A 112,856-nucleotide genomic window follows, 5' to 3' on the forward strand; every position below is an offset into this window, starting at 1 on the left:
CAGCAGCTCCTGGGTGGACGGGTCGGCGAGCGTCTGTGCGGCGGCCGAAGTGGCGAGCAGGGCTATGAGCCCCGGCAAGACGGCGCGGCGGCCGGCCGCCGACAGCGGCTGGACGGCATGACGGGCCGAAGCAAGGGATTCCACCGAGACGGTGTCGCGTCGGCGACATGAAACCAGGGGCCGCGATCATCGCTGCGGCCGATGGCCGCTCGGGTTTCGACTTAGGGGCGAGTCGTGACCAACGGTGTCACGGCGCCGACCGCGGCGCGGCGGCTCAGCCGGGCGGCGTGGGGCTGCTGCGTTCGCGCATCGAGCCGGCCACGAGATCGAAGCGCAGCAGCCGGCATTCGATCGGCCCGTTCCACAGCGGCACGCGGCGGCTTTCCTTCAGGCGCATCGCCTGCGGCAGCTTCGGATCGGGGCTCAGCACCCAGGCGGTCCAGCCGGCGTAGTGGCGCTTCCAGTGGGTGGCGAGCCGGGCGAAGAAGTCGCCGGCGGATTCGCCCTCGGCGAAGCCCTCGCGCGCCGCCGTCCGCGCGCCGCCGACGGCGGGCAGGCGCGTGCCGCCCGTCCCCTTCGGCTCGATGCGCTCGCCGTACGGCGGGTTCAGCAGCAGCGTGCCGCGCCCGGTGGGCGGCATGCGCTGCAGCGCGTCGGCGGTCTTGAAGTCGATGGCAGCGGCGACGCCGGCCCGCTCGGCGTTGCGGGCGGCGAAGTCGGTCATGCGGAAGGCCACGTCGCCCGCGAAGATGGCCACCGCGCTTGCATGCTGCTGCGCGCGTGCCGCCTCGCGCAGTTCGCGCCAGGCGGCCTGCGCGGCGGCGTCGCGGAAGGGGCCGAGGCGCTCGAAGGCGAAGCGGCGCAGCGCACCGGCGGCGATGCCGCAGGCGATCTGCGCGGCCTCGATCGCGATCGTGCCGCTGCCGCAGACGGGGTCGAGCAGGGCGCCGTCCTCCGCGCGGCCCTGCCAGCCGGCGGCAGCAAGCATCGCGGCGGCGAGCGTTTCCTTCAGCGGCGCCTCGCCCTGGTCCTGGCGCCAGCCGCGCTTGAACAGGGCCTCGCCGGAGGTGTCGACGTAGAGCGTCGCGTGGGTGGCGCTCAGGTGCAGCAGCAGCGGCAGGTCGGGCCGGTGCAGGTCGACATCGGGGCGGGCGCCCTGCGTCTCGCGCAGCTGGTCGCACACGGCGTCCTTGATGCGCAGGCCGGCGAAGTTGAGGCTTTTCAGCGGCGCGCGCTGCGCGGTCACGTCCACACGCAGCGTGTGGCGCGGCGTGATCCAGTCGGCCCAGCGCGGCTCGCGCGCCAGCGCGTAGAGATCGTCCTCGTGGCGGTACGGCGCTTCGGCGACGCGCCACAGCACCCGCTGCGCGAGGCGGCTGTGCAGGTTCAGCGTCATCGCTTCGCGCACGCCGCCGCCGAGCGCCACGCCGCCGCGCTGGGTGCGCACCGCGGCCTTCGGCAGCAGGCGCGCCACCTCGTCGGCGAGCAGCGCCTCGACGCCGGCGGCACAGGGCAGAAAGAGCACGGCGTTCATCGATGCACCAGGGCGAGCGAAAGCGCGTTGTGCACGAGGTGCGCACCGGCCGCCGCGAAGTAGGCCACCAGCATGCCGGCGCTGCGGTAGGCGGCGTAGACGCCGGCGAAGACCAGGCCCACGGCCAGCATCACGAAGCCGTGCCCCGGCCCGCCGCCGATCGCGTGCGCGAGGCCGAACACCGCGGCACCGGCCACGAGGCCCCAGGCCAGCGGCAAGCGCAGCCGGTGCGCGATCTCCATCGGCGCGCCGGGCGCGAACAGCGTCTCGTACAGCGGCGCGGCGACCAGCGCGAGCCAGGCCACCTGCGCCGGCGCGCGGCTGCCGTCGAACACGCCCTCGGCCGCCGAGGGGCCGAGCAGCTCGGGAGGAAACAGCCGCTCGACGCTCCACGACAGGCCCCAGGCCAGCGCGAAGCTGAAGCCGCCCGCCAGCGGCACGCCGGCCACGGCCGCGGCCGCCTTGCCCGCGGCGGCGGCCCTCACAGCGCGCGCCGCAGGTTCGCCGGCGCGATCTTCAGCGCCTCGCGGTACTTCGCGACGGTGCGGCGCGCCACCTGGATGCCTTGCTCCTCCAGCATCGAGGAGAGCTGGCTGTCCGACAGCGGCTTCTTCGCGTCCTCCGCGGTGACGAGCTGCTTGATCAGCGCGCGCACCGCGGTGCTCGATGCGTTGCCGCCGGCGTCGGTGTTCAACGACGAGCCGAAGAAGTACTTGAGCTCGTAGGTGCCGTAGGGCGTGCTCATGTACTTGGCGGTGGTCACGCGCGAGATGGTCGATTCGTGCAGGCCGAGCTCGTCGGCGATCTCGCGCAGCACCAGCGGCTTCATCGCGATCGCGCCGTGGCTGAAGAAGCCCTTCTGCCGCTCGACGATCGCCTGGCTCACGCGCTGGATGGTGTCGAAGCGCTGCAGGATGTTCTTCATGAACCAGCGCGCCTCCTGCAGCCGCGCAGAGAGGCCCGCGCCGGATTCGGTGCGCGCGCCGCGCTGCTGCTTGATCGCCTGCGCGTAAAGGTCGTTGATGCGCAGCCTGGGCATCACGTCGGGATTGAGCGTGACCCGCCAGCCGCGGCCGGCCTTCTGCACGATGACGTCGGGGATCACGATGTTCGCCTCGGCCTTGGCGAACGGCCGCCCCGGCTTGGGCTCGCAGCGCACGATCAGCGCCTGCGCGGCCTTCAGCAGCTCTTCGTCGGCGCCGGTCGCGGCCATCAGCTTCTTCGCGTCGCGGCGCGCGAGCAGCTCGAGGTGGTGCTTGCAGATCAGGATCGCGATCAGCTGCGCCTCGCAGCGCGGCCCGGCGCGCAGCTGCAGCACCAGGCACTCCGGCAGGTCGCGCGCGCCGACGCCCAGCGGCTCCATGTTCTGCAGCCACTTGAGCGCGCAGCGCAGGCGGTCGAGCAGCGTCTCGGCGTCGTCGGGGTCGTCCAGGTCGTGGCCGTTGTGCGGCGCGTCGAACGAGGGCGACGCGGCCAGCCGCTCGGCGATCTCCTCGAGCGGGTCGGCGAGGTAGCCGTCCTCGTCGAGCGACTCGATCAGCACCATCACCGCCGCGCGGTCGGCCGCCGAAAGCCGCATGCCGCGCAGCTGCTCGCGCAGGTGCTCCGCAAGGCTGGGTGCGGCGCTGTTGCGCTCGGTGGCGTCGTAGTCGTCGCTCGCGTCGCCGGCGGCGTTGCGGCCCGGCGTCTCGCGGATGCCGTCGAAGTCCTCGGCCTCGGTGCCGTTCTCCCAGTCCTCGCGTTCGGGCGTACCGAAGTCGTTGCCGTCCATCGGCGCGGGCTCGCCCTCGGCCGGCGCGGCCTCGGTGGCGGCGGCCGACGGGCTGCTGCTGCCGTTGACGCCGTCCCAGGCTTCGTCGTCGCCGCGCGCATCGACTGCCGCGCGCTCGGCCGGCGCGTCCCAGGGCGTCGCGTGCTCCTCGTCGGCTTCGAGGAACGGGTTCTGCTCGAGCATCTGCTCGACTTCCTGATGCAGCTCGAGCGTCGACAGCTGCAGCAGCCGGATCGACTGCTGCAACTGCGGCGTGAGCGCCAGGTGCTGCGAGACGCGCAGCTGCAAGCCTGGCTTCACGACGCAGCACTCGCAGTGCGCAGCCCAACCAAGCAGCCGCGGCGGATCCGGCTCCGCCGGTCCGCTCGGGGCGCCCCCCCGGGGGGGAGCGCCGAAGGCGCAACGGGGGGGGGCGTCATCACATCTTGAAGTGTTCGCCGAGGTAGACCTTGCGCACGTCCGCGTTCTCGACGATCTGCTCCGGCGTGCCTTCGGCCAGCACCCGGCCCTCGTTGATGATGTAGGCGCGGTGGCAGATGCCCAGCGTCTCGCGCACGTTGTGGTCGGTGATCAGCACGCCGATGCCGCGCGCGCGCAGGAAGCCGATGATTCGCTGGATCTCGATCACCGCGATCGGATCGACGCCCGCGAAGGGCTCGTCGAGCAGGATGAAGCGCGGCTGCGTCGCCAGCGCGCGGGCGATCTCGACGCGCCGGCGTTCGCCGCCGGAAAGCGCTGGCGCCGGGCTGTCGCGCAGCTTCTCGATCGAGAGGTCGCGCAGCAGGCCGTCGAGCTGCTCGCCGATGCGCTTGGGCGCGAAGGGCTTGCCGGCCTCGTCGGTCTGCAGCTCGAGCACCGCGCGGATGTTTTCCTCGACGGTGAGCTTGCGGAAGATCGACGCCTCCTGCGGCAGGTAGCTCAGGCCGAGCCGCGAGCGCTGGTGGATCGGCAGGCGCTCGATCGGCCGGCCGTCGATGCGGATCTCGCCGGCATCCGCGCGCACCAGCCCGACGATCATGTAGAAGCTGGTCGTCTTGCCCGCGCCGTTGGGCCCCAGCAGCCCCACCACCTCGCCACCCGAGACGGCCACGTGCACGTCCTTCACCACGCGGCGCGCGCCGTAGGTCTTCTGCAGGCCGCTGGCTTCCAGCCGGCTGGGCGCCGCGGCGTCGGCCTGCAGCGCGGCGGCGGCTTGCGCGGCGCGCGAGGCGGGCGGCTTCGGCCCCTGGGCGAGGCCGACCTTCAAGGCCGGGCCTCCGGGGCCGGGGTGGGCGGCCCGTCCTTCGGCGCCTCGCGCGGCGTCAACACGCCGCGCACGCGCCCCGGCGTCGCCGCCGAGGTGTCGCCGCCGACGACCTGGAACACCTCGGTCGTGTTGTCGTAGGAGATGAGGCTGCCGGCCACCTCGTCGGCCAGCGTGTTGCCGCGAAAGCGGCGCAGCACCGCGTTGTTGACCAGCTTGACCACGTCGCTGCGGCTGTCGTACTCCAGCCGCTCGGCCTCGCCCTCGAGCACTTCGTCGCTGCCCTCGCGCTTTTGGCGGAAGTAGGCGCGCTTGTTCGCGCTGCCGGTGGCGATGGCCGACTGGTAGCCGTCGCGCGTCTGCTTGACCTCGACGCGGTCGGCACGGATCACGATCGTGCCCTTCGTGATTTCGACGTTGCCGAGGAGGATGTTGGTCTGCTTGAGCTCGTCGACCCGGGCGCTGTCGGCGACGAAGGCGAGCGGCTGGCGGCGGTCGCCGCGCTCGGCGGCGGCCTCGCCGGCGGCCAGGCCGAGCGTGACGGCGAGCACCGCGGCGGTCCGGAACAAGAAGGCAGGCATGACGGCAAAGCTCTTCGGCATGAATCTTGCAGCCGATTCTAGGGGCCGCGTCGGGCCCCTTTGCTTGCCTTCGAGCATCGGCGCCCGGTTGTGGCGCGAACGACGCGGGCGCCCGACGCCTCTTGTGCGATCGGCGCGCGCCGGCTAGCGGCGGCGCAGGCTCAGGCGCCCTTGCGGATGCGCGCGACGAGGAAATCGGTGACCGCGAGCGCGCGGTCGTTGCCGCCGGCCATCGAGCCCGAGGTGAAGTAGCTGCCGTCGATGCCCATCGCCGGCGTGCCGTCGATCTTGTAGCCGATGGACAGCGCCGCGGCCTGCTTGGCGCGCGTGGCGATGCCGAAGGAGTTCATCGTGTCGAGGAACTTGGCCTTGTCCACGCCGTTCTTCGCGACGAATTCGCCGATGCTGTCCGGCGTGTCGAGCTTGAGCTTTTCGACGTGCATCGCGTTGAACACCTTGCGGTGCAGGCTGTCCAGCAGGCCCATCGTCTCGATCGCGAAGTACAGCTTCTGGTGGATCACGTAGGGCACTTCGCGGAAGGCCACCGGCATGCGCCGGAAGTTCACGTCGGCCGGCAGCTTCTTCGCCCAGGTCTCGAGCATCGGCTCGAAGCTCGCGCAGTGCGGGCAGCCGTACCAGAAGAACTCGACGACCTCGATCTTCTTCGGATCCTGCGTCGGCTGGCGCGCGCCCAGCTTCACGTAGTTCGTGCCCTCGACCGGGCCGCCCTGGGCATGGGCCGCGGCCGGGCCGAAGAGCGCCGCGCAGGCTGCGGTGCTGGCGGAAGCGAGAGCGAAGTCACGGCGGTTCATCGAGGAATGTCCTTGTCAAAAAGCGGTCTGGCTGTGAGCGCCGGCGTCCGAGAGGAGTTCAACCGTCCGTCGCCTACGGGTGGCCGCCGCGGATCCGGCTTCGCTGGTCCGCCAGCGGCGCCTCTTTGAGGGGGAGCGGCGAAGCCGCAACGGGGGTGGGTCACTTCTGCACGCGAACCAGGGCGGCGACGGTGCCGGCGCCGTCGAGCGTGTCCTTCACCTTTTCGGCATCGAGCCGCTGCGCGAACGGGCCGATGCGCACGCGGTACATGATCCGGCCCGACTGCTCGCGCTCGGTGATCTTCGATTCGAACCCCTGGATCGCGAGCTTGGCGCGCTGCGCCTCGGCCTCTTCGGTGCGCGAGTAGGCGCCGGCCTGCACGAAGTAGACGAAGGCGCCGTCGACCGCGCCGGCGCCAGTGGTCGAGAGGTCGCTGCCGGGCTTCGCGGGCGCGCCGAGCGTCGCGCTGCGCTGCGCGTCGGGCGCCGGCGGCGGCAGCACCACGCCCGCGGGTGCCGTGGAGCCGGCCGCCGAGGCCGCCGGGTTGCGGCCGTGCAGCGGCGTGTTCGGGTCCCACTTGCGGTTCTTCTCCGCCTCGGCCGCGTCCTGCTCGGCGGTGCGCTGCGGCACCTTGTTGATGAAGGGCACCGGCACCTTGGTGACGTACAGCGCCACGCCGAGCGCGAGCGCCAGGCCGACCAGCAGCCCGATCACCGCGCCGACGAGGAAGCCGCCGGCCTGGCCTTGTCCGATCTTCGTTCGGGACCTCATCGTCGCTCCGTCACATGCGCTCGGGCGCGGAGACGCCGAGCACGTCCAGACCGTTGCGCAGCACCTGCGCGGTCGCGTGCAGCAGCGCAACACGAGCGCGGCTCAGCGCCACGTCGTCGCCGAGGAAGCGCTCGGCCGCGTAGTAGGCGTGAAAGGCGCCGGCGAGCTCGCGCAGGTAGAAGGCGACGTCGTGCGGCGCCAGCTCGTTCGCCGCGCCGGTCAGCATCGCCGGGTAGGCGGCCAGCTTCAGCATCAGCGCGGTCTCGGTCGGCGCGACCAGCCTGGACAGGTCGGCTTCGACAGCCTCGGCCTCGGCCGCGCCGGCGGCGCGCCATTGTTCGATCACCGAGCAGATCCGCGCGTGCGCGTACTGCACGTAGTAGACGGGGTTCTCGTCGCTGCGCTTGATCGCGACATCGACGTCGAACACAAATTCGGTGTCGGCCTTGCGGCTGATGAGGAAGAAGCGCACCGCGTCGCGGCTCGTCCAGTCGATCAGGTCGCGCAGCGTCACGTAGCCGCCGCTGCGCTTGGAGATTTTGACCTCCTCGCCGCCCTTCATCACCTTGACCATCGTGTTGAGCACGTAGTCCGGATAACCGGCGGGGATGCCCTGGCTGGTCTGCGCCGAATAGGCTTGCAAGCCGGCGCGCACGCGCGCGATCGTGCCGTAGTGGTCGGTGCCCTGCACGTTGATCACCTTCGTGAAGCCGCGCTCCCACTTGGTGACGTGGTAGGCCACGTCGGGCACGAAGTAGGTGTACGAGCCGTCGGACTTGCGCATCACGCGGTCCTTGTCGTCGCCGTCTTCGGTGCTGCGCAGCCACAGCGCGCCGTCGCGCTCGTAGGTCTTGCCCGACTCGACGATCTTGCCGACGGTCGCCTCGACCCGCCCGCTCGCATACAGGCTCGACTCCAGGAAGTAGTGGTCGAAGCGCACGCCGAAGGCCTGCAGATCGAGGTCCTGCTCGTGGCGCAGGTAGGCCACCGCGAACTGGCGGATGCCGTCGAGGTCGTTCGCGTCGCCCGAGGCGGTGAACTCGCGGTCGTCCGCCTTGACCGTCTTCTTCGCGAGGAAGTCGGCCGCGATGTCGGCGATGTATTCGCCGTTGTAGGCGGCCTCGGGCCAGCCGGCGTCGCCCGGCGCGAGGCCCTGGATACGCAGCTGCACCGAGCTCGCGAGCGTCGCGATCTGCACGCCGGCGTCGTTGTAATAGAACTCGCGCGTGACCTGCCAGCCCTGCGTTTCGAACAACCGGCAGATCGCGTCGCCCAGCGCCGCCTGCCGGCCGTGGCCGACGTGCAGCGGCCCGGTCGGGTTGGCCGAGACGAACTCGACCATCACGCGATCGTCTCGGGACGGCTGGCGGCCGAAGCCCGCGCCCGCCGCCAGCACCTCGGCGACCACCTGCTGCTTCGCCGCCGGCTTGAGCTTCAGGTTGATGAAGCCGGGGCCCGCAATCTCGAGCTGCTCGACCCAGCGCTGCACTGCGCCGCGCGAGCGCAAGCGGGCGATCAAGGCCTGCGCGACTTCGCGCGGATTGCGCTTCAGCGGCTTGGCGAGCTGCATCGCGGTGGTGATCGCCAGATCGCCGTGCGCCGCCTGCTTCGGGCTCTCGAATGCGGCGACCGGTTTCGCGGTACTGCCACCGGCTTCGGCGACGATCTCGGCGAGCGAGGCGTCGAGCGCCTGAAGCAGCTCCTTCTGCGCTTGAATCATCGAAGGATTCTAGGCGGCGACCCTCGCGCGGCCCTGCAGCGGCGGGCCTCGCAGGCAGTCCTTCACGGCCCAGGCGGCGCACTCGCACGCGGCTTGCCGAGCGGCCTCGCCGATGGAACCATCATCGCCACGCCACCATGAATCCACCCGCTGCTCCCCTGCCCGACCGGATCGGCAAGTACCGCGTGCTCGGCAAGCTCGGCGAAGGCGCGACGAGTGAAGTCTTCCTCTGCCGCGACGACTTCAACGCGCGCGACGTCGCCGTCAAGCGCGTGCGCGCGCACGCGGTCGACGCCGACGACGAGGCGCTGCAGGCGCGCTTTTTCGCGGCCGAGGCCGCGCTGGTCGGCCGGCTGCAGCATCCGAACGTCGTGCCGATCTACGACGCGGTGGTCGACGACGAAGGCTCCTACGTGGTGATGGAGTACGTCGCCGGCACGACGCTGCGGCCCTACTGCCGGCCCGATGCGCTGCTGCCGCTCGACCAGGTGGTGGAAATCGGCTTCAAGTGCGCGATGGCGCTCGGCTACGTCTCGCGCCAGGGGCTGATCCACCGCGACGTGAAGCCGGCCAACCTGCTCGCGCGGCTGGCCAGCGCGCCGCAGGCGGCTTCGCCGACAGCGACCGGCGGGGGCGCCGCGCCGCCGCAGATCATCGACGTGAAGGTCAGCGACTTCGGCAGCGCGCTGAACCTGCGCGCCGACACGACGCAGATCTTCCGCGTCGGCTCGCTGATCTACATGGCGCCCGAGCAGCTCGACGGCGCCAGCCTCGACGCGCGCGCCGACATCTATTCGCTCGGCGCGGTGCTCTACCACCTGATCGCCGGGCGGCCGCCGTTCGAGGCGCAAGCGCAGTCGGTGCTGATGGCGCAGATCGTCACCGCCGAGCCGGCGCCGCTGGCCGGCCTGCGCCACGGTGTCGAGCCGGCCTTCGACGCGGTGATCCAGCGCGCGCTCGCGAAGAAGTCGGCCGATCGCTACAGCGGCTGGCCCGAGTTCGCGCAGGCGCTGTCGGCGCTGGTCGCGAACCGGCAGGTGCCGCGCGGCGACAGCCAGAGCGTGCTCGACTCCGAGCGCTTCACGCTGCTGCGCACGCTGGAGTTCTTCAGCGAGTTCGGCGACGTCGAGCTGTGGGAGGTCGTGCACCGCGCGGCCTGGCGGCGCTACCCGGTCGATCACCTCATCTACCGGCGCGGCGAGGAGGGCAACACCTTCCACATCATCGCGGCCGGGGCGGTCGATGTGCATCGCGACGGCAAGCGCGTCGCCTTCCTCGGCGCCGGCACCTCGGTCGGCGAGATGGCCTACCTCGCGCCGAACCCCGAGCTGCGCCGGCACAGCACCGATGTCGCGGTGGTCGAGCCGGCGACGATGATCTCGTTCACGCCCGAATCCATGGCGCGGCTGAGCCCGAACTGCCGGCATCTGTTCGACGAGGCCTTCATCCGCGTGCTGGTGCGCCGGCTGCACGGCGCGCACGAAGCGCTGGCGCATCCGCGCCGCATCGCCTGACGCGCCGGCGCGCGTGTTCGGCGGTTGCGGCCCGCGTCGGCTGCGGCCCGCCCCGAGGCGGCGTTGCTCCGCTTGCGGTGCCGCCGCGCGCCTGCTTCAATCGTCGCGGCCCCGCCCATCCCACCGCCCGAGGAGTCCCGATGAACAAGCTGCTGATCACCGCCGCGCTCGCCGCCGCCTGCGCGCTGCCCGTGCAGGCGAACACCCACAAGGAAGCGCCGGACATGGCCCAGGACAAGGCCCCGACCGCGCAGCAGAACAAGATGACCCAGTGCAACAAGGACGCCGAAGGCAAGACCGGCGACGAGCGCAAGGCCTTCATGAAGACCTGCTTGGCGGCGAAGAAGCCGACCCAGCAGGACAAAATGAAAACCTGCAATGCCGACCCGAAGGCCAAGGAGCTCAAGGGCGACGAGCGCAAGGCATTCATGAAGTCCTGCCTGTCGGCTTGACGCCCCAGTAGCCCGCGTCGCCGTAGGTCCGCTTCAGGAAATCGATCCACAGCCGCACCCGCAGCGGCAGGTGGCGGCGCTGCGGGAACACCGCGTGGATGCCGTTCGGCGGCGCGGCGAAGTCGTCGAGCAGCGAAACCAGCGCGCCCGCGCGCACCTCTGCCTCGACCTCCCACACGCTGCGCCACGCGATGCCGTGGCCGGCGACGCACCAGTCGTGCAGCACCTGGCCGTCGGAGCAGTCGATGCGGCCGGCCGGCCGCTGGTGCGTGAGCCGGCCTTCGACCACGAAAGCCCAGCCGCGCGCCTGGCTCGCGTTCGAGCTGAGCGACAGGCACTGGTGGCGCGCCAGCTCCTGCGGGTGGCGCGGCGTGCCGGCGCGCGCGAGGTAGCCCGGCGCCGCGACGCAGAGCCGGCGGTTGTCGGCCAATCGCACGCTGACCAGGCTCGAATCGGGCAGGTCGCCGACGCGCACCGCGCAGTCGAAGCCCTCGTGGACGATGTCGGTGACGCGGTCGCTCAGGTTGAGCGAGACGCTGACCTCCGGATGCAGCCCGGCGAACACCGGCACCAGCGGCGCGACGTGCCGCCGCCCGAAGCCGGCCGGCGCGGTCAGCCGCAGATGGCCGCGCGCGCGCAGGCCGCCGGCGCTGACGCTGGCCTCGGCGTTCGCCAGTTCGGCGACGACGCGCTGCGCGTCCTCGAGGAAGGCGCTGCCCTCCGGCGTCAGGGTGATGCGCCGCGTGGTGCGCAGCAGCAGCTTGACGCCGAGCCGGGCTTCGAGCGCGTCGAGGCGCCGGCCGATCACCGCCGGCGCGACGCCTTCCGCTTTGGCCGTCGCCGCCAGGCTGCCGCGCGCCGCGACCGCGATGAAGGACTCGATCTGCTTGAGGCGATCCATCGTCGAGTGCCTGCCTGGAAAGACGTGATGGGCCCGGTCGGGCCGGCGATTATGTGCATCCAGGTCACGAATCAAGCATGGTCGCGGCGTGCAATCGCGGCGCTGTCGCCGCCTAAAGTTGCGGGCGCCACGACACCGCCGCCGTGCGTTCGCGCAGGCGCCGCGCCCACCTTCCGACGTACCAGGAGCCCGCCATGAGCACCCTCACGCTGCCCGCCGGCATGCAGATCACCGGCGCGATCCAGCCCGGCTTCGAGACCATCCTGACCCCCGAGGCGCTGGCCTTCGTCGCCAAGCTGCATCGCGCCTTCGAGCCGCGCCGCCAGCAGCTGCTGGCCGCGCGCGTCGAGCGCGTGAAGCGGCTCGACGCCGGCGAGCGGCCCGACTTCCTCGCCGAGACGAAGTCGGTGCGCGAGGGCGACTGGAAGATCGCGCCGATCCCGAAGGCATTGGAGTGCCGGCGCGTCGAGATCACCGGCCCGGTCGAGGCCAAGATGGTCATCAACGCCTTCAACTCGGGCGCGGACTCGTACATGACCGACTTCGAGGACAGCAACTCGCCGGTGTGGACGAACCAGATCCAAGGCCAGATCAATCTCTACAAGGCGATCCGCCGCACGCTCACGCTGGGCCAGGCCGGCAAGACCTACAAGCTCAACGACAAGATCGCCACGCTGCAGGTGCGCCCGCGCGGCTGGCACCTCGACGAGAAGCACGTCGGCGTCGACGGCCAGCGCGTCAGCGGCGGCATCTTCGACTTCGCGCTGTTCTTCTTCCACAACGCGCGCGAGCAGCTCGAGCGCGGCGCCGGCCCGTACTTCTATCTGCCGAAGATGGAGAGCCACCTCGAGGCGCGGCTGTGGAACGACATCTTCGTCGCGGCGCAGAAGGAGCTCGGCTTGCCGCAGGGGACGATCAAGGCCACGGTGCTGATCGAGACCATCCTCGCCGCCTTCGAGATGGACGAGATCCTCTACGAGCTGCGCGAGCACAGCGCGGGCCTGAACGCCGGCCGCTGGGACTACATCTTCAGCTGCATCAAGAAGTTCAAGAACGACCGCGATTTCTGCCTGGCCGACCGCAAGCTGGTGACGATGACCGCGCCCTTCATGCGCGCCTACGCGCTGCTGCTGCTCAAGACCTGCCACAAGCGCGGCGCCCCGGCGATCGGCGGCATGAGCGCGCTGATCCCGATCAAAAACGATCCCGAGAAGAACGCCATCGCGATGGCCGGGATCATCAAGGACAAGCGCCGCGACGCGAACGACGGCTACGACGGCGGCTGGGTCGCGCACCCGGGGCTGGTGGACGTCGCGATGAAGGAGTTCGTCGACGTGCTCGGCGACCGGCCGAACCAGATCGACCGGCAGAAGAAGTACACGCACATCGAGGCCGAGCACCTGCTCGAGTTCAAGCCCGAAGGCCCGATCACCGAGGCCGGGCTGCGCATGAACATCAACGTCGGCATCTACTACCTCGCGAGCTGGCTCGCAGGCAACGGCTGCGTGCCGATCTACAACCTGATGGAGGACGCGGCCACCGCCGAGATCAGCCGCTCGCAGGTGTGGCAGTGGATCCGCAGCCCGAAGGGCGTGCTCGCGGACGGACCCAACAGCGGCCGCAAGATCACCGAGCCGATGGTTCGCGCGATGGTCGCGGAGGAGCTCGCGGGCATCAAGGCGGCCGGCTACGAGGGCACGACGGTCGATCGCGCCGCCGAGATCTTCGAGCGCATGAGCACGCAGGAAGACTTCGCGGAGTTCCTGACGCTGCCGCTGTACGAAGAGCTCTGAACGCGCGGCAGGCGCGCCGCCCAGGAAAGCCGTGGCCGAGGCCACGGCTTTTTTTCTTTCCGGCCGCTGCATCCGTGGCGTCGGCGCCGCCCGTAGTGCAGCCAACCGCCCGCAAGCCCGAGGTCAGAGGCGGACCCATCCTCTTCCATGGAGACCCGCTCATGCATCGCAAGAATCTCATCGCTGCCGCGGCAGCGCTCGCCGTCGCCGCCAGCCTCGTCGCCTGTGGCGGCGACGACGATCCCGTGTCCGCCCCGGCCGGGCCCGTCGCCGTCGGCGACACCGTCGCCCTCACCGCCGGCGGGCGGCTCGTGTCGTTCAACCGCGCGACGCCGGCGACCGCGGTCGGCTCGATCGCCGTCACCGGCCTGGCCAGCGGCGAAACCCTGGTCGGCATCGACTACCGCCCGGCCGACGGCGCGCTCTACGGCCTGTCCAGCGGCGGCAGGCTCTACACGATTGCGCCCTCGACCGGCGTCGCGACGCTGAAATCGACGCTTGCGGCCGACCCGGCCGACACCACCGCGCCGTTCACCGCGCTCGCCGGCACGCAGTTCGCGTTCGACTTCAATCCGGTCGCCGACCGGCTGCGCGTGATCGGCGATGCAGGCCAGAACCTGCGCATCAACGTCGACACCGGCGCGACCACCACCGACGGCGCGATCGCACTGGCCGGCGGTACCGCCAGCGTCACCGCGGCGGCCTACACGAACTCCTTCGCCGGGACGGCGACGACGCAGCTGTTCGACCTCGACCTCGCCGCCGGCGGCACGCTGTTCCTGCAGAACCCGCCGAACGACGGCACGCTGACCGCGCCGCTGCCGCTGGGCGTCACCGGCGCCGGCGCGGTCAACGGCTTCGACATCGACGCGCGCAACAACACCGGCTACGCGGCGCTGAGCGTGGGCGGCACGACCTCGCTGTACACGGTGAACCTCGCGACCGGCGCGGCAACCGTCGTCGCCGGCGGCGCGATCGCCGGCGGCGAGCCGATCCGCGGCCTCGCGCTCGTGCCGCCGGCCGCTGCGCCGAGCGTGATCGGCCTGACCCCGGCCAACCAGCTCGTCGCCTTCAGCCCCGCGGCGCCGAACACGCTGACCTCGACGGTCGCGGTCACCGGCCTGGGCGTCGGCGAGACGCTGATCGGCATCGACGTCCGTCCGCGCGACGGCCTGCTCTACGGCGTGACGCGCAACCCGACCAGCGGCGGGCGCATCTACACGATCGATCCGGCCACCGGCGCCGCGACCGTGCGTGCCGACCTGATCGCCAACCCGAGCGACACCGCCGACGGCAATGCGCCGTACACGGTGCTGGCCGGCAGCGTCTTCAGCGTCGACTTCAACCCGGCCGCCGACCGCCTGCGCATCGTCAGCGACACCGGCCAGAGCCTGCGCATCGCGGTCGAGACGGTGACCGGCGCGACGCCGGTGACCGCCGGCTGGACGATCACCGACGGCGACATCAACCGCGCGACGCCGGCCTCGGTGGTGGCCGCGGCCTACACCAACAGCTTCGCCGGCACCGCGACGACGCAGCTGTTCGACCTCGACACCAACAGCGACGTGCTCGCGCTGCAGAACCCGCCGAACGCCGGCACGCTGGTCGATCTGGGCCCGCTCGGCGTCGCGGTCGAGGGCACGGCCGGCTTCGACATCGCCGGCGGCGGCAACGGCCTCGCGCTGGCGGCGCTGCGCAGCGCGACCGTCGGGCCGTTCTCGCTGTACACGGTCAACCTCGCGACCGGCGCGGCGACGCTGCGCGGTGCCTCGGCCGCGGCCGCGCAGATCGGCGGCGCAGCGGGGCCGGCGCTGATCGACCTGGCGATCCGCTACTGAGCGCACGCGGGCGGCAGAATCGCCCGCGATGAACCGCCCCTCGCTCGCCGCCGATGGCTTCGACTACGAGTCTGCGCTCGAAGCCTGCGCCCGCGGCGAGCGCTTCGCGCTGCGTTCGATCTACGAGCGCGAGGCGCGCTGGCTGCTCGGCGTGGCGCAGCGCATCGTCAAGGACCGCGAGCTCGCGCAGGACGTCCTGCAGGAGGCCTTCCTGCTCGTCTGGCAGCGCGCCGCGAGCTACCAGCGCGCGCTCGGCTCGGGCCGTGGCTGGATCTACACGGTGGTGCGCCACCGCGCGCTCGACGAGCTGCGCCGCATGCGGCCCGAGCACGCGGCCGGCGACGACCTCGAAGCGATCGCCGATGCGCGCGTCGCGAACGCGCCGCCGCCCGAGGCCGATGCGTCCGAATCGATCGAGCGCTGCCTGCAGACGCTCGACGAGCGCAAGCGCCAGTGCATCCTGGAGGCCTTCGTCGAGGGCTACACGCACGAGCAGATCGCGCAACGCACCGCCACCCCGGTGGGCACGGTGAAGAGCTGGATCCGCCGCGGGCTGATCGCGCTGAAGGAGTGCCTCGGATGAGCGGCGAGAGTTTCCCGAGCGCGAATTCCCACTCGCGGGGACCGGCATGGGCCACGAAGGGCCCCCTTCGTGGCCCATGCCGTAGGGGGTGCCCGTGATCCCGGCCGAACCCGACGAGCGCAGCGCCCAGGCCGGCGAGTACGTGCTCGGCACGCTCGATGCGGCCGAGCGCGTCGAGATCGAGCGCGCCTTGCCGCAGGACGCCGCGCTGCGCGCCGAGGTCTACCGCTGGCAGGACCGGCTGCTCGGGCTCGTGCGGCGCGTCGCGGCGGTGGAGCCGCGTGCGGGTGGCTGGGCGGCGATCGAAGCACGGCTCGGCGAACCTGCCACCTCCGCCCCGGCGACGCCGGCCGCGAACGATCCGCTGTGGCAGCGGCTGCGGCGCTGGCAGCTGGCCGGCGGCGCGGCGCTCGCGGCGTCGATCGTGCTCGGCGCACTGCTGGTCGGCCGCGTCGGCGCGCCGCCGGCGCCCGATCGCTACCTTGCGGTGCTCCAGGCTCCGGGCGGCGCGCGCGACACCGGCTGGATCGTCGAAGTGACCGCCGGCCGCACGGTGAAGCTGCTGCCGGTCGCCACCACCGCCGCCGCGCCGGCCGGCCGCACGCTGCAGTTCTGGACCAAGCCGCAGGGCGCAGCCGGGCCGACCTCGCTCGGCCTGGTGCGTGCGAACGAGGCGGTCGAGCTGCCGGTCGAGCGCCTGCCGGCAGTCGAGGCGCAGCAACTGTTCGAGCTGACGCTCGAGCCCGAAGGCGGCTCGACGATCGGCCGGCCGACCGGCCCGATCCTCTACGTCGGCAGCACGGTCAAGCTGTAGCGGCCGCGCTTCGTCGCGGCGATGCCGTGCTCCGTCGCAAGGACGCGGCGCTGCCGGGTCGCATCGCTACATTCCACGGCGGCGCCGACGCGGCGCTTCTCCAACTTCCGTTGCCCGCGCGGCCATCGCCGCCACCGGGTCCCCTGGCCGCGGCCACCGCCGCCCGATGGAGTCTCGACGTGAACCTGCACAGTGCCTTCCGCCTCGGCGTTCTCGCCGCCCTTCCCAGCCTGCTCGCCCTCGGCCTCGTGACGGCCGGCCACGCGACCGACGCGGGCCGCCCCGGGGCGCCGACCTCCGGCATCGACGCCCCCTTCGTCGACCCTTCCGTGCGGGTGCAGGACGACTTCTTCCGCCACGTCAACGGCGGCTGGCTCGCGAAGACGCCGATCCCGGCCGACCGGCCAAGCACCGGCGCCTTTCTCCAGATCCACGAAACGACGCAGCTACAGCTGCGCGCGCTGATCGAGCAGGCCGCGGCCCGCGCCGACGGCCCGCGCACCCGGCAGATCGGCGATCTGTACGCGAGCTTTCTCGACGAGGCCGCGATCGAGAAGCTCGGCGCCGGGCCGATCGAGGCCGAGATGAAGCGCATCGACGCGATCGACGATCGCCGGGCGCTCGTCGCGCATTTCGGTCGCGCGCTGCAGGTGGGCGCCGGCGCGCCGATGAGCTTCGAGATCAACCAGGACGCCAGGGATTCGACGCGCTACCGCGCCTACGTCAACCAGTCGGGCCTCGGCCTGCCCGACCGGGACTACTACCTGAAGGAAGACGACGCGCGCTTCAGGGACGTGCGCACGCAGTACCGCGGCTACATCGCGAAGCTGCTGGCGCTCGTCGGCGAGACCGACACCGAGGCGAAGGCCCGCGCCATCCTGGCGCTGGAGACCGAGCTTGCGCGCGCGCAGTGGACGCGCGTCGAGCTGCGCGACCCGGTCAAGGCCTACAACCCGATGGACGTCAAGCAGCTGATGGCGCTGGCGCCGCAGATCGACTGGCCCGGCTTCGTCGGCGCCGCGGGCGCGGCGGGCAAGGCCGACGTGCTGGTCGTCGGGCAGCCGAGCTACCTGAAGGCGCTGTCGGAGCAGCTCGCGAGCGCGCCGCTGCCGGTGTGGAAGGCCTACGCGAAGCTGCGCTACGCCGGCGCGATGGCGCCCTTTCTCGGCCGCGACTTCGTCGACGCGCGCTTCGCCTTCGTCGGCACCGTGCTCAGCGGCACGCCCGAGAACCAGCCGCGCTGGAAGCGCGGGGTCGCGCTGGTGGAGGAGTCGCTCGGCGAGGGACTGGGCCAGCTCTATGTCGCGAAGCACTTCCCGCCCGAGCACAAGGCGCGCATGGAAAAGCTGGTCGGCAACCTGATGCGGGCCTACCGGCAAAGCCTCGAACAGCTCGACTGGATGGGGCCGGCCACGAAGAAGGAAGCGCAGGCCAAGCTCGCGACCTTCGTGCCGAAGATCGGCTACCCGACGAAGTGGATCGACTACGACGCGCTGGCGATCCGGCGCGACGACCTCGTCGGCAACGTCGAGCGCGCGCGGCGCTTCGAGCATGCGCGGCAGGTCGCGAAGCTGGGCAAGCCGGTCGATCGCGACGAGTGGCTCATGACGCCGCAGACGGTCAACGCCTACTACAACCCCTCGCTCAACGAGATCGTGTTCCCGGCGGCGATCCTGCAGCCGCCGTTCTTCGACGCGGCGGCCGACGAGGCGGTCAACTACGGCGGCATCGGCGCGGTGATCGGTCACGAGATCAGCCACGGCTTCGACGACGAGGGCAGCCAGTACGACGCTCAGGGCAACCTGCGCGACTGGTGGACCAAGGAGGACCGTGCGCGCTTCGTCGCGAAGACGCGGCGACTGGTCGAGCAGTACGGCGCCTTCGAGCCGGTGCCCGGCTACCGGCTCAACGGCGAGCAGACGCTCGGCGAGAACATCGCCGACAACTCCGGGCTCGAGGCGGCGTGGAAGGGCTGGCAGCTGTCGCTCGGCGGCAAGCCGGCGCCGGTGATCGACGGCCTCGGCGGCGCGCAGCGCTTCTTCTACGGCTTCGCGCAGGTGTGGCGCGGCAAGGCGCGCGAGGCGGCGATGGTCCAGCAGGTGAAGGCCGGCGTGCATTCGCTGCCCGAGTACCGGGTCAACGGCACGGTGCGCAACCACCCGACGTTCTACACGACCTTCGGCGTCAAGCCGGGCGACGCGATGTACCTGCCGCCGGAGCAGCGCGTCTCGATCTGGTGAAGAGTCGCCCGCGCGGGTCGGCATTTCTAGAATGCCGGCCCGCATGAGCGACGCCGCCTCTTCCGACACCCCGCTCAATCGCCCGCTTGCCGAGCTGCCGGCGCGCTGCGACGTGCTCGTCGTCGGCGCCGGGCCGGCCGGCGCGGCGGCCGCGACGCGGCTCGCAGCCGCGGGGTTCGAGGCGGTGTTGATCGACCAGCAGGCTTTCCCGCGCGACAAGGTCTGCGGCGACGGGCTGATCCCCGATGCGCACCGCGCGCTCGAAGCGCTCGGCGTGCATGCGGAGGTGATGGCGGCGGCGCAGCCGGTCGCCCACGTGCGCTGCATCGGGCCGCGCGGCGGCCATGTCGACGTGCCGGGCCGGCTCGCGGTGCTGCCGCGGCGCGAGCTGGACCTGATCGTCTGCCGCAACGCGGCGCGCGCCGGCGCGCGCATGCATGCGCCGGCGCGTTTCGTCGCACCGATCGAAGACGCCGGGCGGGTGATCGGTGCGCGGCTCGCGCACGGCGGCGTCGAGCGTGCGATCGAAGCGCGCTGGACGGTGCTCGCCTCGGGCGCGCCGCCGCAGGCGAGCCTGGCGGCGGGGGTCTGCGGGCGGCGCACGCCGAGCGCGATCGCGCTGCGCGGCTACGTGCGCAATGCGGCGATGGTCGGGCGCATCACCGAGCTCGAAGTGCTGTGGCACAAGAAGCTCAGGCCGGGCTACGGCTGGATCTTTCCCTGCCGTGACGGCGTGTTCAACCTCGGTGTCGGCGTCGCACAGAGCCACCAGCCGGGGCGCGACGGCCGGCATGCGATGCAGGACGTGAACCTGCGCGCAGTCTTCGATGCCTTCATCGACGCGCATCCGCCGGCGCGCGAGCTGGTGCGAGGCGGCCGCTGGCTCGCCGAGCCGAAGGGCGCGCCGCTGCGCTGCTCGCTCGAAGGTGCGGCGTGGTCGCGGCCGGGGCTGCTGGTCGCCGGCGAGGCCGCGGGCAGCACCTACGCGCTGACCGGCGAGGGCATCGGCAAGGCGCTGGAGACGGGCTTGCTGGCCGCCGATGCGCTGGCCGACGGGCTGCGCGCGCAGCACGGCGACGCTGCCATCGCCGCGGCCTACGCGGCCAAGCTCCACGCGCTGCGGCCGCGCTTTCGCATCTACGAGAAGGCGAACACCGTGAACGCGCGGCCGTGGCTCGTCGATCTCCTCGTCTGGAGCGCGCGGCGCAGCCCGAGCCGGCTCGCGCGCATGAGCGGCGTGCTCGAAGAGACCTACGAGCCGAGCAACCTGGTCAGCGCACGCAGCTTCGCGCGGCTGCTGTTCGAGCGCTGAACGGGCAGCGTTGCGGCGAAGGCACGCAACACCGAACCGGTCCGGTCCGACACAAGACCGTCCTCGGGTTGGCCCGTATACTCCCGCGGCTTTGCCTGAGGTCAGTTTCGAGTCGATGTCTGCGCCGTCCCCACGTGGTGATCGTGCCCGAGCAACGGCCTGGGACGACGCAGATCAAGCCACCGATCCGCCGTTTCGCCGCCTGAGCCGTGAAGAAGCGCAGGCGCTCGTGAAGCGCGAACCGTCGGTGTCGCCGTGGCGGGTGGTCGCGGCCCAGGCGTTCGCCGGGGTCCTGTGCGTGCTGCTCGCCGTGGTCTTGGGTGGAAGCGATGCCGCATGGTCGGCGGCGTACGGCGCGGCCGCGGTGGTCCTGCCGAGCGCTCTGATGGCGCGCGGCATGACGCGCAGAGCAGCGAACGCCGCGGCCTCGGCCGCCGGCTTCATGTTCTGGGAGATGTTGAAGATCGGCGTGTCGATCGCGATGCTCGTGATCGCCGCGCGGGTGGTGCCCCACCTGAGTTGGCCGGTGCTGCTGGCAACGATGGTGGTGGGCATGAAAGTGAACTGGCTCGCGCTGCTGTGGCGCGGCCGTTGATGGACGACGAGGCTGAGTACACGACATGGCAACGGAAGGCCACGCCCCGACCGCCGGTGAATACATCGTTCACCACCTCACCCATCTGCAGAACCAGAAGCAATCGGCGGTTGTCGACTTCTCGGTCTTCAACCTCGACTCGATCCTGTGGTCGGTGCTGCTCGGCGTGCTGACCTGCTGGCTGCTGTGGAAGGCCGCGCACAAGGCGACCTCGGGTGTTCCGGGGCGCTTTCAGGCCGCGGTCGAGCTGCTGGTCGAGATGGTCGATTCGCAGGCCAAGGGCATCGTGCACAACGCCACCAGCCGCAAGCTGGTGGCGCCGCTCGCGCTGACGGTGTTCGTCTGGATCTTCCTGATGAACGCGATGGACCTGCTGCCGGTCGATCTGATTCCCTACATCGTCGAGCACGGCGGCATCGCGAATTACCAGCGTGTCGTGCCGACCGCCGACCTCTCGGTGACGATGGGCCTGAGCCTGAGCGTGCTGCTGGTCTGTCTGGTCTACAACGTCAAGATCAAGGGCCTGGGCGGCTGGGTGCACGAGCTGTTCTCGGCGCCCTTCGGCGACAAGTGGTTCCTCTACCCGGTCAACTTCGCGATGCAGTTGATCGAGTTCGTCGCGAAGACGGTCTCGCACGGCATGCGGCTGTTCGGCAACATGTATGCGGGCGAGCTGATTTTCATGCTGATCGCGCTGATGGGCGGCGCCTGGACGCTCAGCGCCACCGGCATCGGCCTGGCGATCGGCCACGTGATCGCCGGCTCCGTCTGGGCCATCTTCCACATCCTGATCATCACGCTGCAGGCCTTCGTGTTCATGATGCTGACGCTCGTGTACGTCGGCCAGGCGCACGACGCGCACTGAGCGCCTGACCAAGCCTGCTTCCCTTCGCTTTGCAGTTCCCGCCGATCCGCGATCTTCCGATCGACGATCACTTTTCCTGTCTCGATATCACTCACTAGGAGTCACCATGGAAGTCATCAGCTTTGTCGCCCTCGCTGCGGGTCTGATCATCGGTCTGGGCGCGATCGGCGCCTGCATCGGCATCGGCATCATGGGCAGCAAGTACCTCGAGAGCGCCGCGCGCCAGCCCGAGCTGATGGGCGAACTGCAGACCAAGATGTTCCTGCTGGCCGGCCTGATCGACGCGGCCTTCATCATCGGCACCGGCATCGCGCTGTGGTTCGCCACCGCCAACCCCTTCCTCGGCCAGATCGCCAACCTGCCGAAGTGATCGGCGGCTGGCGCCGGTACGTCGGGTCGCCGGGCATGTTCCCGCGGCCCGTGGTCAGTCCATGACGAGGTTCCTGCCGTGAGCATCAATGCCACCCTCATCGTCCAGATGATCGTGTTCGCGATCCTGGTCTGGTTCACGATGAAATTCGTATGGCCGCCGATCACCGCCGCGCTCGACGAGCGCGCGAAGAAGATCGCCGACGGCCTCTCGGCCGCCGACAAGGCCAAGGCCGATCTCGCGCTGGCGAACCGCCGCGTCGAGGAGCAACTCTCGTCGGCGCGCGAAGACGCCGCCAAGCGGCTCGCGGACGCCGAGCGGCTCGCGCAGTCGATGGTCGAGGACGCCAAGGGCCGCGCGGCCGAGGAGGCCGCCAAGATCGTCGCGGCGGCCAAGGCCGAGGCGCAGCAGGAGTCGATCAAGGCCCGCGAGGTGTTGCGCGAGCAGGTGGCCGCGCTCGCGGTCAAGGGCGCCGAGCAGATCCTGCGCAAGGAGGTGAACGCCTCGGTGCACTCCGACCTGCTCGGCCGGCTGAAGGCGGAACTCTGAGCATGGCCGAGCTCGCCACCATCGCAAGGCCCTACGCCGAAGCGCTGTTCAAGGCCGGCGGCGACGCTGCCGTTGCCGAGCAGCTGAGTGCGCTCGCCGCGGTCGCCGCCGACGCCCGACTGCTGCAGTTTGCCGCGAACCCGAAGGTCGACGCGCAGCAGGTGCAGGAGCTGATCGTCGGCGTCGCGAAGATTGCGCCGGCGCCTTCGGTGCGCAACCTGCTCGCCGCGGTAATCGACAACGGCCGCCTTGCTGCGCTGCCGGAGATCGCCGCGCAGTTTCATGCGCTGGTCAATGCGAAGTCGGGCGTGTCCGACGCGCTCGTCTACAGCGCCTTCCCGATCGACGCCGCGCAGCTCGCCGAGGTGAAGGCCGCGCTCGAGAAGCGCTTCGGCCGCAAGCTCGACGCCAAACTCAGTGTCGCCCCCGAACTGATCGGCGGCATCCGCGTGGTGGTCGGCGACGAGGTGCTCGACACCTCGGTCAAGGCCCGCCTCGACGCGATGAAGCAGGCGCTGGTCGCCTGACGCCCCACATTCATCCCCCGACGCCCCGGCGCCACGGAAACGGAGTCCTCCATGCAACTGAACCCCGCTGAAATTTCCGAGCTGATCAAGAGCCGCATCGAAGGCCTCGGCGCTTCGACCGACATCCGCAACCAGGGCACGGTGGTCTCGGTGACGGACGGCATCGTGCGCGTGCACGGCCTGTCCGACGCGATGGCCGGCGAGATGCTCGAGTTCCCCGCCGGCAAGGACGGCCAGCCGACCTACGGCCTCGCGCTGAACCTCGAGCGCGACTCGGTCGGCTCGGTGATCCTTGGCGAATACGAGCACATCTCCGAGGGCGACACGGTGAAGTGCACCGGCCGCATCCTCGAAGTGCCGGTCGGCCCCGAGTTGAAGGGCCGCGTGGTCAACGCGCTCGGCCAGCCGATCGACGGCAAGGGCCCGATCCACGCGAAGATGACCGACGTGATCGAGAAGGTCGCGCCGGGTGTGATCGCGCGCAAGAGCGTTGACCAGCCGGTGCAGACCGGCCTGAAGTCGATCGACTCGATGGTGCCGATCGGGCGCGGCCAGCGCGAGCTGATCATCGGCGACCGCCAGACTGGCAAGACCGCGGTGGCGATCGACGCGATCATCAACCAGAAGGGCCAGGGCGTGACCTGCGTCTACGTCGCGATCGGCCAGAAGGCGTCGTCGATCAAGAACGTGGTGCGCGCGCTCGAGCAGTACGGCGCGATGGAGTACACGATCGTCGTCGCTGCCTCGGCTTCGGAGTCGGCGGCGATGCAGTACGTGTCGGCCTACTCGGGCTGCACGATGGGCGAGTACTTCCGCGACCGCGGCCAGGACGCGCTGATCATCTACGACGACCTGTCGAAGCAGGCCGTTGCGTACCGCCAGGTCTCGCTGCTGCTGCGCCGCCCGCCGGGCCGCGAAGCCTTCCCCGGCGACGTGTTCTACCTCCACAGCCGCCTGCTCGAGCGCGCGGCGCGCGTGAACGCCGACTACGTCGAGAAGTTCACCAAGGGTGAGGTCAAGGGCAAGACCGGCTCGCTGACCGCGCTGCCGATCATCGAGACGCAGGCCGGTGACGTGTCGGCCTTCGTTCCGACCAATGTGATCTCGATCACCGACGGCCAGATCTTCCTCGAAACCAACCTGTTCAACGCCGGCATCCGCCCTGCGATCAACGCCGGCATCTCCGTCAGCCGCGTCGGCGGCGCCGCGCAGACGAAGCTGATCAAGGGCCTGTCGGGCGGCATCCGCACCGACCTTGCCCAGTACCGCGAACTCGCCGCCTTCGCGCAGTTCGCCTCCGACCTCGACGAAGCGACCCGCAAGCAGCTCGACCGCGGCGCGCGCGTGACCGAACTGCTCAAGCAGGCGCAGTACCAGCCGCTGCCGATCAGCCTGATGGGCGCGACGCTGTTCGCGGTGAACAAGGGCTACCTCGACGACATCGACGTGAAGAAGGTGCTCGCCTTCGAGCACGGCCTGCACCAGCACCTGAAGACCAGCCATGCGGCGCTGCTGAAGAAGCTCGAGGACAACAAGGCACTCGACAAGGACAGCGAAGCGGAGCTCGGCAACGCGATCGCGGCGTTCAAGAAGTCGTTCGCCTGATCGGCGCCTGACCGACCCTTCAAGACAAGGAGTACGCGATGGCAGCCGGCAAGGAAATACGCGGCAAGATCAAGAGCGTCGAGAACACCAAGAAGATCACGAAGGCCATGGAGATGGTCGCGGCCTCGAAGATGCGCAAGGCGCAGGAGCGCATGCGCGCCGCGCGGCCGTACAGCGACAAGATCCGCAACATCGCCGCCAGCCTCGCGACCGCGAACCCCGAGTACACGCATCCCTTCATGGCGGTGAGCGCGCAGGCGGCGAAGGCGGCCGGCTTCGTCGTCGTCACCACCGACAAGGGCCTGTGCGGCGGCCTCAACACCAACGTGCTGCGCGCGGTGACCGCGAAGCTGCGCGAGCTGGATGCGCAGGGCGTGAAATCCGAGGCGGTGGCGATCGGCAACAAGGGCCTCGGCTTCCTGAACCGCATCGGCGCGAAGGTGGTGTCGCAGGCCACTCAGCTCGGCGACGCGCCGCAGCTCGAACGGCTCGTCGGCCCGCTCAAGGTGCTGCTCGACGCCTACAGCGAGGGTCGCGTCAATGCGGTCTACCTCTGCTACACGAAGTTCCTGAACACGATGAAGCAGGAGCCGGTGGTCGAGCAGCTCCTGCCGCTGAGCTCCGACAAGATGCGCGCCGACGCCGGCCAGCCCGGCTGGGACTATCTTTACGAGCCCGACGCCAAGACGGTGATCGACGACCTGCTGCTGCGCTACGTCGAGGCGCTGATCTATCAGGCGGTCGCCGAGAACATGGCGAGCGAGCAGTCGGCGCGCATGGTCGCGATGAAGGCGGCGACCGACAACGCCGGCAACCTGATCGGCGAACTCAAGCTCGTCTACAACAAGACGCGGCAGGCGGCGATCACGAAGGAACTGAGCGAGATCGTCAGCGGCGCGGCCGCGGTGGGTTGACCCGCGCGCGCATCGAAGCAACGAACAGGATTCATTCGAGGAACACGAAATGGCGAACACCCAAGCAGCCGCGGTCGGCAAGATCGTCCAGTGCATCGGCGCCGTGGTCGACGTGGAATTCCCGCGCGACCGCATGCCCAAGGTCTACGACGCGCTGAAGATGGAAGGCTCGGCGCTCACGCTGGAAGTGCAGCAGCAGCTCGGCGACGGCGTGGTGCGCACGATCGCGCTCGGCTCGTCCGACGGCCTGCGCCGCGGGGTCGAGGTCAAGAACACCGGCGCGCCGATCACGGTGCCGGTCGGCCCGGCCACGCTCGGCCGCATCATGGACGTGCTCGGCAACCCGATCGACGAGCGCGGCCCGGTCGACATGACGCTCTCGGCCTCGATCCACCGCAAGGCGCCGGCCTACGACGAGCTGAGCCCGTCGCAGGAGCTGCTCGAGACGGGCATCAAGGTCATCGATCTGATCTGCCCGTTCGCCAAGGGCGGCAAGGTCGGTCTGTTCGGCGGCGCCGGCGTCGGCAAGACCGTGAACATGATGGAGCTCATCAACAACATCGCGAAAGCGCACTCGGGCCTGAGCGTGTTCGCCGGCGTCGGCGAGCGCACCCGCGAGGGCAACGACTTCTATCACGAGATGTCGGACTCGAAAGTCGTGGTGCAGGAGGACCTGAGCCAGTCGAAGGTCGCGATGGTCTATGGCCAGATGAACGAGCCGCCCGGCAACCGCCTGCGCGTCGCGCTGACCGGCCTGACGATCGCCGAGTCGTTCCGCGACGAAGGCCGCGACGTGCTGTTCTTCGTCGACAACATCTACCGCTACACGCTGGCCGGCACCGAGGTTTCGGCGCTGCTGGGCCGCATGCCGTCGGCGGTGGGCTACCAGCCGACGCTCGCCGAAGAGATGGGCCGCCTGCAGGAGCGCATCACGTCGACGAAGGTCGGCTCGATCACATCGATCCAGGCCGTCTACGTGCCGGCGGACGACCTGACCGACCCGTCGCCCGCGACGACCTTCGCGCACTTGGACGCGACCGTCGTGCTCTCGCGCGACATCGCCGCGCTCGGCATCTACCCGGCGGTCGATCCGCTCGACAGCACGTCGCGCCAGATCGACCCGAACGTGGTCGGCGAAGAGCACTACAAGACGACGCGCGACGTGCAGGCGGTGCTGCAGCGCTACAAGGAGCTGCGCGACATCATCGCGATCCTCGGCATGGACGAGCTCGCGCCCGAGGACAAGCTGGCGGTGTCGCGCGCGCGCAAGATCCAGCGCTTCCTCTCGCAGCCCTTCCACGTCGCCGAGGTCTTCACCGGCTCGCCGGGCAAGTACGTGCCGCTGAAGGAGACGATCCGCGGCTTCAAGATGATCGTCGCCGGCGAGTGCGATTCGCTCCCCGAGCAGGCCTTCTACATGGTTGGCACGATCGACGAGGCTTTCGAGAAAGCCAAGAAGCTGCAGTAAGCGACGCGGAGCACCGACAGCATGGCCACGATTCACGTCGATGTGGTGAGCGCCGAGGCGCAGATCTTCTCGGGCGAGGCGAAGTTCGTCGCGTTGCCGGGCGAGATGGGCGAGCTCGGCATCTACCCGCGTCACACGCCGCTGATCACGCGGATCAAGCCCGGCGCGGTGCGCGTCGAGCGCGCCGATAACGGACAGGAAGAGTTCGTGTTCGTCGCCGGCGGCATCCTCGAAGTGCAGCCGGACCGCGTGACGGTGCTCGCCGACACCGCCATCCGCGGCGCCGACCTTGACGAGGCCAAGGCCACCGAGGCCAAGCGCGTCGCCGAGGAAGCGATGAAGAACGCGAAGAACGACATCGACTTCGCGAAGGCCCAGGGCGAGTTCGCCGCGATGGCCGCGCAGATCGCCGCGCTGCGCAAGTTCCGCAAGAAGTGAAGCACGGCGGCGCAGGCCGCCGTCGCCGATTCGCGCTGCCCGGTCAGTGCCTGCTGAAGCGTTCCAGCACGCTACCCAGGTCGCCGAAGCCGGTGTCGCGCACGTCGGAGAGCTGACCGTTCGGCGTCAGCTTGTCCACCAGGCGGGGCAGCAGCCGCGTCAGCTGCTCGCTCACCTCGTCCTGCGGCACGCCGGCCTGTTCGGCGAGTTGACCGATCACGTCCGGCCCGAGCACGCTGCCGAGCTGGTCGGCCGAGATCGGCAGGTTGTGGCCGCTGCCGATCCACGACGCGACCACCGTGCCGAGCCCGGCGTGCTCGAAGCGCTCGACCAGCTCGCCAAGGCCGCCGCCGAGCCCGCGGTCCAAGCCGTCGCTCGCCCGTGCGCCCTGCAGTCCGCCTTGCGCGAGCATCGCGATCACCGCCTGCAGCAGATCGGCCCGACCGCCGCGCCCACTGCCCAGCGCGCCGCCGCCGAGCGCTCCGATCACCGAGTCCAACAAGCCCATGTCCGTCTCCCCGGCGACGCCGCCTGCGGCGCATTGTGCAATTGCTCCATGAAGGAACAAGCGCGAACCCTGTCGGCGGCCGGGGCTCTGCGATGACGCACGACTGACACCTTTCTCAGCGCGGCGTCCAGGCGCCGACGACGGCGAGCGCCGCGAGCGGTGCCGTGTCGGCACGCAGCACGCGCGCACCGAGGCTGGCGGCCTCGAAGCCGGCTCGCCGCGCCGCGCCTTCCTCGTCCGGCGCAAGGCCGCCCTCCGGGCCGCTGAGCAGCCTCAGCCTGGCGAGCGGCACTGCGGCGTCGAGGCAGCGTGCGAGCGGCGTCGCGTCGGTATCGAGGCTTAGCAGCACGCGCGTCGAGCCGGCGCCGGCCTCGGCGTCGAGCGCCGCGAGCCATGCGGCGAACGGCGTCGGCAACGCGACCTGCGGCACCCGCGTACGCCCGCACTGCTCGGCCGCGGCGATCGCGACCGCCTGCCAATGCGCACGCCGCTTCGCCGCCCGCTCGCCGTCGAGCCGCAGCACCGAGCGCGCGCAGACGAGCGGCTCGATCGCCGCGGCGCCCAGCTCGCAGGCCTTCTCGACCAGCGCGTCCATCCGCTCGTTCGCCGGCATGCCGACAGCGAGCGTCACCGCGATCGACAGCTCGCGGTCGACCGCCACGGGTGCGCCGAGCCGCACCTCGACGTCGCTGCGGCCGATCGAGACGATCTCGGCTGGGCATTCGAGGCCGCGCCCGTCGAACAGCCGCAGCACTGCGCCGGGCTGCAGCCGCAGCACCTGCACGTGGCGCGCCGCGCCGGCCGGCAGGACGAGCATGGCGCCAGCGACGAAGCTCGCATCGACGTGCAGCCGCGCGCTCATCGCGGCCCCGAAGCGGCGCTTCGCGGCATCATCGCCGCATGGATCAGTTGCGCTCGATGCGGGTGTTCGTCGCGGTGATCGACGCCGGCAGCTTCATCGGCGCAGCGGCGGCGCAGCGCATGTCGCCGGCTGCGGTGACGCGCCATGTCGCCGATCTCGAAGAGCACCTCGGCGCCCGTTTGATCAATCGCACGACGCGCCGGCTCGCGCTCACCGAAGTCGGCGAGGCCTACCTCGACAAGGCCCGCCAGATCCTCACCGAGATCGAAGAAGCCGAGGCGCTCGCCGGCGCCTCGACGCGCGAGCCGCGCGGCCATCTGCGCGTGCTGACCTCGCCGGCCATCGCGGTGCACCAACTCGCCAAGCACCTGCCGCGCTTTCAGCAGCTGCACCCGCAGGTGACGCTGGAGGTCAGCGCGCCGGGGCCGGTGGAGACGGTCGACGAGAACTTCGACGTGTCGATCATGACGTCGCGCAAGCCGCTGCAGGGCGAGTTCGTCGCACGCCGTCTCGCGCGCTCGGAAGTGATCATCTGCGCGGCGCCCGAGTACCTCGACCGCAAGGGCCGGCCCGAGCACCCGAACGATCTGGCGCGCATGGCGCTCGACGCGATCGTGCCGCCGCTGTCCGAGCTGCAGAACGGCCTGAGCTTCGAGCGCGGCACGGCGCGTCACGGCGAGCCGCCCGGCGAGTCGGTGACGATCGTGCCGCGCCGCTCGGTGCTCAGCACCACGCACATCGACACCATGTACGCCGCGGCGCTCGCCGGCCTCGGCATCGCCGGCCTGCCGAGCTACGTGATCGAGGACGCGCTGCTCGAGAACGCCCTCGAGCGCGTGCTGCCGCAATGGCACTTGTGGAGCGCGACGATCTGGGCCGGCATGCCTTCGCGCAAGCACATCCCGACGCGCACGCGCGCGTTCGTCGACTTTCTCGTCGCGACCTTCGGTGGCGAGGACCGCGACCCTTGGCTGCTGGCCGCGGGTTGCGAGACGGGCGCACCGGCGAAGCAGCACGGCGTCGTTCAGAAGGTGTAGCCGCTCGCGCGCTGCGTGCCGGCGAGCTTCTCCAGCAGCAGCGCCAGCGCACCCAGCCCCTGGTAGCGCGTCGCGACCTTGTGCGCGTGCCGCCAGACGCGCGGCAGGTCGGCGAGGTAGCCGGGCTTGCCGTCGCGGTGCGCAAGCCGCGCGAAGATGCCGAGCACCTTCAGGTGGCGCTGCAGCCCCGTCCATTCGAAGTCGCGCCAGACGCGGCCGAAGTCGGCATCGACCGGCAGCTTCGCGCGCCGCGCCTGCTCCCACCAGCGGATCGCCCAGTCGAGCTGGGTCTCCTCGTCCCATTCGATGTAGGCATCGCGCAGCAAGGAGACCACGTCGTAGGTGATCGGGCCGCGCACGGCGCCCTGGAAGTCGAGCACGCCCGGCGGCGCCTGCGGGTCGTCGCCGGCCATCAGGTTGCGCGCGTGGTAGTCGCGATGCACCAGCACCGCCGGCTGCGCGAGGCAGGCGTCGACGATCAGCCGCTTGCAGCGATCGAAGCCGGCGCGCTCGGTGTCGCTCAAGGCCAGCGCGCAGTGGCGCTCGGCGTACCAGGCGGGAAAGAGCTCGAGCTCGCGGTCGAGCATCGCGGCGTCGTAGGCGGGCGCCGCATCGCCGGCATCGAGCACCTGCAGCCGCACGAGGCTTTCGAGCGCGGCGCGATAGCGCGGCGCGGCGGCCGTCGCGTCGAGACCCTGGACGGCATCGAGCAGCGTGCGCTCGCCGAGGTCCTCGAGCAGCATGAAGCCCTGCGCCTCGTGCCAGTCGAACACCTGCGGCGCACGCAGGCCGCCGGCGCGCAGCAGCGCGGCGACGCGCACGAACGCCGCGCTGTCTTCCTGTGCGGGAGGCGCATCCATCACGACGCGCGTGCCGTCGGCGGCATCGATGCGGAAGTAGCGACGAAAGCTCGCGTCCGCGCTCGCGGCCCGCAGGCTCGCGGCATCGAGTCGCTGTGCCGCGGCGAGCGGCGCGAGCCAGGCTTCGAAGGCCGCGCGTCGGGCCGGGTCGCTCCAGGGGATCGAGGTCGCGAGGCTCATCGCATCAGGGTCGAACGGCAGGTGCGGCCAAGGTCGAAAGCCGCGCCGCATCGGTGAAGAACACGGGTCGATGCGCGGACCCGACGTGGATAATCGTTTCGATTCTAGGGACCGCAGCCGTCCCTTCGCGTCGCGCCAGCTGCGGTTGCGGCCCGCCTGCAGCCTCGAGCCGCCACCATCTTGACCCTCGCCTCGACACCCTTAGCCGAACGACGTGATGCGCGCGCCGTGCTCGCGGCGCGCGGCGGGCGCATCGAACGTCGTGCCGTCGCGGGAGCCGCTTCGCTGGTGCTCGGCTGCGCCGGCGCGAGCCTCGGCGCACCGACGGCGGCGCAGGCGCAGGCCGCCCCGGCACCGGCGACGGCTGCCTCGGCCGCCGTGCCGTCGCCCGCGGCCTCGGCGCCGGAGGCTTCCGCCGCGGCAGCCGCCGCGAACGTTGACGGTGCGCGCTTCGCGCCGACGCCGCGGCGCGGCGACGGCAGCGCCGAGCCGCTGGTGATCGAGGCCGATCGCCTTTCCGGCCGGCCCGATCTGGAGACGATCGCCGAGGGCGCGGTCGTGCTGCGCCAGGGACCGCTGTCGCTGAAGGCCGACCGCATCGAGTACCAGCAGTCGATCGATCTGGTGCGGGCCAACGGCAACGTCGAGATCCGCCGCAACGGCAACGTCTTCAGCGGCCCCGAGGTGCAGCTGAAGGTGCAGCGCTTCGAGGGCTACTTTCTGCAGCCGAGCTACCAGTTCGAGCGCACCGCGGCCGGCGGCAGCGCCGACCGCTTCGTCTTCATCGACGACTCGCGCAGCCTCGCCTACGGCGCCACTTATTCGAGCTGCCCGGCGCCCGAGCCGGCCTGGGAGCTGAAGACCGACCGCGTGCTGCTCGACACCGCCGCCGACACCGGCGTCGCCGAGGGCGCGGTGCTGCGCTTCTACGGCGTGCCGATCCTCGCGGCGCCCAGCTTGAGCTTTCCGCTGTCGGACGCGCGCAAGTCGGGGTGGCTGCCGCCGTCGATCAACCTCGACAACAAGAGCGGCCTGTCGGTCGCTGCGCCCTACTACTGGAACATCGCGCCAAATCGCGACGCCACTTTCACGCCCGAGCTGTTCCAGCGCCGCGGCGCCGGCCTCGGCGGCGAATTCCGCTACCTGGAGCCGAGCTATGGGGGCGAGTTGAACCTGTTCGCGCTGCCGGGCGACCGCGTGGCCGATCGCGATCGGTGGTCGCTCGACCTGAACCACCGCGCGCGCTGGGAGGGCCCCTACGTCGGCGCGGTGGACTACGGCTTGACGGCATTGCGCGTGTCCGACAGCGACTACTGGAAGGACTTCGCGCGCAAGCTCCCGACGATCACGCCGCGCCTTCTGCCCACCGACGCCTATGCGCGCCGCCGCTTCGACGCCGCCTGGGGCGACACCCAGATCTACGCCCGCGTGCAGCAATGGCAGGTGCTGCAGGACCGCGATCTCGCGAGCACGATCGTCTCGCCTTACCAGCGCGAGCCGCAGGTGGGCGTCAGCCAGCGCGGCGCGGCACGCGGCTTCGAATGGGACTGGCAGACCGAAGCCAACCGCTTCACCAACGACGACACCGTGCAGGTCGAGGGCTCGCGGCTGCACCTGCTCGGCTCGCTGGCGCGGCCGTGGTCGCCGATCGGCGCCAATGGCTGGGTGGTGACGCCGCGCGTGTCGCTCAATGCCGCGAGCTACCGCACCGACACGCCGCTGGCCGACGGCCGCACGCAGGCCTCGCGGGTGATCCCGACCGTCTCGCTCGACAGCACCTGGGTGCTCGAACGCGACACCTATGCATTCGGCCGCGACATGGTGCAGACGCTCGAGCCGCGGCTGCTCTACGTCAACACGCCCTACCGCGACCAGAGCGGCCTGCCGAACTTCGACAGCGCGCCGACCGACTTCAACCTCACCTCGATCTACGCGGACAACGCCTTTTCGGGCATCGACCGCGTCTCGGACGCGAACCAGGTCACCGCCGGCGTCACCACCCGCTTCCTCGACCGGCGCACCGGCGCCGAAGCGCTGCGCCTGGGCCTCGCGCAGCGGCTCCTGCTGCGCGACCAGCGCATCACGCCCGATGGCGAACCGGTCACGCAGCGCTGGTCCGATCTGCTCCTGTTCGGCTCGACGAGCCTGGTGCCGCGCTGGTGGTTCGACGGCGCGGTCCAGTACAACGGCGAGATCAGCCGCACCGTGCGCTCGATCGTCGGCGCGCGCTACTCGCCCGGCCCGTTCCGCACGTTGAGCCTGAACTACCGCTTCAACCGCGACGCCACCGAGCAGATCGAGGTCGGCTGGCAGTGGCCGCTGAACGGCCTTGCGCGCGAGCACGCCGCGGCCGCGCAGGCGCGCGACGACCTCGCGGCCGACGACCCGGGCCGGCTGGCCCGCCCGCCGGCGAGCGCGGGCTGCTCGGGCGCCTGGTACAGCGTCGGGCGCGTCAACTACAGCCAGCGCGATTCGCGCATCACCGACGCGATCTTCGGCGTCGAGTACGACGCCGGCTGCTGGATCGGCCGCGTGGTCGCCGAGCGGCTGTCGACCGGCCGCTCCGAAGCGACGACGCGGCTTCTGCTGCAACTGGAACTGGTCGGCCTGTCGCGGCTCGGATCGAACCCGCTGCGGGTGCTGAAAGACAATATCCCGGGCTACCGGCTGCTGCGCGACGACGCCGCCGCGGTCACGCCGGCCTTCGCCAATCCTTGACCGCGGCTGTGCGGTCGGCCCCTTCCTCGCGTTTCTCGCATTCGCGCCCGATGCCATGCCCGCCACCACCTTCCTTGCCGCCTGCCGACGCGCGCTGCCGCTGCTGGCCGCCTGCGTCGCGCTGAACGCCGCCGCGCAGGCGCCGAGCCGCGGCGCGGCGCAGTCGGCCGACTACATCGTTGCGGTCGTCGACCGCGAACTGGTCACCAACAGCGAGGTCGAGCAGCGCATCGCCGGCGCGCGGCGCGAGGCCCAGCAGTCGGGCCAGCCGCTGCCGTCCGCCGGCGAGCTGCGCCGGCAGGTGATCGACCAGCTGATCGAAGAGCGCGCGCAGCTCAGCGCCGCGCGCGACAGCGGCGTGCGCGTGGACGATCCCGAACTCGACCGCGCGGTCGCCAACGTCGCGCAGCAAAACCGCCTGACGCTGCCCGAGCTGCGCGAGCGGCTCGCGCGCGAGCGCATCGACTTCGCGCGCTTTCGCGCCAACCTGCGCGACCAGATCCTGCTCGAGCGCGTGCGCGAACGCGAGGTGCAGAACCGCATCAAGATCAGCGACGCCGACGTCGACGCGCTGATTGCCAGCCGCGCCAGCGGCATGGCACCGCCGGAGTTCAACGTCGCGCAGCTGCTGTTCGCGCTGCCGGAGTCGGCGACGCCCGAGCAGGTCGAGGCCAAGCGCCAGCTCGCCGAACGCGCGCTGGCGCGGGCGCGTGGCGGCGAGGACTTCACGAAGCTGGTCAACGAGCTCTCGGAAGGCGCCAAGGAGCAGGGCGGCGCGCTCGGCCTGCGCGCGCTCGACCGCCTGCCCGACCTGTTCGCCACCGCGGTGAAGGACCTGCGCGCCGGCGCGGTCGTCTCGCAGCTGGTGCGCTCGGGCGCGGGCTTCCACGTGCTGAAGGTGATCGACCGGCGCGACGGCGCGGTGATGGTCGAGCAGACCCGCGCGCGGCATGTGCTGCTGCGGCCGTCGGCGCAGCTGAGCGCGGAGGCGGCGGCGCAGCGGCTGCGTGAATACAAGCAGCAGATCGAGGCCGGCCGTGCCACCTTCGCGCAGATCGCGCGCGAGGTCTCGGAGGACGGCAGCGCGCAGCAGGGCGGCGACCTCGGCTGGGCGACGCCGGGCCAGTTCGTGCCCGAGTTCGAGGCGGTGATGAAGACGCTGGCGCCGCAGCAGATCTCCGACCCGGTGACCTCGCGCTTCGGCGTGCACATGATCCAGGTGACCGAGCGGCGGCAGACCAGCGTCGATCGCAAGCAGCAGCGCGAGATCGCGCGCAACCTGCTGCGCGAGCAGAAGTTCGAGACGGCCTATGCCGAATGGCTGCGCGAGGTGCGCGCGCGCGCCTACATCGAGATCCGCGAGCCGCCGCAGTGAGCCGCGGCGGGTGACCTCCGCTTGAAGCACGTCCCTCGCAAGCGCTTCGGCCAGCACTTCCTGACCGATGCCGGCGTGCTCGACCGCATCGTCGATGCGATCGACCCGCGGCCCGGCGAGGCGCTGGTCGAGATCGGCCCTGGGCTCGGCGCGCTGACCGTGCCGCTGCTCGAACGCTGCGAGCGGCTGACGGTGATCGAGCTGGATCGCAACCTCGCGGCGCGGCTGCGCCGGCGCGCGGGGCTCGAGGTGATCGAGGCCGACGTGCTGAAGGTCGACTTCGAAGCACTGGCGCGCGAGCGGGCGCAGCCGCTGCGCATCGTCGGCAACCTGCCCTACAACATCTCGTCGCCGATCCTCTTCCACCTGTTGCCGCTCGCGGAGGCGGTCACCGACCAGCACTTCATGCTGCAGAAGGAAGTCGTCGAACGGATGGCCGCGGCGCCCGGCGGCAAGGACTACGGGCGGCTGTCGGTGATGCTGCAGTGGCGCTACGACATCGAATCCGTGCTCGACGTCCCGCCCGAGGCCTTCGAACCGCCGCCGCGCGTCGAGTCCGCGGTGGTGAGGATGCAGCCGCTGACACAGGCCGCGACTCTCGATGCGACGCTGCTCGAAGCGCTGGTGGCGACCGCGTTCTCGCAGCGGCGCAAGCTGCTGCGCCACACGCTCGGCCGCTGGCTCGAGGCGCGCGGCTTCGCCGGCGAGTTCGACACGCAGCGGCGTGCCGAAGAGGTGCCGGTGGCCGAGTACGTCGCGCTCGCGCGCGAGCTGGCCTAAAAGAAGAACGGGCCCCGCAGGGCCCGTCGTTCGCAGAGGCGGCGCGCGCCTCGGCTAGGCGGCGACCAGCCAGCCGGTGTCGAAGGCGCTGCTCATCGGCGGCAGTTGCACGCTGATGAGTCCGGCCGTCGCCTTGCTGGCCTTCGGCTCGCGCTTGGGGGTCTCGTCCTGGGCTTCCATCGCCCGCTCTCCCTGCCCGATGTCCGGGGAGCGGGCTACTGAAAAGAATAGAAGCACCTGAAGGGTATTTTTCGTTCCCCCCAGAAGTCGGCGGCGTCCCGGAAGACGTCGAGCAGCTGTTCGCGCGCTTCGCGGTCGAACTTCGCGTGGTCGGGCAACTGCTCGAGCACGACGACAAAACCTGGCTGTGCACCCGACTTGTGGACCAGATCGGTCATGCAGTCGTAGAGCGCGTCGAGGTTCTTGCCGAAGTGCAAGGGGAAGGTGAAGGCGTCGGCAATGCCGTCGAGCACTTCCTGCTTCGACTGCGCCTGGCCCAGGTTCGCGTAGAGGAAGTGCTGGCCCAGATCCTGGGCCGCGGCCTGCAGGTCTTCCACGCGGAAAGCGCGGATGGCCTGGACGATGTTCGGGCGGACGGTGTGCAAAGGCATCATGATCTTGTTCCCCCTCGGTCGGCGTCGATGGTCAATTCACTGCGCGATGAGGCGGAAGCTCGCGTAGTGATCGTCGGTGTAGTAGCAAGCGTCGGGCGCCACCGGCACGGCCCCGCCGCAGACGATGCGCCGGGCGCCCCGATGGCTCAGGCCCGGCGTCGGCACGGTGTACTCGCGGTAGTAGCCACGAGGATGTTTCGGGAGCAGACGCTCGCGGTTGCCGAACACCACGCCGTCTTTCGAATACTGGAAGGGGCCGCCGCTGCGGATGGCCCGGTGCGTGCGCTGGGCTTCGGACGGCAGCGTCGCCAGTGCCACCGCGCTGCCGCTGCCCGACTCGCGGGCCTGCACCGTCAGCGTGCCGGCCGTTGCCGTCCACAGCGCCGTCGCGATGGCGGCCGATGCCACCCATCCGCGCCAGCCGTGCTCTGTAGACCGGTATGACCAGCCGGTGAAAACCACGGGTTATCCCCTAAAAACGAAGGCGAGATGGTAGCCAAGAGGCGCTCCGACCTCAAGGCTTTGCCTCAATTTTCAGCACCAGGGCGGGGCTATTCGCTCAGGTGGGCGTGCGCAAACTTCCTTGCGGGACTTCAAGCTCCGTTGTTCGACGCCCGCACCGCCTTGGATCAGCGGGCAGCGTTGATGTCGGCGACCGTCAGCGCTGTCAGGTTCACGATGCGGCGCACCGTTGCCGATGGCGTGAGGATGTGCACCGGCTTGGCTGCGCCCAGCAGCACCGGTCCGATCGCGATGCCGCCGCCGGCTGCCGTCTTGAGCAAGTTGTAGGCGATGTTGGCGGAGTCGATGTCGGGCAGCACCAGCAGGTTGGCGTTGCCCTGCAGCGTGCTGCTCGGCATCAGGGCGGCGCGCTCCTCGCCGTCGAGCGCGAGGTCGCCGTGCATCTCGCCGTCCACCTCGAGCCACGGCGCCTGCTCGCGCAGCAGCGCCAGGGTCTTGCGCATTTTCACGGCGCTGGGCAGGTCGCTGCTGCCGAAGTTGGAGTGGCTCAGCAGGGCGGCCTTCGGCTTGACGCCGAAGCGCAGCATCTCCTCGGCCGCCATGCAGGTGATTTCGCACAGCTCCTCGGCCGTCGGGTTCCCGTTGACGTGGGTGTCCACCAGGAACAGCTGCCGGCCCGGCAGCATGAGCCCGTTCATGCAGGCGTAGACCCGCACGTCCTGCGGCGTGTTGGGGCTGCCGCCCTGGCGGGTGCCGATGACCTGATCGATGTAGTGCAGATGGTTCGCGGTCGTGCCCCAGGTGCCGCACAGCAGGCCGTCGACCTCGCCCTTGTGCAGCAGCATCGCGCCGATCAGCGTCAGCCGGCGTCGCATCTCGATCTTCGCGACCTGCACCGTCACGCCCTTGCGTTCGGTCATGCGGTGGTAGGTCTGCCAGAAGTCGCGGTAGCGGTGATCCTGCTCGACGTTGACGATGTCGTAGTCGGCGCCTTCCTTCATCCGCAGGCCGAACTTCCCGATGCGCTGTGCGATCACCGCGGGCCGGCCGATCAGCGTCGGCCGCGCCAGCCCTTCGTCGAGCACCACCTGCACCGCGCGCAGCACCCGCTCCTCCTCGCCCTCGGCGAAGGCGACGCGCTTGTGCTCGGCGCGCTTGGCGAGCGCGAAGATCGGCCGCATCGTCGTGCCCGATGCATAGACGAAGCTCTGCAGCTTCTCGACGTAGGCCGTCATGTCGGCGATCGGACGCAGCGCGACGCCCGACTCGGCCGCAGCCTTCGCCACCGCCGGCGCGATCTTCATCATCAGGCGCGGATCGAAAGGCTTGGGGATCAGGTATTCGGGCCCGAAGCTGAGCGTTGCCCCGGCATAGGCCGCGGCGACCACCTCGCTTTGCTCGGCCTGCGCAAGATCGGCGATCGCGTGCACCGCGGCGATCTCCATCGCGTCGGTGATCGTCGTCGCGCCGCTGTCGAGCGCGCCCCGGAAGATGTACGGGAAGCACAGGACGTTGTTGACCTGGTTCGGATAGTCGGTGCGGCCGGTGGCCATGATCGCGTCGTCGCGCACCGCCTTCACGTCCTCGGGCGTGATCTCGGGGTTCGGATTCGCGAGCGCGAAGATGATCGGCGCGCGCGCCATCGACGCGACCATTTCGCTCTTGAGCACGCCCGCGGCCGAGAGGCCGAGGAAGACGTCGGCGCCGGCGATCGCCTCGGCGAGCGTGCGCTGGGCGGTCGGCTGCGCGAACTCGGCCTTGTCGGGATCCATCAGCTCGGTACGACCCTGGTAGACGAGGCCGGCGAGGTCGGTCGCCCAGATGTTCTCGCGCGGCAGGCCGAGCTTGACCAGCAGGTTCAGGCAAGCGAGCGCCGCGGCACCGGCGCCGGAGGTCACGAGCTTGACGTTCCTGATGTCCTTGCCGACCACCTTCAGCCCGTTGATCAGCGCCGCGCCGACGACGATCGCGGTGCCGTGCTGATCGTCGTGGAAGACGGGGATCTTCATGCGCTCGCGCAACTGCCGCTCGACGTAGAAGCAGTCGGGCGCCTTGATGTCCTCGAGGTTGATGCCGCCGAAGGTGGGCTCGAGCGCGGCGATCACGTCGCAGAGCTTGTCGAGGTTCTTCTCGTTGACCTCGATGTCGAAGACGTCGATGCCGGCGAACTTCTTGAACAGCACCGCCTTGCCTTCCATCACCGGCTTGGAAGCCAGCGGGCCGATGTCGCCCAGGCCGAGCACGGCGGTGCCGTTGGTGATCACCGCGACAAGGTTGCCGCGCGCGGTGTAGCGGAAGGCGTTGGTCGGGTCGGCGACGATTTCCTCGCAGGCCGCCGCGACCCCTGGCGAATACGCGAGCGCCAGGTCGCGCTGGTTGAGCAGCTGCTTCGTCGCCGCGATCGCCACCTTGCCGGGCGTCGGGAACTCGTGGTATTCGAGTGCCGCGCGGCGCAACTCGGCGCGCTTTTCTTCGTAGGTGGACATGCGCAAATCGGCAGTGGCTCGGGCGGGCGAGTCTAAGCCTCGGCCTGCGCGCCGCGTGCGGCCGGAAGCCGCGACCGGGCGGGCCGCGCTGCCATCATCCAGCCCCCGCAAGCGGCATGCGCCGCGTGCCTTGACCGGCAGTCGACCTTGGGCGAATTCGAACTGATCGCGCGCCACTTCGCGCGCCCCACGCAGCGTGCCGTCGTCGGCCCTGGCGACGACTGTGCGGTGATCGCGCCGCGCGCCGGCCACCGGCTCGCGGTGTCCTGCGACATGCTGGTCGAAGGCCGGCACTTCCTGCCCACCGTCGATGCGCGCCGGCTCGGCCACAAGGCGCTGGCGGTCAATCTGAGCGACCTCGCCGCCTGCGGTGCCGAGCCGCTGGCCTGCACGCTGGCGCTCGCGCTGCCGCGGCCGGATGCGGCTTGGCTGGAAGCCTTCGCCGGCGGCCTGCACGCGCTGGCCGAGCGGCACGGTTGCGAACTGGTCGGCGGCGACACCACCTGCGGCCCGCTGAACCTGTGCATCACCGTGTTCGGCGAGGTCGGCGACGGCCGCGCAGCGCCCGGGGCGATCCTGCGCAGCGGCGCGCGGGCCGGCGACGATCTGTGGGTCAGCCACGCGCCGCAAGGCGGCCTCGGCGATGCGCGGCTCGCGCTCGAAGTCTTCCGCGGCACGGTCGCGCTGGAAGGGACGGCCTTCGAGCGGGTGCGCCGCGCGATGGAATGCCCGGAGCCGCGCGTCGCGCTCGGCGTCGCGTTGCGCGGGCTCGCTGGCGCGGCGATCGACGTCTCCGATGGCCTCACCGGCGACCTCGGCCATCTGCTGCGCGCAAGCGCGGTCGGCGCGACGCTGGAAGCCGACGCGCTGCCGCGCAGCGCGGAGCTGGCCGCGCAGCCGCTCGCGCTGCAGCGCCTGTGCACGCTGGCCGGCGGCGACGACTACGAGCTGGTCTTCACGGTGCCCGCGGGCCGGCGCGCGGAGGTGGAAGCTGCCGCCGCGCAGGCCGGCTGCGCCGTGCGCCGCGTCGGCCGCATCGAAGCCGAGCCGGGCCTTCGCATCGTCGACCAGGCCGGCGGCCCGCTCGAAGGCGCCTGGCCGTCGTTCGATCACTTCGCCTGAGCAGCGCGCGGTGAACGACACGCCCTTCGACCCCGCCGCGCCGCCGCCGCGCCGCGCAAACGTGCGCTTCATGCTGTCGCATCCGGCGCATCTGATCGCCCTCGGCTTCGGCGCCGGCTTGAGCCCGCTGGCGCCGGGCACCGTCGGCACCCTGTGGGCCTGGCTCGCGTTCACGGTGCTCGACGGCGGGCTCGACGACGCGCAGTGGGCCGTGCTCATCGCCGCCTCGCTCGTGCTCGGCGTGTGGGCGAGCACGCTGACCGCGCGCCACCTCGGCAACGGGGATCCGTCCTGCATCGTCTGGGACGAGGTGCTCGGCTTCTGGCTGGTGCTGTGGCTGCTCACGCCGGCCGGCTTCGGCGCCGAGCTGCTGGCCTTCGTGTTGTTCCGGCTGCTCGACGTGGTCAAGCCCGGGCCGGTGGGCTGGGCCGACGCGGTGTTCAAGCGCCGCCGCGATCCGCGCATCGGCTGGCGCGCCGGCTTCGGCATCCTGTTCGACGACCTGGTCGCCGCGCTGTGCACGCTGCTTCCGGTCGCGCTGTGGCGATTCCTGTCCTGAGGCGCCGATGCACGACGCGCTCGTCGCCCGGCTCGCAGCACGGATGACCGCGCGCGGCTGGCGCCTCGCCACCGCCGAGAGCTGCACCGGCGGCCTCGTCGCCGCCGCATGCACCGCGCTCGCCGGCTCGAGCGACTGGTTCGAGCGCGGCTTCGTCAGCTACAGCAATGCCGCGAAGACCGAGCTGCTCGGCGTGCCGGCCGCGTTGATCGCGCAGCACGGCGCGGTCAGCGAAGCGGTCGCGCGGGCGATGGCCGAGGGCGCCCGCGGGCGTGCCGGCGTCGAACTCGCGGTCGCCATCACCGGCGTCGCCGGCCCCGGCGGCGGCTCGGCGGCGAAGCCGGTCGGCACCGTGTGGATCGCGGTTGCGCGAAGTGGCGGCGCGACGCATGCCGAATCGCGGCTCTGGCCCGGCGATCGCGAGGCGGTCCGGCGCGCCGCGACCGGCCGCGCACTGGAACTGCTGCTCGACGCGGCCGCCTGAGCGATTCGCCGCGCCGCGCCCAGGGATTCGGGCGGCTCGCTAGCCTTCGCGGCATGGACCGCCGCGCCTTCCTCGCCGCCGCGCTGACCGGCGCCTCGACCGGCCTGCGCGCCGCCGAGCCGGTCACGCGCCCGATCGGCCTGCGCACGGGCGCGCCGCAGCCGCTGCCGCTGATCGGCATGGGCACTTGGCAGACCTTCGACGTCGGCCCGAACCCGGCCGCGCTCGAGCGGCGCCGGCAGGTGCTGCGGCACTTCTTCGAGGCCGGCGGCGGCGTGATCGACTCGTCGCCGATGTACGGCCGCGCCGAGCGCGTCGTCGGCGAGCTGCTGCCGCGCGACGCGGTGCGCGCCGGCAAGCTGTTCGCCGCGACCAAGGTCTGGACGCCGTTCGACGCCTCCGGTGCCGAGCAGCACGCCGATTCGCTGGCGCTGTGGAAGCTCGCGCGGCTCGATCTCCAGCAGGTGCACAACCTGCTCAACACCGCCGCGCACCTCAAGACGCTGCGCGCGGCGCGCGATCGCGGCGAGGTGCGCTTCCTCGGCGCCACCACCTCGCACGGCCGGCGCCACGACGAGATGCTGGCGCTGGTCAGGCGCGAGCCGCTCGATGCGATCCAGCTGACCTACAACCTCGCCGACACGAGCGCCGAGCCGCTGATCGCCGAGGCGGCGACACGTGGCATCGCGGTGATCGTCAACCGGCCCTTCGACGGCGGCGCGCTGCCGCGGCGGCTCGAAGGTAAGCCGCTGCCCGGCTGGGCGCGCGACATCGACGCGGCCGGCTGGCCCCAGCTGCTGCTGAAGTGGGTGGTGAGCCACCCGGGCGTGACCTGCGCGATCCCGGCCACCGGCGATCCGGCGCACATGCTGCAGAACATGGCGGCCGGGCGCGGGCGGCTGCCCGACGCCGCACTGCGGCGGCGCATCGAGGACGCGGTGCGCGCGCTGGTTTGAGAGCCGCTCGATGCGGCGTTCCGGCCGCTGCGGTTCGCGCGGGCCCGGCGCGCGGCGGCGCGTGGGTCGGTCAGGTGCGCCCGCCGAGCGCGCGGTCGTGCAGCCAGTCGCCGACCGCGCCGGGCTGCGTCGTCGCGCGGCCGGCGCGGCGACGCTCGGCGCGCGCGGTGTCGCGGCCCACGGCGATCAGCACCGCCAGCACCGCCGCGAAGCTCAGCAGGAACACGACCGCGCCGCCTTCGAGCACGCGGCCGAGGGGCACGACGCCGTTCCAGGGCCGGGCGATGCCGAGGAAGGCGCAGTACAGCCAAAGGCTGTTCGACACCGCCACCGGCGCCGCCACCGCGATCGTCTCGCTGAAGCGCCAGCGCGCGACGCGACGCGCGCGGGCGAGCCAGCGGAAGGTGTGCAGGTGCAGCCAGGCGGCGTTAAGCGTCAGCACGGCGACCAGCATCAGCTTGCCGATCAGCTTCGGATTGCCGCTCAGGTAGGCGGGGTCCTCCTGGTGGCCCAGCCACAGGAGCAGCGCGCCGCTCGCCCACAGCACGGCCAGCGACACGCCCACCAACCGCATCACGTAGGCATTCGGCGGCGCCAGCCGCAGCCTGCGTTCGCGCAGCCGCGCGAGCAGCCGCAGGTCCGTCGCGATGATCGCGCCCAGCGCGGTGCAGACGGCGAGCAGGTGGACGAAGACGACGATGAGCTTCAGCATGCGCAATAACCGGATCGAAGGCCGCCGCAGTTGCGGTTACATCTCGGCAGTGTCGTGGCCGACCCCCCTGAATGGGTGTTACGCCGTGTAGGCCTTGTGACCGGCTGATCCGTCGCCGCGCCGCCGACGTGCGGTCCGTCATGCGCGGCCGGTTCCGCCGCAGCCGGCCGATCAGGCCGCCGGCACCGCCAGCCGCAGCGGTGCCGCCCGGCCGGCGCCGCTGCCGGCCAGCGCCGCGCGCACCGCGTCGCCCAGGCCCAGCAGCCAGGCTCGCAGCGCCTGCCAGGCGTCGGCCGGCCAGCGCGCATCGGGCAGGCCCTTGCAGATGCCGTCGACCACGTGCGCGTCGGCCAGCAGCGCATCGAGCGCGAGCGCGTCGAGCCGCGGCAGCAGCCGCTCGAACAGCTTTTCCTTCGTGCCCCAGACGCGCTGCTCGCGCAGCGCCATCGCGAGCGGCCGGCCGCCGGCCGCCGCGGCCTTGCAGGCGCGCAGCGCGCGCAGGTCCTCGGCCAGCGTCCAGTGCACGAAGACCGCCGATTCGCCCTCGGCCGCGAGGCCGTCGAGCATGCGCAGCGAGCGCGCCGCCTGTCCGGCCCAGACCGCCTCGGCCAGCTGCGGCACGCCGTAGCGCGCGACGTTCAGCACCGCCGCGGCGACCTGCTCGTAGCTCAGCTCGCCCGGCGGATGCAGCAGGCCGAGCTTGTCGATCTCCTGGCGCGCCGCGAGCAGGTGGCCTTCGACGCGATCGGCGAAGAAGGCCAGCGTGCGCTGGCCCTCCTCGCCGGCTCGCACCCGCTGCCCCTGGCGCGCGAGCCGCTGCGCGATCCACGCCGGCAGCGCGGCGCGTTCGACCGGGTCAAGCCGCAGCGACACGCCGGCCGCGTCGAGCGCGGCGAACCAGGCGCTTTGCTGCTGCTGGCGGTCGAGCCGGCCGGTGCTGACGATTGTCAGCACGCCCGCGGGTTCGTCGCCGCGCAAGGTCTCGGCATAGCGCTGCAAGGCCTGCGAACCGTCCTTGCCTGGCTTGCCCGAGGGGATGCGGATCTCGACGATCTTGGAGGCGGCGAACAGGCTCATCGACGCGGCCGAGCCGAGCAGCGAGCTCCAGTCGAAGCGTGCGCCGGCGACGCTGTGGACCTCGCGCTCCTCGTAGCCCGCACGGCGCGCGGCGGCGCGGATCGCGTCGGCCGCTTCCTGCGCGAGCAGCGGCTCGTCGCCGTGCAGCAGGTACAGCGGCTTCAGGCCGCGTGCGAGCTGCGCCTCGAGTGCGTCGAGCCTGAGCTGCATCGGTTCACGGAGGCGGCACGGCCGCGAGCTGCCGCATCACCTGATCGACGATGTCGGCCTGCATCGCGCGGTAGAGCGTCGCCTCTTCCTGCTCCTTCGCGAGCGCCTGGGTCTCGTTGAAGCTCAGCGGGCGCTCGAGGATCAGCGGCGTGTCGCGGATCAGCACGCGGCCGGCGGGCGTGCGCAGGCGAAAGGTGAAGCGGCTGCGCAGCGTGAGGTCGCGCACCTGGCCGGCGGCCGTCTGCGCGGAGACGACGCGGTCGCGCGCCTCTTCGATCGTCTCGAGCACCACCTGCGCCTGCGCCGGGGTCTCGACGACGCGGGTCGCGCCGCTGGCCTCGATCGAGCGGCGCAGCGCCTCGATGAAGGCCGAGCGCGGCTGGAAGCCGGCGAGCTGGATCGTCGAGAACGCGAGCACCGGCGGCTGGCGCAGCTTGAAGCCGCAGCCGGCGAGCGGCGCGGCGACGGGCGCCAGCAGCGCGGCGCCGAGCAGCGCGCGGCGCGAGCGTTCAGACGACCACATTGACGAGCCGCCCCGGCACGATCACCACCTTCTTCGGGCTGCGCCCCTCGGCGAACTTCGCGAACTCGGGCGCGGCCAGCGCGGCCGCCTCGATCGCGGCCTTCGCGGCCGCAGCCGGCACGGTGATCGAGCCGCGGTGCTTGCCGTTGACCTGCAGCACGAGCTCGATCTCGTCTTGCAGCAGCGCGGCCTCGTCGACCTGCGGCCAGGGCGCGTCGAGCAGATCGCCGTAGGCGGCGACGTAGCCGAGCTCGGTCCACAACGCATGCGCGATGTGGGGTGCCGCCGGGTAGAGCACGCGCAGCAGGATGCCGAAGGCTTCGCGGCGAACCGCGTCGTCGGCGGGCGCGTCCTGCAGCGTCGCGCCGTCGAGCGCGTTCAGCAGCTTCATCGCCCCCGAGACGACGGTGTTGTATTGCAGCCGGTCGTAGTCGTGGGTGATCTGGCGCAGCAGCGCGTGCACCTCGCGCCGCAGGTCCTGCGCGGCGCGCGAGGCGCCGGTGGTGTCCGGCCCGGCCGCCCGCACGCCTTCCTTGTGCCGCATCGCCTGCGACCACAGCCGGCGCAGGTAGCGAAAGCTCCCCTCGGCCCCGCTGTCCGACCACGCCGCGCTCTGGTCGGGCGGGCCCGCGAACATCGTGAACAGCCGCGCGGTGTCGGCGCCGAACCTGGCGATGATGTCGCGCGGCTCGACGACGTTGTTCTTGCTCTTCGACATCTTCTCGATGCCGCCGAGCATCACCGGCTGGCCGTCGTCCTTCGCCTTGGCCGCGACCGGCGCGCCCTTGTCGTCGTAGGCGATCTCGACCTCGCTCGGGTAGAACCAGCGGCGCTTGCCGCCCGCGTCGTCCCGGTAGAAGCACTCGTTGAGCAGCATCCCCTGCGTGAAGAGCCGGGTGAAGGGCTCGTCGAACTTCACTAGGCCGAGGTCGCGCATCGCCTTCGTCCAGAACCGGGCGTAGAGCAGGTGCAGCACCGCATGCTCGATGCCGCCGATGTACTGGTCCATCGGGTTCCAGTAGTCGTTGCGCGCATCGACCATCGTCGGCGCGTCCGGGCAGGCGTAGCGCATGTAGTACCAGGCCGAATCGACGAAGGTGTCCATCGTGTCGGTCTCGCGCTGCGCCGGCTTGCCGCACGCCGGGCAGGCGACGTTCAGGAAGCCGGCGTGCTTGCTCAGCGGGTTGCCGCTGCCGTCGGGCACCAGGTCTTCCGGCAGCACGACCGGCAGGTCGCGCTCGGGCACCGGCACCGATCCGCAGGCGTCGCAATGGATGATCGGGATCGGCGTGCCCCAGTAGCGCTGGCGGCTGATGCCCCAGTCGCGCAGCCGCCAAGTCGTCTTCTTGCCGCCCAGGCCCTTGGCTTCGAGCGCATGCGCGACCGCGTCGATCGCGTCCCGGTGCGCGAGTCCGCTCCAGTTGTGCGAGTTGATGGTGATGCCGCGTTGCTTGTCGGCGTACCACTCGTGCCAGTGCCGGTAGTCGAAGTGCTCGCCGTCGACGTGGATCACCTGCAGGATGTCGATGCCGTACTTCTTCGCGAACGCGAAGTCGCGCTCGTCGTGCGCGGGCACGCCCATCACCGCGCCGTCGCCGTAGCCCATCAGCACGTAGTTGCCGACCCACACCGGCACGTCCAGCCCCGAAAGCGGATGCGTGACGACCAGGCCGGTGGGCACGCCCTCCTTGTCCTTCGTCGCGAGCTCGGCTTCGGTGGTGCCGCCGGCCTTGCAGGCCTCGATGAAGGCGGCGACCTTCGGGTTCGTCTGCGCGGCGTGCGTCGCGAGCGGGTGTTCGGGCGCGACGGCGCAGAAGGTCACGCCCATGATCGTGTCGGCGCGCGTGGTGAAGACGTACAGCCGGCCGTCGCCGATCAGCGCGCCGCTCGCATCGGTGATCGCGTGCGGGAAGGCGAAGCGCACGCCTTCGCTGCGGCCGATCCAGTGCTCCTGCATCAGCCGCACGCGCTCGGGCCAGCCGTGCAGGTAGCCCGGCGCGGACGGGTCGGCGACGTTGGCGAGCAGTTCGTCGGCGTACTGCGTGATCGCGAGGTAGTAGCCGGGGATCTCGCGCTTCTCGACGATGGCGCCGCTGCGCCAGCCGCGGCCGTTCTCGACCTGCTCGTTCGCGAGCACCGTCTGGTCGACCGGGTCCCAGTTGACGATCTGCGTCTTGCGGTAGGCGATGCCCTTCTCGAGCATCTTCAGGAAGAACCACTGGTTCCAGCGGTAGTAGTCGGGGTCGCAGGTGGCGACCTCGCGCTTCCAGTCGAAGGCCAGCCCGAGCGGCTGCATCTGCGCCTTCATGTCGGCGATGTTGGCGCGCGTCCACTGTGCGGGCGGCACGCCGCTGGCGATCGCCGCGTTCTCCGCCGGCAGGCCGAAGGCGTCCCAGCCCATCGGCATCAGCACGTTGTGGCCCTTCATCCGCAGGTAGCGGGCCATCATGTCGTTGATGGTGTAGTTGCGCACATGGCCCATGTGCAGCTTGCCGCTCGGGTAGGGAAGCATCGAGCAGGCGTAGAACTTCGGGCGCGGCCGGCCGTCCGTGCCGACGGCGTGTTCCTCGACGCGGTAGGCCCCGCGTTCCTGCCAGTGCTGCTGGGCCTGGGCTTCGACCTCTTGCGGCCGGTAGTTCGCGACGGATTCTTGGGGGGCGCTCATGGTCGAGCGAGTTTAGGCGGCGAGGCTTCGCGCGTGCCCCGGCGGGCGGCCGTCAACGGGGCGGCGGCTCGGCCCTTGCGACGAAGGCGATGCGGTTCAGGCCGGCGGCCTGCAGGCGGCCGATCAACGCGGCCACGCGGCCATAGGCCACCGCCTCGTCGGCGCGCAACTGCACCTCGATGCCCGGCTGGCGCCGCGCGGCTTCGGCCAGGCGCGCGTCGAGCGCCGCTTCGTCGATCGCCTCGGTTCGCGTGCCTTCGCCGAACTGCAGCGCGCCGTCGGCCGTCATCGCGAGGCTGAGGAATTCGCCGGCGTCGGCTGGCGTCGCGGCGTCGCTTGCCGGAAGGTCGAGCTTCAGGCTCGAAGCCATCAGCGGCGCGGCGATCATGAAGATCACCAGCAGCACCAGCATCACGTCGATCAGCGGCGTCATGTTGATGTCGCTCATCGGCGCCGGCGCGGCGGTGCGTTCGAGGCGGCCGAAGGGCATCGCTCAGCCCGCGGGATCGAGGCGCGCGAGCGGGCTGCCGCCGGCCGCCGCTTGCGCATCCAGCAGCATCTCGCGCAGGTCATGCGCGAAACCCTCCAGCTCCGCCTCGCAGGCCCCCACCTGCTGGCCGAACACGTTGTAGGCCAGCACCGCGGGAATGGCGACCGCGAGGCCGGCGGCCGTCATGACCAGCGCCTCCCCGACCGGTGCGGCGATGCGCTCGATGCCGAAGCTGCCGCCGCCGGCGAGACCGAGCAGCGCGTGGTAGATGCTCCAGACCGTGCCGAACAGGCCGATGAAGGGTGCGGTCGCGCCGATCGACGCGAGCGCCACCTGGCCGAAGCGCAGCTGCGCGAGCACGCGGTGCAGTGCGTCGCGCAGCCGGCGCGTGAGCTGCGAGCCGCGCTGCGCGGCGGCCTCGAGGGTGCCGCCGCGCGCCTCCTGCAAGCCGGCATCGACCAGCGGCTGCAAGGTGGCTTCGCGGTCGAAGGCGACGAGCTGCGCTCGCGCGGTCGCCACGTCGCTCGCCGACCAGAACACCGGGATCGCGCGCGCGAGATCACGCCGCACGCGGCCGAGCAGCCAGCCCTTCCAGACGATCAGCACCCAGGCCGCGACCGACATCGTCAGCAGCATGGCCGCCACGCCGCGCGTCACCGCATCGCCGGCGCGCCACAACTCGCCGAGCCCGTCCATCAGCGGGCCAGGCCGAGGACCGCATCCATGCCGTACAGGCCGCTCGCACGGCCGGCGAGGAAGCGCACGGCGCGCAGGCTGCCCTGCGCGTAGGTGGCGCGGCTGCTCGACTTGTGGGTGATCTCGACGCGCTCGCCGGCGCCCATGAACATCACCGTGTGGTCGCCGACGACATCGCCGCCGCGCACGGTGGCGAAGCCGATGGTCGAGGGGTCGCGCTCCCCGGTGACGCCCTCGCGGCCATGGACCGCGCAGGCCTTCAGGTCGCGCCCGAGCGCCTCGGCGACGACCTCGCCCCTCTTCAGCGCGGTGCCGCTCGGCGCATCCACCTTGTGGCGGTGGTGGGCCTCGACGATCTCGATGTCGTAGCCCTCGGCCAGCGCCTTCGCGGCGGTGGCGATCAACTGCAACACGAGGTTGACGCCGACGCTCATGTTCGGTGCCATCACGATCGCGATGCGCCCGGCGGCCTCCGCGATCGCCGCCTTGCCGGCGGCATCGAAGCCGGTCGTGCCGATGACCATCTGCACGCCGAGCTCGCGGCAGACGGCCACGTGCGCCAATGTCCCTTCGGGGCGGGTGAAGTCGATCAGCACGTCGCAGCCGGCGAGCGCGGCGCGCGGGTCGTCGCCCACCGTCGGGCCGCTCGCGTCGCCGAGGAAGGCGGTGGCAGGCTGGCCGACGAGGGGGCTGCCCGGGCGGTCGAGTGCGGCGGCGAGCACGCAGTCGTCGGCTGCGAGCACCGCCTCGATCAGCATGCGGCCCATGCGCCCCGACACGCCGGCGATCGCGACCCGGCGCCGGCCGGCCGGCGCGCTCACTGCGGTGCCCCGCTCGCGGCCTCGAGCGGCGGATAGGTGCGCGCGGGGCCGACCGCGCCTTCGCCGGCCTCCGACGCCGCGGCGCTGCGTGCCGGCGCGGCCTTCGGCGAGGGCAACGCGCGCAGCTGCTCGTCGTCGAGCGAAAGCTTGGGCGCCTTGCCGGACTTGGTGCGCGCGGTGTCGATCGAGACGACGAACTCGCGCTCGGACGGCAGCTCGTCGGACTCGATCGACTTCATCAGCTCGCCGTCGAACAGCACCGTGACCCGGCGCTGCTGGTAGGGCGCGCCCTGGCGCCGGATCGTGAACACGTAGTCCCAGCGATCGGCATGGAAGATGTCGGTGAGCAGCGGCGAGCCGAGCGCGTCGCGCACCTGCGCGCGGCTCATGCCGGGCTTCACCGCCGCGGCCATCTCGCGGGTGACGACGTTGCCCTGCACCACCTCGATGCGGTAGGGCGTGATCACGCCGAACAGGCTGTCGGCGGTGCGCTGCGACGCACAGGCCGCGAGAGCGGCGGTCGCGAGGGCCGCGAGCAGAAGACCGGCCGTGCGGCGGAAGGCAGCGAGACGCATGGGATGGAGCCGCTCGGGCGCTGAGGAGTCAGGGGAAAGCGCGTCCTCGTGATGCGGCCAGGAGCTGGCGAACGCGCTCGTATGATCGAGAAATTCTAGTGGGCGCCGTCAGGGCGACCGCCTTCCGTAAGCCCCGCGCCGAGCGAGATCCGCATGAGCCAAGCCGACGAACTGAAGAGCAGCGGCCTGAAGGCGACGCTGCCGCGCATCAAGATCCTCGAGGTGTTCCAGCGGGCCTCGGTGCGGCACATGACCGCCGAGGACGTCTACAAGATCCTCCTGGCCGAGCACTCCGACATCGGCCTGGCCACCGTCTACCGGGTGCTGATGCAGTTCGAGCAGGCGGGGATCCTGTCGCGCAACCACTTCGAGTCGGGCAAGTCGGTCTTCGAACTGAACGAGGGCCAGCACCACGACCATCTGGTGTGCCTGGATTGCGGCCGCGTCGAGGAGTTCTTCGACGCGGAGATCGAGTCGCGTCAGCGCTCGATCGCCACCGACCGCGGCTTTGCGCTGCAGGAGCATGCGCTGTCGCTGTACGCGACCTGCACGAAGAAGAACTGCCCGCACCGGCCGGTGCGCAAGTAGCTCAGGCGGGCTCGTCGCCGTCCATCGCGACGCGGTGGCGCGCGATGAACTCCTTGTAGGTGTCGATGCCGCGCAGCTGCAGGATGGTGTTGCGCACCGCGGCCTCGACCAGCACCGCGAGATTGCGGCCCGCATCGACGGCGATCACCGCCTTGCGCACGGGAACGCCCAGCACGTCCTCGTGCAGCGGCTCGTAGGGCAGGCGCTCGAATTCGCGCTCGAGCGTCTCCTTGCGCACCAGGTGGACGATGAGCTTCAGGCGCATCTTCCGGCGCACCGCGGTCTCGCCGAAGATGGCCTTGATGTCGAGCAGGCCGATGCCGCGCACCTCGAGCAGGTTCATCAGCAGCTCGGGGCAGCGGCCTTCGATCGCCGTCTGCGAGACGCGGAACAGATCGACCGCGTCATCGGCCACCAGGCCGTGGCCGCGCGAGATCAGCTCCAGCCCGAGCTCGCTCTTGCCGAGGCCCGACTCGCCGGTGATCAGCACGCCGACGCCGAGGATGTCCATGAACACGCCGTGGCGCGTGCTGCGCTCGGCGAAGTGCTGGCTCAGGTGGGCTCGCATCACGTCGATCACGTGGCCGGCCGACTCGGTGGTGACGAACAGCGGGATGTCGGCGCGCTCGCACAGCGCCACCAGCCGGTCCGGCGGCTGCTGGTGGTCGGCGACGATCAGCACCGGCGGCTCGAGCGTCACGATGCGCGCGATGCGGCGTTCCTGATCCTCCGGCGTGCAGTCGAGCAAGTAGCGCACCTCGCGCCGGCCGACGATCTGCACCCGGTAGGGGTGGATGTAGTTGAGGTAGCCGACCAGATCGGCGGCCGACTGCGCGTCGCGCACCGCGATCTCGTCGAAGCGCCGCTCGGGATGCGCATGGCCGGCGATCCACTCCCAGCGCAGCACCGCGCGATGGGCTTCGAACAGCGCCTCGGCGCTGATGACGGTGGGCTTCACGGCGATACCGAGCTGGCGGTCGAGCGCGGCGCCGGCCCGCGCATCGCGCTCACGCGACCGACTTCAGCGGTTCCCAGTTCGCGATCAGCTCGTGCAACCGGGCCGCGTCGGGCTCGGTCTTGAGCTTCTCGCGCAGCGCGCGGTCGCTCAGCAGCTCGGCGATCTCGCTGAGGATCTCCAGGTGTCGCTGCGTCGCCGCCTCGGGCACCAGCAGAAAGATCAGCAGCGAGACCGGCTCGTCGTCAGGTGCGTCGAAGCCGATCGACTGTTGCATCCGCACCACCGCGGCGAGCGGGTTCTTCAGGCCCTTGATCCGGCCGTGCGGGATCGCAACGCCGTGGCCCAGGCCGGTCGATCCGAGCCGCTCGCGGGCGAACAGGTTGTCGGTGACGGTGGCGCGTGCGATCGAGTGGTGGTTCTCGAAGAGCACGCCAGCCTGCTCGAAGACGCGCTTTTTGCTGGTGGCTTCCACGTCTACGAGCACGTTGCTCGCAGGCAGGATGGCGGACAGACGGTTCATGGAGGAAGCGGCGGCGGTTTCGAGGGGGCTCTTGGCCGGGGCCGTGCTGCTTTTGCGCTCGCAAAATTATAGAAACGAGCCTAAGCGCTCCAAGGCCTACATCCAGCGGCAAACGCTCATCCGGGGGCTCGGTTGCAGTCTGGCAACGCCGGTGCCCGGTCAGCCAGCGAAAAGCGGCCCGAAGGCCGCTCAGTTTTGGTACAGCTCGCTGCCTTCACTGGAGATCGCGCGAGGCCAGCCGCTTGGGCGGCGCATGGTGGTGGTCCTGCAGGCGGTCCTTGTGGCGGCAGACCTGGCGGTCGAGCTTGTCCATCAGCTCGTCGATCGCGGCATACAGATCCTGGTGCGCCGACTCGACGAAGATGTCCTTGCCCTTGACATGCAGGTTCACCTCGGCGCGCTGCCTTCGTTCCTTCTCCTTCTGGTTCTCGACGCTCAGCAGCACGTTGATGTCGACCACCTGATCGAAGTGGCGGGTGACGCGGTCCAGCTTGGTGAGCACGTATTCGCGCAGGGAAGGAGTCACTTCGAGGTGATGTCCGCTGATCGTCAGATTCATGGGGCCGCCTTTCTCGAACAGGGTGGGACAAACCGCTGCTTGACGACGCAGGGCGCGTAGCCGAGCAGCACGCGAAAACCTTCGGTCCAGTGTGCGCGCGAGGCCAGGGCATGACAAGACGGTGACCCTTCGCCGCGTGGCTCGTCGGCGGGCGTCGGCCCGGGGTCGCCGGCCATAATTCACGCGGTTGGCGGCGCTTACCCGGTCGCGCCCCCGGAGTAGGCATGCTGAACGTCTTCACGCTCGCCAGCGGGCGGCTGTTCCAGGAGGAGATCGAAAGCGCTCAGGCGCTCGCCCACGTGCAGCCGGTGTGGGTCGACCTGGAAAGTCCGACGCCCGAGGAGAAGGGCTGGATCACCGCCCGCTTCGGCCTGACGATCCCCGACAACATCGTCGATGACGACCTCGAGGAATCGGCCCGCTTCTACGAAGACGACGCCGGCGACCTGCACATTCGCTCGGACTTCCTGGTCCACGACGACGACACCGCGCGCAACGTGCGCGTCGCCTTCATCCTGCGCGAAAAGCTGCTGTTCTCGATCCACGCCGAGGACCTGCCGGTGTTCCGGCTGCTGCGCCTGCGTGCGCGGCGCACGCCGGCCTTGATCGACGACGCGAAGGACGTGCTGCTCAAGCTGTACGACGCCGACGCCGAGTACTCGGCCGACTCGCTCGAGGGCATCTACGACGCGCTGGAGAAGGTCTCGCAGCGCGTGCTGCAGTCCGAGGTCAACGACCAGACCGCCGCCGAGGTGCTGGCCGCGATCGCGCGCCAGGAAGACTTGAACGGCCGCATCCGACGCAACGTGATGGACACGCGCCGCGCGGTCAGCTTCATGATGCGCAGCCGCATGCTCGGTGCCGAGCAGTTCGAGGAGGCCCGGCAGATCCTGCGCGACCTCGATTCGCTCGATTCGCACACCGCCTTCCTGTTCGACAAGATCAACTTCCTGATGGACGCCACCGTTGGCTTCATCAACATCAATCAGAACAAGATCATCAAGCTGTTTTCGGTGGCGAGCGTCGCGCTGCTGCCGCCGACGCTGATCGCCAGCATTTACGGCATGAACTTCAACGCGATGCCCGAACTGCAGTGGCGCTTCGGCTACCCGTACGCCATCGCGCTGATGGTCTCTTCGGTGATCGCGCCCTTCTGGTACTTCCGCCGCAAGGGCTGGCTGTAGGTCTCAGGGCCTGAGCAGGGTGAACTGCACGACGTCGGTGTTGCCGGTGTCGAAGGCCGCCTCGCAGTAGGCGAGATAGAACTCCCAAATGCGCATGAAGCGCGCATCGAAGCCGAGCTTGCGTGCGCCGGCCTCCTCGGCGAGGAAGCGTTCGCGCCAGCGGCGCAGCGTCTCGGCGTAGTCGGCACCGAAGGCGAAGCGGCGCTCCACGACGAGCCCGGCCTTCGCCGCCTCGGCCTCGAACGCGCTCGCGCTCGGCAGGCAGCCGCCCGGGAAGATGTACTGCTGGATGAAATCGGTGCTGCGCAGGTAGCGCTCGAAGAGATCGTCGCGGATCGTGATGCTCTGGATGCAGGCGCGCCCGCCCGGCTTGAGCTTGGCGTGCAGCGTGCGGAAGTAGCCGGCCCAGTACTCGCGGCCGACGGCTTCGAACATCTCGATCGAGACGATGGCGTCGAAGGGCGCGTCGGCGATGTCGCGGTAGTCCTGGAAGCGCAGCTGCGCGCGATCGGCGAGGCCGGCGTCCTCGAGCCGCTGCTGCGCGTAGGCGAGCTGCTCGGACGACAGCGTCAGGCCCGTGACCCGCGCGCCGAAGTCGCGCGCGGCGATCTCGGCCAGGCTGCCCCAGCCGCAGCCGATCTCCAGCACCCGCGCGCCCTCGCGCACGCCGGCTTCGGCGAGCGCGCGCCGCAACTTCGCCTGCTGCGCCGCCTCGATCGGCCGGCTGCGGTCACCTTCGAACCAGGCGCTCGAGTAGCTCATCGTCGAGTCGAGCCACAGCCGGTAGAAATCGTTGCCGAGGTCGTAATGCGCGTGGATGTTCTTCTTGCTGCCGCGCCGCGAATTGCGGTTCAGCATGTGGCGCGCGCGATGCAGCAGTGAGCCCCACCAGGTGCCGTAGACCACCGACTCGACCTCGTCGCGGTTGGCGATGAAGAGGCGCAGCAGCGCGGCGAGGTCGGGCGTGCTCCAGTCGCCGTCGAGATAGGTTTCGGCAAAGCCGATGTCGCCGCGCTTCAGTGCCGCTGCACAGACCTTCCAGTTGCGCAGGCCGATCGCGGCGCGCACGTCCGCATCGCCGCCGAGCTGGCCGAAGCGGTTGGTCGAGCCGTCGGGCAGCTGCACGTCGAGCTGGCCGTGGCGCAGCTTCGCCATCAGCTTGAAGACGGCGCGCGCGGCCGGCGGCGCGCCGGCGGGCAACAGGGCGGGGTGGAAGGCCGAGGCCAGACCGGAAGCCAGCGAAGACTGCGTGCGGGAGTTCATCGGTTCGAGCGATCGGTGCGAAACAGGTCGAGGATCAGCGGCTGATGAAGGCCGCCGGTGGCGCGGGCTTGCTGAAGAAGGGCACGCGCCGCATCCACAAGCGCAGTGCCTGCCAGTGGATGCGCGCGACGACGCCGAGGCTCATCAGCGGCGTGCCCCAGAACGCGCGCCACAGTGCGGCACGGTCGATCGCGACGAGGCTACCGCTGAGGCTGGTCTGCAGCAGCGGCCCCCGGGCGTCGTCGTGGTCGACGCGCGCGACGAGGTGTTCGAAAGCACCCGGCCACCTACGCAGGGCCGCCGCAGGCGGATGCGCGCTGCGCAGGAAGCGGAAGCGGTAGCGGCCTTCGATCGCGCAGAACGGCGAGACGTGGAAGGCCTTTTGCGCCTCGACCTCGCGGCCCCATCGCAGGCCCTCGCCGCGCAGCAGGTAGCCGTGGCGCTCGCCGAAGGTGTTGTTGACTTCGGCCAGCACCGCGGCGAGCGTGCCGTCGCTGCGGTGCGCGTACCAGAAGCTCACCGGCTTGAAGACGTGGCCCAGCACGCGCGGGTAGGTCTGCAGCCAGACCTCGCCGTCCGCGTCGCCGATGCCTTCGGCACGCAGCAGCGCTTCGAACCAGGCGAGCGCGTCGGGGCCGCCGTCGCCGTGGTCGCGGTCGTGGAAGGCGATGAGGCCGAAGCGGTTGCGCGGCAGCGCGGGGTCGGGTGCGCGGGCGAGGCTGCGCAGCGGCAGCATCAGGAAGTAGGTCGGGTAGGCGAAGGCGTGCACGCTCGGGCGCAGCCGCTTGTGGCGCACTTCGCCGAAAGCGATCGCCGCGCGCGCCGGCGGGACGCCGGCCGTCATGCCGCCGCGCGCTCGGCGACTTGGCCGAAGCGCTCCAGCACGCCCGCCGCCGCGGCGCGGCCGGACTTCAGGCCGTCTTCATGGAACCCGTAGCCGGCCCAGGCGCCGCAGAACCAGCTTGCCTGTCGGCCCTGGATGGACGGCAGCGCCTGCTGCGCGCGGATCGCGGCGAGGTCGAACACCGGATGGCTGTAGTGCCACTCGCCGTGCACCTGCGCGGCATCGGGCTCGCGCACCGGATTCAGCGAGACGATCACCGGCCGCGCGAAAGGCAGCGGCTGCAGCCGGTCGATCAGGTAGTGCAGGCACACGCCGGCCTGCTCGCGCGAGGCGTTCGCGGCGCGCTCGTAGTTCCAGGCGGCCCAGGCAAGGCGCCGCTTCGGCAACAACGCCGTGTCGGTGTGCAGCACCGCGCGGTTCGGGTGGTAGCGGATGGCGCTGAGCACGTCCCGTTCGGCGGCGGATGGCTCGGCCAGCAGCGCGAGCGCGGTGTCGCTGTGGCAGGCCAGCACCACGGCGGCGAAGGGCTCGCGACCCTGGTCGGTGATGAGCGTCACGCCGCCGCCCTGACGCTCGATGCGCCGGACCGGCGTGTTCAGTCGCGCATCGGCGATCGTCGCGACCAGTTTGTCCACGTACTGCCTCGCACCGCCTCGCACCGTGTGCCACTGTGGCCGGTTCGTGATGCGGATCAGCCCGTGGTTGTGGCAGAAGCGGATCATCGTGGCGATCGGGAATCGCAGCATCTGGTCGGTCGGGCACGACCAGATGCAGCCGATCATCGGCAGGAAGTAGCCGTCGCGGAACGCGGCACCGAAGCGGTGGCGGTCGAGGAAGTCGCCGATGGCTTCCTGTTGCTCGGCGCCGTCGGCGCGCTCGGCGATCGCGGTGGCCAGGCGGTTGAAGCGCAGCAGGTCGGCCAGCATCCGCAGGAACGCCGGACGCAGCAGGTTGCGCCGCTGCGCGAAGACGGTGTTCAGGTTGCAGCCGCTCCACTCGACGCCACGCAGGCCCGATACCGCCTGCGGCGCGACCTGCACCGAAAACGACATCTCCGAAGGCGCGGTCTCGACGCCCAGCTCGGCGAACAGCCGCGTCAGCTGGGGATAGGTGCGGTGATTGAAGACGAGGAAGCCGGTGTCCACGCCGGCCCGCACCGGGCGGCCGGCGGCGTCGGGCAGTTCGACCTCGACCGTGTGGCTGTGGCCGCCGAACCAGCCGCCGGCTTCGAACAGCGAGACCGGGAAGCCGCGGCCAGCGAGCTCGGAGGCCGCGGCGAGCCCGGCGATCCCGGAGCCGACGACGGCGATGCGCTCGGGGCGCTTCATCGCCGTGCAGCGGGGCCTGTCATGGGCCCGGTGAACAAAGTTGCTGCGAAGCGCCCCAAGACGAAGGAGGGAGGGAGGGAGGAGGAGAGAGACCGCCTCGGGATTGCCGCTCCCGAAGGAGACAGGCTTCGCAGCAGAAAGCTTGGTGCTGGAGCGCGATCTTGAGCCTCCGAAAGAGACCGCGCCGCAGCAGTGGCAAATGAGAACGGGGCACCCGCCCGATGTTCCCCGGTTGCCTGCAACGAATTGCAACGAACCCTGGCGGCGGTCATCGCGTGTCCAGAAGCTTTTCGACAGCGGCGACGAAGCCCGCGTCGCCCGGCTCGACTTGGCTCGGGAAACTCAGCACCGTTTGGCCGTCGCGGCCGATCACGTACTTGTGAAAGTTCCAGCCGGGCGTCTTGCCGGTGCGCTTGGCAAGCTCGGCGTACAGGGGGCTCGGTTTGCTGCCCTTCACCGACGTCTTCGCGAACATCGGGAACTTGACTCCGAAGGTGCTTTCGCAGAACGCCGCGATGTCCTGGTTGCTGCCGGGCTCCTGCGCGCCGAAGTCGTTCGACGGGAAGCCCAGCACGACCAGCCCGCGTGGCTGGTAGCGCGCGCTCAACGCTTCGAGCCCCTTGTACTGTGAGGTGAAGCCGCAGTAGCTGGCGGTGTTGACGACCACCACCACCTTGCCGGCGTACTGGCAAAGATCCTGCGGTTTTTCGTCCTGGAGCCGCGGCAGCGTGCGGTCAAGCAGGGCGGGGCAGGTCGCGGCCTGCGCTACCGGCGTCCCGGTCAGCAAGACAGCAAGCGCCGCCATGCCGAACAGGTGCACGGCGCGGGGGAACCAAGTCATGAGCTTCGACAAATTCATGCTATTGCCCCTATCTGTCCAGGACAAACCATCGAAGTCCGTATACTAAGCGCCGCACCGCCACTGCCGCAACGCCCTGCATGCAACGGTTTTCGCCGCATGACCGCCCCACGCCGTTGGGCGACAACGTCGGCTCGCCGGGCGGGGCGCCGCGGCCGCTGACGCTCTCGATCGCCGCGGTCGAGCGCGACACGGGCCTGAGCAAGGACACGCTGCGCATGTGGGAGCGGCGCTACGGCTTTCCTGCGCCGCAGCGCGAAGGCCAGGCCGAACGCGCCTACCCGCTTGATCAGGTCGAGAAGCTGCGCGTGATCAAGCGCTTGCTCGATGCCGGCCACCGGCCCGGACGCATCGTGTCGCGGCCCGTCGAGGAATTGCAGCGGCTCAGCGAGAGCACCGGCATCGACCCCGGCCCGCTCGCGCTCGTGGCGCCGCCAAAGCCCGATCTGCAGCCCTACCTCGACCTTGTGCACGCTCATGACGTCGACGCGCTGCGCCGCGCGCTGCTGCAGGCCTCGTTGAGCATGGGGCTGGCGCGCTTCGTGATCGATCTCATCGCCCCGCTGAATACGCTGATCGGCGACACCTGGATGCGAGGCCACCTGGAGATCTTCGAGGAGCACCTGTACACCGAGTCCGTTCATGTGGTGCTGCGCCGGGCGATCGCCGGCGTGCCGGCTGCCGAGCCTGCGAGCCGGCCGTGCGTGGTGCTCAGCACCTTCCCCAACGAACCGCACAGCATCGGCTTGCTGATGGCCGAGCCGCTGTTCCTGCTCGAGGGCTGCCGCTGCGTGAGCCTCGGCGTGCAGACGCCGGTGTGGGATCTGACGCGCGCGGTCGCCGCGCAGCGCGCCGACATCGTCGCCCTGAGCTTTTCCTCGATGCTCGCGCCGACGGTCGTCAGCGAGGGTCTCGCCGAACTGCGCGACAAGCTGCCGCCGGCCGTGGAGATCTGGGCCGGCGGCAGCGCCTCGGTGTTGCACCGCAGGCCGGTGCCGGGCGTGACCGTGCTGGCATCGCTCGAACAGATCGCGCTGCAGCTGCGCAGCTGGCGCGCGGCGCGGCGCTGAAGTCATGCAGCGGTCGCCGCGGCGGCTGATCCTGGTCCTGGGGGACCAGCTCGCCGAGGACCACCCCGCGGTCGCTTCGATGGACCGCACGCGCGATCTCGTGCTGATGATCGAGTCGCGCGGCGAAGCGGTGCACGTGTGGAGCCACAAGGCGCGCATCGCGATCTTCCTGGCCGCGATGCGCCACCGCCGCGACGCCTGGCTGGCCGCCGGCGTGCCGCTGCGCTACCTGGCCCTGGAAGACGCAGCGGCCGAAGGCGACACGCTCGTCGGTCGCCTGCAAGCCGAGCTGCGCGAACTGCAGCCGCGGGCGCTGGTGCTGCTCGAGCCGGGCGAATGGCGGCTCGAGCGGGCCATCCGCGAAGTGGCCGAAGCCGCCGGCGTCGATCTCGAACAGCTGCCCGATCCGCACTTCATGTGCTCGCGCGACGACTTCGTGCGCTGGGCCTCGCGCAGCAAGGCCGGAAGTCTGCGCATGGAGTTCTTCTACCGCGAGCAGCGCCGCCAGCACGAGGTGCTGATGGAGGCCGACGGCACGCCGGCCGGCGGCCAATGGAACTTCGACGCCGACAACCGCGCCGCCTTCCCGAAGACCGGCCCCGGCGAGATCCCGCCGCCCGCGCGCTTCGAGCCGGACGCGACGACGCGCGAGGTGCTGGCGCTGGTCGAGCGCGAGTTCGCCGAACATCCCGGCTCGCTCGCGTCCTTCGGCTGGGCGGTGACGCGCGCGGACGCCCTTGTCGCGCTCGAGCGCTTCGTCGAGACGCGGCTTGCGAGCTTCGGCCGCTACCAGGACGCGATGTGGAGCGACACGCCCTGGGGCTGGCATTCGCTGCTGTCGTCGTCGCTGAACCTGCACCTGCTCGATCCGCGCGAGGTCATTGCGGCGGCCGAACGGGCCTGGCGGGAAGGGCGCGCGCCGCTCGAAGGCGTCGAGGGCTTCGTGCGGCAGATCCTCGGCTGGCGAGAATTCATCCGCGGCGTCTACTGGCTCGAGATGCCGCGGCTGGCCGAGGCCAACCACTACGGCCATCGCCGGGCGCTGCCGGCCTGGTACTGGACCGGCAAGACGCGCATGGCCTGCCTCGCGGATGCCATTGGCCAGACGCTCGCGCACGGCTACGCGCATCACATCCAGCGGCTGATGGTCACCGGGTTGTTCGCGCTGCTGGCGGAAGTCGAGCCGAAGCAGGTCGCCGACTGGTACCTGGCGGTGTACGTCGACGCGATCGAGTGGGTCGAGCTGCCGAACGTCGCCGGCATGACGCTGTTCGCCGACGGCGGCCGCTTCACCAGCAAGCCCTACATCGCCAGCGGCGCCTACATCGACCGGCAGAGCAACCATTGCCGGCACTGCCCGTATTCGCCGAAGCTGCGCAGCGGGAACGACGCCTGCCCTTTCACCGTGCTGTATTGGCGCTTCGTCGACCGCCACGAGAAGGCGCTGCTCGGCAATCCGCGCACGGTGTTCATGGCGAAGAACCTGGCACGGTTGTCCAGCGAGCAGCGGCAGGCGATCCGCAGCGAGTCCGAGCGCGTCCTGGCGCAGATCGAGAGCCTTTGAACTTCAGCCGCATGACCCGGTCGTGTCACTGAGCGACTTCTACAATTCCGCACCCTTTCGCGAGGCCCACCATGCTTTATCCGGAACTCTTCAAGCAGCTCGAAGCGGTGCGCTGGAACATGGACACCGACATCCCGTGGTCGTCGTTCGATGCGTCCAAGCTTTCCGAGGAGCAGGCGCAGACGATCAAGATGAACGCCATCACCGAGTGGGCCGCGCTTCCGGCCACCGAGATGTTCCTGCGCGACAACAAGGACGACAGCGACTTCTCCGCCTTCATGAGCGTCTGGTTCTTCGAAGAGCAGAAGCATTCGCTGGTGCTGATGGAGTACCTGCGCCGCTTCCGGCCCGAGCTGGTGCCCACGGAAGCCGAGCTGCACGAGGTGCGCTTCGAGTTCGACCCGGCGCCCGCGCTCGAAACCCTGATGCTCCATTTCTGCGGCGAGATCCGCCTGAACCACTGGTACCGCCGCGCGGCCGAATGGCACACCGAGCCGGTCATCAAGGCGATCTACGAAACCCTCGCGCGCGACGAGGCTCGCCACGGTGGCGCCTACCTGCGCTACATGAAGCGCGCGATGCAGAAGTTCGGCGACGAGGCCAAGGCCGCGTTCGCGAAGGTGGGCGTGTTGATGGCCAGCGCGCGCCGCACCGCGCAGGCGCTGCACCCGACCAACCTGCACGTGAACGCCGGCCTGTTCCCGCGCGACACCATCCAGTCGCGCCTGCCCAACCCCGAGTGGCTCGAAGCCTGGCTCGACAAGCAGATCCAGTTCGACGCCGTCTGGGAGAACAAGGTCGTCGAGCGCATCCTGCACAACATGAGCCTGCTGATGGAGCGCAGCTTCGACTCGGTGCAGGAGCTCAACCGCTTCCGCAAGGAAGTGATGCAGAAGCTCGGCTCGGCGACGAGCCTGCCGCCGGCCGGCCCGCAGCCGGCATGACCGCCGACACCCTGCACCCAGGCCCGCGACGCGGGCCTTTTTGTTGGCCGCGCCGATGAAGCGCAAGCCGGCCGCCACGCGCGCCTCGGACGCGCGCGGCGCCGTGCGGCTCGGCGCCGAAGGCGTGATCGCCGTCGCGGACCTGGCCGAGGCGCTGCACCGCCGGATCGTGCGGCCGCTGTCGCCCCGGCCGACGCGAAACGAGGTTCAGCGTACGCACGGCATCACCGGCTTGGTGTACCGCAGCGTGCGCGGCATCACGCGCGTCGTTGGCGACGGCGCCGACCGGCTGCTGGCCGCGATGGCCGAGCGCTGGCCCGCGCAGCCCGCCGGCCGCTCGAGCGAGCGCGAGGCGCTGGTCGCGGCGCTGAACGGCGTGCTCGGCGACCACCTCCATGCGAGCGCCAATCCGCTCGCCGTCACCATGGCGCTGCGCAGCGCCGGGCGCGCGCTGCGCCTGCAGCCGGCGTCGCTCGCCGCGGTGCTGCGCCACCCGGGCGACCGGCTCGCGGTGTTCGTTCACGGGCTGTGCATGAACGACCTGCAATGGCGTCACGAAGGCCACGACCACGGCGCGGCGCTCGCGCGCGACCTGGGCGTCACGCCGGTCTACCTCCACTACAACAGCGGCCGCGCGATCGCCGACAACGGCCTCGCCTTCGCGCTGAAGATGCAGGCGCTGGTCGCGGCCTGGCCGCTGCCGCTGCGCGAGCTGAGCATCGTCGGGCACAGCATGGGCGGGCTGGTGGCGCGCAGCGCGATCGAGCAGGCCCGGCGCGCCGGCCAGCCCTGGGCGAGCCGGCTGGACCGGCTGGTCTTCCTCGGCACGCCGCACCACGGCGCGCCGCTGGAGCGCGGCGGCCACTGGATCGACCTGCTGCTCGAGACGAACGCCTACAGCGCGCCGTTCGCCCGGCTCGCGCGCCTGCGCAGCGCGGGCATCACCGACCTGCGCCACGGCACGCTGCTGCCGCCGCCCGCGGGCGAGCCGGCGCGCGATCGCTTCGCCGACGCCCCCGAGCGCGAGCCGTTGCCGCTGCCCGCCGGCGTCGCGTGCCACGCGCTTGCCGGCACGCTGCGCGGCGACCTGCGCAGCCGGCTGCTCGGCGACGGCCTCGTGCCGCTGGACAGCGCGCTCGGCCGCCACGACGACCCGCGCCAAGCGCTCGCCTTCGACGCCGATCGGCAGTGGATCGGCGCCGAGCTCGGGCACCTGCAGATGCTCGGCGACCCGCGCGCCTACCGCCGGCTGCGGCAGTGGTTCGCGGCGCCGCTGCGCCGCGGCTGAGGCGCCGGTTCAGCCGCCGGCGGCCAGCGCCGCTTCGGCCTTCTTGCGGTCGGCGCTGACCTTCTGCGCCGCAGGGCGCTGCTCGATCGTCCTGACGTAGCTCTTCCAGTCGATGCCGGCGGCCGTCAGCAGGTCGCTGCCGTAGACCAGCTTCGTCGCGAGCCCCGCCAGCGGCAGGTGCACGAAGGCCGCGCAATCGGCCAGCGTGAAGCTGCTGCCGCCGATGTAGGGCTCGAAGCGCGCGAGCTGCTTCACCGCGGCGATCGCCTGCTCGATCTGCGGCTTCACCCGCTCGACGTACTTCTCCGGCAGCGGCGAGCGGAAGAAGGCCTGCGGATAGAGCTGGCGCACCGCGAGCTCCAGGTGCGTCTCGAGGAAGACGTTCAGCTCGCGGATCTTCGCGGCCTGCCAGGGATCGGCGGGCAGCAGCGGCGGGTTCGGATGCGTCGCCTCGATCCACTCGACGATCGCGCTGCTTTCGGCGAGCGGCCCCTGCGGCGTCTCCAGGAACGGGATCTTCGCGAGCGGCGAACTCGCGCGCACCGCGTCGCCGAGGCCGGTCTTGACCGTCTTTTCCTCGAAGGCGATGCCCTTTTCGAGCAGCACCAGCTTGACCTTGTTGTAGTAGTTCGAAAGCGAAAAGCCGCACAGCGTGATCATCGGAGGCGCCTCCTGACAAGACGCGGCATCGTCGTCGATGGCCCGCGGCCTCGTTGACGCGACGGCGACAATCCCGCGATGCCGGCCGACTTCCTCGACAAGCTCTGTGCGCCGCAGGCGCTCGATGCGCGCATCGCCGCGCTGCCGCGCCCGCGGGTGTTCACCAACGGCGTGTTCGACATCCTGCACCGCGGCCACGTCAGTTACCTCGCCGAGGCGCGTGCGCTCGGCGCCAGCCTGGTCGTCGGCCTGAACAGCGATGCGTCGGCCCGCGGCCTGGGCAAGGGGCCGGACCGGCCGCTGAACGCCGAGGCGGATCGCGCCGCGGTGCTGGCCGCGCTGCAAAGCGTGAGCCTCGTCGTGCTGTTCGACGAGCCGACGCCGCTGGCGCTGCTCGGGCGCGTGCGGCCCGAGCTCTACGTCAAGGGCGGCGACTACGACATGGAGACGCTCGCCGAGACCACGCTGGTGCGCGGCTGGGGCGGCCGCTCGCTGTCGATCCCCTTCGTCGAGGGCTACTCGACGACCTCGCTGGTCCGGCGCATCCGCGGCTGAGGCCTCAGGAGCGCAGGCGCCGCAGCGCGACGATCGCCAGCGCCAGCAGCGCGCCGGCCGCCGCGCCGGTCGCATGCGCGATCGGCGCCGTCGCGAAATCGGCACCGGGCGGATGCGCGAGCGGGCCGCGCCACGGCGTCTCGCTCAGCACTTTCGCGCACAGCAGCGCGGCCGTCGCGGTGCCGAGCCGCCGGTCGCGCGACGCCTCGCGCGCGACCAGCTCGACCGCGATCACCGCGACGCCCGCATGCAGCACCCCCGAGAGCCCGCCGTAGCAGGCGAGCGCCGGCATCGCGAGCAAGCACCAGTGCGTCGGCGGCCACGCCAGCAGCCAGGCGAGCGCCGCGCCGGGCGGCAGGCGTGCCGCGATGCCGAAGGCCGCGATCAGCGCGGCGCCGGCCAGGTTCGCGAGCAGGTGCGACCGGCTCAGATGCACCCAGGCCGCGGTCCAGGCGCGCTGCGGCTGGTCGAGCACAAGTTCGGGCTTCCAGGCCAGCGCATCAAGCCGACCGGGCGCAAGGAAGAACACCGCCGCAGCCGGCAGCGCCAGCAGCGCGGCGACGGCGAGCCACGCCAGCGCGCCGCGCCGGTCCGCCTCAGCCGAAGACGGCACGCGTGAGCGCGCGCACCGCCGCGCGCTCGCCGGCAAAGGCGTCGCCTTCGAAGGCCGTCGGCCGTTCGTCGAGCCGCGCGCGGTGCTGCGCGCGGCGCAGTTCGCGATAGGCCGCGGCCGCGGCCTCGCCGACGCCGGCCGGCAGCAGCCCGAGCGCCTCGGCGCGCTGCAGCAGCGCGATGTTGCCGGCGTCCTCCTGCAGCGTCGGCTGCGCGGCGCTGTGCGCGAGCACCAGTGCCTGCACGGCGAATTCGACATCCATCATCCCGCCGTCGCCGTGCTTCACGTCGAAGCGGCCCGCGGGCACCGGATGGGCGGCGGCGACGCGCGCGCGCATCGTGCGGATCTCGTCGCGCAGCGCGGCGGCGTCGCGCGTGGCGGTCAGCACCGCGCGGCGCACCGCCTCGACGCGCGGCGCCAGCCCCGCGTCCCCGGCGCACCAGCGCGCCCGCGTGATCGCCTGGTGTTCCCAGGTCCATGCGGTGTTGCCGCCGCGGCCGGTCTGGTAGCGCTCGAAGGCGTCGATCGAGGTGACCAGCAGCCCGGAATTGCCGTTCGGGCGCAGCGCGGTGTCGATGTCGAACAGCTCGCCGGCCGCGGTGCGCAGCGTGAGCCAGGTGATCAGCTTGCGGCCGAAGGCGCCGTAGACCTCGGCGGCGCGGTCGGCATCCTCGCCCTCGTCGTGCGCGAACAGGAAGACCACATCCAAGTCGGATCCGTAGCCCAGCTCCTTGCCGCCGAGCTTGCCGTAGGCCACCACCGCGAAGCGCGGACTGGCGCGGTGGCGCTGGCGCAGGTGCGGCCAGGCCCAGCGGATCGCGCAGTCGAGCGTCGCGTCGGCCAGCGCCGAAAGGTCGTCGGCGACCTGCTCCACCGTCAGCACGCCTTCGACGTCGCGCACCAGCGTGCGGAACACCTCGGCGTGGTGCGCGCGGCGCAGCGTGTCAAGCAGGGCCTCCTCGTCGGCCTGGCCGCCGCGCATCCAGGCGCCGTGGCGGTCGTCGAGCTCGCGCAGGAAGGCGCCGCGATCGAAGCGGCCTTCGAGGCTGCGGCGGTCGGCCAGCTCGTCGATCACGCCGGGATGGCGCATCAGGTAGCGCATCGGCCATTTCGCGAGGCCGAGCAGGCGCAGCAGACGCGCGAGCACCTCGGGCCGCTCCGCGAGCAGTGCGAGGTAGCTCTCGCGCCGCAACAGCGGCTCGATCCAGTCGATGAACTGACGCACCCCCCCGTTGCCGCTTTGCGGCTCCCCCGTGGCACCGGAGGGACCACTTGGTGGCCCCTGGGGGCGCCCCGAGCGGTCCGGCAAAGCCGGATCCGTCGCGGCCGCTGGGTTGACTGCGCACATCGCTGCGTCGTCGCTTTCTCCCGTGATCTGCGCCGCACGAGCAATCAGCCTCGCGAGCCGTGTGCGCGACTCGTCCTTGAGCGCCTTGACACGCGGACTTGCACAGAACGTGCGGAGGCGCTCGCGAACGTCTTGAGGCATGCGCTCGAGGAAGCCCTCGCTGTCGAGCGAGGGCTGCATGCCGCCGCAGCCACGGCAGCCACTGATCGCGGTCGTGGCGCGGCCGTCGTGCAGCAGCGCGTCGAACTCGTTGGCGACGAACTCGCGATGGGTGCAGAGCTGGTCGAGCAGCCCGCAGGTCGGGTCGGCGCAGCCAAAGCCGAACGAATGCGCGGTCCACGCGAGGTCGGCGTCCTCGGTCGGCAGCAGGTGCGTCTGGCGGTCGTCGAGGTACTGGATGCGGTGTTCGAGCCGGCGCAGGAAGCGGTAGGCCTCGGCCAGGCGCGTCGCGGTCTCGGGCTTCATCACGCCGCAGGCGACCAGCCGCTCGAGCGCCGAGAGCGTCGTGCGCGTGCGCAGCTCGGGGAAGTGGCCGCCGCGCACCACCTGCAGCACCTGCACGATGAATTCGATCTCGCGGATGCCGCCGCGCGAGAGCTTCACGTCGTTCGCGCGCTCGGGCCGGCCGGCGGCACGGCGTGCGGCTTCCTCGCGGATCTTGCGGTGCAGCTGCCGCAGCGACTCGAACACGCCGTAGTCGAGGTAGCGGCGGTAGACGAAGGGCACGATCGCCGCGCGCAGGCCGAGCGCCTCGCCGTTGCTCATGGCCGCGGCCGGCGCGACGACGCGGCTCTTCAGCCACGCGAAGCGCTCCCACTCGCGGCCCTGCACCAGGAAGTACTCCTCCAGCATCGCGAGGCTCACCGCCGGCGGGCCCGAGGCCCCGTTCGGCCGCAGCGCGAGATCGACGCGGAACACCTGGCCGTCGTCGCCCACCTCGCCGATCAGCGCGTGCAGCGTGCGCGCGACCTGGGCGAAGTACTCGTGGTTCGTCACCACGCCGGCGCCGTTCGCGGCGCCCGCGGTCTGGCCGTCCTCGTCGTAGACGTAGACGAGGTCGATGTCGGACGACACGTTCAGCTCGCGCGCGCCGAGCTTGCCCATGCCCACGACCCAGAAGGCCGCGCGCCCGCCGTCGGCACGCCGCGGCGCGCCGTACCTGGCGTCGTGCTGCGCGAAGGCTGCGTGCAACGCGCGGTCGAGCGTCACTTCGGCCAGCGCGGTCATCGTGTGCACGATCGCCTCGAGCGGCGCCGCGCGCTCGACGTCCTCGACCGCCAGCCGCTCGAGCACCACATGCCGCGCGATGCGCAAGGCCGCGGCGAGGTCGCGGCCGCGGCCCTGCAGCCGGTCGATCAGCGCGCCGATCGCCTCGCGCGGCAACGGCAGCGCCGCGTCGGCCGCGAGCAGCGCGAGCTCGTCCGGATAGCGCCGCCGCACCCGCTGCACGAAGCGCGAGTGCTCGGCGCGCGCGCTGCGCGCATCGACGACGGGCCCGGTGCTCGGCTCGGCCATGGCAGCGTTCGCGCGCCTTCGGTGTGCTACGGTCCCGGCAGGCCGGCCGGGCGGCGCGGTGCCGATGCAGCGCAGGCCGCGCCGCAAGCGACGCGATCCGCGAAGCCGCCCGCCGCGCGCCGGCCGAGCCCCCGGTCCATCCACACCGATGAAGTCAGACGTTCCAGCCGCTGCTGCCGTGCCGAAGCCGCGTCGGCGCGTGCTGGCCGGGCTTGCTTGGGCGTCGCGCGCCGCGCTCGTGCTCGCGGCGCTGCTGGCGATCTCGATCTGTGTCGCATGGCTCGTCTTGCAGTGGGCGATTCTGCCGCGCATCGAACATTGGCGTCCCGAGCTGGAACGCCGCGCGACGGCCGCACTCGGGGTCGAAGTGCGCATCGGCGCGGTCGAAATCACGGACGCCGGATCGCCGTGGCGCTGGGCCCGCGCGATCGAGCTGCGCGACGTGCGGCTTTTGCAGCCGGCCGCCGCGACCGGCGCCGAGCCGCCCGCGCTCGCCTTGCCGCGGGTGCGTGCCGCGCTGTCGCCGGCGTCCCTGCTGCCCGGCTGGGACGGCCGCTGGCGCCTGCGCTTCGACCAGCTGCTGGTCGAAGGTGCCGAGCTGTCCGTGCGCCGCGAGCGCGACGGCCGCATCCTCGTCGCCGGCTTCGAGCCGGGGCCGTCGCAGGGCGGCGACGAAGGTGCCGCGGCCGACTGGTTCTTCAGCCAGCACGAAGTCGCGATCCGCCACGGCCGCGTCACCTGGACCGACGCGCTGCGCGCCAACGAGCCGCTGGTGCTGGAGCAGGTCGATCTGGTGGTGCGCAACGGCGTGCGCCGGCATCGGCTGCGCCTCGACGCGACGCCGCCGGCCGCCTGGGGCGAACGCCTGTCGCTGCGCGGCGAATTCGTGCAGCCGCTGTTCGGCGCCATCGCCGGCTGGGGCGAGCCGGGCCGCGCCGGCAGCACCACGGCGCTGCTCGCGCGGCCCGGCGACTGGCGCCGCTGGCGCGGCCAGCTGTATGCGGAGCTGCCGGCCTTCGACGTCGCGCCGCTGCGCGCGCACGTCGCGCTGCCGATCGACTGGCTGCAGGGCCGCGGCGCGCTGCGCGCCTGGATCGACGTGAAGCGCGGCACGCCCGACGCCGCGACGCTGGACCTCGCGTTGCGCGACGTGGCGGTGCAGGCGGCCGGCGCCGCCGAGCCGCTGGCCTTCGCGCGCGTCGAGGGCCGGCTCGGCGCGCGGCTCGTCGGCGGCGGCCCGTCCGCGCCGCGACCTGCGCTCGCCGCCCCGGCCGACGAGCCGGCGCCGTGGCGCGGCCCGGTGCGGGCCGAGCTGCGCAGCCGCGGCTTCGCGTTCGAGACGGCCGACGGCCTCGTCTGGCCGCCGGCCGACTTCGACCTCGACGCCCGCTTCGATGCCGAGGGCCGGCTCGCCGGCGGCGCGCTGAAGGCGCCCCGGCTCGACCTCGGCCTGCTCGCGAAGGCGTTCGAGCGCCTGCCGGCAGCCTGGGTCGGCGCCGAGGCGCACGCGGCGGTCGCGGCGCTCGGGCTCGAAGGCATCGCGCGCGGCCTCGACGCGCGCTGGCAGGGGCCGCTCGCCGCGCCGCAGAGCTACGCGCTGAAGGGCCGCATCGAAGGGCTGGCGCTGGCGGCGGCGAGCCGCGGCGAGCCGGACGCGCTCGAGCTCGAGCGCCCGGGCGTGCGGCGGCTCGACGTGCAATTCGACGCCACCGAAGCCGGCGGCGAAGCGCAGCTCGCGATGAAGCAGGGCGAGCTCGACCTGCCCGGCGTGTTCGACGCCGAGCGCCTGCCCTTCGACCGCCTCGAAGGCCGCCTGAAGTGGCTGCGCACCGCGGGCCGCGACGGCCGGCCCGAGGCGTTCGACCTGCGCGCGAGCGACTGGCGGTTTGCGAACGCCGACGCGCAAGGCGAGCTGCAGGCGCGCTGGCAGCGCAACGCCGCGACTTCGGCGCTCGGGCTGCTCAATCTGAGCGGCAACCTCGCGCGCCTGGAGGCGCTCGCGATCCCGCGCTGGCTGCCGGCGCGGCTGCCGGCGGACCTGCGCGGCTACCTGTCGCGCGCGATCCAGGGCGGCGGCCTGCGCGCGGTCGATGTGCGGCTCAAGGGCGACCTGCGCGATTTCCCCTTCGCCGCGAGCGCGCCGCCTGCGCGCAAGCCGCTCGCGTCGAAGGGCGAGTTCCGGGTGGCCGCGCAGCTCGACGGCGTGCAGTTCGCCTACCAGCCCGGCGCGCCCGACTGGGATCCGAAGGACCCGCGCGCCGACCGCCCCTGGCCCGCGTTCACCGACATCAAGGGCGAGCTGATCTTCGAGCGGCAATCGCTGGAGCTGCGCCGGCTGCAGGGCCGGCTCGCGGGCGTCGGCAGCGGCGGCTTCGAGCTGAGCGGCGTGAAGGGCGGCATCCGCGACCTGATGCAGGGCGCGACGCTGCTGCTCGAAGGCAGCGGGCGCGGGCCGCTGGCCGATGCGCTGGCCTACGTCCAGGCGACGCCGATCGAGCGCTGGACCGGCGGCGTGCTCGCGCAGGCGCAGGCGCCGCCGCAGCGGGCCGCGGCGCCGCTGGAGCTGCAGCTCGCGCTCGAACTGCCGCTCGCCGACATCGACGCGAGCAAGGTCCGTGGCCAGGTGCTGCTGGCCGGCAACGACCTGCGGCTCAAGCCCGAGCTCCCGGTGCTCGGCAACGCCCGCGCGCGCGTCGATTTCACCGAGCAGGGCTTCCGGCTGGCCGGCGGCGCGCGACTGCTCGGCGGCGATGCCACGGTCGACGGCGGCAGCGCGGCGGACGGCAGCGGCGTGCGGCTGGCGATCCAGGGCAACGCGAGCATCGACGGCCTGCGCCGCTTCCTCGGCACGAGCGGCGGGGCCGAGCCGCCGGCGGCCGGCCGCGGGCCGGCGCCGCTCGCGCTGCTGAGCGGCCAGGCGGCCTACAAGCTCGCGCTCGGCTTCCCGCGCGGCCAGCCCGAGTGGCTGCTGACGAGCAACCTCGTCGGCACCGCGATCGACGCGCCCGCGCCGCTGCGCAAGAGCGCCGAGGCCAGCCTGCCCCTGCAAGTGCGGCTGGGCCCGGTGGCCGACGCGTCGGGCGCCGCGCGCGAGCTGCTGCGCGTCGAGCTCGGCGCCGAAGGCGCGCGCGTCGCGCAGGCCGCGTGGTTGCGCGAGCCGGGTCCGCAAGGCGCGCGCGTGCTGCGCGGCTCGATCGGCATCGGCGACGAGCCGCCGCCGATGAGCGAGGCGATCGCCGCGCGCGTCGTGCAGGACCGGCTCGATCTCGACGCGTGGCAGGCGGTGCTCGATCCGCCCGGCCCGGCCGGCGCCGCGGCACCGAACGCGGCCGCCAGCGGCGGCTACGCGCCGGGCAGCGTCGTGCTGCACGCGCAGACGCTGACCGCCGGCGCGCGCGACTGGCATCGCGTCGAGGCCACGGTCGCGCGCGGCCGCGGCGCCGACGAAGGGCTTTGGCGCGCCGAGATCGACGCGGCCGAGCTCGCGGGCGCGCTCGAGTACCGCGCGCCCGGCACCCGCGGCGGCGGCGCCGAGGGCCGGCTTTCGGCGCGGCTCGCGCGGCTGCAGCTGCCACGGCAGGAGTCCGAGACGGTGAGCCGGCTGCTCGACCCCGCGGCGCCGAGCCGCCTGCCGGCGCTCGACATCGCGGTCGACGAGCTCGAGCTCAACGGCAAGCGGCTGGGCCGCGTCGAGGTCGAAGCGGTCAACCGCGCTGCAGACGGCGACGCGGCCGCCGGCCCGGGCGAATGGACGCTGAACCGGCTGCGCGTGGGCCTGCCCGGCGCGCAGCTGAACGCGAGCGGGCGCTGGGCCGCCGGCGCGGGCAACAAGCGGCGCGCGCTGATGGACTTCAAGCTCGACGTCACCGACGGCGCCGCGCTGCTCGCGCGGCTGGGCCAGCCGGACGTGATCAAGGGCGCGCAGGGCTCGCTCGCTGGCCAGCTGCAGTGGAGCGGCTCGCCGCTGTCGATCGACTACCCCAGCCTCGCCGGCACGGTGCATGCCGAGTTCGCGCAGGGCCAGTTCCTGAAGGCCGACCCGGGCATCGCGAAGCTGCTCGGCGTGCTGAGCCTGCAATCGCTGCCGCGGCGGCTGCTGTTCGACTTCCGCGACGTGTTCGAGCAGGGCTTCGCGTTCGACAGCGTGCAGGGCGACGTCGAGATCGCCGAAGGCCTGGCGCGCACCCGCAACCTGCGCATGAAGGGCGTGCAGGCGACGGTGCTGATGGAAGGCCGCGCCGACCTCGGCCGCGAGACGCAGGACCTGCACGTCTGGGTCGTGCCCGAGATCAACGCGGGCGCGGCCTCGCTCGCGGTCGCCGCGATCAACCCGGCGGTCGGCATCGGCTCCTTCCTCGCGCAGCTGTTCCTGCGCCGGCCGCTGATCGAGGCCGGCACGCGCGAGTTCCACGTCACCGGGCCGTGGGCCGAGCCGAAGGTCGAACGCATCGAGCGCACGCGCGCCGCCCCGCTCGCCGACGAGGCCGCGCCCACGCATCCACCCGAGCCGAAGGAGACTCCCCGATGAAGGTCGCCGCCGTCCAGATGTGCTCGACGCCGCGCGTCGCCGACAACCTCGCGCAGGCGCGCGAACGCATCGCCGAGGCGGCGCGCGCCGGCGCCGAGCTGGTCGCGCTGCCCGAGTACTTCTGCCTGATGGGCGAGCACGACCGCGACAAGCTCGCGCATGCCGAGCCGCTGGGCGACGGGCCGATCCAGCGCGCCTTGGCCGACGCCGCACGCGAGCACCGCGTGTGGCTGGCCGGCGGGACGCTGCCGTTGCGCGACGACGGCATCGACGGCGACGCCGACCACGCGCGCAACACCACGCTGGTGTTTGACCCGCGCGGCGAGCGCGTCGCGCGCTACGACAAGATCCACCTGTTCCGCTTCGACGACGGCGAGCGCCGCTACGACGAGGCCGCGACGCTGGCGGCCGGGACGACGCCGACCGCGTTCACGCTGACCGACCGCGGCGGCCGCGCTTGGCGCATCGGGCTGTCGGTCTGCTACGACCTGCGCTTCCCGGAGCTGTACCGCGCGCTGTCGTCGGCGGCCGAAGGCGCCTGCGACCTGCTGCTGGTGCCGGCGGCCTTCACCTACCCCACCGGCGAGGCGCACTGGGAGCTGCTGCTGCGCGCGCGCGCGGTCGAGAACCAGTGCTACGTGCTCGCGCCGGCGCAGGGCGGCCGCCACGAGAACGGCCGGCGCACCTGGGGCCACAGCCTTGCGGTCGGGCCCTGGGGCGAGCTGATGGCGGTGCGCGCGGAGGACGGGCCGGGCGTCGTCGTCGCCGAGCTCGATGCCGCGCGCCTGCAGGCGGTGCGCACGCAGCTGCCGGCGCTCGCGCACCGCAGGCTCTGAGCGTTGGACGCGATGCCGGTGGACCGCTGGCGCCGGCCGCTGCTGATCGCGTTCGCGCTGGCGGTGCTGGCCGGTGCGTGGTGGCTCACGCCCGACGCGGCGGCCGAGCGGCGCGTCGATGCCGGCCTGCAGCGCGCGCTCGCGAGCTTCGCGACCGGCCGCGTGCTCGATGCGGTCGTGTCGGCGGCGCAGGGCACCGAGCTGTCGCTGCAGCCGCTGGGCGTGGGCGTGACGCTCGCGCCGGGCGAGGCGCTCGATCCGGTCAACGACCTGATCGAGCAGTTCTGCGGCCTGATGCTCGCGGCCAGCGTGGCCTTCGGCGTGCAGAAGCTGCTGATCGCGGCCGGCGCGCATTGGGTGCTTTCGGCCTTGACGAGCGTGGCCGTGGTCGCGTGGGTCGCGTGGCGCTGGCGGGCCGCGTCCGGCGATCGCCCGCAGGGCGTGCTGCCGGGGCTGCTGACGCGCGTCGTCGTCGTGCTGCTGTTGCTGCGCTTCGCGCTGCCGCTGGCGGTGCTCGGTGCCGATGCCGGCTTCCGGGCCTTCATGGCCGACGACTATGCCGGCGGCCAGCGCGCGCTCGAGGCCTCGGCCGGCCGCCTGCGCGAACTGGCGCCGCCGGCGGCCGAGCCGGCCGCGAACGAGCCGGGCACGCTCGAGCGGCTGAAGCGCTGGTGGTCGCAGCCGGCCGCATCGGGGAACGAAGGCCGGCCCGAGGCGCCGCCGCCCGAATCGCGGCTCGAACAGTGGCAGCGCGTCGCGAACGACGCGGTGCGCCACGTCGTCGGCCTGATCGTGGTGTTCGCGATGCAGACGCTGGTGCTGCCGCTGGTGACGCTGTGGGTGCTGCTCGCGCTGCTGAAGCGCGCGTTCGGCGAGGCGCGCTAGCTTCGCGCGGGCCGACACCGGCTCGGCGCCGTCGGCGCGCCGGGCTCAGCGCAGCCCGAACATCATCCGCTGCGCGAGCGCGCGCTTGGCCGGCCCGAACGATTGCAGCGCGAGCAGCCCGAGCCCGCGCGCGCTGGCGAGGCCGGGTAGCTGCCAGGTGAAGCTGCGGGCGAGGAAATCGGTCGCGGCGATCAGCGCCCAGCGGTCCGGCGCGCGCTCGCGCTCGACGCGCGCGAGCGCCGAGCGCAGGTCGATCGGGCCCGTGGTCGAACGCAGCGCACGCGCCGCATCGGCCAGCGCCTCGACCAGCGCGTGCGCGTCGCGCAGCCCCAGGTTCAGGCCCTGGCCGGCGACCGGGTGCAGCGTCTGCGCCGCGTTGCCGATGCGCACGATCGGCGCGCCCGCATCCACCAGCGAGCGCTGCGCATCGAGGCCGAGCGCGAAATCCTTCAGCGCGCTGACCGCGACGATGCGCCCGGCCTCCGCGGGGAACAGGCTGTTGAGCACCGCGAGGCGCTGTGCCGCGTCGAGCGAACGCACCGGGTCGTCGGCCGCATCGACGCACCAGACCAGCGCCGCGCGGGCGCGGCCGCCCTCGTCGCCGGGCAGCGGCAACAGCGCCGCGGGGCCGTGCGGCGTGAAGCGCTCGTAGGCGGTGCCCGGCTCGTCGGCCGCGACGCGATCGAGCGTCACCTGGCCGACCCAGGCCGTCTGCCGGTAGTCGTGCCGCAGCGTGCGGCGCCCGGAGGTGTCGAGCGATTTCGCGCCCTGCGCCGAGAACACGCCGCCTTCGGCGACGACCGCGAGATCGAAGCGCTCGGCGATCCCCGCGTCGATCTCCACGCCGCGGGCCAGCGGCTTCAGCGCCGCGACGGCCTGGCCGAAACGCGCGGCCAGCCGCTGCGGCTCGCGCGCGACCGCATCCAGCCACGCCGCCTGCAGCGGCGCGACGATCGCGCCGTAGCTCGCGACCGCGCCGAGCAGCTCGACGCCGCAGTCGGCCGCGGTGATCCGCACCGCGTTCGCCGGCTTGGCGACGCCGAGCGTCGCCGCGAAGCTCGCCAGCATCGACGGCTGCCGCTGCGAGACGTGCACCGCGCCGATCGCGCAGGCGCGCGGCTCGATGCGCGGCCAGGCGCCCAGGCGCTCGAGCTGCTGCACGCTGCCCAGCGAGAGCGCGAGCGTGCGCGGATCACCGGCCACGTCCTGCGCGGCCACGCGCTTGTCGAACACCGCGATCGAGGCCTGCGGCAGGGCGCCCGCGGCCTGCAGCGCGAGCGCGAGCCCGACCGGGCCGGCACCGACGATCGCGATGGAGAAGGCAGCAGCTTGCATGGGCGGTGGAGGGGGCAGGCGCGCGAAAACCGCGCCCTATGATGCCGTCGCGGTCACCGCCGCACCCCTGTCTTCCCCGCTTTCTCGACATTCGCTCGGAGGCCCGCCATGGCGCTGATGGATTTCATCAAGAAGCAGTTCATCGACATCCTCGAATGGACCGAAGAGGGCGACGGCACGCTGGCCTGGCGCTACCCGATGGCCGGCAACGAGATCCAGTACGGCGGCTCGCTGACGGTGCGCGAAAGCCAGATGGCGGTGTTCGTCAACGAGGGCAAGGTGGCCGACGTCTTCGGCCCCGGCATGTACAAGCTGACGACGCAGACGCTGCCGGTGCTCACCTACCTGCGCAACTGGGACAAGCTGTTCCAGAGTCCCTTCAAGAGCGACGTCTACTTCTTCAGCACGCGCCAGCAGATCGACCAGCGCTGGGGCACCAGCCAGCCGGTGACGATCCGCGACAAGGACTTCGGCGCGGTGCGCCTGCGCGCCTTCGGCAACTACGCCTACCGCATCGCCGACCCGAAGCTCTTCCACACCGAGATCTCGGGCACCCGCGACCGCTACACGGTCGCCGAGCTCGACGGCCAGCTGCGCGCGCTGATGCTCCAGCACATCTCGGATGCGGTGGCCTCGGCGGGCATCCCGTTCCTCGACCTGGCCGCGAACCAGGTCGAGTTCGCGCAGCAGCTCGCGACGGTCACCGCGCCGGCGTTCGAGCGGCTCGGCCTGAAGCTCGAAGGCGTGACGGTGCAGAACGTCTCGCTGCCCGAGGAGCTGCAGAAGATCCTCGACCAGAAGATCGGCATGGGCATGGTCGGCGGCGACATGGGCAAGTTCATGCAGTACCAGACGGCGCAGGCGATCCCGAAGTTCGCCGAGGGCGGCGGCGCGGGCGGTGGATCGGGCATCGCGGGCGACGCGATGGGGCTCGGCGCCGGCGTCGCGCTCGGGCAGGTGCTCGCGCAGAACCTCCAGCAGGGCCTGCAGGGCGGCGGCGCTGCCTCGGCGCCCCAGCAGCCGGCCGCGCCGGCGGCGATCGCGCCCGACCAGGTGATGGCGACGATCGAGAAGCTCGCCGAGCTGAAGGCCAAGGGCATCCTCAGCGACGAGGAGTTCAGCGCGAAGAAGGCCGAATTGTTGAAGAAGCTGGTCTGAGCCGACCCGTCTTGCCGCTGCCGGGAGGACGCGGCGGCAAGAGGCGCAGAACAAGCACAAGCCTTTGGCCACCGAGCCGTCATCGCAACGCGCCTACCGCGCCGCCTGCCCCAACTGCGGCGCGCCGGTCGAGTTCCGCTCGGCGGCGTCGGCGCTCGCCGTCTGCAGCTTCTGCAAGAGCACGCTGGTCCGCGAGGGCGACGACCTAAGGCGCATCGGCAAGAGCGCCGATCTGTTCGAGGACCACAGCCCGCTGGCGCTCGGCGCGAGCGGGCGGTACCAGGGCGCGGCCTTCACGCTGGTCGGTCGCCTGCAGGTGCGCTACGCCGGCGGCTCGTGGAACGAGTGGCATGCGCTGTTCGACGGCGCGGGCGACAACGGCGAGCCCAGGCGCGGCTGGCTGAGCGAAGACAACGGCGGCTACGTCTTCGGCTTCGAGGCGCCGATGCCCGACGGCCTGCCGGCCGCCGAGGCCCTGCGCGTCGGCGCCCGCCTCGCGGTGGCCGGCGGCGGCTGGACGGTCGCGAGCATCACCACCGCCCGCCTTGGCGCCGCCGAGGGCGAGCTGCCTTTCGTGCCCGCGCTCGAACGCGCCTTCGTCGTCGCGGAGCTGCGCAACGGGAACGACGAGGTCGCGAGCCTCGAATACCCGCCGCAGGGCCTCAACCTCGGCGCCGGGCCGAAGCCCCGCCCGGGCGAAAGCCCGGGCCCTCGTGCGTCCGCGCGCTGGACGGTCGGCCGCGGCGTGCGCCTGCCCGATCTCGCGATGAGCGGCCTGCGCGCCGAGGAAAGCAGCCGGTCGCTCGCCGGCCGCACGCTCAACTGCCCGAGCTGCGGCGCGTCGATCGAGGTCAGGCTCGCGACGACGCAGTCGATCACCTGCCCCCAGTGCAAGTCGGTCGTCGACGTGTCGCAGGGCGTCGGCGCCGAGCTCGCGCACTACGCGCAGGACACCACCGAAGCCGAAGGCGGCACGCCGCTGATTCCGCTCGGCGCGGTCGGCGTGCTCGCGCTCGGGCCGGGCGGCCCGACGAGCTGGCAGGTCGTCGGCTACGTCGAGCGTTGCACGGTGCCGGGGCCCGAAGACGACGAGCAGTACTTCTGGCGCGAGTACCTGCTGTTCAACGCGAAGAGCGGCTTCGCCTTCCTTGTCGACGCCGACGACGGCTGGAGCTGGGTCAAGCCGATCACCGGCGCCCCGCAGATCGGCGGCATCGGCTTCGGCGGCAAGAGCAGCGCGCGGTGGCGCGGCGAGACCTACCGCGAGACCGACCGCTACACCGGCCAGATCACCTACGTGCTCGGCGAGTTCTACTGGAAGCTCGAACGCGGGCAGCGCACGTCGAACACCGACTACGCCGGCCCGAAGGGCAGGAAGCTGAACCGCGAGCAGACGGGCGACGGCGGCGACTCGGAAGTCACCTGGTCGGCCGGCGAGCCGATCGACGCGGCCCTGCTGATGAAGGCCTTCAAGCTCGCCGACACCAGCGCCGCGGCGATGAAGCGCGACGCGCAGCCGACGTCGAAGGCCGGCATCGGCGCTTTGCCGGCCATCTTCATCGTGCTGCTGCTGCTCGCGCTGGTGTTCTCGTTCGCGCGCTGCAGCAGCCGCGACGACTGCGACGAGCTGCGCCGCACCTTCGGCGCAGCGAGCAACGAGTACCAGCAGTGCGCGCGCAGCGCGGGCAGCGGCGGCTACGTCGGCCGCTCCGGCGGCGGCTCCTTCGGGGGCTTCGGCGGCGGCGGCGGGCACAAGTAGCCACGCATCGAAATCACGACCCTCGACAAGGAGCAAGACCATGATGGGCATCGAATGGTTGAAGCCGGCCGTCTTCTTCGGCTCCATGCTGTACGCGCTGATCGGCGTGCTGATCTTCTGGATCTGCTTCGTGATCATCGACAAGCTCACGCCCTACGACCTGTGGGGCGAGATCGTCGAGAAGAAGAACCTCGCGCTCGCGCTGGTGGTCGCCGCGATGTGCATCGCGATCGGGCTGATCGTGGCGGCGGCGATCCATTGACGGCATGGTGAGCCTCGCCGCCCCATCGCCCGCCCCCGGGCCCGACGACGGCGCCGGCGGCTTGCGGCCGGCGTGGAACCGCGCCTCGGCGCGGCGGGTCTGCATGCCGCTGCACATCCCCGGAGGCTCCGTGGCACGGACGATGAATGACGGCCTGCGCGGCGCAGCGCTTGCGCTCGCATGGAGTACCGCCTTCGCGGCGTACGCCGCGCCGCCGCACGAGCACGGCGTTGCCCGGCTTGCCGCGGCGCTCGAAGGCGAGGCGCTGACGCTGACTTTCACGCTGCCGCTCGACAGCCTGCTCGGCTTCGAGCGCGCGCCGCGCAACGCCGCCGAGAAGCAGGCCGCCGACAGGGCGATCGACGTCTTGCGGCGCGAGACCGAGATCGTCCGCCCCGACGCGGCCGCGCAATGCGAGCGCAGCGACGTGACGCTGGTCTCGCCGGTGCTGGGCCTCGGCGCGGCGCCGGAGCCGGCCACGGCCGACGCGCATGCCGACCTTGATGCGACCTACAGCTTCCGCTGTCTGCAGCCGGCGCGGCTCGCGCAGATCGAGCTGCCGTTGATGGCCGCCTTCCCGCGCATCGGCCGCATCGAGGCGCAGATCGTCGGCGAGAAGGGGCAGCGCCGGCAGTCGGCGAAGCGCGCGGCGCCGAAGTTGACGTGGCCGAGGTAGTGCCTCCATCGACCGGTGCGGGCGCGCCGGCCGGGCCGGCAGCGCGCGCTGCGGGCGCCGCTTCGGCGCGCGAGGCGCCGCGCGACGCGAAGAACGGAACACGATCCTGCGCCGTCGAGATCGACCGCCTGCGTTTCGCGTGGCCCGGCGCGGCCGAGCCGCTGCTCGACATCGCCGACTGGCGCATCGCGCCCGGCGCCCAGGTCTTCCTGCAAGGCGCGAGCGGCAGCGGCAAGAGCACGCTGCTCGCGTTGCTCGCGGGCGTGCGCACCGCGACGGCCGGCCGCGTCGCGGTGCTCGGGGAGGACTGGGCGGGCCTCGCGCCGGCGCGCCGCGACCGCCGCCGCGCCGACCATGTCGGCCTGGTGTTCCAGCAGTTCAACCTGCTCGGCTACCTCTCGGTGCTCGACAACGTGCTGCTGCCGTGCCGCTATTCGAAGCGACGCGCGCAGCGCGCGACGCAGCAGCACGGCAGCCCGGCCGACGCGGCGCGGCGGCTGCTCGACGCGATGGGGCTCGACGCCGCGCTGCATCGCCGCCCCGCCGCGCGGCTCTCGGTCGGCCAGCAGCAGCGCGTCGCCGCGGCGCGCGCGCTGATCGGCACGCCCGAGCTGGTGCTCGCCGACGAGCCGACCTCCGCGCTCGACGAAGACCGCCGCGAGGACTTCATGGCGCTGCTGCTCGCCGCCTGCGCGCAGGCCGGCGCCGCGCTCGTCTTCGTGAGCCACGACGCGCGGCTCGCGGCGCGCTTCGCGCAGCGGCTCGATCTGCGCGCGCTGAACGCGGCCGGGCGATGAGCGCGAATCTCGTGCTGGCGCTGCGCAGCGCCTGGAGCCGGCGCTTCGTGCTCGCGCTCACGGTCGCGTCCATCGCGCTCGCCGCCTTCCTGCTGCTGAGCCTGGAGCGGCTGCGCGCCGACATGCGCGCGAGCTTCGGCGCGGCGGTCTCGGGCACCGACCTCGTCGTCGGCGCGCGCGGCGGCAGCGTGCCGCTGATGCTCTACGCGGTGTTCCGCATCGGCGCGCCGACGAACAACGTCGGCATGGCGAGCCTGCGCGCGATCGAGGCGCTGCCGCAGGTCGCCTGGCTCGTGCCGATCGCGCTGGGCGACAGCCATCGCGGCTTTCCGGTCGTCGGCACCGGCGACGGCTATTTCGAGCACTTCCGCCACGGCGACCGGCAGCCGCTCGCGCTCGCGACGGGCCGCGTCTTCGGCGCCATGCCGGGCGGTCTGTACGAGGCGGTGGTCGGCGCCGAAGTCGCGTCGAAGCTCGGCTACCGCGAGGGCCAGCGCATCGTGCTGAGCCATGGCGACGGCGCGCTGCCCGGCAACGATCACGCGCAGCAGCCGTTCACGGTCGTCGGCGCGCTGGCGCGCACCGGCACGCCGGTCGATCGCTCGGTGCACATCCGGCTCGAGGCGATGGAGGCCTTGCATGCCGGCAGCGCCTTCGGCCTGCCGGCGTCGATGGCGCTGCCCGTCGATGCCGCCTCGCTGCAGCCGCGCAGCGCGACGGCCGCGCTCGTTGGCCTGAAGCAGCGCGCCGCGGTGTTCTCGGTGCAGCGCTTCGTCAACAACTACCGCGCCGAGCCCCTGCTCGCGGTGCTGCCCGGCGTCGCGCTCGACGAACTGTGGGAGCTGGTCGGCGGCGCCGAGCGTGCGCTCGCGGTCGCCTCGGCGCTGGTCGCGCTGGTGAGCCTGGCCGGCATGGTCGCGGTGATCGCCGCCGGGCTCGACGCGCGCCGGCGCGAGCTGGCGATCCTGCGCGCCGTCGGCGCGGCGCCGCGCGACGTGCTGGCGCTGCTGCTGGCCGAAGGCCTGGCCGTCACGGCCGTCGGGGTCGTGCTGGGCCTCGTCGCGCACCTCGTCGCGCTCGCCGCGCTCGGGCCCTGGCTGCAGGGCCGCTACGGTGTCACGCTGGGCCTCGCCGAGGCCGGCGCGACGCCGCTCGCGATCGTCGCGTCGATGCTCGCCGCCGGGCTCCTGGCGAGCCTGGTGCCGGCCTGGCGCGCCTACCGGCTTTCGCTGGCCGACGGGCTGGCGCCCGCCATATGAGAGCGATGCCATGAAGACGATCGACCGCCGACTGTTCCTCGCCGCGACGCTGGCCTGCGCCGCTGCCACCCAGGCGCAGGCGCAAGCGCCGAAGGACACGCCCTGGGACCAGTTGATTCCGAAGGGCTGGGACCCGATGGCCGGCTTCAAGCGCCCGCCCACCGCCGGCCTGCTCAGCGACAGCGACCCGCGCGTGCTGGAGATGATGCGGGAGCTGCGCGAAGTCTGGGACCGCGCGCCGACGCGGCCCGAGCTCGACGGCACGCCGGTGCAGCTCTCCGGCTACGTCGTGCCGCTCGAACAGTCGCGCGGCGAACTGCGCGAGTTCCTGCTCGTGCCCTACTTCGGCGCCTGCATCCACAGCCCGCCGCCGCCTGCGAACCAGATCGTCCACGTGCTGCCCGCGAAGGCCGCGAAGGGGCTGCGCTCGATGGACGTCGTCACCGTGCGCGGCGCGATCCGCACGCAACGCGGCGACACCGCGATGGGTGCGACCGGCTACCGCATCGACGCGGCGAACGTCGAGCCCTACGTGGCGCCGGAGCCGGCAAGGTAGCGACACGCGCGCGCTACCCTCGGCGCCGATGTCCTCGACCCACCCCGCCGCGATCGACGCGGCCGCCAGCGGCGGCGTGCGGCCGGCCGAGCTGGCGCTGCTGGCGTCGGTGTTCGTCGTCGCGGCCTGCGGGCTGGTCTACGAGCTCGCAGCCGGCGCGCTGGCGAGCTACCTGCTCGGCGATTCGGTGCTGCAGTTCAGCACGGTGATCGGCGCCTACTTGTTCGCGATGGGCATCGGCTCGTGGCTGTCGAAGTACGTCGAGCGGCAGCTCATCGCGAACTTCCTGCGCATCGAGCTGCTGGTCGGGTTGATCGGCGGGCTGATGCCGGCCGGGCTGTTCGTCGCGCACAGCCTGCTGCCGGTCGCGGCGACCGCGCCGTTCCGGGTGCTGCTGTACGCGCTGGTGCTGGTGGTGGGCGTGCTGGTCGGGCTCGAGATCCCGCTGGTGATGCGCATCCTCAAGCGCCAGTTCGCCGAGCGCTGGGCGTTGAAGGAGCTGGTCTCGCAGGTGCTGACCTTCGACTACCTCGGCGCGCTCGCGGTCTCGGTCGCCTTCCCGCTGCTGCTGGTGCCGCACCTCGGGCTGGTGCGCACGGGGCTGTTCTTCGGCCTCCTGAACGCGGCGGTCGCGGTGTGGGCGCTGTGGCTGTTCCGTGGCGAGCTGCGCGCGTGGCGCTCGCACGCGCTGGCCTGCGCCGCGGTGATCGGCGTGCTGCTGCTGGCCTTCGCGCTGGCGGATCGCCTCACCACCTGGAGCGAAGACCGCTTCTACGGCGAGCCCATCGTCTTCAGCGAGACCTCGGCCTACCAGCGCGTGGTGGTCACCGCCGGTGCGCAGGGCGTCAAGCTCTACCTGAACGGCAACCTGCAGTTCCATTCGCGCGACGAGTACCGCTACCACGAGTCGCTGGTGCATCCGGTGATGGCCGCGCACGGCGCGCCGAAGCGCGTGCTGGTGCTCGGCGGCGGCGACGGCATGGCGGTGCGCGAGGTGCTGAAGCACCCGTCGGTCGAACAGGTGACGCTGGTCGAGCTGGACCCGGCGATGACGCGCCTGTTCGCCACCGAGCCGCGGCTCGTCGCGCTCAACGGCGCGGCGCTGGCGTCGCCGAAGCTGCGGATCGTCAACGACGACGCCTTCGTCTGGCTCGACCGCACGGCGGCGAGCGACGAGACCTTCGACATCGTCGTCGCCGATTTCCCCGACCCGTCGAACCACGCGATCGGCAAGCTCTATTCCACGAGCTTCTATGAACTGCTGGCCAGCCGGCTCGCCGCCTCCGGCTACGCGGTGATCCAGACCACCTCGCCGCTGATCGCGCGCAAGAGCTTCTGGACGGTGGTGAGCACCGTCGAAGCGGCGGGCCTGCAGGCCACGCCCTACCACGCGCACGTGCCGAGCTTCGGCGAGTGGGGCTTCGTGATCGCGAGCCGCCGGCCGCTGGCGGCCGCCGCGATGCGCGAGCGGCTGCCCGCGGGGCTGCGCTTCCTCGCGCCGGCGGGCCTGCCGGCGCTGTTCGACTTTCCCGCCGACATGGCGCGCGTCGAGGCCGAGCCGAACCGGCTCAGCACGCAGGAACTGGTGCACACCTTCGAGCAGGAGTGGGGCAAGGCGCGCGAATGAGCGGCGAGCGTTTCGCGAAGGCGAGGTCTCGCGCACCGCGGCGGACCGCGGCGCGCGGGAGGCCGGTGTGAACGAGCGCATCGCGCGCCGTTCGCTGCTGGGCGCGGGGCTTGCGTCGTCGGCGCTGGCGCTGGCCGGCTGCGTGCGCGAGGCGGCCGAGATCCCCGGCGGCTGGGCCGGCGCCGCGGTCGATCGCGGCCACCGGCTGCGCGAGCCGGCCGGCGCGACCGACGCCGGCGCGCCGGCACGCCGCTGCGCGGTCGCGATCGTCGGCGGCGGCATTGCCGGGCTCGCGGCGGCGCGGGCATTGACGCGGTCCGGCGTCGACGACTTCCGGCTGTTCGAGCTCGAAGACCGCCCCGGCGGCAACGCCCGCGGCCACACGATGGCCGGCCTGCGCTGCCCGCTCGGGGCGCACTACCTGCCGCTGCCGGGGCCCGAGGCGCGCGAGGTCAGCGAGCTGCTGCACGAGCTGGGCATCGCGCGCAGCGCGTTCGGCCGCACCGTCTACGACGAACGCCAGCTGGTGCATGCGCCGCAGGAGCGTGTGTTCGTGCGCGAGGCCGGGACCGACGGCGCCGCCGCCGGACGCTGGCACGAGGGCCTGTTGCCGCTCGAAGGGGCGAGCGCGGCGACGCTCGCCCAGCTGCGTCGCTTTGCCGCCGAACTGCGCGGCGTGCAGGCCGAACTGAGCTTCGCGATGCCCACGCTGCGCAGCCGCTGGAGCCCGGGCCTCGCGGCGCTTGACGCGCAGAGCTTCGCGGCGTGGCTCGCCGCGCGCGGCTACGACGATCCGCTGCTGCTCGGCCACCTCGACTACGCCTGCCGCGACGACTACGGCGCCGGGACGGCGATGGTCTCGGCCTGGGCCGGGCTGCACTACTTCGCGAGCCGGCACGGCTTCCACGCCCCCGGCGAGGACGACGGCGGCGGCAGCGACGGCGTGCTGACCTGGCCGGAAGGCAACGCGCACCTGGCCGAGCGGCTCGCGGCGACGCTGGGCGACCGGCTGCTTGCCGGGCGGCTCGTCACCCGCATCGCGCCGGCGCGGCGCGAGGTCGAGCTGCACGCCCGGCAGGCGGGCGAAGGGCGCACCGAGCGCTGGGTCGCGCGGCGGGTGATCGTCGCGGCGCCCTTGTTCGTCGCCGCGCGCATCGTCGATCCGCTGCCGGCGCCGCTGGCCGCGCTGCTGCCGCGGCTGCAGTACGCGCCCTGGCTCGTCACCAACCTGCAGCTGCGCGCGCCGCTGGCCGACCGACTGCTCGGCGCGCCGCCGGCCTGGGACAACGTGATCGCCGGCAGCGCGGCGCTCGGCTACGTCGATGCCCAGCACCAGGCGCTGCGCTCGGTCCCCGGGCCGACGGTGCTGACCCACTACTGGGCGCTCGGTGGTCATTCGGTGCAGGAGCTGCGCGCGCAGCGCGCCCGGTTGCTCGACGCGCCCTGGCCGCACTGGCGCGACGCGGTGCTGTCCGATCTGGCCGCCGCGCATCCGGACATCGCCGCCAAGACGGCGCGGATCGATTCGACGCGCTACGGCCACGCCATGCTGCTGCCCCGGCCCGGCCTGCGCGGCAGCGCGGCGCTGGCGGCGCTGGCCGAGCCGGTCGGGCGGCTGCAGTTCGCGCATGCCGACCTGTCCGGCTATTCGGTGTTCGAGGAAGCCTTCACCCGCGGCCACTTGGCGGGCATGCAAGCTGCTGCAATTCTTTGAGTGGCCGCAGCGGGGCCAGCGCCGGCCGTCACAACGGTGCCGTGGCAGGCCTGGTTGGAAACCCTAATGACATGCATTCGGTCATTCAATCCGGCTGATGCTGCATCGCGTCAACAATGGCGGCCGAACGGCGTTTCCCTCGCGTTTCCATCAACCCTCTTTAACTCTCGGAGTCCTCACCCATGTCCTCGCTGATCAACACCCCGGTCCAACCGTTCAAGGTTCAAGCGTTCAAGGACGGCAAGTTCATCGAAGTCACCGAACAGGCACTGAAGGGCAAGTGGTCGACGTTCATCTTCATGCCGGCCGCCTTCACCTTCAACTGCCCGACCGAAGTCGAGGACGCGGCCGACCACTACGCCGAGTTCCAGAAGCTCGAGTGCGAGGTCTACATCGTCACGACCGACACGCACTTCGCGCACAAGGTGTGGCACGAGACCTCGCCGGCCGTCGGCAAGGCCAAGTTCCCGCTGATCGGCGATCCGACGCACCAGCTGACCCGCATGTTCGGCGTGCACATCGAAGAAGAAGGCCTGGCGCTGCGCGGCACCTTCGTGATCAATCCGGAAGGCGTGATCAAGACCGCCGAGGTGCACGACAACGCGATCGCGCGCGACGTGAAGGAAACGCTGCGCAAGCTGAAGGCCGCGCAGTACGTCGCGAAGAACCCCGGCCAGGTGTGCCCGGCGAAGTGGAACGAAGGCGCGAAGACGCTGACGCCGTCGCTGGATCTGGTCGGAAAAATTTGATCCACCCCGTTGCGGCTGACGCCGCTCCCCTCTAGGGGCGCCGCTGGCGGACCGGCAGAGCCGGATCCGCGGCGGCTGCTCGGTGGGCACCGTGACTCGCGAGGCAAGACATGCTGGACGACAACCTCAAGGCGCAGCTCGGCGCCTACCTCGAGCGCATCAAGCACCCGATCGAGCTGATCGCCTCGCTCGACGACCGCCCGGCTTCGGCCGAGATGCGCACGCTGCTGCAGGAGATCGCGGCGCTGCACCCGCTGGTGAGCTTCCGCGCCGACGGCGCCGACGCGCGCCGGCCCTCGTTCCAGATCACCCGCGCCGGCGCCGACCTGGGCCTGCGTTTCGCGGCGATCCCGATGGGCCACGAGTTCACCTCGCTGGTGCTCGCGCTGCTGCAGGCCGGCGGCCATCCGCCGAAGGTCGAGGCCGACGTGATCGAGCAGATCGAGTCCTTGCAGGGCGAGCTGGTCTTCGAGACGTACATGAGCCTCACCTGCCACAACTGCCCCGACGTGGTCCAGGCGCTCAACCTGATGGCGGTGCTGAACCCGCGCGTGCGCCACACCGCGGTCGACGGTGGGCTGTTCCAGGCCGAGGTCGAGGCGCGCCAGATCATGGCGGTGCCGATGGTCTTCCTCAACGGCCAGCCGTTCGGCTCGGGACGGATGGAGCTGAGCGAGATCCTCGCGAAGGTCGACACCGGCGCCGCGGCGCGCGAGGCCGCGCGGCTCGCCGACGCGAAGCCCTTCGAGGTGCTCATCGTCGGCGCCGGCCCGGCCGGCGCGGCCGCGGCCGTCTATGCGTCGCGCAAGGGCATCCGCACCGGCATCGTCGCCGAGCGCTTCGGCGGCCAGACGCTCGACACGCTCGGCATCGAGAACTACATCTCGGTGCCCGAGACGCAAGGCCCGCGCTTCGCGGCCGACCTCGAACGGCACGTGCGCGCCTACGACGTCGAGCTGATCAACGGCCAGCGCGTCGAATCGCTGCGGCCGGCCACCGAACCCGGCGGCTACGCGACGGTGCGGCTCGCCAACGGCGCCGAGCTGCAGGGCCGCAGCATCGTGATCGCGACCGGGGCGCGCTGGCGCGCGGTGAACGTGCCTGGCGAGGCCGAGTACCGCAACAAGGGCGTCGCCTACTGCCCGCACTGCGACGGGCCGCTGTTCAAGGGCAAGAAGGTGGCGGTGATCGGCGGCGGCAACTCCGGCGTCGAGGCGGCGATCGATCTGGCCGGCCTCGTGGAGCATGTGACGCTGGTCGAGTTCGCCGAGCAGCTGAAGGCCGATGCGGTGCTGGTCAGGAAGCTGCGAAGCCTCGCGAACGTCACGGTGCACACGAACGCGCAGACGACCGAGATCGCCGGTGACGGCGCCAAGGTCACCGGCCTCGTCTTCAAGGACCGCGCGAGCGGCGCGACGCACAGCGTCGAGCTGGCCGGCGTGTTCGTGCAGATCGGCCTGGTGCCGAACACCGAATGGCTGCGCGGCACGGTCGAGCTGAGCAAGCACGGCGAGGTGGTCGTCGATGCGAAGTGCGCGACCAGCGTGCCGGGCGTCTTCGCGGCCGGCGACGCCACGACGGTGCCGTTCAAGCAGATCGTGATCGCGGCCGGCGAAGGCTCGAAGGCGGCACTGGCGGCCTTCGACCACCTGATCCGCACGACCCCGCTCGCGGCCTGATCGGCCTTCGGCCGGCGCGGTCTTCGCGCTGGCTAGCATGCGGCGCATGGACACGCCGCATCGCATCGCCGTCATTGCCGGGGACGGCATCGGCCAGGAGGTCATGCCCGAGGGCCTGCGCGTGCTCGAGGCGGCGGGCCGGCGCTTCGGCATCGCGCTGGCCTTCGAGCCCTTCGACTGGGCCTGCGCGGCCTACTGGCAGCGGACCGGCAAGATGCTGCCCGACGACTGGGCCGCGCGGCTCGCCGGCTTCGACGCGATCTACTTCGGCGCGGTCGGCTGGCCGCAGGTGGTGCCGGACCATGTCTCGCTGTGGGGTTCGCTGCTGCAGTTCCGCCGCGGCTTCGACCAGTACGTGAACCTGCGGCCGGTGCGGCTGCTGCCCGGCGTGCCGGCGCCGCTGGCGAACAAGCGGCCCGGCGACATCGACATGGTCATCGTGCGCGAGAACACCGAGGGCGAGTACTCGTCGGTCGGCGGGCGCATGTTCGAAGGCACCGAGCGCGAGTTCGTGCTGCAGGAGTCGGTGTTCACCCGGCACGGCGTCGATCGCATCCTGAAGTTCGCGTTCGAGCTCGCCGGGCGCCGGCCGCGCCGCCGGCTGACCGCGGCGACCAAGAGCAACGGCATCGCGATCTCGATGCCCTACTGGGACGAGCGGGTCGAGGCGATGGCCGCGCTGCATCCGGCCGTGCGCTGGGACAAACAGCACGTGGACATCCTGGCCGCGCGCTTCGTCCTTTCGCCCGAACGCTTCGACGTGGTGGTGGCGAGCAACCTGTTCGGCGACATCCTGAGCGACCTCGGCCCGGCCTGCACCGGCACGATCGGGCTGGCGCCGTCGGCCAACCTGAACCCCGAGCGGCGCTTCCCGTCGCTGTTCGAGCCGGTGCACGGCTCGGCGCCGGACATCCACGGCCAGCAGATCGCCAACCCGATCGCGATGATCTGGTCGGGCGCGCTGATGCTCGATTTCCTCGGTCGTGCGCCCGGCATGGCTGCCGAGGCGGCCGGGCGCCACGCCCAGGCGCACGACGCGATCGTCGCGGCGATCGAGCGGGTGCTGGTCGACGGCCCGCGCACGCCCGATCTCGGAGGCTGCGCGAAGACGCCCGAGGTCGGAGCTGCGATCGCCGGCGTGATCGCGGCCGGCTGACCGGCGCCTGCCGACCCCCGCGCAAGCGCGGGCTTCGGTCACCAGATGAGAACCGTTCGCATTAGGATCGCGGCCTGCGCGGCGTTCGGGCCGCGCGCATGCAGCCAGGGCGTCGGGCCTCAGCCAGCCTCATCCACCGATGCCGCGTCGCGGCGGAGAGCCCTGCCATGAGTTGCGATCACCCGTGCCGCCTTGCCGAAACCTGCGAGGCCGACCGGCCCGACGAGGCCGACGACGACGAAGTCCGCGCGTTGCCGAGCGCCGAGGCGCTGCTCGCCGGCACGCTGGCGCTGATGACCGGCGTCGTCGAGCGCGCCGCGCTGAGCCAGCCGCTCACCGGCCACGGCCAGAGCCTGATGATGGCCGCGAAGGTCCGCTCGAACCTGTTCTTCCTGAGCGGCCACCCACAGGTGAGCGCCGGCTTCCGTATGACGCTCGAACGGCTGCGCCAGCACTGGGACCGACTTGCCGAAGCGCGCGCCGAGCCGTCGCGGGACGCGGCGCCAAGCGCCACCGAAGCGGCGCGCCGCCTTTGGCACGCGGCGCCCGAGCAGGTGCAGTGAGCCCGGCGCGGCTCAGCCGCGCATCAGCGCTTCGATTTCGCCGGGCTCCACCGGCACGCCGCGGCTGAGCAGTTCGCAACCGTCCGGCGTGACCAGCGCGTCGTCCTCGATGCGCACGCCGATGTTCCAGAAGCGCTCGGGCACGTCGGGCGCCGGGCGGATGTAGCAGCCGGGCTCGATCGTCAGCACCATGCCGGGCTCCAGCCGGCGCGACGGCCGGCGCGTGACGCGGCCGCCCTGGCCGTCGAGCTGATCGACCGGCGCCTCGCCGAGCGAGAGGTACTCGCCGGCGTCGTGCACGTCGAGCCCGAGCCAGTGGCCGGTGCCGTGCATGAAGTAGCGGCGGTAGGCGCCGCGCTCGACCACGTCGTCGAGGCTGCCGACCTGGCTGTGATCGAGCAGGCCGAGGTCGAGCAGCCCCTGGGCGACGACGCGCACCGCCGCCCAGTGGCCGTCGAGGCGGCGCGCGCCGGGGTGGGTCGCGGCGATCGCGGCCTGCTGGGCGGCGAGCACCAGCTCGTAGACCGCGCGCTGCTCGCCGCCGAAGCGGCCGTTGACCGGAAAGGTGCGGGTGATGTCGCTCGCATAGCTGGCGTATTCCGCGCCGGCGTCGATCAGGCACAGCGCGCCGTCCTTCAACTCGGCATCGCCGGCGGCGTAGTGGAGGATGCAGGCGTTCGATCCGGCCGCGACGATGCTGGTGTAGGCCGGCCCCGCCGCGCCGCGCCGGCGGAATTCATAGAGCAGCTCGGCTTCCAGTTCGTACTCGCGCATGCCCGGCCGGCAGGCCTGCATCGCGCGCACGTGGCCGGCGGCGCCGATCTCGCCGGCGCGGCGCATCTGCTCGGCTTCGTGCGCGTCCTTGAACAGGCGCAGCTCGCCGAGCAGCACCGACAGGTCACGCTGCTGCGTCGGTGCTTCGGCGCCACGGTGCGAACGGGCACGCACCGCGTCGATCCAGCCGGCGACGCGGCTGCGCAGGCTGGCGTCGCCGTCGAACGGGAACCAGACGGCGTCGTGGCCGGCGAGCCGCTCGGTGATCACCGCGTCGAGGTCGGCGAGCGGCTTCGCTTCGTCGACGCCGAGCCGCGCGGGTGCGTCCTCGGGGCCGAGCCGCAGGCCGTCCCAGAGCTCGCGTTCCGGGTCCTTCGGGCGGCACAGCAGCAGGCTCGCTCCGGCGTCGTCGAGCAGCAGCCAGGCGTCCGGCTCGGTGAATCCGGTCAGGTAGAAGAAGCCGCTGTCGTGGCGGTAGGCGTGCTCGCTGTCGGCGTTGCGCATGCGTTCGGGCGCGGTGGGCACCACGGCGACGCCGCCCCGGCGGCGCGCAGTTGCCGCGCGAGGCGCGCACGGCGTTCGGCATGGACGTTGTTCGCAGGCATCGCTCGCAGCTTTCCCAAGGGGCCTTCCTTGCATCGACGCACGGTGCTCGTGCCCAGGTGGCGCCGCGGGAGAGTACCCGGTGCTTCTTCACTCCGGCGTTTCGGCCGCAGCCTTCGCGACGACCCGCCGCGCCGCGAAGCCCGGCGCGCGCTTGCGCACGCTCGGCGCCTGCCAGCCCGGCGGCCACACGGGCCGGCCGGGGCCCTGCAGCGCCGAGGCCAGCCCGAGCCGGCGCATCAGCGCCGCCGCGTCGTAGGGCGCATGCACCTTCACGTCGTTGTCGAAGTAGGCGAAGACATCGCGCGCCCCGGCGCGCTGGCGCGTGCCGGGCGCGGCCAGGCGCGCATCGTCGACCTGCCGGCCTTCGCGCCACGCGGCGATGCGCGCGGCCCAGCGGTCGAGTGCCTGCGGGCCGTAGCCGCTCGCGTACAGCTCGGCGTCGCCGTGCAGCCGCAGGTAGACGAAGTCGGCGCTCAGGTCTTCGAGCAGCGGCCATCTGCCGGCGGTGTCGGCGACGACCAGCGCGATGCGATGGCGGCGCAGCAGCTGCACGAAGGCCGGATCGACGAAGCTGGGATGGCGGATCTCCAGTGCATGGCGCAGCGGCCGCTTGCGGTCGATCGCGAGGCTTGCGCGATCCGCGACGCGCTCGTCGTGCTGCCGGGCGAGCGCGAGCGCCGCTTCGGTGTCGCGCGGCAGCAGCTCGAAGAAGGCCTCGATGCGCTCCGGGAGGAAGGGCAGCATCGGCGGGAGCTGCCACAGGATCGGCCCGAGCTTGGCTTTCAGCTCAAACAGCCCGCTGGCGAAGAAGTTGGCCAGCGGCGTGCGCACCTCCTTCAGCCGGCGCAGGTGGGTGATGTACTTCGGCCCCTTTACCGCGAAGACGAAGTCGTCGGGCGTCTCGTCGTGCCACTCGCGCCACGAGGCCGGGTCCTGCAGCGAGTAGAAGGAGCCGTTGATCTCGATGCTCGACACCATCCGGCTCGCGTAGGCCAGCTCGCGCCGCTGCACCAGGCCCTCGGGATAGAACACCCCGCGCCAGGGCTCGTAGCGCCAGCCCGAAATGCCGATGCGAACGCTGCCCTGGGCCATGCGCGCCGCAGGCAAGCGCGATGCCGCTTTGCGCGCCGGGGCTTCGGCGGGCGGGTACCGTCGGGCGCTCCGCTCCACCTCACGGGACGTCTTCATGCAATACCGCCGCCTCGGCCGCTGTGGCCTGCAAGTCAGCGAGCTCTCGCTGGGCTCCTGGGTCACGTACCACAACCAGGTGGACGTGACCTCCGCGAAGGAGATGCTCGCGGCCGCGCTCGACGCCGGCATCAACTTCTTCGACAACGCCGAGGTCTACGCCAACGGCCAGAGCGAATCGATCATGGGCGAGGCGTTGCGGCAGCTGGGCAAGCCGCGCATCGACTACATCGTCTCGACGAAGTTCTTCTGGGGGCTCGACCGGGCGCCGCGCGGCGGCAAGCGCGTCAATGCGCAGGACACGCTGAACCGCAAATACCTGCACCAGGCGATCGACGGCGCCTTGCAGCGGCTGCAGATGGACTTCGTCGATCTGGTCTTCTGCCATCGGCCGGACCCGATGACGCCGATCGAGGAGACCGTCTACGCCTTCCACGACCTGATCACCCGCGGCAAGCTGCTCTATTGGGGCACCAGCGAATGGAGCGCGGCCGACATCCGCGCCGCCTGGGAGATCGCCGACAAGCACCACCTGCACAAGCCGGTGATGGAGCAGCCGCAGTACCACCTGCTGCATCGCAGGCGCGTCGAGGACGAGTACGCGCGGCTCTACGAGGACATCGGCCTGGGCCTGACCACCTGGAGCCCGCTCGCCTCCGGCCTGCTGACCGGCAAATACCGCAGCGGCGTGCCCGAAGGCAGCCGCGGCTCGATCGAGAGCATGAGCTGGCTGCGCGAGGGGCTGACCGATGCGGCGAAGAACGCCGCGGTCGCGAAGCTGGAGCCGCTCGCCCGCGAGCTCGGCTGCTCGCTGGCGCAACTGGCGATCGCCTGGGTCAACCGCAATCCGCGCGTGAGCACCGTGATCCTCGGCGCGAGCCGCTTGAGCCAGCTCCAGGACAACCTGAAGGCGCTCGACGTGACGCCGAAGCTCACGCCCGAGGTGCTGGCGCGGATCGACGAGATCACCAAGCCGCTGGCGGCTTGAGCCGGTCCGCCAGCGGCGCCCCTTGAGGGAGCGGCGAAGCTGTAACGGGGTGGTCTACCGGCAGACGCCGCGGATCCGGCTCTGCCGGTCCGCAAGCGGCGCCCCTTGAGGAGAGCGGCGAAGCCGCAACGGGGTGGTCAATATTTCCCCCGGTTGATCGCCAGCGGGTCGATCTTCTGCGCCGGATGGACCGGCTCCTGCTCGACCGCCGCATGCCGCGCGGCGCTGCGTTTCTCGGCTTCGGCGCGCCGGCGCAGGTCGGCGACGACCGCGATCTGCATCCGCACGAAGTTGGCGAAGTCCTCGACGCGGCGCTCGCCGAAAGGCCACGCGCCGGTGCGCGGCAGCTTCACCGCCTTGCCGTCGGCCATCAACAGCGCGAGGTAGCAGGTCGGCGGCAGCGCGCGGCCGATGCCTTTCGCGCTGGCGCCGCGCCGCACGACGACGTTGACCTCGGCCAGATCCGACACCGCCACGCGCCGTGCCGACTGCCGCCATCCGCGCTTCCACGACACGAACTTCACGCTGCCGGCCGCGCGCTCCCAGGTCCACAGGTCCCAGCCGAGCGCGCCCAGCCACGCGACAAGCGATGGCCACGCGGGCCAGCCGGGCGCGTGCCACGCTACCGCGCCGCTCACGGCCGCGGCCAGCAGCAGGCCGAAGACGGTCTGCATGTCGCGCTCGGTCAGCGCGAGCAGGTCGCGGTGGTAGACGACCGAGTCGGTGTGCTCGCCGGACACCGGCTCGAAGGCCAGCGCCGCCGCGCGCAGACCGCGCAACGCCAGCCGTTCGAGCCCGAAGGCAAGCAGCAGCGCCAGCGCCAGCGATGTCGGCGAGATCCAGTCGCCCATGGTCCTTGTCCTCCCTCGCCCGCTCGTTCAGGCCGGCCCCTGCAGCGCCTGCCAGCGCGCCGGCGTGCCGACGTCGGCCCAGCGGCCGGCGTAGATCCGCCCGGCGAGCCGGCGCGCGGCGATCGCCGCATCGAGATGCGGCCGCAACGCGCCGCGCTCGCCGGGTACGAGGCCCGCGACGAGCTTACGGTCGAAGAGTCCGACCGTCGAGTACGTGTAGCTGCCGCGCGCATGCCGGTCGTCACGCGCCAGCACGCGATCGGCGTCGCCCGCGTCGCCCAGCGCGAAGTCGCCGTCGGGATGATGGTCAGGGTTGGGTACCAGCCAGACGAGCCCCAGGTCGCGGCTCGCGGCGAAGCCGGCGGCCTCGGCGGCGTCGAAGCGGAAGTCGGGCAGCCAGGCGTCGCCGGCCAGCACCCAGAAGCGCTCGCTGCCGAGCAGCGGCGCGGCGGCGACGATGCCGCCGGCGGTCTCCAGCGCGCCGCCGTGCAGCCGGCCTTCCATCGAGTAGCGGATCGAAAGCCCGAAGGCCGATCCGTCGCCGAGCGCCGCGGGGAACTGCTCCTCGAGCCAGGCGGTGTTGATCACGACCTCGCGCACGCCGTCGCGCGCCAGCGCTTCGAGCTGCCAGACCACCAGCGGCTTGCCGTGCACCGGCAGCAGCGGCTTCGGTACGCGGTCGGTCAGCGGGCGCATCCGCTCGCCGCGGCCGGCGCAGAGGATGAGCGCCGGCAGCTGCAGCCCGCTGCGGTCGCCGGCCGGCCTGCCCGAGGGGGAACTCGCGCTCGCGAAACCCTCGCCGCCCGGCATCAGCCGCGCTCCAGTCGCCCGCGCTTCGCGCTTGCCGGCTCGAAGGCCGCGAGCAGCGCATCGATCACCGCCTCGGCCTTCGCCGAGTTGTCGGCGTTGCGGTGGCAGACGTAGACGTCGAGCGTCACCGCGTCCAGCTCGGGCCAGGTGTGCACGGCCAGGTGCGACTCGGCGAGCAGCACGACGCCGGTCACGCCGCGCGGCTCGCCGTGCTCGGGCGCGAAGGCGTGGAAGCGTTCGCCGACCGGCGCGAGCCCCGCGGCCGTCACCGTCGCGAGGCACAGCGTGCGCAGGGCAGCCGGCTCGGTCAGCGCGGCCTGGTCCCGGCGGCAGCCGGCGAGATCGGCGGTGAGGTGCAAGCCCCGCATGGAAGGTCGGGCGATGAGGACCGGCTTCTAAAATCGTCGATTCTGCCGCTGCGGTGGCTCTCCAAAGGCGCAGCCCATGGCCGTGATCCAACCTCCCACCCCCGTGCGCCGCGCCGTCCCCGCCGCCACCGCCAAGCTGATGGCCGACGCCATCCGCGTGCTGGCGATGGACGCGGTCCAGCAGGCCAACTCCGGCCACCCGGGCGCGCCGATGGGCATGGCCGACATCGCGGTTGCGCTGTGGTCGCGCCACCTGCGCCACAACCCGGTCGACCCGCATTGGGCCGACCGCGACCGCTTCGTGCTGAGCAACGGCCACGGCTCAATGCTGATCTATGCGCTGCTGCACCTCACCGGCTACGCGCTGCCGATCGGCGAGTTGAAGAACTTCCGCCAGCTGCACAGCAAGACGCCGGGCCACCCCGAGGTCGGCATCACGCCGGGCATCGAGACGACCACCGGCCCGCTCGGCCAGGGCATCGGCAATGCGGTCGGCATGGCGCTGGCCGAGAAGCTGCTCGCCGCCGAATTCAACCGGCCGCAGCACGCGGTCGTCGATCACCACACCTACGTCTTCCTCGGCGACGGCTGCCTGATGGAAGGCATCAGCCACGAGGCCTGCGCGCTGGCGGGTGCGTGGAAGCTGAACAAGCTGATCGCGATCTACGACGACAACGGCATCAGCATCGACGGTCCGGTCGCGCCGTGGTTCGTCGACGACACCGCGCTGCGCTTCGCCGCCTACGGCTGGAACGTGATCGGCCCGATCGACGGCCACGACATCGATGCGGTCGATGCCGCGATCGCGCTCGCCAAGCAGAGCACCGACCGGCCCAGCTTCATCGTCTGCAAGACGGCGATCGGCAAGGGCTCGCCCAACCGTGCCGGCAGCGCCAAGGCCCACGGCGAGCCGCTCGGCGCCGAGGAGATCGTGCTCACGCGCACGGCGCTGGGCTGGCCGCATGCGCCGTTCGAGATCCCCTCCGCCGCGTACGAGGCCTGGGACGCGAAGCCCGCCGGCATCGACGCGCAAGGCGCCTGGGACCTGCGCTTCGACGCCTACCGCGAGGCGCATCCCGAACTGGCCGCCGAATTCGAACGGCGCATTGCCGGCAGCCTGCCGAAGGACTTCGCGCAGACGGCGGTCGAGGCGGCGGTGGCCGCGCATGCGAAGGCGGAGACGGTGGCCACGCGCAAGGCGAGCCAGATCGCGCTCGAAGCCTTCACCGCGGCCTTGCCGGAACTGCTCGGCGGCAGCGCCGACCTGACCGGCTCGAACCTCACCAACACCAAGAGCACGCCGCCGCTGCGCCTCGACGCGCAAGGCGCGCCCCGGGGCACGGACGACGGCAAGCCGGGCCGCCACATCAACTACGGCGTGCGCGAGTTCGGCATGGCCGCGGTGATGAACGGCCTCGCGCTGCACGGCGGCTTCATTCCCTACGGCGGCACCTTCCTGACCTTCAGCGACTACAGCCGCAACGCGATCCGCATGGCCGCGCTGATGAAGCAGCGCGTGATCCACGTCTTCACCCACGACAGCATCGGCCTCGGCGAAGACGGGCCGACGCACCAGAGCGTCGAACACGCGGCCAGCCTGCGGCTCATACCCGGCCTGGACGTCTGGCGCCCGGCGGACACTGCCGAGACCGCGGTCGCCTGGACGCAGGCGCTGCTGAACGCGACGCGCCCGACGGCCTTGCTGCTGTCGCGCCAGAACCTACCCTACCTGCCCAAGAGCGGCCTCGACGAGATCGCCTGCGGCGCCTACGTGCTGGCCGAGCCGGCGGAGGTGGGCCTCGTGAACCGGAAGCTCGACGCGGTGATCGTCGCGACGGGCTCCGAGGTGCAGCTCGCGCTGCATGCACAGCAGAAGCTCGCGGCCGAGCACGGCCTCGCGGTGCGCGTGGTGTCGATGCCCAGCACGACGACCTTCGACCGCCAGGACACCGCCTACAAGCGCAGCGTGCTGCCCGACGGCGTGCCGCGCATCGCGGTCGAGATGGGCGTCAGCGACTTCTGGTGGAAGTACGGCTGCGCGGCGGTGGTGGGCATCGACAGCTTCGGCGAGTCGGCGCCGGCCGGCGTGCTGTTCAAGCATTTCGGCTTCACCGTGGAGAACGTCGCCGACACGGTGCGCGCCGCGCTCGCGCGCTGAGGGCCGAACCGAACGCGCGCACGACACTCGATCGACATCACGAATCTTTGAGCTGAACGGAGAACGCTTCCATGACCATCAAGATCGGCATCAACGGCTTCGGCCGCATCGGACGCATGGTGTTTCGTGCCGCGGTGCAGAACTTCGCGGACGACCTCGAGGTCGTGGCGATCAACGACCTCCTCGAGCCCGACTACCTCGCCTACATGCTCCAGTACGACTCGGTGCACGGGCGCTTCAAGGGCAGCGTGGCGGTCGACGGCCACACGTTGATCGTCGACGGCAAACGCATCCGCCTCACGGCGATCAAGGACCCGGCCGAACTGAAGTGGAGCGAGGCCGGCGCCGACGTGATCGTCGAATCGACCGGCATCTTCCTCACCAAGGAAGGCGGCGAAAAGCACCTCGCGGCCGGCGCGAAGAAGGTGATCCTCTCGGCGCCGTCGAAGGACGACACGCCGATGTTCGTCTACGGCGTCAACCACGCGAAGTACGCCGGCGAGACGGTGATCTCGAACGCCTCGTGCACCACCAACTGCCTCGCGCCGCTGGCCAAGGTGCTCAACGACAAGTGGGGCATCAAGCGCGGCCTGATGACCACGGTGCACGCGACCACCGCGACGCAGAAGACGGTCGACGGCCCGAGCAACAAGGACTGGCGCGGCGGCCGCGGCATCCTGGAGAACATCATCCCGTCGAGCACCGGCGCGGCGAAGGCCGTGGGCGTGGTGATCCCCGAGCTGAACAAGAAGCTCACCGGCATGAGCTTCCGGGTGCCGACCTCCGATGTGTCGGTCGTCGACCTGACCTGCGAGCTGGTCAAGGAGGCGAGCTACAAGGACATCTGCGCCGAGATGAAGGCACAAAGCGAAGGCGCCTTGAAAGGCGTGCTCGGCTACACGGAGGACAAGGTCGTCGCCACCGACTTCCGCGGCGACGCCCGCACCTCGATCTTCGACGCCGACGCCGGCATCGCGCTCGACGGCACGTTCGTGAAGCTCGTCGCCTGGTACGACAACGAATGGGGCTACTCGAACAAGGTGCTCGAGATGGCGCGCGTCGTCGCGAAGTAGGCGCACCGATTGCCTTTGCGCGGGGTCCCGTGGCCCGCGCCGCTTCTCTGGATCCCGCTGTCGTGCTTCGTCGTCCGCTTCGTTCCGTCCTCCTCGTCCTCGCCTGTGCTTCGGCCGCGTTCGGCGCCTCGGCCGCCGCGCCTGAAGCGCGGGTGATCGTCAAGTACCGCGCGCAAGCCGGCTCCTCTGCGGCCGCGAAGCCGGCCGCGGGATTCGAGCAGCGCGCCCGCGAGCTCCTCGGCCGACACGGCCTCGCGCTCGGACGCCAGCGCGCGCTCGGCGGCTCGCTGCAGCTCGTCACCTCGAAGTCGCTCGGCGCGGCCGAGCTCGCACGGCGGCTCGAAGCCGATGCCGAGGTCGAGTTCGCGGTCGTCGACCGGCCGATGCGCCGGCAGCGCGTGCCGAACGATCCGCGGTTCGCGAGCGGCGGCGCCGCCGGCCCCGCGGTCGGCCAGTGGTACCTGAAGGCGCCGGCCGGCGAGGTGCGTGCGTCGATCGACGCGGTCTCGGCCTGGGAGGTGACGACCGGCTCGTCGAACGTCGTGGTCGCGGTGCTCGACACCGGCGTGCGCTTCGACCACCCCGATCTGCAGCCCGCCCGCGCGGCCGGCCGGCTGCTGGCGGGCCGCGACTTCGTGCGCGTCGGCCTCGGCAACGACGGCGACGGCGCCGATGCGGACGCCAGCGACCCGGGCGACTGGGTCACGCAGGCCGACATCGATTCCGGCGTGTTCGGCGCGGCCGCGGCCAAGTGCGTGGTTGACGACAGCTCCTGGCACGGCACCGAGGTCGCCGGCATCGTCGGCGCGCTGTCCGACAACGGCGCCGGCATCGCCGGCACCGACTGGAACGCGCGGATCCTGCCGGTGCGCGTGCTCGGCAAATGCGGCGGGTTCAGCTCCGACATCATCGCCGGCATGCGCTGGGCCGCCGGCCTCGCGGTGCCGGAGGTGCCGGCGAACCCGACGCCGGCGCGCGTGCTCAACATGAGCCTCGGCGGCAGCGGTGCCTGCGACGCGGCCTACCAGTCGGCGGTCGATGCGGTCGTCGCGGCCGGTGCGGTGGTGGTGGCCTCGGCCGGCAACACCGCCGGTCATGCGGTGGGCTCGCCGGCCAACTGCCGCGGCGTGATCGCGGTGGGCGGGTTGCGCCACATCGGCACCAAGGTCGGCTTCTCCGACCTGGGCGCGGAGGTTGCGCTGAGCGCGCCTGGCGGCAATTGCGTCAACACGCAGGCAGGCAGCGACTGCCTCTATCCGATCGCGACCACCGCCAACAGCGGCACCACGACGCCCGCCGAGTCGATCTACACCGACGCCCGCCGCATCACCGTGGGCACCAGCTTCGCCGCGCCGATGGTCGCCGGCACCGCCGCGCTGATGCTCGCGGTGCACCCAAACGCGACACCGGCCGAACTGCGCACGCTGCTGACCGGCACCACGCGCGCCTTCCCGACCACCGGCGCCGCGGACGGCACGCCGCAATGCCTGGGGCCGCTGTCGAACGACGCCGGCGACCCGATCGACCAGCTCGAGTGCTATTGCACCAGCGGCACCTGCGGCGCCGGGATGCTCGACGCCCGAGCCGCGGTCGAAGCCGCGAAGGCGCGGGCGCTCGCGGCCGGCAACGGCGTGCAGGCGCTGATCGCGGTGAGCCCGGCCAGCCCGGTCGTCGGCCAGACGATCGCACTCGACGCGAGCGGCTCGCTGCTGGCGCCCGGGCGCAGCCTCGCCAGCGTCGAGTGGAGCGTGGTCGAAGGCGGCGGCGCCGGCCTGGCGGCGCCCGCGCAGACGCCGCAGACGACGCTCGCGCCCACCGCGCCGGGCACCTTGAAGGTGCGCCTCGTCGTCACCGACAGCGCCGGCCAGCGCTCGACCGTGACGCAGGCGATCGACGTCGCCTCCGACGGCACCGCCGTGGCCGACGGCGGCGGCGGCGGGGCCGTGTCGGCAACCGAGCTGCTGGGCCTGGTCGCGCTGCTCGCCGCGGCGTTGCCGTCGATACGCCGCACCGGCGCCCGGCGCAAACCCTGAGCCGGCGCGCCACGGCGCGAACCCGGCCGACACTCCCGGGCATGAAGCTCGTCCTCAACGGCCAGCCCCTCGACCTCCCGCCGGAACGCGCCGATCCCGCGATGCCGCTGCTCTGGGCGCTGCGCGACGTGCTGAACCTCACCGGCACGAAGTTCGGCTGCGGCATCGGCGCCTGCGGCGCCTGCACGGTGCGCCTCGACGGCGAGGCCCGGCGCGCCTGCGTCACGCCGCTGTCGGCCGCCGAGGGCCGCCGGCTGCAGACCATCGAGGGCCTCGCGAACGCCGACGGCTCGCTGCATGCGGTGCAAGCCGCGTGGCTCGACCATCAGGTGCCGCAATGCGGCTACTGCCAGAGCGGGCTGTTGATGGCCGCGGCCGCGCTGCTCGAACGCAAGCCGCGGCCCAGCGATGCCGAGATCGACGCGGCGATCACCAACCTGTGCCGCTGCGGCACGACGCCGCGGCTGCGCGCCGCGATCCGCGCGGCGGGCGAGCGGCTCGCGCGGGGCCCGAGCGCGAAGCCCGAGGCGCAGCCGGCGGCCGTGCCGCGCGGCAGCGCGCCCGCCCGCCCCTGAGCGGCGATGCGGCGCCGCACGCTGCTGCTCAGCGCCGGCGCGGCCGGCGGCGCGCTGCTGGTCGGCTGGGCCGCGCTGCCGGTGCGCTCGCGGCTCGGCGGCCGCGATCTGCTGCCGGTTGCGGCCGGCGCGGTCGCGCTCAACGGCTGGATCCGCGTCGAGCCCGACGGCGGCATCGGCCTCGCGATGCCGCGCATCGAGATGGGCCAGGGCGTGCACACCGCGCTCGCGATGCTGGTCGCCGACGAGCTCGACCTGCCGCTCGACCGCGTGCGGCTGCTGGCGGCCGGCCCCGACGCGATCTACGGCAACGTCGAGACCTTCGTCGCCACCTTGCCGGTCCACCCGCGCGACGCGGCGCCGGGCGCCGAGACGCTGCTCGCGCGCGCCGGCCGGCACGGCGTCGCGAAGCTGGCGCGCGAGCTCGGCGTCAACCTCACCGGCGGCTCGACCAGCGTCGCCGACGCCTGGGAGCCGCTGCGGCTGGCCGGCGCGACCGCGCGCGCGCAGCTCGTCGGCGCCGCCTCGCTGCGCTGGCGCCAGCCGAAGGACGAGATCGTCGTGCGCGCCGGCCGCGTCGAGCATGCGGCCTCGAACCAGAGCGCGCACTTCGGCGAGCTGGCCGGCGCTGCCGCCGCGACGCCGCCCGGCGCGGTCCGCCCCAAGCCGGCGGCCGCGCGCACGCTGGTCGGCCGCGCGCTGCCGCGCACCGACCTGCCCGACAAGGTCACCGGCCGCGCCGTCTACGGCCTCGACGTGCGGCCGGACGGCCTGGTGTTCGCGGCGGTGCGCATGTGCCCGATGCTCGGCGGCGCGCCGCAGCGCATCGGCAACGAGGACGAGGTGCTTGCACGCCCCGGCGTCGAGCGCCTGGTGCGGCTGCCGGCACGCGCGGGCTCGACGGCCGGCGTCGCGGTGGTCGCGCGCACGAGCTGGCATGCGCGGCAGGCGGTCGAGGCGCTGGCGATCGACTGGGCGCCGCCGCCGGCCGGCACGCTCGACAGCGCGGCGATCGAGGCCGCGCTCGGCGTGCGCGCCGAGCAGGCGCTCGCCCGCGACGAAGGTTTCGTGTTCCACCGCCGCGGCGATGCGCCGGCGGCCGAGCGCGCGGCGATCGACGGCGGCGCGCGCGTCGTCGAGGCCCGTTATCGCGCGCCGTATCTCGCGCATGCGGCGCTGGAGCCGATCAACGCGACCGCCCGCGTGCAAGGCGGCCGCGTCACCGTCTGGGCGCCGACGCAGGTGCCGACGATCGCGCGCGCGCTCGCCGCGCGCGCGGCCGGCGTCGGCGAGGACGCGGTGACGCTGCATCCGACGCTGGTCGGCGGCGGCTTCGGCCGCCGGCTCGAAGCCGAGGTGGTCGCGCAGGCGGTCGCGGTCGCGCAGGAAACCGGCGGGCGGCCGGTGCAGCTGCTGTGGTCGCGCGAGGAGGACTTCGGCCACGACTTCTACCGGCCGGCGGCCGCCGCGGTGCTGCGCGCGACGCTCGACGCCGAAGGCCGCGTGTCGACGCTGCGCGTCGCGAGCGCCGGCGACGCGGTGACGCCGCGCTGGATCGAGCGCGGGCTGCCGCTGCTGGCCGGCCCGATCGACCTGCCCGACAAGACCACCGCCGAGGGTCTGTTCGACCAGCCCTACGCGATCGAGCACCAGCGCATCGCGCATGCGGCGACGAGGAGCGGCGTGCCGGTCGGCTACTGGCGCTCGGTCGGCCATTCGCACAACGCCTTCTTCCTCGAAAGCTTCGTCGACGAGCTGGCGCACGCCGCCGGCCGCGACCCGCTCGACTTCCGCTACGCGCTGCTGCGCGAGGCGCCGCGCCACGCGGCGGTGCTCAAGCTGTGTGCCGACAAGGCCGGCTGGGGCCGCCCCTTGCCCGCGGACACCGCGCGCGGCATCGCGCTGCACGAGAGCTTCGGCTCGATCGTCGCGCAGGTGGTCGAGCTCGCGCGGCAGCGCGACGCCGCGGGCGCCGAGGCGCTGCGCGTGCGGCGCGTCGTCTGCGCCGTCGATTGCGGCACCGTGGTGCACCCGGGCATCGTCGCGCAGCAGATGGAAGGCGCGATCGTCTTCGCGCTCGCCGCGGCGCGGCACGGCGGCGTCGCGATCGTCGCGAGCGTCGCGCAGGCGAGGAACTTCGCCGACCAGCCGCTCGTCACGCTGGCCGACACGCCGGCGATCGAGGTGCACCTGATCGACAGCGACCGCCCGCCCGGCGGCGTCGGCGAACCCGGCGTGCCGCCGCTGGCGCCGGCGCTGGCGAACGCGCTGTTCGCGCTGACCGGCACGCGGCAGCGGGCCTTGCCCTTGCAAGCAGGCTGAAGGCCGCGCCGAGCTGGGTGAGACGAGCAGCTGCGACGGATCCGGCTTCGCCGGTCCGTTCGGCGCGCCCCAAGGGCCACAAGGTGGCCCTCTTCGAGTTCCACGGGCAGCGGCGAAGCCGCAACGGGGTGGTCGCCATCACGCCCGCGCGCGCCCCTTCAGCATCCGCGCCAGCACCTGGCGCAGCTGGTCGGCGTCGATCGGCTTGGTGAGGAAGGCGTCCATGCCGGCGGCGAGCGCCTGGTCGCGCTCGGAGGTGAGCGCGGCGGCGGTGAGCGCGACGATCGGCAGGCGCGTGCCTTCAGGGCGGCGGCGCAGCGCGCGCGCGGCGTCGTGGCCGCTCATCACCGGCATCTGCACGTCCATCAGCACCGCGTCGTAGGCACGGCCGCGCCGCGCGGCTTCGATCACCGCGTCGAGCGCCTGCTGGCCATCGGCCGCTTCCTCGACGACCAGGCCCCAGCCCTCGAGCATCGCGCGCACGATCAGCAGGTTCACCGCGTTGTCCTCGACGACCAGCACGCGCGCGCCTTCGATCGGCTCGTCGAAGCCGCTCGGGTCGTGCCCTTCGAGCTCGGCGCCGTCGACGGCCGGCAGCGGCAGGTCGGCCCAGAAGCGGCTGCCGCGCTTGGGGTGGCTGCCCACGCCGACCGCGCCGCCCATCAGCGTCGCGAGCTCGCGGCAGATCGACAGGCCCAGGCCGGTGCCGCCGTGGCGGCGCGTCATCGAGTCGTCGGCCTGCACGAAGGGTCGGAACAGGCGCGCCTGGGTCGCCTCGTCGATGCCCGGGCCGGTGTCGGCGACGACCACGTGCACCAGGTCGCCGGGGCCGCGGCTGGCGATCAGCGTGATCTCGCCGCGCTCGGTGAACTTCAGCGCGTTGCCGAGGAAGTTGCCGAGGATCTGGCGCACGCGCACCGGGTCGCCGCGCACCACGCGCGGCAGCGCCTCGTCGATCGCGCGGCGCAGCTTCAGGCCCTTGGCCTGCGCCAGTGCCTCGGTGCTGTCGCCGAGCGCTTCGAGCAGCGCGCGCAGGTCGAACACGACGGTGTCCAGGCTCAGCCGGCCGGCCTCGACCTTGGACAGGTCGAGGATGTCGGTGATCACGCCCGACAGCGTGCGCGCGCTGTCGAGGATCTGGTCGAGGAAGCGCTGGCGCTCCTCGTCGGCGAGCCCCGGCTGGCGCGCCAGCCGCGCCAGGCCGAGCAGGCCGTTGAGCGGCGTGCGGATCTCGTGGCTGGTGTTGGCAAGGAAGGCGCTCTTCGCGCGGCTCGCGGCCTCGGCGGCGTCGCGCGCGGCGGCGAGCGACTGCTGGACCATGCGGCGTTCGGTCACGTCCTCGACGATCCAGATCGTGCCGCCGTGGCTGGGGTCGCTGGGATCGACCGCGCGCGCGCTCAGGCGGCACCAGAAGCTGCTGCCGTCGCGCCGGCGCATCGGCCGTTCGGTCTCGTAGGGCTGGCCGGTCGACAGCAGCGGGCCGGCCACGGCGCCGGCTTCGGCATAGTCGTCGTCGTTCGGCCAGACCACCGCGCCGGGCTGGCCCGCCAGGCTGCCGCGCGGCCAGCCGAACATCTCCTCGAAGCGCGGATTGGCCTGCACGATCACCCGCTCGCGGGTGAAGCCGATGCCGACCGAGGCATAGCGCAGGATCGCCTCGTGCTCCTGGCGCGCCTGCTCGCTGTGCGAGACGTCGCGCGCCACCGCGACCACGTAGTCGACCGCGTCGAAGGTCAGCAGCGCCGCGGAGACGCGCATCGTCACCACGCCGCCCGCCTTGGTGCGGAAGTTCATCAGCCGGTCGCTCATCGCGCCGTGCGCGCGCAGCGTGTCGCGCAGCGCCTTGCGCTCGTTGACGTCGTGGTAGATGCCCAGTTCGAGCGTGCTGCGCCCGATCGCCTCGGCGCGCGTCCAGCCGAGCACCTGGGTGAAGCGCTCGTTGACCATCAGGTAGCGGCCGCTCACGTATTCGGCCAGCGTGACGGCGTCGGGCGTCGTGTCGAACAGCCGCTCGAGCAGCGTCTGGCTGTGCCGCAGCGCGTGCTCGGCGGCGCGGCGCGCGGTGAAGTCCTGGCAGATCGTGAGCACGGCCGGGCCGTCGTCGAGCTCGACGCGCAGGCTGGTCAGCTGCACGTCGAGCTTCTGGCCGTCGAGCCGCACCAGCGTCGTGTCGTTCGGCTCGACGGTCGCGCCGCCTGGGTCCGCGGCGATCCGGGCGACCCGCGCGAGCGCGCGCTCGCGCGCCTCGCCCTCGGGGAAATGCCGCGAGAAATCAACGCCCAGCGTGGCGCGCGCGTCGGGGTAGCCGAGCAGCCGCGCGGCCGCCTCGTTGGCCTCGACCGCGACGCCGAGCCGGTGCGCGACCATCGGCGTCGGCGAGCGGTCGAACAGCTGGTGATAGCGCTCGGCGCTGGCGCGGATCGCGCGCTGCGCGTGCACCTCCTCGGTGACGACGCGCGAGATGCCCCAGTAGCCGGTGAAGCGGCCGTTGGCGTCGAACATCGGCTCGCCGCTGGCGCTGATGTAGTCGCGCCGCCCCGCGGGGCCGGTCCGCAGCGCGACGTGGTTGCGAAACGGCCGCTGTGCTTCGAGATCGGCGCGGTGCGCCCTTTGCACCGCGAGGTCCGGCTCGTCGGGCTGCAGCGTCTCCCACGGGTGGCGGCCGATCGTGCGGTCGATCTCGTCCGGCGCGATCGCGTTCTTGCCGATCGGCGCCATGACGCGGAAGCGCAGCCCGGCGTCCAGCTCCCAGTACCAGTCGGCGGCGATGTTCAGCAGCCGCTCGAAGCGCTGCTCGCGCTGGCGCAGCTTGGAGATCGAATGCGACAGCGCCAGCTTGCTCACCAGCCCGATCAGCAGGCCGGTGACGGTCAGGCTCGGCGCCATCACCAGCGCGAGCCCGCTGGCACCGGCCCCGCGCAGCGCCCCGACCAGCGCGCAGGCCAGCAGGGCCAGTGCCGCCAGCACGAGCGCCGCACGCCGGCCGGCGAACACCGCGCAGACGCAGACCAGGAAGCCGTGCAGGCCCAGCAGCAGCAGCGCGGCGTCGGGTGCGGTCAGCAGGGCCGAAGCGGTGACCGAGCCGAGCGCGGTGAAACACGAGAACACCGCGCCGCCCTCGGCGCGCTGCGTGCGCAGCACGATCTTCGCGCTGGCGAGGAAGGCCAGCGCCTGCAGCGCGGCGATCGCGGCCATCCAGAGGCGGTCGTCCTCGGACACCGCGGCCGGCCCGGGGACGCCCAGTGCCGCCGCGCCCAGCGCCAGCGACACCGCCGCCGCACAGCCGTAGAACAGCCAGACGATGCGCGGCGCCACCTGCTGCGAGCGGGCCGACTTGGACGACGACGAACCGTTTTTCATGCTCGGGCGCCGTGCGGGCGTTCGAGTGACAGGCCGGTGCCGCGCGGCGCGCCAATGTGCCATGGCTGTCGGCGCCCCATCAGCAGGCGCGAGCATGATGGGCCGCGGCCTGGGCAGACATCACGCTGCGCAGGCCGCCACACGGGCAACGCTGCCCGCTCAGCTGCGGCGCGCCCCGTTCAGCGCATCGCGCGTGGCCTGCGCCACCCGCCGCGCATGCGCCGCGAAATCGCCGCCGCCGCCGGCATAGAGCACCGCGCGCGACGAGTTCACCGCGATCGGCCCGCGCGTGCGCTGCGCATCGCCGCGCCAGGCCGCGCGCACCGTCGCCGCCGCGTCGCCGCCCTGCGCGCCGACGCCGGGGATCAGCAGCGGCAGCGTCGGTGCGAGCTCGCGCACGCGGGCCAGCTCGTCGGGGTAGGTCGCGCCGACCACCAGCCCGAGCTGGCCGTTCGCGTTCCAAGACCCCTGCGCGAGCCGCGCGAGGTGCTCGTACAGCCGCGGCGTGCCTTCCGCGTCGGCGAGGCGGCGGTTCTGCAGGTCGTCGCCGCCGGCGTTCGAGGTGCGGCACAGCAGGAAGGCGCCCTTGCCCGCCCGGCGCAGGTAGGGCTCGATCGAATCGAAGCCCATGAACGGCGACAGCGTCACCGCATCGGCGTCGTAGCGGTCGAAGGCTTCGATCGCGTACTGCTCGGCGGTCGCGCCGATGTCGCCGCGCTTCGCATCGAGGATCACCGGCACCGCCGGCGCCGCCGCGCGGATGTGCGCGACCAGCCGCTCGAGCTGCGCTTCGGCGCGGTGCGCCGCGAAGTAGGCGATCTGCGGCTTGAAGGCGATCGCGAGATCGTGCGTCGCGTCGACGATCGCAGCGCAGAAATCGAAGATGCGCGCGGCGTCGCCCGCCCAGGGTGCGGGAAACCTCGCTGGCTCGGGGTCGAGGCCGATGCACAGCAGCGAGTCGTTGCCGCGTTCGGCGGCGAGCAGCTTGTCGACGAAGTTCATCGCGCGCGCCTGGCCAGCGTCGCCGCCAGGCCGGTGTAGTGGCCCGGCGTCAGCGCCTTCAGCCGAGCCTTCTCGGCATCCGGTAGGGCGAGCCCGTCGACGAACGCGCCGATCGATTCGCGCGTGATCGCCTTGCCGCGCGTCAGCTCCTTGAGCTGCTCGTAGGGATTCGGCAGGCCGTGCCGGCGCATCACCGTCTGGATCGGCTCGGCGAGCACCTCCCACGCCGCGTCGAGATCCGCCGCCAGCGCGGCCTCGTTGACTTCGAGCTTCGCCAGCCCGCGCGCCAGCGAGTCCCAGGCCAGCAGCGTGTGGCCGAGCGCGACGCCCATGTTGCGCAGCACGGTGGAGTCGGTCAGGTCGCGCTGCCAGCGGCTGATCGGCAGCTTCTGGCTCAGGTGGGCGAGCAGCGCGTTCGCCAGGCCGAGGTTGCCTTCGGCGTTCTCGAAATCGATCGGGTTGACCTTGTGCGGCATCGTCGAGCTGCCGATCTCGCCCGCCTTGGTCTTCTGCTTGAAGTAGCCGAGCGAGACGTAGCCCCAGACGTCGCGCGACCAGTCGATCAGGATGGTGTTGCAGCGCGCGAAGGCGTCGAACAGCTCGGCCATCCAGTCGTGCGGCTCGATCTGGATCGTCATCGGGTTGAACGCCAGGCCGAGCTGCTGCTCGACGACGCGGCGGCCGAAGGCTTCCCAGTCGATCTCCGGGTAGGCGGCGAGGTGCGCGTTGTAGTTGCCGACCGCGCCGTTCATCTTCGCGAGCGGCCTGACCTGCGCGATGCGCTCGCGCGCCGCGGCCAGCCGGTGCGCGACGTTCGCGATCTCCTTGCCGACCGTCGTCGGGCTCGCGGTCTGGCCGTGGGTGCGGCTGAGCATCGGCAGCGCCGCGTGCTGCTGCGCCATCGCGAAGAGCGTCGCGACGAGGCCGTCGAGCGCGGGCAGCAGCACCGCGTCGCGCGCACCGCCGAGCATCAGCGCATGGCTGGTGTTGTTGATGTCCTCGCTGGTGCAGGCGAAGTGCACGAACTCGCCGGCGGCCTGCAGTGCCGCGTCGCCGGCGAACTTCGACTTGAGCCAGTACTCGACCGCCTTCACGTCGTGGTTGGTCGTGCGCTCGATGTCCTTGATCGCCTGCGCGTCGGCCTCGCCGAAATGCTCGACCAGTCCGCGCAGCCGCGTGCGCGCCGCGTCGCCGAGCGGTTGGAGCTCGGGCAGGCCGGCGTCGCCGAGCCCGATGAACCACTCGACCTCGACGCGCACCCGCGCATGCATCAGCCCGTACTCGGACAGCCGCGGCCGCAACGCATCGAGCTTGCTCGCATAGCGGCCGTCGAGCGGCGAAAGGGCGGTCAGCGGCGTCGGGGCAGCGGGCATGGCGGGCGGCGATTCAACAGGAGCCGCCGCGGCCGTGGCGCCGCGTGGCGAGGCGGCGTCGGCACCGCGGGAAAGTTCGTGAAATTGTAGGAGCCGCTCCCGCGCGTGCCGCTTGCGTCACCATCGGCGCCTGCGCGCTGGTGCATCGTCCTGGCCGGGACGCGACACTGCCGCCCCTGACGCCTCCCTTCGACGCCTGCCTTCCTCATGAAACTGATCGGCACCCTCACCAGCCCCTACGTCCGCAAGGTCCGCGTCGTGATGGCGGAAAAGAAGCTCGACTACCAGTTCGTCCTCGACGACCCGTGGCGCGGCGAATCGCAGATCACGCAGTTCAACCCGCTCGGCAAGGTGCCCTGCCTGGTGATGGAAGGCGGCGAGGCGGTCTTCGATTCGCGGGTGATCGTCGAGCACCTCGACGTGCTGTCGCCGGTCGGCAAGCTGATCCCCCCGTCGGGGCGCGAGCGCATCGAAGTGCGCACCTGGGAGGCGCTGGCCGACGGCGTCTGCGAGGCCGGCATCCTCGCGCGGCTCGAAGAGCACTGGGCACCGCGCGCGGAGGGTGAACGCAGCGGCGCGTGGATCGACTACCAGCTCGCCAAGGTCGACGCCGGCATCGACGCGATGGGTCGCGGCCTCGGCGAGCGCAACTGGTGCGCCGGCGGGCTGCATCTTTCGCTGGCCGACGTCGCGGTCGGCTGCGCGCTCGACTGGCTGAGCTTCCGGCTGCCGCAGCTCGACTGGCGCGGCCGGCATCCGAACCTCGCGAAGCTGGTCGAGCGTCTGATGCAGCGCCCGAGCTTCGCCGACACCCTCCCGCGGCTGGCCTGAAGCGGCGCGGGGCCGAGCGGCCCACGCCGCGCGGCCGGCTGACGCCTCAGTCGGCGCTGCGCGCGGCGAGCGTGGCGGCCGGTGCCTCGGGCCGGACTTCCGCCGCCGCCGTCGCGGCGCGCGCCGCGGCCGAGGCGCCTTCCAGCGGCGCCGCCCCCGCCGCGGGCAGATCGATGCTTACCTCCCAGCCTTCGCCCTGCGGCCCGCTCGAAAGCACCGCGCCGAGCGCCGCGGCGCGCCTTTGCATGTTCGCCAGCCCGCGCCCGGCGGCGGTGACCGCCGGCACGAACAGCGGCAGCGAGCCCTGTTCGCCGACCGGCTCGCCCGCCGGCCCGCGCTGCGGCAGGCCGTTGTCGGCGATCACCAGCCGCAGGCCGCCGCCCTCGCGCTCGAACAGCCGCAGCCAGACCACGCTGGCCTGCGCGTGCTTGATCACGTTGGTCAGCGCCTCGCGCACGATGCGCAGCACGTGCAGCGTCTCGCCGGCGGCAAGCATCGCGTCGCCGGCCTCTTCGCCGATCTGCCAGACCAGCCGCACGCCGGCCGCACGCAGCGTCGGCTCGACGCGGAAGCGCAGCGCGGCCAGCGCCTCGACCAGCGGCCGGTCGGTCTCGAGCGAGTCGAGCGCGATGCGCAGCTCGACCAGGCAATCGTCGAGCGTCAGGCGCAGCTCGCGCATGGGTTCGTCGGTCGCGCGCGCGGCACCGCCGACCGGCGCCGACGACTGCCGCTCGACCTGCGAGGCCAGCGCCATCGCGCCGACGAGGCGGCCGCCGAGGCCGTCGTGCATCTCGCGCAGGATGCGGTCGCGCTCGGCCAGCGCCGCCTGCTGGCGTTCGCCTTCGCGGCTCGCCTCGAACGAACGCTTCAGCTCGCGTTCCTTGCTCGCGACGCGGTCGGCCAGCTCGCGGTTGAGGTCGCCGAGCGCCGTCGCCGACCGCGCGAACTCGTCGACCAGCAGCCAGGCCAGCACCACCAGCAGCAGCAGGATCGTGTAGCGGCTCCAGGCCAGCGCGCCGTAGTCGTGCTGCATGCGGAAGATCCAGAAGTCGCGCGCGCCGACCGCCAGGCTCACCGCCGCGGCGCCCGCCAGCAGCAGCGCCGCGAGCGTGCGCAGCCGCCACGCGGCGAGCAGCAGCATCGCGGTGAGCCAGACGACGATCGCCAAGGTGCCGGCCAGCAGCAGCGTGCGCAGCACCGGCGCGTCGGACGCCCACAGCGCCACGCTCAGCAGCAGCGCGACGCCGCCCCAGGACGCGATCGCCTTGCGCGCCCGCGGCCCGTGCACCCCGGCGGCCGACAGCGCGTACAGCGCCATCAGCACGACGAACCAGGCGTAGGACGCATGGAACAGCACGCTCGCGAGCGGCCACCACGCGCCCCAGTCGTCGCCCGGCGGGCCGGAGACGCGCCAGGCCCACAGCAGGCTCGCGGCGCCGAAGCAGGCATAGACGCCGCGGCCCGTGCGAAACGCCAGCAGCAGCGCGAGCACGCCCATCACCAGCGCCGCCGTCGTGATGACCCAGGTGCCGTAGACCTCGTGGCGCACCAGCACGCGGTGGCGCGGCGCCAGCTCGGCGAGCGGGCCGACCCACACCGTGGACAGCCCGGCGTCGCGGCCGGGGCCGCCGATCACCTCGATCTCGGCCAGGTTGCCGTCGCCCTTGAGCAGCGCGATGGGCAGCGGCAGGAGCAGGGGCCCGCGCGCGAGGCCGGCGAGCGCACGCTGCTCGGCGCGCTGCTCCGCGCGCTGCTGCTCGGCGCGCTGCTGGGCGCGCGGCGACAGGCGCTGCGGTGCCGACGCCGCGGCTTCGGATGGATCGCCCGCGGCGACGGTGTCGAGCAGCATCGCGCCGTTCACCTGCACCCGCAGCGCCGGCCCGGCGCGTGGGATGAACAGCGCGGCCGGCCGCTCGCGCAGCGCCGCGGCCGGCAGCTCGACGCGGTACACCAGCGCGCCGTCGCGCCGCGGCGCGCTGGCCTCCCAGGCGTCGGGCAGCGTGACGCGGCGCGTGCCGCTCGCCTCGACCGTCAGCGCGTCGCGCACCTCGGTCGCCAGGCCCGCCTCTTCGTTCGGCTGCGCGCTCGCCTGAAGGCCGAGCAGCAGCGCGGCGGCCAGTGCGAACCGCCGCGCGCGGCCCCGCAGCGGATCGTTCATGACGGCTGCCTGGCGCGGCCGACGGTCGGGATCGTCAGCCGCGCGCGCGGCCGCCACCGATCCGGCTCGGCCGGTCCGCCAGCGGCGCCCCAGGGGCCACGACGGGGCCCTTCGCGCCCGCAGGGGAGCGGCGCAGCCGCGACGGGGGGGTCGTCATTCACGCCCAGCCCGGCCGCGACTTCGTCTCGGCCGCAAGCCGGCTGCGCTGGCCGAGCTGCAGCTTGCGGTAGACGTTGCGCACCGCGGCGGCCACCGCGCGCGGCGTCGTCAGCAGCCGCTCGGCGATCTCCTCGCCGACGTAGCCCTGCGCGACGAGGCGCAGCACCTCGTGCTCGCGCACGCTGATCTCGTAGTCGCGCGCGTCGTCGAAGTCCATCAGGCCGCTGACCGGGCCGCCGGCCGCGTGCAGCTCGTCGCGCGAGGCGGCCGGCGCGCGGCGCGCGTCGTCCAGCGGCGCCGGCTCGCGGAAGCGCTTCAGCAGGTGCCGCGCGATCGCCGGCGAGATCGGCGACTCCCCACGCGCGGCCTGCTCGACGGCCTGCACCAGCTCCTCGGCGGTGCAGCCCTTCAGGAAGTAGCCGTCGGCGCCGGCCTCGATCGCGCGGATCACCCGCGCCTCGTCGCCGAACACCGAGAACACGAGGATGTGCGGATGCCACACGCCGTCGATCGCCGGCGCGTGGCTCAGCTCGCCGATGAGATCGGTGCCGTCGCCGTCGGGCAGGCCCAGGTCGGTGAGCAGCACGTCGGGCCGCACGTGCGGCAGGTCCTCGCGCGCGATCGCGAGCCGGTTGGCGTGGCCGACGCAGCGGATGCCCGGCGCGTCCTCGAAGGCGTCGCGCACGTGCTGCGAAACGAGGGGATCGTCTTCGACGAGGTAGACCTTCAGCGGATTCGGCACCGTGGACTCCTGGGGGCGGGGCGGGCCGATTGTCTCGCTGCGCGCGCCGCGCCGCGCCGGGCTGACGCCCGGCCAGGGCCTGCCGTGCGTCAGCCCGGCGACCGCTCGCGCGCGACCAGCCGCAGCAGCGCCTGCGCATGCGGCCGCGTCGCCGCGGCGGCTTCGGCCTCGAGCGCGCGGTAGTGCTGCAGCACGGCCGTGCCGGTGGGCGTGAGCACCGCGCCGCCGCCGGTGGCGCCGCCATGCGCCGTCTCGACGACGGGCGCGATGAGCGTCGCGTTCATCTCGTCGAGCAGCAGCCAG

At 72.0% G+C, this 112,856-nt stretch carries 99 protein-coding genes and 2 pseudogenes (1 of these 101 running past the window's edge); 55 read left to right on the top strand and 46 right to left on the bottom strand.

Annotation, left to right across the window (positions count from 1 at the left end; genetic code table 11):
• Positions 1–274: 274 nt before the first annotated feature.
• The 8 genes from VFR90_RS14690 to argS all read right to left on the bottom strand — a co-directional run bounded on the left by VFR90_RS14690 (position 275) and on the right by argS (position 8,433).
• Positions 275–1,534 (bottom strand): THUMP domain-containing class I SAM-dependent RNA methyltransferase, encoded by a 1,260-nt coding sequence (locus VFR90_RS14690; RefSeq protein WP_326406899.1) that lies wholly within the window; start codon positions 1,532–1,534, stop codon positions 275–277.
• Complete coding sequence (locus tag VFR90_RS14695; protein WP_326406900.1) at positions 1,531–2,019, bottom strand: hypothetical protein; 489 nt, start codon at positions 2,017–2,019, stop codon at positions 1,531–1,533. The genes VFR90_RS14690 and VFR90_RS14695 overlap by 4 nt, the downstream gene beginning before the upstream one ends.
• Positions 2,016–3,605, bottom strand: coding sequence for an RNA polymerase factor sigma-54 (locus tag VFR90_RS14700; protein ID WP_326406901.1), 1,590 nt, complete (start codon positions 3,603–3,605; stop codon positions 2,016–2,018). Before VFR90_RS14700 ends, VFR90_RS14695 begins: the two co-directional genes overlap by 4 nt.
• A gap of 118 nt (positions 3,606–3,723) precedes the next feature.
• Entirely contained in the window at positions 3,724–4,485 is a 762-nt protein-coding gene (gene lptB / locus VFR90_RS14705) for an LPS export ABC transporter ATP-binding protein (protein WP_326407118.1), read from the bottom strand.
• A gap of 62 nt (positions 4,486–4,547) precedes the next feature.
• A complete protein-coding gene (lptA, locus tag VFR90_RS14710) occupies positions 4,548–5,129 on the bottom strand; it encodes a lipopolysaccharide transport periplasmic protein LptA (RefSeq protein WP_326406902.1) in 582 nt (193 codons plus the stop codon).
• 161 nt (positions 5,130–5,290) lie between these two features.
• Positions 5,291–5,941, bottom strand: a complete 651-nt coding sequence (locus tag VFR90_RS14715) for a thiol:disulfide interchange protein DsbA/DsbL (RefSeq protein WP_326406903.1) — start codon at positions 5,939–5,941, stop codon at positions 5,291–5,293.
• Between the two features lie 160 nt (positions 5,942–6,101).
• The gene (locus VFR90_RS14720) at positions 6,102–6,713 is read right to left on the bottom strand and encodes an SPOR domain-containing protein (protein ID WP_326406904.1); all 612 of its coding nucleotides are present in this window, start codon (positions 6,711–6,713) and stop codon (positions 6,102–6,104) included.
• A 10-nt stretch (positions 6,714–6,723) separates the two neighbouring features.
• Positions 6,724–8,433 (bottom strand): arginine--tRNA ligase, encoded by a 1,710-nt coding sequence (gene argS, locus VFR90_RS14725; protein ID WP_326406905.1) that lies wholly within the window; start codon positions 8,431–8,433, stop codon positions 6,724–6,726.
• A gap of 137 nt (positions 8,434–8,570) precedes the next feature.
• On the opposite strand from argS, the gene VFR90_RS14730 reads away from it, so the two are divergent.
• Complete coding sequence (locus VFR90_RS14730) at positions 8,571–9,947, top strand: protein kinase domain-containing protein (protein WP_326406906.1); 1,377 nt, start codon at positions 8,571–8,573, stop codon at positions 9,945–9,947.
• Positions 9,948–10,087: 140 nt separating this feature from the next.
• Complete coding sequence (locus VFR90_RS14735) at positions 10,088–10,399, top strand: PsiF family protein (RefSeq protein ID WP_326406907.1); 312 nt, start codon at positions 10,088–10,090, stop codon at positions 10,397–10,399.
• On the opposite strand, the gene VFR90_RS14740 is transcribed toward VFR90_RS14735, so the two are convergent.
• Entirely contained in the window at positions 10,374–11,300 is a 927-nt protein-coding gene (locus VFR90_RS14740; protein WP_326406908.1) for a LysR family transcriptional regulator, read from the bottom strand. The two genes, VFR90_RS14735 and VFR90_RS14740, sit on opposite strands and share 26 nt — an antisense overlap.
• 194 nt (positions 11,301–11,494) lie before the next feature.
• Between VFR90_RS14740 and aceB the strand changes: the two genes are divergently transcribed.
• The 15 genes from aceB to VFR90_RS14815 all read left to right on the top strand — a co-directional run bounded on the left by aceB (position 11,495) and on the right by VFR90_RS14815 (position 27,211).
• The gene (gene aceB / locus VFR90_RS14745; protein WP_326406909.1) at positions 11,495–13,093 is read left to right on the top strand and encodes a malate synthase A; all 1,599 of its coding nucleotides are present in this window, start codon (positions 11,495–11,497) and stop codon (positions 13,091–13,093) included.
• A 161-nt stretch (positions 13,094–13,254) separates the two neighbouring features.
• The gene (locus tag VFR90_RS14750; RefSeq protein WP_326406910.1) at positions 13,255–14,931 is read left to right on the top strand and encodes a DUF4394 domain-containing protein; all 1,677 of its coding nucleotides are present in this window, start codon (positions 13,255–13,257) and stop codon (positions 14,929–14,931) included.
• A 28-nt stretch (positions 14,932–14,959) separates the two neighbouring features.
• Positions 14,960–15,514 (top strand): sigma-70 family RNA polymerase sigma factor, encoded by a 555-nt coding sequence (locus tag VFR90_RS14755; RefSeq protein ID WP_326406911.1) that lies wholly within the window; start codon positions 14,960–14,962, stop codon positions 15,512–15,514.
• A 94-nt stretch (positions 15,515–15,608) separates the two neighbouring features.
• A complete protein-coding gene (locus tag VFR90_RS14760; RefSeq protein WP_326406912.1) occupies positions 15,609–16,328 on the top strand; it encodes an anti-sigma factor in 720 nt (239 codons plus the stop codon).
• A 185-nt stretch (positions 16,329–16,513) separates the two neighbouring features.
• The gene (locus tag VFR90_RS14765; RefSeq protein WP_414676547.1) at positions 16,514–18,568 is read left to right on the top strand and encodes a M13 family metallopeptidase; all 2,055 of its coding nucleotides are present in this window, start codon (positions 16,514–16,516) and stop codon (positions 18,566–18,568) included.
• A gap of 43 nt (positions 18,569–18,611) precedes the next feature.
• On the top strand, positions 18,612–19,880 hold the full coding sequence (locus VFR90_RS14770) for an NAD(P)/FAD-dependent oxidoreductase (RefSeq protein WP_326406914.1): 1,269 nt from the start codon (positions 18,612–18,614) through the stop codon (positions 19,878–19,880).
• Between the two features lie 115 nt (positions 19,881–19,995).
• Entirely contained in the window at positions 19,996–20,475 is a 480-nt protein-coding gene (locus tag VFR90_RS14775) for an ATP synthase subunit I (RefSeq protein WP_326406915.1), read from the top strand.
• Between the two features lie 25 nt (positions 20,476–20,500).
• Positions 20,501–21,340, top strand: a complete 840-nt coding sequence (gene atpB / locus VFR90_RS14780; RefSeq protein WP_326406916.1) for a F0F1 ATP synthase subunit A — start codon at positions 20,501–20,503, stop codon at positions 21,338–21,340.
• A 106-nt stretch (positions 21,341–21,446) separates the two neighbouring features.
• Positions 21,447–21,710: a F0F1 ATP synthase subunit C gene (gene atpE, locus VFR90_RS14785; RefSeq protein ID WP_128198652.1), complete on the top strand. Its 264-nt coding sequence runs from the start codon at positions 21,447–21,449 to the stop codon at positions 21,708–21,710.
• A 78-nt stretch (positions 21,711–21,788) separates the two neighbouring features.
• Positions 21,789–22,259, top strand: a complete 471-nt coding sequence (locus VFR90_RS14790; protein WP_326406917.1) for a F0F1 ATP synthase subunit B — start codon at positions 21,789–21,791, stop codon at positions 22,257–22,259.
• A 2-nt stretch (positions 22,260–22,261) separates the two neighbouring features.
• The gene (locus VFR90_RS14795; protein WP_326406918.1) at positions 22,262–22,786 is read left to right on the top strand and encodes a F0F1 ATP synthase subunit delta; all 525 of its coding nucleotides are present in this window, start codon (positions 22,262–22,264) and stop codon (positions 22,784–22,786) included.
• Between the two features lie 51 nt (positions 22,787–22,837).
• The gene (gene atpA / locus VFR90_RS14800; protein ID WP_326406919.1) at positions 22,838–24,391 is read left to right on the top strand and encodes a F0F1 ATP synthase subunit alpha; all 1,554 of its coding nucleotides are present in this window, start codon (positions 22,838–22,840) and stop codon (positions 24,389–24,391) included.
• Between the two features lie 38 nt (positions 24,392–24,429).
• Positions 24,430–25,305 carry a F0F1 ATP synthase subunit gamma gene (atpG, locus tag VFR90_RS14805; protein ID WP_326406920.1) on the top strand — a complete coding sequence of 292 codons (876 nt, stop codon included), beginning with the start codon at positions 24,430–24,432 and terminating at the stop codon, positions 25,303–25,305.
• 49 nt (positions 25,306–25,354) lie between these two features.
• Complete coding sequence (gene atpD / locus VFR90_RS14810) at positions 25,355–26,773, top strand: F0F1 ATP synthase subunit beta (protein WP_326406921.1); 1,419 nt, start codon at positions 25,355–25,357, stop codon at positions 26,771–26,773.
• Positions 26,774–26,794: 21 nt separating this feature from the next.
• Positions 26,795–27,211 (top strand): F0F1 ATP synthase subunit epsilon, encoded by a 417-nt coding sequence (locus tag VFR90_RS14815; protein WP_326406922.1) that lies wholly within the window; start codon positions 26,795–26,797, stop codon positions 27,209–27,211.
• Between the two features lie 43 nt (positions 27,212–27,254).
• Here VFR90_RS14815 and VFR90_RS14820 read toward each other — a convergent pair whose 3' ends face one another.
• Together VFR90_RS14820 and VFR90_RS14825 are read right to left on the bottom strand one after the other, a co-directional pair.
• A complete protein-coding gene (locus VFR90_RS14820) occupies positions 27,255–27,719 on the bottom strand; it encodes a YidB family protein (RefSeq protein ID WP_326406923.1) in 465 nt (154 codons plus the stop codon).
• A 115-nt stretch (positions 27,720–27,834) separates the two neighbouring features.
• Positions 27,835–28,581: a 16S rRNA (uracil(1498)-N(3))-methyltransferase gene (locus tag VFR90_RS14825; protein WP_326406924.1), complete on the bottom strand. Its 747-nt coding sequence runs from the start codon at positions 28,579–28,581 to the stop codon at positions 27,835–27,837.
• 38 nt (positions 28,582–28,619) lie between these two features.
• On the opposite strand from VFR90_RS14825, the gene VFR90_RS14830 reads away from it, so the two are divergent.
• Positions 28,620–29,618, top strand: a complete 999-nt coding sequence (locus tag VFR90_RS14830) for a LysR family transcriptional regulator (protein WP_326406925.1) — start codon at positions 28,620–28,622, stop codon at positions 29,616–29,618.
• On the opposite strand, the gene VFR90_RS14835 is transcribed toward VFR90_RS14830, so the two are convergent.
• On the bottom strand, positions 29,606–30,658 hold the full coding sequence (locus tag VFR90_RS14835) for an aminoglycoside phosphotransferase family protein (protein WP_326406926.1): 1,053 nt from the start codon (positions 30,656–30,658) through the stop codon (positions 29,606–29,608). The genes VFR90_RS14830 and VFR90_RS14835 overlap by 13 nt on opposite strands.
• A 228-nt stretch (positions 30,659–30,886) precedes the next feature.
• Here VFR90_RS14835 and lptD point away from each other — a divergent pair, with 228 nt between their 5' ends.
• The 3 genes from lptD to rsmA are packed head-to-tail and all read left to right on the top strand — an operon-like array spanning position 30,887 to position 35,531.
• Positions 30,887–33,376, top strand: coding sequence for an LPS-assembly protein LptD (gene lptD, locus VFR90_RS14840; protein WP_326406927.1), 2,490 nt, complete (start codon positions 30,887–30,889; stop codon positions 33,374–33,376).
• A 55-nt stretch (positions 33,377–33,431) separates the two neighbouring features.
• On the top strand, positions 33,432–34,751 hold the full coding sequence (locus tag VFR90_RS14845) for a peptidylprolyl isomerase (protein WP_326406928.1): 1,320 nt from the start codon (positions 33,432–33,434) through the stop codon (positions 34,749–34,751).
• A 21-nt stretch (positions 34,752–34,772) separates the two neighbouring features.
• Positions 34,773–35,531 (top strand): 16S rRNA (adenine(1518)-N(6)/adenine(1519)-N(6))-dimethyltransferase RsmA, encoded by a 759-nt coding sequence (rsmA, locus tag VFR90_RS14850; protein ID WP_326406929.1) that lies wholly within the window; start codon positions 34,773–34,775, stop codon positions 35,529–35,531.
• A gap of 54 nt (positions 35,532–35,585) precedes the next feature.
• Here rsmA and VFR90_RS14855 read toward each other — a convergent pair whose 3' ends face one another.
• The 4 genes and pseudogenes from VFR90_RS14855 to VFR90_RS14870 all read right to left on the bottom strand — a co-directional run.
• Complete coding sequence (locus VFR90_RS14855; protein WP_326406930.1) at positions 35,586–35,711, bottom strand: hypothetical protein; 126 nt, start codon at positions 35,709–35,711, stop codon at positions 35,586–35,588.
• 35 nt (positions 35,712–35,746) lie between these two features.
• Entirely contained in the window at positions 35,747–36,142 is a 396-nt protein-coding gene (locus VFR90_RS14860) for a barstar family protein (protein ID WP_326406931.1), read from the bottom strand.
• 39 nt (positions 36,143–36,181) lie between these two features.
• Positions 36,182–36,502: a guanyl-specific ribonuclease gene (locus VFR90_RS14865; RefSeq protein WP_326407119.1), complete on the bottom strand. Its 321-nt coding sequence runs from the start codon at positions 36,500–36,502 to the stop codon at positions 36,182–36,184.
• Positions 36,503–36,774: 272 nt separating this feature from the next.
• Positions 36,775–39,123 (bottom strand): annotated as a pseudogene (locus tag VFR90_RS14870) (NADP-dependent malic enzyme); the annotation flags it as partial.
• Positions 39,124–39,240: 117 nt separating this feature from the next.
• On the opposite strand from VFR90_RS14870, the gene thiL reads away from it, so the two are divergent.
• The 4 genes from thiL to VFR90_RS14890 are packed head-to-tail and all read left to right on the top strand — an operon-like array spanning position 39,241 to position 42,214.
• Positions 39,241–40,215 (top strand): thiamine-phosphate kinase, encoded by a 975-nt coding sequence (gene thiL / locus VFR90_RS14875; protein WP_326406933.1) that lies wholly within the window; start codon positions 39,241–39,243, stop codon positions 40,213–40,215.
• Positions 40,216–40,225: 10 nt separating this feature from the next.
• Positions 40,226–40,774: a phosphatidylglycerophosphatase A family protein gene (locus VFR90_RS14880; RefSeq protein ID WP_414676542.1), complete on the top strand. Its 549-nt coding sequence runs from the start codon at positions 40,226–40,228 to the stop codon at positions 40,772–40,774.
• Between the two features lie 7 nt (positions 40,775–40,781).
• A complete protein-coding gene (locus VFR90_RS14885) occupies positions 40,782–41,258 on the top strand; it encodes a CinA family protein (protein WP_326406934.1) in 477 nt (158 codons plus the stop codon).
• A 53-nt stretch (positions 41,259–41,311) separates the two neighbouring features.
• Complete coding sequence (locus tag VFR90_RS14890; RefSeq protein WP_326406935.1) at positions 41,312–42,214, top strand: aldo/keto reductase; 903 nt, start codon at positions 41,312–41,314, stop codon at positions 42,212–42,214.
• Positions 42,215–42,284: 70 nt separating this feature from the next.
• Here VFR90_RS14890 and VFR90_RS14895 read toward each other — a convergent pair whose 3' ends face one another.
• From VFR90_RS14895 to VFR90_RS14930, 8 genes are all read right to left on the bottom strand, one after another.
• The gene (locus VFR90_RS14895) at positions 42,285–42,926 is read right to left on the bottom strand and encodes a hypothetical protein (RefSeq protein ID WP_326406936.1); all 642 of its coding nucleotides are present in this window, start codon (positions 42,924–42,926) and stop codon (positions 42,285–42,287) included.
• 171 nt (positions 42,927–43,097) lie between these two features.
• Positions 43,098–44,213, bottom strand: coding sequence for a DNA polymerase III subunit delta (gene holA / locus VFR90_RS14900; RefSeq protein ID WP_326406937.1), 1,116 nt, complete (start codon positions 44,211–44,213; stop codon positions 43,098–43,100).
• A gap of 4 nt (positions 44,214–44,217) precedes the next feature.
• Entirely contained in the window at positions 44,218–44,736 is a 519-nt protein-coding gene (locus VFR90_RS14905; protein ID WP_326406938.1) for an LPS-assembly lipoprotein LptE, read from the bottom strand.
• The gene (gene leuS, locus VFR90_RS14910) at positions 44,723–47,401 is read right to left on the bottom strand and encodes a leucine--tRNA ligase (protein WP_326406939.1); all 2,679 of its coding nucleotides are present in this window, start codon (positions 47,399–47,401) and stop codon (positions 44,723–44,725) included. The genes VFR90_RS14905 and leuS overlap by 14 nt, the downstream gene beginning before the upstream one ends.
• A gap of 52 nt (positions 47,402–47,453) precedes the next feature.
• Positions 47,454–47,891, bottom strand: coding sequence for an ExbD/TolR family protein (locus VFR90_RS14915; RefSeq protein WP_326406940.1), 438 nt, complete (start codon positions 47,889–47,891; stop codon positions 47,454–47,456).
• 3 nt (positions 47,892–47,894) lie between these two features.
• Positions 47,895–48,587, bottom strand: coding sequence for a MotA/TolQ/ExbB proton channel family protein (locus VFR90_RS14920; RefSeq protein WP_326406941.1), 693 nt, complete (start codon positions 48,585–48,587; stop codon positions 47,895–47,897).
• A complete protein-coding gene (gene dapB, locus VFR90_RS14925) occupies positions 48,587–49,408 on the bottom strand; it encodes a 4-hydroxy-tetrahydrodipicolinate reductase (protein WP_326406942.1) in 822 nt (273 codons plus the stop codon). The genes VFR90_RS14920 and dapB overlap by 1 nt, the downstream gene beginning before the upstream one ends.
• Entirely contained in the window at positions 49,405–49,983 is a 579-nt protein-coding gene (locus VFR90_RS14930; RefSeq protein ID WP_326406943.1) for an outer membrane protein assembly factor BamE, read from the bottom strand. The genes dapB and VFR90_RS14930 overlap by 4 nt, the downstream gene beginning before the upstream one ends.
• Positions 49,984–50,136: 153 nt before the next feature.
• Between VFR90_RS14930 and fur the strand changes: the two genes are divergently transcribed.
• A complete protein-coding gene (gene fur, locus VFR90_RS14935; RefSeq protein ID WP_326406944.1) occupies positions 50,137–50,571 on the top strand; it encodes a ferric iron uptake transcriptional regulator in 435 nt (144 codons plus the stop codon).
• A gap of 1 nt (position 50,572) precedes the next feature.
• Here fur and hprK read toward each other — a convergent pair whose 3' ends face one another.
• From hprK to hpf, 3 genes are all read right to left on the bottom strand, one after another.
• Complete coding sequence (gene hprK, locus VFR90_RS14940) at positions 50,573–51,529, bottom strand: HPr(Ser) kinase/phosphatase (protein ID WP_326406945.1); 957 nt, start codon at positions 51,527–51,529, stop codon at positions 50,573–50,575.
• Between the two features lie 49 nt (positions 51,530–51,578).
• The gene (locus tag VFR90_RS14945; RefSeq protein WP_326406946.1) at positions 51,579–52,049 is read right to left on the bottom strand and encodes a PTS sugar transporter subunit IIA; all 471 of its coding nucleotides are present in this window, start codon (positions 52,047–52,049) and stop codon (positions 51,579–51,581) included.
• Between the two features lie 214 nt (positions 52,050–52,263).
• Positions 52,264–52,608, bottom strand: coding sequence for a ribosome hibernation-promoting factor, HPF/YfiA family (gene hpf, locus VFR90_RS14950; RefSeq protein WP_326406947.1), 345 nt, complete (start codon positions 52,606–52,608; stop codon positions 52,264–52,266).
• A 224-nt stretch (positions 52,609–52,832) separates the two neighbouring features.
• Between hpf and corA the strand changes: the two genes are divergently transcribed.
• Entirely contained in the window at positions 52,833–53,792 is a 960-nt protein-coding gene (gene corA / locus VFR90_RS14955) for a magnesium/cobalt transporter CorA (RefSeq protein WP_326406948.1), read from the top strand.
• A gap of 3 nt (positions 53,793–53,795) precedes the next feature.
• On the opposite strand, the gene VFR90_RS14960 is transcribed toward corA, so the two are convergent.
• The 4 genes from VFR90_RS14960 to VFR90_RS14975 all read right to left on the bottom strand — a co-directional run bounded on the left by VFR90_RS14960 (position 53,796) and on the right by VFR90_RS14975 (position 58,032).
• Positions 53,796–55,055 (bottom strand): class I SAM-dependent methyltransferase, encoded by a 1,260-nt coding sequence (locus VFR90_RS14960; protein ID WP_326406949.1) that lies wholly within the window; start codon positions 55,053–55,055, stop codon positions 53,796–53,798.
• Positions 55,056–55,089: 34 nt separating this feature from the next.
• On the bottom strand, positions 55,090–55,899 hold the full coding sequence (locus VFR90_RS14965) for a DUF1365 domain-containing protein (protein WP_326406950.1): 810 nt from the start codon (positions 55,897–55,899) through the stop codon (positions 55,090–55,092).
• Positions 55,896–57,227: an NAD(P)/FAD-dependent oxidoreductase gene (locus tag VFR90_RS14970; RefSeq protein ID WP_326406951.1), complete on the bottom strand. Its 1,332-nt coding sequence runs from the start codon at positions 57,225–57,227 to the stop codon at positions 55,896–55,898. Before VFR90_RS14970 ends, VFR90_RS14965 begins: the two co-directional genes overlap by 4 nt.
• 268 nt (positions 57,228–57,495) lie before the next feature.
• The gene (locus VFR90_RS14975) at positions 57,496–58,032 is read right to left on the bottom strand and encodes a glutathione peroxidase (RefSeq protein ID WP_326407121.1); all 537 of its coding nucleotides are present in this window, start codon (positions 58,030–58,032) and stop codon (positions 57,496–57,498) included.
• A gap of 170 nt (positions 58,033–58,202) precedes the next feature.
• On the opposite strand from VFR90_RS14975, the gene VFR90_RS14980 reads away from it, so the two are divergent.
• From VFR90_RS14980 to VFR90_RS14995, 4 genes are all read left to right on the top strand, one after another.
• The gene (locus tag VFR90_RS14980) at positions 58,203–59,156 is read left to right on the top strand and encodes a MerR family transcriptional regulator (protein WP_326406952.1); all 954 of its coding nucleotides are present in this window, start codon (positions 58,203–58,205) and stop codon (positions 59,154–59,156) included.
• A 4-nt stretch (positions 59,157–59,160) separates the two neighbouring features.
• The gene (locus VFR90_RS14985) at positions 59,161–60,720 is read left to right on the top strand and encodes a cryptochrome/photolyase family protein (protein WP_326406953.1); all 1,560 of its coding nucleotides are present in this window, start codon (positions 59,161–59,163) and stop codon (positions 60,718–60,720) included.
• A 71-nt stretch (positions 60,721–60,791) separates the two neighbouring features.
• Positions 60,792–61,664, top strand: a complete 873-nt coding sequence (locus VFR90_RS14990) for a diiron oxygenase (protein ID WP_326406954.1) — start codon at positions 60,792–60,794, stop codon at positions 61,662–61,664.
• A 55-nt stretch (positions 61,665–61,719) separates the two neighbouring features.
• Positions 61,720–62,952, top strand: coding sequence for a lipase family alpha/beta hydrolase (locus VFR90_RS14995; RefSeq protein ID WP_326406955.1), 1,233 nt, complete (start codon positions 61,720–61,722; stop codon positions 62,950–62,952).
• A gap of 9 nt (positions 62,953–62,961) precedes the next feature.
• Here VFR90_RS14995 and VFR90_RS15000 read toward each other — a convergent pair whose 3' ends face one another.
• Positions 62,962–63,612, bottom strand: coding sequence for a glutathione S-transferase family protein (locus tag VFR90_RS15000; protein WP_326406956.1), 651 nt, complete (start codon positions 63,610–63,612; stop codon positions 62,962–62,964).
• A gap of 78 nt (positions 63,613–63,690) precedes the next feature.
• On the opposite strand from VFR90_RS15000, the gene VFR90_RS15005 reads away from it, so the two are divergent.
• Entirely contained in the window at positions 63,691–64,167 is a 477-nt protein-coding gene (locus VFR90_RS15005; RefSeq protein ID WP_326406957.1) for an adenylyltransferase/cytidyltransferase family protein, read from the top strand.
• 4 nt (positions 64,168–64,171) lie between these two features.
• Here the strand turns inward: VFR90_RS15005 and rrtA are convergent, their stop codons facing one another.
• On the bottom strand, positions 64,172–64,780 hold the full coding sequence (gene rrtA, locus VFR90_RS15010) for a rhombosortase (protein WP_326406958.1): 609 nt from the start codon (positions 64,778–64,780) through the stop codon (positions 64,172–64,174).
• Positions 64,764–67,643, bottom strand: a complete 2,880-nt coding sequence (glnE, locus tag VFR90_RS15015; protein ID WP_326406959.1) for a bifunctional [glutamate--ammonia ligase]-adenylyl-L-tyrosine phosphorylase/[glutamate--ammonia-ligase] adenylyltransferase — start codon at positions 67,641–67,643, stop codon at positions 64,764–64,766. Before glnE ends, rrtA begins: the two co-directional genes overlap by 17 nt.
• 178 nt (positions 67,644–67,821) lie before the next feature.
• Here glnE and VFR90_RS15020 point away from each other — a divergent pair, with 178 nt between their 5' ends.
• The 3 genes from VFR90_RS15020 to VFR90_RS15030 are packed head-to-tail and all read left to right on the top strand — an operon-like array spanning position 67,822 to position 73,892.
• Complete coding sequence (locus VFR90_RS15020; RefSeq protein WP_326406960.1) at positions 67,822–72,171, top strand: YhdP family phospholipid transporter; 4,350 nt, start codon at positions 67,822–67,824, stop codon at positions 72,169–72,171.
• Positions 72,168–73,007 (top strand): carbon-nitrogen hydrolase family protein, encoded by an 840-nt coding sequence (locus VFR90_RS15025; RefSeq protein ID WP_326406961.1) that lies wholly within the window; start codon positions 72,168–72,170, stop codon positions 73,005–73,007. The genes VFR90_RS15020 and VFR90_RS15025 overlap by 4 nt, the downstream gene beginning before the upstream one ends.
• Positions 73,008–73,010: 3 nt before the next feature.
• A complete protein-coding gene (locus VFR90_RS15030; protein WP_326406962.1) occupies positions 73,011–73,892 on the top strand; it encodes a hypothetical protein in 882 nt (293 codons plus the stop codon).
• A 45-nt stretch (positions 73,893–73,937) separates the two neighbouring features.
• Here VFR90_RS15030 and VFR90_RS15035 read toward each other — a convergent pair whose 3' ends face one another.
• Entirely contained in the window at positions 73,938–75,227 is a 1,290-nt protein-coding gene (locus VFR90_RS15035) for an FAD-dependent monooxygenase (RefSeq protein WP_326406963.1), read from the bottom strand.
• Between the two features lie 108 nt (positions 75,228–75,335).
• Here VFR90_RS15035 and VFR90_RS15040 point away from each other — a divergent pair, with 108 nt between their 5' ends.
• The 13 genes from VFR90_RS15040 (at position 75,336) to VFR90_RS15100 (ending at position 89,182) form a co-directional block, all read left to right on the top strand.
• Complete coding sequence (locus VFR90_RS15040; protein WP_326406964.1) at positions 75,336–76,385, top strand: SPFH domain-containing protein; 1,050 nt, start codon at positions 75,336–75,338, stop codon at positions 76,383–76,385.
• A 64-nt stretch (positions 76,386–76,449) separates the two neighbouring features.
• The gene (locus VFR90_RS15045) at positions 76,450–78,144 is read left to right on the top strand and encodes a DUF4178 domain-containing protein (protein ID WP_326406965.1); all 1,695 of its coding nucleotides are present in this window, start codon (positions 76,450–76,452) and stop codon (positions 78,142–78,144) included.
• A gap of 43 nt (positions 78,145–78,187) precedes the next feature.
• Positions 78,188–78,406, top strand: a complete 219-nt coding sequence (locus VFR90_RS15050) for a DUF350 domain-containing protein (protein WP_326407122.1) — start codon at positions 78,188–78,190, stop codon at positions 78,404–78,406.
• A 142-nt stretch (positions 78,407–78,548) separates the two neighbouring features.
• Positions 78,549–79,082 (top strand): ZrgA family zinc uptake protein, encoded by a 534-nt coding sequence (locus VFR90_RS15055; protein ID WP_326406966.1) that lies wholly within the window; start codon positions 78,549–78,551, stop codon positions 79,080–79,082.
• Between the two features lie 119 nt (positions 79,083–79,201).
• Positions 79,202–79,879 carry an ATP-binding cassette domain-containing protein gene (locus VFR90_RS15060; RefSeq protein ID WP_326407123.1) on the top strand — a complete coding sequence of 226 codons (678 nt, stop codon included), beginning with the start codon at positions 79,202–79,204 and terminating at the stop codon, positions 79,877–79,879.
• Positions 79,876–81,138 carry an ABC transporter permease gene (locus tag VFR90_RS15065; RefSeq protein WP_326406967.1) on the top strand — a complete coding sequence of 421 codons (1,263 nt, stop codon included), beginning with the start codon at positions 79,876–79,878 and terminating at the stop codon, positions 81,136–81,138. Before VFR90_RS15060 ends, VFR90_RS15065 begins: the two co-directional genes overlap by 4 nt.
• 10 nt (positions 81,139–81,148) lie before the next feature.
• Positions 81,149–81,694, top strand: coding sequence for a DUF3299 domain-containing protein (locus tag VFR90_RS15070; RefSeq protein ID WP_326406968.1), 546 nt, complete (start codon positions 81,149–81,151; stop codon positions 81,692–81,694).
• A 28-nt stretch (positions 81,695–81,722) separates the two neighbouring features.
• Positions 81,723–83,321: a polyamine aminopropyltransferase gene (locus tag VFR90_RS15075; protein WP_326406969.1), complete on the top strand. Its 1,599-nt coding sequence runs from the start codon at positions 81,723–81,725 to the stop codon at positions 83,319–83,321.
• A 67-nt stretch (positions 83,322–83,388) separates the two neighbouring features.
• Entirely contained in the window at positions 83,389–85,035 is a 1,647-nt protein-coding gene (locus VFR90_RS15080; RefSeq protein WP_326406970.1) for an FAD-dependent oxidoreductase, read from the top strand.
• A gap of 182 nt (positions 85,036–85,217) precedes the next feature.
• Positions 85,218–85,784 carry an alkyl hydroperoxide reductase subunit C gene (ahpC, locus tag VFR90_RS15085; RefSeq protein WP_326406971.1) on the top strand — a complete coding sequence of 189 codons (567 nt, stop codon included), beginning with the start codon at positions 85,218–85,220 and terminating at the stop codon, positions 85,782–85,784.
• 110 nt (positions 85,785–85,894) lie between these two features.
• The gene (ahpF, locus tag VFR90_RS15090; protein WP_326406972.1) at positions 85,895–87,463 is read left to right on the top strand and encodes an alkyl hydroperoxide reductase subunit F; all 1,569 of its coding nucleotides are present in this window, start codon (positions 85,895–85,897) and stop codon (positions 87,461–87,463) included.
• Between the two features lie 46 nt (positions 87,464–87,509).
• The gene (locus tag VFR90_RS15095) at positions 87,510–88,619 is read left to right on the top strand and encodes a tartrate dehydrogenase (RefSeq protein WP_326406973.1); all 1,110 of its coding nucleotides are present in this window, start codon (positions 87,510–87,512) and stop codon (positions 88,617–88,619) included.
• A 167-nt stretch (positions 88,620–88,786) separates the two neighbouring features.
• Positions 88,787–89,182 (top strand): hypothetical protein, encoded by a 396-nt coding sequence (locus VFR90_RS15100; RefSeq protein WP_326406974.1) that lies wholly within the window; start codon positions 88,787–88,789, stop codon positions 89,180–89,182.
• A 12-nt stretch (positions 89,183–89,194) separates the two neighbouring features.
• Here VFR90_RS15100 and VFR90_RS15105 read toward each other — a convergent pair.
• Positions 89,195–90,561, bottom strand: a pseudogene (locus tag VFR90_RS15105) (aminopeptidase P family protein).
• Between the two features lie 88 nt (positions 90,562–90,649).
• Positions 90,650–91,654: a DUF72 domain-containing protein gene (locus VFR90_RS15110; RefSeq protein WP_326406975.1), complete on the bottom strand. Its 1,005-nt coding sequence runs from the start codon at positions 91,652–91,654 to the stop codon at positions 90,650–90,652.
• A 94-nt stretch (positions 91,655–91,748) separates the two neighbouring features.
• Between VFR90_RS15110 and VFR90_RS15115 the strand changes: the two genes are divergently transcribed.
• Positions 91,749–92,738, top strand: a complete 990-nt coding sequence (locus tag VFR90_RS15115; RefSeq protein ID WP_326406976.1) for a potassium channel beta subunit family protein — start codon at positions 91,749–91,751, stop codon at positions 92,736–92,738.
• Between the two features lie 137 nt (positions 92,739–92,875).
• On the opposite strand, the gene VFR90_RS15120 is transcribed toward VFR90_RS15115, so the two are convergent.
• Genes VFR90_RS15120 through speD form a run of 3 tightly spaced genes read right to left on the bottom strand, consistent with a single transcriptional unit; the run spans position 92,876 to position 94,767 of the window.
• Positions 92,876–93,589 carry a hypothetical protein gene (locus VFR90_RS15120; protein ID WP_326406977.1) on the bottom strand — a complete coding sequence of 238 codons (714 nt, stop codon included), beginning with the start codon at positions 93,587–93,589 and terminating at the stop codon, positions 92,876–92,878.
• 27 nt (positions 93,590–93,616) lie between these two features.
• Entirely contained in the window at positions 93,617–94,399 is a 783-nt protein-coding gene (locus tag VFR90_RS15125) for a nucleotidyltransferase family protein (RefSeq protein WP_326406978.1), read from the bottom strand.
• Positions 94,399–94,767, bottom strand: a complete 369-nt coding sequence (gene speD, locus VFR90_RS15130) for an adenosylmethionine decarboxylase (RefSeq protein WP_326406979.1) — start codon at positions 94,765–94,767, stop codon at positions 94,399–94,401. The genes VFR90_RS15125 and speD overlap by 1 nt, the downstream gene beginning before the upstream one ends.
• 76 nt (positions 94,768–94,843) lie before the next feature.
• Between speD and tkt the strand changes: the two genes are divergently transcribed.
• From tkt to VFR90_RS15155, 5 genes are all read left to right on the top strand, one after another.
• Positions 94,844–96,925, top strand: coding sequence for a transketolase (gene tkt, locus VFR90_RS15135; protein ID WP_326406980.1), 2,082 nt, complete (start codon positions 94,844–94,846; stop codon positions 96,923–96,925).
• 71 nt (positions 96,926–96,996) lie between these two features.
• Positions 96,997–97,998 (top strand): type I glyceraldehyde-3-phosphate dehydrogenase, encoded by a 1,002-nt coding sequence (gene gap, locus VFR90_RS15140; RefSeq protein WP_326406981.1) that lies wholly within the window; start codon positions 96,997–96,999, stop codon positions 97,996–97,998.
• A gap of 152 nt (positions 97,999–98,150) precedes the next feature.
• Positions 98,151–100,031, top strand: a complete 1,881-nt coding sequence (locus VFR90_RS15145; protein WP_326406982.1) for a S8 family peptidase — start codon at positions 98,151–98,153, stop codon at positions 100,029–100,031.
• A gap of 41 nt (positions 100,032–100,072) precedes the next feature.
• The gene (locus tag VFR90_RS15150) at positions 100,073–100,606 is read left to right on the top strand and encodes a (2Fe-2S)-binding protein (protein ID WP_326406983.1); all 534 of its coding nucleotides are present in this window, start codon (positions 100,073–100,075) and stop codon (positions 100,604–100,606) included.
• 6 nt (positions 100,607–100,612) lie between these two features.
• Positions 100,613–102,928, top strand: a complete 2,316-nt coding sequence (locus VFR90_RS15155; RefSeq protein ID WP_326406984.1) for a xanthine dehydrogenase family protein molybdopterin-binding subunit — start codon at positions 100,613–100,615, stop codon at positions 102,926–102,928.
• A 138-nt stretch (positions 102,929–103,066) separates the two neighbouring features.
• Here the strand turns inward: VFR90_RS15155 and VFR90_RS15160 are convergent, their stop codons facing one another.
• The 3 genes from VFR90_RS15160 to purB form a co-directional block, all read right to left on the bottom strand.
• A complete protein-coding gene (locus VFR90_RS15160) occupies positions 103,067–106,288 on the bottom strand; it encodes a PAS domain-containing hybrid sensor histidine kinase/response regulator (protein ID WP_326406985.1) in 3,222 nt (1,073 codons plus the stop codon).
• Between the two features lie 159 nt (positions 106,289–106,447).
• Positions 106,448–107,290, bottom strand: a complete 843-nt coding sequence (pyrF, locus tag VFR90_RS15165) for an orotidine-5'-phosphate decarboxylase (protein WP_326406986.1) — start codon at positions 107,288–107,290, stop codon at positions 106,448–106,450.
• Positions 107,287–108,663, bottom strand: coding sequence for an adenylosuccinate lyase (gene purB, locus VFR90_RS15170; RefSeq protein WP_326406987.1), 1,377 nt, complete (start codon positions 108,661–108,663; stop codon positions 107,287–107,289). Before purB ends, pyrF begins: the two co-directional genes overlap by 4 nt.
• A 207-nt stretch (positions 108,664–108,870) precedes the next feature.
• Here purB and VFR90_RS15175 point away from each other — a divergent pair, with 207 nt between their 5' ends.
• A complete protein-coding gene (locus VFR90_RS15175) occupies positions 108,871–109,494 on the top strand; it encodes a glutathione S-transferase N-terminal domain-containing protein (RefSeq protein ID WP_326406988.1) in 624 nt (207 codons plus the stop codon).
• Positions 109,495–109,540: 46 nt separating this feature from the next.
• Here the strand turns inward: VFR90_RS15175 and VFR90_RS15180 are convergent, their stop codons facing one another.
• From VFR90_RS15180 to VFR90_RS15190, 3 genes are all read right to left on the bottom strand, one after another.
• Positions 109,541–111,652 carry a sensor histidine kinase gene (locus tag VFR90_RS15180; RefSeq protein WP_326406989.1) on the bottom strand — a complete coding sequence of 704 codons (2,112 nt, stop codon included), beginning with the start codon at positions 111,650–111,652 and terminating at the stop codon, positions 109,541–109,543.
• Between the two features lie 157 nt (positions 111,653–111,809).
• Positions 111,810–112,553 (bottom strand): response regulator, encoded by a 744-nt coding sequence (locus VFR90_RS15185; RefSeq protein ID WP_326406990.1) that lies wholly within the window; start codon positions 112,551–112,553, stop codon positions 111,810–111,812.
• An 89-nt stretch (positions 112,554–112,642) separates the two neighbouring features.
• Positions 112,643–112,856, bottom strand: partial view of a winged helix-turn-helix domain-containing protein gene (locus tag VFR90_RS15190; RefSeq protein WP_326406991.1) — the 3' portion only. Its footprint extends 188 nt past the window's final position; the window shows 214 of its 402 coding nt (coding positions 189–402); its start codon lies beyond the right edge, outside the window — the gene reads right to left on this strand; its stop codon occupies positions 112,643–112,645.

Source organism: Methylibium sp. (assembly GCF_035762065.1).
Classification (GTDB): Bacteria; Pseudomonadota; Gammaproteobacteria; order Burkholderiales; family Burkholderiaceae_C; genus Methylibium.

Coding starts and splice junctions, on each gene's coding strand:
- VFR90_RS14690 (WP_326406899.1), bottom strand. CDS start 1,534: ATGAACGCCGTGCTCTTTCTGCCCTGTGCCGCCGGCGTCGAGGCGCTG.
- VFR90_RS15125 (WP_326406978.1), bottom strand. CDS start 94,399: ATGCCGGGCGGCGAGGGTTTCGCGAGCGCGAGTTCCCCCTCGGGCAGG.
- tkt (WP_326406980.1), top strand. CDS start 94,844: ATGGCCGTGATCCAACCTCCCACCCCCGTGCGCCGCGCCGTCCCCGCC.
- VFR90_RS15025 (WP_326406961.1), top strand. CDS start 72,168: ATGAAGGTCGCCGCCGTCCAGATGTGCTCGACGCCGCGCGTCGCCGAC.
- VFR90_RS15175 (WP_326406988.1), top strand. CDS start 108,871: ATGAAACTGATCGGCACCCTCACCAGCCCCTACGTCCGCAAGGTCCGC.
- VFR90_RS14815 (WP_326406922.1), top strand. CDS start 26,795: ATGGCCACGATTCACGTCGATGTGGTGAGCGCCGAGGCGCAGATCTTC.
- VFR90_RS14720 (WP_326406904.1), bottom strand. CDS start 6,713: ATGAGGTCCCGAACGAAGATCGGACAAGGCCAGGCCGGCGGCTTCCTC.
- VFR90_RS15115 (WP_326406976.1), top strand. CDS start 91,749: ATGCAATACCGCCGCCTCGGCCGCTGTGGCCTGCAAGTCAGCGAGCTC.
- VFR90_RS15180 (WP_326406989.1), bottom strand. CDS start 111,652: ATGAACGATCCGCTGCGGGGCCGCGCGCGGCGGTTCGCACTGGCCGCC.
- gap (WP_326406981.1), top strand. CDS start 96,997: ATGACCATCAAGATCGGCATCAACGGCTTCGGCCGCATCGGACGCATG.
- VFR90_RS14740 (WP_326406908.1), bottom strand. CDS start 11,300: ATGGATCGCCTCAAGCAGATCGAGTCCTTCATCGCGGTCGCGGCGCGC.
- VFR90_RS15095 (WP_326406973.1), top strand. CDS start 87,510: ATGGACACGCCGCATCGCATCGCCGTCATTGCCGGGGACGGCATCGGC.
- ahpC (WP_326406971.1), top strand. CDS start 85,218: ATGTCCTCGCTGATCAACACCCCGGTCCAACCGTTCAAGGTTCAAGCG.
- VFR90_RS14825 (WP_326406924.1), bottom strand. CDS start 28,581: ATGAGCGCGCGGCTGCACGTCGATGCGAGCTTCGTCGCTGGCGCCATG.
- VFR90_RS15160 (WP_326406985.1), bottom strand. CDS start 106,288: ATGAAAAACGGTTCGTCGTCGTCCAAGTCGGCCCGCTCGCAGCAGGTG.
- VFR90_RS14915 (WP_326406940.1), bottom strand. CDS start 47,891: ATGCCCTTCGGCCGCCTCGAACGCACCGCCGCGCCGGCGCCGATGAGC.
- VFR90_RS15055 (WP_326406966.1), top strand. CDS start 78,549: ATGAATGACGGCCTGCGCGGCGCAGCGCTTGCGCTCGCATGGAGTACC.
- VFR90_RS15150 (WP_326406983.1), top strand. CDS start 100,073: ATGAAGCTCGTCCTCAACGGCCAGCCCCTCGACCTCCCGCCGGAACGC.
- VFR90_RS14860 (WP_326406931.1), bottom strand. CDS start 36,142: ATGCCTTTGCACACCGTCCGCCCGAACATCGTCCAGGCCATCCGCGCT.
- VFR90_RS14895 (WP_326406936.1), bottom strand. CDS start 42,926: ATGCTGAAGCTCATCGTCGTCTTCGTCCACCTGCTCGCCGTCTGCACC.
- VFR90_RS14905 (WP_326406938.1), bottom strand. CDS start 44,736: ATGTGGTCGTCTGAACGCTCGCGCCGCGCGCTGCTCGGCGCCGCGCTG.
- VFR90_RS14960 (WP_326406949.1), bottom strand. CDS start 55,055: ATGAACTCCCGCACGCAGTCTTCGCTGGCTTCCGGTCTGGCCTCGGCC.
- VFR90_RS14890 (WP_326406935.1), top strand. CDS start 41,312: ATGGACCGCCGCGCCTTCCTCGCCGCCGCGCTGACCGGCGCCTCGACC.
- hpf (WP_326406947.1), bottom strand. CDS start 52,608: ATGAATCTGACGATCAGCGGACATCACCTCGAAGTGACTCCTTCCCTG.
- atpB (WP_326406916.1), top strand. CDS start 20,501: ATGGCAACGGAAGGCCACGCCCCGACCGCCGGTGAATACATCGTTCAC.
- VFR90_RS14965 (WP_326406950.1), bottom strand. CDS start 55,899: ATGACGGCCGGCGTCCCGCCGGCGCGCGCGGCGATCGCTTTCGGCGAA.
- VFR90_RS14920 (WP_326406941.1), bottom strand. CDS start 48,587: ATGGACGGGCTCGGCGAGTTGTGGCGCGCCGGCGATGCGGTGACGCGC.
- ahpF (WP_326406972.1), top strand. CDS start 85,895: ATGCTGGACGACAACCTCAAGGCGCAGCTCGGCGCCTACCTCGAGCGC.
- VFR90_RS15035 (WP_326406963.1), bottom strand. CDS start 75,227: ATGCAAGCTGCTGCCTTCTCCATCGCGATCGTCGGTGCCGGCCCGGTC.
- VFR90_RS14945 (WP_326406946.1), bottom strand. CDS start 52,049: ATGAACCGTCTGTCCGCCATCCTGCCTGCGAGCAACGTGCTCGTAGAC.
- VFR90_RS14995 (WP_326406955.1), top strand. CDS start 61,720: ATGAAGCGCAAGCCGGCCGCCACGCGCGCCTCGGACGCGCGCGGCGCC.
- VFR90_RS15120 (WP_326406977.1), bottom strand. CDS start 93,589: ATGGGCGACTGGATCTCGCCGACATCGCTGGCGCTGGCGCTGCTGCTT.
- VFR90_RS14855 (WP_326406930.1), bottom strand. CDS start 35,711: ATGGAAGCCCAGGACGAGACCCCCAAGCGCGAGCCGAAGGCCAGCAAG.
- VFR90_RS14755 (WP_326406911.1), top strand. CDS start 14,960: ATGAACCGCCCCTCGCTCGCCGCCGATGGCTTCGACTACGAGTCTGCG.
- VFR90_RS15065 (WP_326406967.1), top strand. CDS start 79,876: ATGAGCGCGAATCTCGTGCTGGCGCTGCGCAGCGCCTGGAGCCGGCGC.
- VFR90_RS14975 (WP_326407121.1), bottom strand. CDS start 58,032: ATGGCGGCGCTTGCTGTCTTGCTGACCGGGACGCCGGTAGCGCAGGCC.
- purB (WP_326406987.1), bottom strand. CDS start 108,663: ATGCCCGCTGCCCCGACGCCGCTGACCGCCCTTTCGCCGCTCGACGGC.
- VFR90_RS14730 (WP_326406906.1), top strand. CDS start 8,571: ATGAATCCACCCGCTGCTCCCCTGCCCGACCGGATCGGCAAGTACCGC.
- VFR90_RS14750 (WP_326406910.1), top strand. CDS start 13,255: ATGCATCGCAAGAATCTCATCGCTGCCGCGGCAGCGCTCGCCGTCGCC.
- VFR90_RS15155 (WP_326406984.1), top strand. CDS start 100,613: ATGCGGCGCCGCACGCTGCTGCTCAGCGCCGGCGCGGCCGGCGGCGCG.
- argS (WP_326406905.1), bottom strand. CDS start 8,433: ATGATTCAAGCGCAGAAGGAGCTGCTTCAGGCGCTCGACGCCTCGCTC.
- VFR90_RS14735 (WP_326406907.1), top strand. CDS start 10,088: ATGAACAAGCTGCTGATCACCGCCGCGCTCGCCGCCGCCTGCGCGCTG.
- VFR90_RS15040 (WP_326406964.1), top strand. CDS start 75,336: ATGGCGCTGATGGATTTCATCAAGAAGCAGTTCATCGACATCCTCGAA.
- VFR90_RS14820 (WP_326406923.1), bottom strand. CDS start 27,719: ATGGGCTTGTTGGACTCGGTGATCGGAGCGCTCGGCGGCGGCGCGCTG.
- VFR90_RS15075 (WP_326406969.1), top strand. CDS start 81,723: ATGTCCTCGACCCACCCCGCCGCGATCGACGCGGCCGCCAGCGGCGGC.
- VFR90_RS15000 (WP_326406956.1), bottom strand. CDS start 63,612: ATGATCACGCTGTGCGGCTTTTCGCTTTCGAACTACTACAACAAGGTC.
- VFR90_RS15050 (WP_326407122.1), top strand. CDS start 78,188: ATGGGCATCGAATGGTTGAAGCCGGCCGTCTTCTTCGGCTCCATGCTG.
- VFR90_RS14885 (WP_326406934.1), top strand. CDS start 40,782: ATGCACGACGCGCTCGTCGCCCGGCTCGCAGCACGGATGACCGCGCGC.
- atpD (WP_326406921.1), top strand. CDS start 25,355: ATGGCGAACACCCAAGCAGCCGCGGTCGGCAAGATCGTCCAGTGCATC.
- VFR90_RS14985 (WP_326406953.1), top strand. CDS start 59,161: ATGCAGCGGTCGCCGCGGCGGCTGATCCTGGTCCTGGGGGACCAGCTC.
- VFR90_RS15005 (WP_326406957.1), top strand. CDS start 63,691: ATGCCGGCCGACTTCCTCGACAAGCTCTGTGCGCCGCAGGCGCTCGAT.
- VFR90_RS14795 (WP_326406918.1), top strand. CDS start 22,262: ATGGCCGAGCTCGCCACCATCGCAAGGCCCTACGCCGAAGCGCTGTTC.
- pyrF (WP_326406986.1), bottom strand. CDS start 107,290: ATGAACTTCGTCGACAAGCTGCTCGCCGCCGAACGCGGCAACGACTCG.
- VFR90_RS14930 (WP_326406943.1), bottom strand. CDS start 49,983: ATGCGTCTCGCTGCCTTCCGCCGCACGGCCGGTCTTCTGCTCGCGGCC.
- leuS (WP_326406939.1), bottom strand. CDS start 47,401: ATGAGCGCCCCCCAAGAATCCGTCGCGAACTACCGGCCGCAAGAGGTC.
- aceB (WP_326406909.1), top strand. CDS start 11,495: ATGAGCACCCTCACGCTGCCCGCCGGCATGCAGATCACCGGCGCGATC.
- atpA (WP_326406919.1), top strand. CDS start 22,838: ATGCAACTGAACCCCGCTGAAATTTCCGAGCTGATCAAGAGCCGCATC.
- VFR90_RS14845 (WP_326406928.1), top strand. CDS start 33,432: ATGCCCGCCACCACCTTCCTTGCCGCCTGCCGACGCGCGCTGCCGCTG.
- VFR90_RS15070 (WP_326406968.1), top strand. CDS start 81,149: ATGAAGACGATCGACCGCCGACTGTTCCTCGCCGCGACGCTGGCCTGC.
- VFR90_RS14970 (WP_326406951.1), bottom strand. CDS start 57,227: ATGAAGCGCCCCGAGCGCATCGCCGTCGTCGGCTCCGGGATCGCCGGG.
- speD (WP_326406979.1), bottom strand. CDS start 94,767: ATGCGGGGCTTGCACCTCACCGCCGATCTCGCCGGCTGCCGCCGGGAC.
- VFR90_RS14775 (WP_326406915.1), top strand. CDS start 19,996: ATGTCTGCGCCGTCCCCACGTGGTGATCGTGCCCGAGCAACGGCCTGG.
- glnE (WP_326406959.1), bottom strand. CDS start 67,643: ATGGCCGAGCCGAGCACCGGGCCCGTCGTCGATGCGCGCAGCGCGCGC.
- VFR90_RS14835 (WP_326406926.1), bottom strand. CDS start 30,658: ATGAGCCTCGCGACCTCGATCCCCTGGAGCGACCCGGCCCGACGCGCG.
- VFR90_RS14715 (WP_326406903.1), bottom strand. CDS start 5,941: ATGAACCGCCGTGACTTCGCTCTCGCTTCCGCCAGCACCGCAGCCTGC.
- VFR90_RS14770 (WP_326406914.1), top strand. CDS start 18,612: ATGAGCGACGCCGCCTCTTCCGACACCCCGCTCAATCGCCCGCTTGCC.
- fur (WP_326406944.1), top strand. CDS start 50,137: ATGAGCCAAGCCGACGAACTGAAGAGCAGCGGCCTGAAGGCGACGCTG.
- atpG (WP_326406920.1), top strand. CDS start 24,430: ATGGCAGCCGGCAAGGAAATACGCGGCAAGATCAAGAGCGTCGAGAAC.
- VFR90_RS15110 (WP_326406975.1), bottom strand. CDS start 91,654: ATGGCCCAGGGCAGCGTTCGCATCGGCATTTCGGGCTGGCGCTACGAG.
- VFR90_RS15100 (WP_326406974.1), top strand. CDS start 88,787: ATGAGTTGCGATCACCCGTGCCGCCTTGCCGAAACCTGCGAGGCCGAC.
- VFR90_RS14830 (WP_326406925.1), top strand. CDS start 28,620: ATGGATCAGTTGCGCTCGATGCGGGTGTTCGTCGCGGTGATCGACGCC.
- VFR90_RS14990 (WP_326406954.1), top strand. CDS start 60,792: ATGCTTTATCCGGAACTCTTCAAGCAGCTCGAAGCGGTGCGCTGGAAC.
- lptA (WP_326406902.1), bottom strand. CDS start 5,129: ATGCCTGCCTTCTTGTTCCGGACCGCCGCGGTGCTCGCCGTCACGCTC.
- corA (WP_326406948.1), top strand. CDS start 52,833: ATGCTGAACGTCTTCACGCTCGCCAGCGGGCGGCTGTTCCAGGAGGAG.
- atpE (WP_128198652.1), top strand. CDS start 21,447: ATGGAAGTCATCAGCTTTGTCGCCCTCGCTGCGGGTCTGATCATCGGT.
- holA (WP_326406937.1), bottom strand. CDS start 44,213: ATGCAGCTCAGGCTCGACGCACTCGAGGCGCAGCTCGCACGCGGCCTG.